The sequence below is a fragment of the Acinetobacter sp. AC1-2 genome (assembly GCF_016124155.1).
In the GTDB taxonomy this organism is placed as follows: Bacteria; Pseudomonadota; Gammaproteobacteria; order Pseudomonadales; family Moraxellaceae; genus Acinetobacter; species Acinetobacter calcoaceticus.
Genome location: NZ_JABFFO010000001.1, coordinates 980414 through 1095756 on the forward strand (window position 1 = coordinate 980414; position 115343 = coordinate 1095756).

General features: G+C 37.5%; 96 protein-coding genes and 2 pseudogenes (2 of these 98 running past the window's edge). 64 read left to right on the forward strand and 34 right to left on the reverse strand.

All coding sequences use genetic code 11. The features are described 5' to 3' along the window. A protein-coding gene (locus HL290_RS04580) for a formylglycine-generating enzyme family protein (protein WP_198495733.1) crosses the window boundary here: on the reverse strand, positions 1-29 show its 5' portion. Its footprint begins 889 nt before the window's first position; only the first 29 of its 918 coding nucleotides appear in the window; its start codon is at positions 27-29; its stop codon lies beyond the left edge, outside the window. Between the two features lie 42 nt (positions 30-71). Then, positions 72-1694: an arylsulfatase gene (locus HL290_RS04585; RefSeq protein WP_198495734.1), complete on the reverse strand. Its 1623-nt coding sequence runs from the start codon at positions 1692-1694 to the stop codon at positions 72-74. A 685-nt stretch (positions 1695-2379) separates the two neighbouring features. On the opposite strand from HL290_RS04585, the gene HL290_RS18820 reads away from it, so the two are divergent. After that, complete coding sequence (locus tag HL290_RS18820; protein ID WP_052438079.1) at positions 2380-3414, forward strand: AraC family transcriptional regulator; 1035 nt, start codon at positions 2380-2382, stop codon at positions 3412-3414. An 84-nt stretch (positions 3415-3498) separates the two neighbouring features. On the opposite strand, the gene HL290_RS04595 is transcribed toward HL290_RS18820, so the two are convergent. After that, positions 3499-4587, reverse strand: a complete 1089-nt coding sequence (locus tag HL290_RS04595; RefSeq protein WP_198495735.1) for an HlyD family secretion protein — start codon at positions 4585-4587, stop codon at positions 3499-3501. Then, positions 4584-6161, reverse strand: coding sequence for an MFS transporter (locus HL290_RS04600; protein WP_198495736.1), 1578 nt, complete (start codon positions 6159-6161; stop codon positions 4584-4586). Before HL290_RS04600 ends, HL290_RS04595 begins: the two co-directional genes overlap by 4 nt. Before the next feature lie 166 nt (positions 6162-6327). Here HL290_RS04600 and HL290_RS04605 point away from each other — a divergent pair, with 166 nt between their 5' ends. The 6 genes from HL290_RS04605 (at position 6328) to HL290_RS04630 (ending at position 12860) form a co-directional block, all read left to right on the forward strand. Next, positions 6328-6954: a TetR/AcrR family transcriptional regulator gene (locus HL290_RS04605; protein ID WP_198495737.1), complete on the forward strand. Its 627-nt coding sequence runs from the start codon at positions 6328-6330 to the stop codon at positions 6952-6954. Between the two features lie 184 nt (positions 6955-7138). Further along, complete coding sequence (locus tag HL290_RS04610) at positions 7139-7753, forward strand: TetR/AcrR family transcriptional regulator (protein WP_198495738.1); 615 nt, start codon at positions 7139-7141, stop codon at positions 7751-7753. 340 nt (positions 7754-8093) lie between these two features. Further along, entirely contained in the window at positions 8094-9488 is a 1395-nt protein-coding gene (locus tag HL290_RS04615; protein WP_198495739.1) for a hypothetical protein, read from the forward strand. Positions 9489-9626: 138 nt separating this feature from the next. Then, a complete protein-coding gene (locus HL290_RS04620) occupies positions 9627-11576 on the forward strand; it encodes an alkyl/aryl-sulfatase (protein WP_198495740.1) in 1950 nt (649 codons plus the stop codon). Positions 11577-11766: 190 nt separating this feature from the next. Continuing rightward, positions 11767-12303: a DUF4468 domain-containing protein gene (locus HL290_RS04625; protein ID WP_198495741.1), complete on the forward strand. Its 537-nt coding sequence runs from the start codon at positions 11767-11769 to the stop codon at positions 12301-12303. 347 nt (positions 12304-12650) lie between these two features. Next, positions 12651-12860, forward strand: coding sequence for a cold-shock protein (locus HL290_RS04630; RefSeq protein WP_005040451.1), 210 nt, complete (start codon positions 12651-12653; stop codon positions 12858-12860). A gap of 43 nt (positions 12861-12903) precedes the next feature. Here the strand turns inward: HL290_RS04630 and HL290_RS04635 are convergent, their stop codons facing one another. Beyond that, a complete protein-coding gene (locus tag HL290_RS04635; protein ID WP_198495742.1) occupies positions 12904-13386 on the reverse strand; it encodes a winged helix-turn-helix transcriptional regulator in 483 nt (160 codons plus the stop codon). A gap of 62 nt (positions 13387-13448) precedes the next feature. Between HL290_RS04635 and HL290_RS04640 the strand changes: the two genes are divergently transcribed. Continuing rightward, entirely contained in the window at positions 13449-13676 is a 228-nt protein-coding gene (locus tag HL290_RS04640) for a tautomerase family protein (RefSeq protein WP_004642882.1), read from the forward strand. 153 nt (positions 13677-13829) lie between these two features. Here the strand turns inward: HL290_RS04640 and HL290_RS04645 are convergent, their stop codons facing one another. After that, a complete protein-coding gene (locus HL290_RS04645) occupies positions 13830-14852 on the reverse strand; it encodes a zinc-dependent alcohol dehydrogenase family protein (protein WP_265091536.1) in 1023 nt (340 codons plus the stop codon). 133 nt (positions 14853-14985) lie between these two features. Between HL290_RS04645 and HL290_RS04650 the strand changes: the two genes are divergently transcribed. After that, positions 14986-15900, forward strand: a complete 915-nt coding sequence (locus tag HL290_RS04650; RefSeq protein WP_198495743.1) for a LysR family transcriptional regulator — start codon at positions 14986-14988, stop codon at positions 15898-15900. A 42-nt stretch (positions 15901-15942) separates the two neighbouring features. On the opposite strand, the gene HL290_RS04655 is transcribed toward HL290_RS04650, so the two are convergent. Further along, complete coding sequence (locus HL290_RS04655) at positions 15943-16830, reverse strand: AraC family transcriptional regulator (protein WP_198495744.1); 888 nt, start codon at positions 16828-16830, stop codon at positions 15943-15945. Positions 16831-17118: 288 nt separating this feature from the next. On the opposite strand from HL290_RS04655, the gene HL290_RS04660 reads away from it, so the two are divergent. The 4 genes from HL290_RS04660 to HL290_RS04675 all read left to right on the forward strand — a co-directional run bounded on the left by HL290_RS04660 (position 17119) and on the right by HL290_RS04675 (position 22102). After that, entirely contained in the window at positions 17119-18171 is a 1053-nt protein-coding gene (locus tag HL290_RS04660) for an NAD(P)-dependent alcohol dehydrogenase (protein ID WP_068556600.1), read from the forward strand. 683 nt (positions 18172-18854) lie between these two features. Beyond that, the gene (locus HL290_RS04665) at positions 18855-19409 is read left to right on the forward strand and encodes a TetR/AcrR family transcriptional regulator (RefSeq protein WP_198495745.1); all 555 of its coding nucleotides are present in this window, start codon (positions 18855-18857) and stop codon (positions 19407-19409) included. A 127-nt stretch (positions 19410-19536) separates the two neighbouring features. Then, positions 19537-19953: a DUF2946 domain-containing protein gene (locus tag HL290_RS04670; protein WP_198495746.1), complete on the forward strand. Its 417-nt coding sequence runs from the start codon at positions 19537-19539 to the stop codon at positions 19951-19953. 52 nt (positions 19954-20005) lie between these two features. Next, on the forward strand, positions 20006-22102 hold the full coding sequence (locus tag HL290_RS04675; protein WP_198495747.1) for a TonB-dependent receptor: 2097 nt from the start codon (positions 20006-20008) through the stop codon (positions 22100-22102). 53 nt (positions 22103-22155) lie between these two features. Here the strand turns inward: HL290_RS04675 and HL290_RS04680 are convergent, their stop codons facing one another. From HL290_RS04680 to HL290_RS04690, 3 genes are all read right to left on the reverse strand, one after another. Then, a complete protein-coding gene (locus HL290_RS04680) occupies positions 22156-23499 on the reverse strand; it encodes a PepSY-associated TM helix domain-containing protein (protein WP_198495748.1) in 1344 nt (447 codons plus the stop codon). Between the two features lie 302 nt (positions 23500-23801). Beyond that, positions 23802-25766: a multicopper oxidase family protein gene (locus tag HL290_RS04685; protein ID WP_198495749.1), complete on the reverse strand. Its 1965-nt coding sequence runs from the start codon at positions 25764-25766 to the stop codon at positions 23802-23804. Between the two features lie 42 nt (positions 25767-25808). Further along, positions 25809-27356: a tyrosinase family protein gene (locus HL290_RS04690; protein ID WP_198495750.1), complete on the reverse strand. Its 1548-nt coding sequence runs from the start codon at positions 27354-27356 to the stop codon at positions 25809-25811. Between the two features lie 618 nt (positions 27357-27974). Between HL290_RS04690 and HL290_RS04695 the strand changes: the two genes are divergently transcribed. Genes HL290_RS04695 through HL290_RS04710 form a run of 4 tightly spaced genes read left to right on the forward strand, consistent with a single transcriptional unit; the run spans position 27975 to position 31262 of the window. Beyond that, positions 27975-28994 (forward strand): ABC transporter substrate-binding protein, encoded by a 1020-nt coding sequence (locus HL290_RS04695; RefSeq protein WP_198495751.1) that lies wholly within the window; start codon positions 27975-27977, stop codon positions 28992-28994. A gap of 2 nt (positions 28995-28996) precedes the next feature. Then, on the forward strand, positions 28997-30007 hold the full coding sequence (locus HL290_RS04700; RefSeq protein ID WP_198496386.1) for a FecCD family ABC transporter permease: 1011 nt from the start codon (positions 28997-28999) through the stop codon (positions 30005-30007). Further along, positions 30004-30768, forward strand: a complete 765-nt coding sequence (locus tag HL290_RS04705; RefSeq protein ID WP_000614440.1) for an ABC transporter ATP-binding protein — start codon at positions 30004-30006, stop codon at positions 30766-30768. The genes HL290_RS04700 and HL290_RS04705 overlap by 4 nt, the downstream gene beginning before the upstream one ends. A gap of 5 nt (positions 30769-30773) precedes the next feature. After that, the gene (locus tag HL290_RS04710) at positions 30774-31262 is read left to right on the forward strand and encodes a GNAT family N-acetyltransferase (RefSeq protein WP_198495752.1); all 489 of its coding nucleotides are present in this window, start codon (positions 30774-30776) and stop codon (positions 31260-31262) included. Between the two features lie 579 nt (positions 31263-31841). Here the strand turns inward: HL290_RS04710 and HL290_RS04715 are convergent. Beyond that, a complete protein-coding gene (locus HL290_RS04715) occupies positions 31842-32813 on the reverse strand; it encodes a LysR family transcriptional regulator (protein WP_227602191.1) in 972 nt (323 codons plus the stop codon). Positions 32814-32915: 102 nt separating this feature from the next. Between HL290_RS04715 and HL290_RS04720 the strand changes: the two genes are divergently transcribed. The 5 genes from HL290_RS04720 to HL290_RS04740 all read left to right on the forward strand — a co-directional run bounded on the left by HL290_RS04720 (position 32916) and on the right by HL290_RS04740 (position 36529). After that, positions 32916-34019, forward strand: coding sequence for an alkene reductase (locus tag HL290_RS04720; protein ID WP_198495753.1), 1104 nt, complete (start codon positions 32916-32918; stop codon positions 34017-34019). Between the two features lie 78 nt (positions 34020-34097). Continuing rightward, positions 34098-34481, forward strand: a complete 384-nt coding sequence (locus HL290_RS04725) for a nuclear transport factor 2 family protein (protein WP_017389669.1) — start codon at positions 34098-34100, stop codon at positions 34479-34481. Between the two features lie 171 nt (positions 34482-34652). After that, positions 34653-35672 carry an alpha/beta hydrolase gene (locus HL290_RS04730; RefSeq protein ID WP_198495754.1) on the forward strand — a complete coding sequence of 340 codons (1020 nt, stop codon included), beginning with the start codon at positions 34653-34655 and terminating at the stop codon, positions 35670-35672. A gap of 171 nt (positions 35673-35843) precedes the next feature. Further along, a complete protein-coding gene (locus HL290_RS04735; protein WP_227602192.1) occupies positions 35844-36341 on the forward strand; it encodes a nuclear transport factor 2 family protein in 498 nt (165 codons plus the stop codon). A gap of 50 nt (positions 36342-36391) precedes the next feature. Further along, the gene (locus HL290_RS04740) at positions 36392-36529 is read left to right on the forward strand and encodes a hypothetical protein (protein WP_017389666.1); all 138 of its coding nucleotides are present in this window, start codon (positions 36392-36394) and stop codon (positions 36527-36529) included. Positions 36530-36689: 160 nt separating this feature from the next. Here HL290_RS04740 and HL290_RS04745 read toward each other — a convergent pair whose 3' ends face one another. Further along, entirely contained in the window at positions 36690-37580 is an 891-nt protein-coding gene (locus HL290_RS04745) for a LysR family transcriptional regulator (RefSeq protein WP_198495755.1), read from the reverse strand. Between the two features lie 87 nt (positions 37581-37667). Here HL290_RS04745 and HL290_RS04750 point away from each other — a divergent pair, with 87 nt between their 5' ends. From HL290_RS04750 to HL290_RS04775, 6 genes are all read left to right on the forward strand, one after another. Next, entirely contained in the window at positions 37668-38684 is a 1017-nt protein-coding gene (locus tag HL290_RS04750) for an aldo/keto reductase (RefSeq protein ID WP_198495756.1), read from the forward strand. A 183-nt stretch (positions 38685-38867) separates the two neighbouring features. Further along, entirely contained in the window at positions 38868-39251 is a 384-nt protein-coding gene (locus tag HL290_RS04755) for a nuclear transport factor 2 family protein (RefSeq protein WP_151767786.1), read from the forward strand. A gap of 15 nt (positions 39252-39266) precedes the next feature. Continuing rightward, a complete protein-coding gene (locus HL290_RS04760) occupies positions 39267-40010 on the forward strand; it encodes an SDR family oxidoreductase (RefSeq protein ID WP_198495757.1) in 744 nt (247 codons plus the stop codon). Positions 40011-40064: 54 nt separating this feature from the next. After that, positions 40065-40778 carry an SDR family oxidoreductase gene (locus HL290_RS04765; RefSeq protein ID WP_265091537.1) on the forward strand — a complete coding sequence of 238 codons (714 nt, stop codon included), beginning with the start codon at positions 40065-40067 and terminating at the stop codon, positions 40776-40778. Positions 40779-40850: 72 nt separating this feature from the next. Beyond that, positions 40851-41996 (forward strand): NADH-dependent flavin oxidoreductase, encoded by a 1146-nt coding sequence (locus HL290_RS04770; protein WP_035362562.1) that lies wholly within the window; start codon positions 40851-40853, stop codon positions 41994-41996. A gap of 14 nt (positions 41997-42010) precedes the next feature. Continuing rightward, complete coding sequence (locus HL290_RS04775; protein WP_198495758.1) at positions 42011-42586, forward strand: flavin reductase family protein; 576 nt, start codon at positions 42011-42013, stop codon at positions 42584-42586. A 60-nt stretch (positions 42587-42646) separates the two neighbouring features. Here HL290_RS04775 and HL290_RS04780 read toward each other — a convergent pair whose 3' ends face one another. Then, positions 42647-43270: a LysE family translocator gene (locus tag HL290_RS04780; protein WP_198495759.1), complete on the reverse strand. Its 624-nt coding sequence runs from the start codon at positions 43268-43270 to the stop codon at positions 42647-42649. Between the two features lie 403 nt (positions 43271-43673). On the opposite strand from HL290_RS04780, the gene HL290_RS04785 reads away from it, so the two are divergent. From HL290_RS04785 to HL290_RS04825, 9 genes and pseudogenes are all read left to right on the forward strand, one after another. Beyond that, positions 43674-44099 (forward strand): VOC family protein, encoded by a 426-nt coding sequence (locus HL290_RS04785; protein ID WP_003650523.1) that lies wholly within the window; start codon positions 43674-43676, stop codon positions 44097-44099. Positions 44100-44165: 66 nt separating this feature from the next. Then, positions 44166-45416 (forward strand): cation:dicarboxylate symporter family transporter, encoded by a 1251-nt coding sequence (locus HL290_RS04790; RefSeq protein ID WP_151823328.1) that lies wholly within the window; start codon positions 44166-44168, stop codon positions 45414-45416. Positions 45417-45520: 104 nt separating this feature from the next. Continuing rightward, entirely contained in the window at positions 45521-46396 is an 876-nt protein-coding gene (locus HL290_RS04795) for a LysR family transcriptional regulator (protein ID WP_005047016.1), read from the forward strand. Between the two features lie 257 nt (positions 46397-46653). Next, positions 46654-47538, forward strand: coding sequence for a phosphoribosyltransferase family protein (locus HL290_RS04800; protein ID WP_198495760.1), 885 nt, complete (start codon positions 46654-46656; stop codon positions 47536-47538). An 11-nt stretch (positions 47539-47549) separates the two neighbouring features. Beyond that, positions 47550-49043 carry a nicotinate phosphoribosyltransferase gene (locus HL290_RS04805; RefSeq protein WP_198495761.1) on the forward strand — a complete coding sequence of 498 codons (1494 nt, stop codon included), beginning with the start codon at positions 47550-47552 and terminating at the stop codon, positions 49041-49043. 60 nt (positions 49044-49103) lie between these two features. Then, complete coding sequence (locus HL290_RS04810; protein ID WP_198495762.1) at positions 49104-49871, forward strand: NUDIX hydrolase; 768 nt, start codon at positions 49104-49106, stop codon at positions 49869-49871. Positions 49872-50094: 223 nt separating this feature from the next. Continuing rightward, a complete protein-coding gene (locus tag HL290_RS04815; RefSeq protein WP_004642864.1) occupies positions 50095-51780 on the forward strand; it encodes an arylsulfatase in 1686 nt (561 codons plus the stop codon). A gap of 200 nt (positions 51781-51980) precedes the next feature. Continuing rightward, the gene (locus tag HL290_RS04820; RefSeq protein WP_198495763.1) at positions 51981-53375 is read left to right on the forward strand and encodes a methylenetetrahydrofolate reductase C-terminal domain-containing protein; all 1395 of its coding nucleotides are present in this window, start codon (positions 51981-51983) and stop codon (positions 53373-53375) included. Between the two features lie 1032 nt (positions 53376-54407). Next, a pseudogene (locus HL290_RS04825) lies at positions 54408-54841 on the forward strand (putative peptidoglycan-binding domain-containing protein); the annotation flags it as partial. 181 nt (positions 54842-55022) lie between these two features. On the opposite strand, the gene HL290_RS04830 reads toward HL290_RS04825, so the two are convergent. The 3 genes from HL290_RS04830 to HL290_RS04840 are packed head-to-tail and all read right to left on the reverse strand — an operon-like array spanning position 55023 to position 56809. Further along, the gene (locus tag HL290_RS04830) at positions 55023-55442 is read right to left on the reverse strand and encodes a hypothetical protein (RefSeq protein ID WP_017389654.1); all 420 of its coding nucleotides are present in this window, start codon (positions 55440-55442) and stop codon (positions 55023-55025) included. Positions 55443-55445: 3 nt separating this feature from the next. Beyond that, entirely contained in the window at positions 55446-56453 is a 1008-nt protein-coding gene (locus HL290_RS04835; RefSeq protein ID WP_045125489.1) for a hypothetical protein, read from the reverse strand. Between the two features lie 2 nt (positions 56454-56455). Then, a complete protein-coding gene (locus HL290_RS04840) occupies positions 56456-56809 on the reverse strand; it encodes a hypothetical protein (RefSeq protein ID WP_017389652.1) in 354 nt (117 codons plus the stop codon). Positions 56810-56881: 72 nt separating this feature from the next. Between HL290_RS04840 and HL290_RS04845 the strand changes: the two genes are divergently transcribed. From HL290_RS04845 to HL290_RS04895, 11 genes and pseudogenes are all read left to right on the forward strand, one after another. Then, a complete protein-coding gene (locus tag HL290_RS04845; RefSeq protein ID WP_017389651.1) occupies positions 56882-57583 on the forward strand; it encodes a hypothetical protein in 702 nt (233 codons plus the stop codon). 76 nt (positions 57584-57659) lie between these two features. Next, positions 57660-57785, forward strand: a pseudogene (locus HL290_RS04850) (putative peptidoglycan-binding domain-containing protein); the annotation flags it as partial. A gap of 143 nt (positions 57786-57928) precedes the next feature. Next, positions 57929-58387: a hypothetical protein gene (locus HL290_RS04855; protein WP_017389650.1), complete on the forward strand. Its 459-nt coding sequence runs from the start codon at positions 57929-57931 to the stop codon at positions 58385-58387. A 210-nt stretch (positions 58388-58597) separates the two neighbouring features. Next, positions 58598-59317 (forward strand): response regulator transcription factor, encoded by a 720-nt coding sequence (locus HL290_RS04860; RefSeq protein ID WP_198495764.1) that lies wholly within the window; start codon positions 58598-58600, stop codon positions 59315-59317. Between the two features lie 91 nt (positions 59318-59408). Next, a complete protein-coding gene (gene iaaH, locus HL290_RS04865) occupies positions 59409-60869 on the forward strand; it encodes an indoleacetamide hydrolase (RefSeq protein ID WP_198495765.1) in 1461 nt (486 codons plus the stop codon). Between the two features lie 695 nt (positions 60870-61564). Further along, complete coding sequence (locus HL290_RS04870) at positions 61565-62626, forward strand: HlyD family secretion protein (protein ID WP_198495766.1); 1062 nt, start codon at positions 61565-61567, stop codon at positions 62624-62626. A gap of 25 nt (positions 62627-62651) precedes the next feature. Then, positions 62652-64199: a DHA2 family efflux MFS transporter permease subunit gene (locus HL290_RS04875; RefSeq protein ID WP_004642857.1), complete on the forward strand. Its 1548-nt coding sequence runs from the start codon at positions 62652-62654 to the stop codon at positions 64197-64199. Positions 64200-64388: 189 nt separating this feature from the next. After that, a complete protein-coding gene (locus tag HL290_RS04880) occupies positions 64389-65177 on the forward strand; it encodes a hypothetical protein (protein ID WP_171247554.1) in 789 nt (262 codons plus the stop codon). Then, positions 65174-66760, forward strand: a complete 1587-nt coding sequence (locus tag HL290_RS04885; protein WP_198495767.1) for a GH3 auxin-responsive promoter family protein — start codon at positions 65174-65176, stop codon at positions 66758-66760. Before HL290_RS04880 ends, HL290_RS04885 begins: the two co-directional genes overlap by 4 nt. Beyond that, positions 66757-68085: a TolC family protein gene (locus HL290_RS04890; protein ID WP_198495768.1), complete on the forward strand. Its 1329-nt coding sequence runs from the start codon at positions 66757-66759 to the stop codon at positions 68083-68085. Before HL290_RS04885 ends, HL290_RS04890 begins: the two co-directional genes overlap by 4 nt. Continuing rightward, a complete protein-coding gene (locus HL290_RS04895; RefSeq protein WP_198495769.1) occupies positions 68082-69239 on the forward strand; it encodes a hypothetical protein in 1158 nt (385 codons plus the stop codon). Before HL290_RS04890 ends, HL290_RS04895 begins: the two co-directional genes overlap by 4 nt. 167 nt (positions 69240-69406) lie before the next feature. On the opposite strand, the gene HL290_RS04900 is transcribed toward HL290_RS04895, so the two are convergent. Continuing rightward, positions 69407-69847 carry an HD domain-containing protein gene (locus HL290_RS04900; RefSeq protein ID WP_045125481.1) on the reverse strand — a complete coding sequence of 147 codons (441 nt, stop codon included), beginning with the start codon at positions 69845-69847 and terminating at the stop codon, positions 69407-69409. A 167-nt stretch (positions 69848-70014) separates the two neighbouring features. Beyond that, on the reverse strand, positions 70015-70491 hold the full coding sequence (locus HL290_RS04905; protein ID WP_045125480.1) for a hypothetical protein: 477 nt from the start codon (positions 70489-70491) through the stop codon (positions 70015-70017). Positions 70492-71863: 1372 nt separating this feature from the next. Between HL290_RS04905 and HL290_RS04910 the strand changes: the two genes are divergently transcribed. From HL290_RS04910 to HL290_RS04920, 3 genes are all read left to right on the forward strand, one after another. Beyond that, positions 71864-72418, forward strand: a complete 555-nt coding sequence (locus tag HL290_RS04910; RefSeq protein ID WP_198495770.1) for a TetR/AcrR family transcriptional regulator — start codon at positions 71864-71866, stop codon at positions 72416-72418. 172 nt (positions 72419-72590) lie between these two features. Further along, a complete protein-coding gene (locus HL290_RS04915; protein ID WP_198495771.1) occupies positions 72591-76898 on the forward strand; it encodes a hypothetical protein in 4308 nt (1435 codons plus the stop codon). Positions 76899-77206: 308 nt separating this feature from the next. Then, positions 77207-77725 (forward strand): GNAT family N-acetyltransferase, encoded by a 519-nt coding sequence (locus HL290_RS04920; RefSeq protein WP_198495772.1) that lies wholly within the window; start codon positions 77207-77209, stop codon positions 77723-77725. A 60-nt stretch (positions 77726-77785) separates the two neighbouring features. Here the strand turns inward: HL290_RS04920 and adeT1 are convergent, their stop codons facing one another. Continuing rightward, positions 77786-78781 (reverse strand): putative multidrug efflux protein AdeT1, encoded by a 996-nt coding sequence (gene adeT1 / locus HL290_RS04925; RefSeq protein ID WP_198495773.1) that lies wholly within the window; start codon positions 78779-78781, stop codon positions 77786-77788. Positions 78782-79303: 522 nt separating this feature from the next. On the opposite strand from adeT1, the gene HL290_RS04930 reads away from it, so the two are divergent. The 3 genes from HL290_RS04930 (at position 79304) to HL290_RS04940 (ending at position 82929) form a co-directional block, all read left to right on the forward strand. After that, the gene (locus tag HL290_RS04930; protein ID WP_198495774.1) at positions 79304-81076 is read left to right on the forward strand and encodes an amidohydrolase; all 1773 of its coding nucleotides are present in this window, start codon (positions 79304-79306) and stop codon (positions 81074-81076) included. 216 nt (positions 81077-81292) lie between these two features. Then, positions 81293-82624 carry a type II toxin-antitoxin system HipA family toxin gene (locus HL290_RS04935; protein WP_198495775.1) on the forward strand — a complete coding sequence of 444 codons (1332 nt, stop codon included), beginning with the start codon at positions 81293-81295 and terminating at the stop codon, positions 82622-82624. Next, entirely contained in the window at positions 82621-82929 is a 309-nt protein-coding gene (locus tag HL290_RS04940; protein WP_005040627.1) for a helix-turn-helix domain-containing protein, read from the forward strand. The genes HL290_RS04935 and HL290_RS04940 overlap by 4 nt, the downstream gene beginning before the upstream one ends. 154 nt (positions 82930-83083) lie before the next feature. Here the strand turns inward: HL290_RS04940 and HL290_RS04945 are convergent, their stop codons facing one another. From HL290_RS04945 to HL290_RS04960, 4 genes are all read right to left on the reverse strand, one after another. Next, positions 83084-83320: a VF530 family DNA-binding protein gene (locus HL290_RS04945; RefSeq protein ID WP_198495776.1), complete on the reverse strand. Its 237-nt coding sequence runs from the start codon at positions 83318-83320 to the stop codon at positions 83084-83086. 1260 nt (positions 83321-84580) lie between these two features. Beyond that, a complete protein-coding gene (locus HL290_RS04950; RefSeq protein WP_198495777.1) occupies positions 84581-85777 on the reverse strand; it encodes an LLM class flavin-dependent oxidoreductase in 1197 nt (398 codons plus the stop codon). Positions 85778-85799: 22 nt separating this feature from the next. Then, on the reverse strand, positions 85800-88130 hold the full coding sequence (locus tag HL290_RS04955; protein ID WP_413784440.1) for a TonB-dependent receptor: 2331 nt from the start codon (positions 88128-88130) through the stop codon (positions 85800-85802). Positions 88131-88382: 252 nt separating this feature from the next. Continuing rightward, the gene (locus HL290_RS04960; RefSeq protein WP_198495778.1) at positions 88383-90995 is read right to left on the reverse strand and encodes a TonB-dependent receptor; all 2613 of its coding nucleotides are present in this window, start codon (positions 90993-90995) and stop codon (positions 88383-88385) included. A 285-nt stretch (positions 90996-91280) separates the two neighbouring features. Here HL290_RS04960 and HL290_RS04965 point away from each other — a divergent pair, with 285 nt between their 5' ends. Beyond that, a complete protein-coding gene (locus HL290_RS04965) occupies positions 91281-92864 on the forward strand; it encodes an ABC transporter substrate-binding protein (RefSeq protein WP_198495779.1) in 1584 nt (527 codons plus the stop codon). Between the two features lie 61 nt (positions 92865-92925). Here HL290_RS04965 and HL290_RS04970 read toward each other — a convergent pair whose 3' ends face one another. From HL290_RS04970 to HL290_RS04985, 4 genes are all read right to left on the reverse strand, one after another. Beyond that, entirely contained in the window at positions 92926-93330 is a 405-nt protein-coding gene (locus HL290_RS04970) for an ExbD/TolR family protein (RefSeq protein ID WP_001018517.1), read from the reverse strand. Then, positions 93330-94064: a MotA/TolQ/ExbB proton channel family protein gene (locus tag HL290_RS04975; protein WP_198495780.1), complete on the reverse strand. Its 735-nt coding sequence runs from the start codon at positions 94062-94064 to the stop codon at positions 93330-93332. Before HL290_RS04975 ends, HL290_RS04970 begins: the two co-directional genes overlap by 1 nt. 24 nt (positions 94065-94088) lie before the next feature. Continuing rightward, the gene (locus tag HL290_RS04980) at positions 94089-94916 is read right to left on the reverse strand and encodes an energy transducer TonB (RefSeq protein ID WP_198495781.1); all 828 of its coding nucleotides are present in this window, start codon (positions 94914-94916) and stop codon (positions 94089-94091) included. Between the two features lie 190 nt (positions 94917-95106). After that, complete coding sequence (locus HL290_RS04985; protein WP_198495782.1) at positions 95107-96240, reverse strand: LLM class flavin-dependent oxidoreductase; 1134 nt, start codon at positions 96238-96240, stop codon at positions 95107-95109. Between the two features lie 315 nt (positions 96241-96555). Here HL290_RS04985 and HL290_RS04990 point away from each other — a divergent pair, with 315 nt between their 5' ends. The 7 genes from HL290_RS04990 to tatC all read left to right on the forward strand — a co-directional run bounded on the left by HL290_RS04990 (position 96556) and on the right by tatC (position 101528). Next, positions 96556-97629 (forward strand): ABC transporter substrate-binding protein, encoded by a 1074-nt coding sequence (locus HL290_RS04990; protein ID WP_198495783.1) that lies wholly within the window; start codon positions 96556-96558, stop codon positions 97627-97629. A gap of 3 nt (positions 97630-97632) precedes the next feature. Further along, complete coding sequence (locus HL290_RS04995; RefSeq protein WP_198495784.1) at positions 97633-98472, forward strand: ABC transporter permease; 840 nt, start codon at positions 97633-97635, stop codon at positions 98470-98472. Further along, positions 98472-99260 carry an ABC transporter permease gene (locus HL290_RS05000; RefSeq protein WP_000083104.1) on the forward strand — a complete coding sequence of 263 codons (789 nt, stop codon included), beginning with the start codon at positions 98472-98474 and terminating at the stop codon, positions 99258-99260. The genes HL290_RS04995 and HL290_RS05000 overlap by 1 nt, the downstream gene beginning before the upstream one ends. Positions 99261-99293: 33 nt before the next feature. Next, positions 99294-100049 (forward strand): ABC transporter ATP-binding protein, encoded by a 756-nt coding sequence (locus HL290_RS05005; protein WP_032061428.1) that lies wholly within the window; start codon positions 99294-99296, stop codon positions 100047-100049. A gap of 96 nt (positions 100050-100145) precedes the next feature. Then, on the forward strand, positions 100146-100358 hold the full coding sequence (locus tag HL290_RS05010; RefSeq protein ID WP_198495785.1) for a Sec-independent protein translocase subunit TatA: 213 nt from the start codon (positions 100146-100148) through the stop codon (positions 100356-100358). A gap of 13 nt (positions 100359-100371) precedes the next feature. Next, positions 100372-100785 carry a Sec-independent protein translocase protein TatB gene (tatB, locus tag HL290_RS05015; RefSeq protein ID WP_198495786.1) on the forward strand — a complete coding sequence of 138 codons (414 nt, stop codon included), beginning with the start codon at positions 100372-100374 and terminating at the stop codon, positions 100783-100785. Continuing rightward, positions 100782-101528 carry a twin-arginine translocase subunit TatC gene (gene tatC, locus HL290_RS05020; protein WP_198495787.1) on the forward strand — a complete coding sequence of 249 codons (747 nt, stop codon included), beginning with the start codon at positions 100782-100784 and terminating at the stop codon, positions 101526-101528. Before tatB ends, tatC begins: the two co-directional genes overlap by 4 nt. Before the next feature lie 29 nt (positions 101529-101557). Here the strand turns inward: tatC and HL290_RS05025 are convergent, their stop codons facing one another. Then, the gene (locus HL290_RS05025) at positions 101558-102634 is read right to left on the reverse strand and encodes a sigma-54 interaction domain-containing protein (RefSeq protein WP_017390729.1); all 1077 of its coding nucleotides are present in this window, start codon (positions 102632-102634) and stop codon (positions 101558-101560) included. A 315-nt stretch (positions 102635-102949) separates the two neighbouring features. Here HL290_RS05025 and HL290_RS05030 point away from each other — a divergent pair, with 315 nt between their 5' ends. Next, positions 102950-104038: an LLM class flavin-dependent oxidoreductase gene (locus HL290_RS05030; protein ID WP_198495788.1), complete on the forward strand. Its 1089-nt coding sequence runs from the start codon at positions 102950-102952 to the stop codon at positions 104036-104038. 94 nt (positions 104039-104132) lie between these two features. Here HL290_RS05030 and HL290_RS05035 read toward each other — a convergent pair whose 3' ends face one another. From HL290_RS05035 to HL290_RS05055, 4 genes are all read right to left on the reverse strand, one after another. Then, positions 104133-105395, reverse strand: a complete 1263-nt coding sequence (locus HL290_RS05035; RefSeq protein WP_413784441.1) for a lipase family protein — start codon at positions 105393-105395, stop codon at positions 104133-104135. A 37-nt stretch (positions 105396-105432) separates the two neighbouring features. Then, positions 105433-107925 carry a TonB-dependent receptor plug domain-containing protein gene (locus tag HL290_RS05040; protein ID WP_198495789.1) on the reverse strand — a complete coding sequence of 831 codons (2493 nt, stop codon included), beginning with the start codon at positions 107923-107925 and terminating at the stop codon, positions 105433-105435. A 165-nt stretch (positions 107926-108090) separates the two neighbouring features. Further along, positions 108091-109923, reverse strand: a complete 1833-nt coding sequence (locus tag HL290_RS05050) for an ABC transporter ATP-binding protein (RefSeq protein ID WP_198495790.1) — start codon at positions 109921-109923, stop codon at positions 108091-108093. Then, positions 109920-111731 (reverse strand): ABC transporter ATP-binding protein, encoded by a 1812-nt coding sequence (locus tag HL290_RS05055; protein ID WP_198495791.1) that lies wholly within the window; start codon positions 111729-111731, stop codon positions 109920-109922. Before HL290_RS05055 ends, HL290_RS05050 begins: the two co-directional genes overlap by 4 nt. Positions 111732-112015: 284 nt before the next feature. Here HL290_RS05055 and HL290_RS05060 point away from each other — a divergent pair, with 284 nt between their 5' ends. After that, positions 112016-113068, forward strand: coding sequence for an ABC transporter substrate-binding protein (locus tag HL290_RS05060; RefSeq protein WP_198495792.1), 1053 nt, complete (start codon positions 112016-112018; stop codon positions 113066-113068). A 338-nt stretch (positions 113069-113406) separates the two neighbouring features. On the opposite strand, the gene HL290_RS05065 is transcribed toward HL290_RS05060, so the two are convergent. Further along, positions 113407-114675 carry an acyl-CoA dehydrogenase family protein gene (locus HL290_RS05065; RefSeq protein WP_198495793.1) on the reverse strand — a complete coding sequence of 423 codons (1269 nt, stop codon included), beginning with the start codon at positions 114673-114675 and terminating at the stop codon, positions 113407-113409. A gap of 26 nt (positions 114676-114701) precedes the next feature. Continuing rightward, positions 114702-115343: the 3' end of an ABC transporter ATP-binding protein gene (locus HL290_RS05070; RefSeq protein ID WP_198495794.1), read on the reverse strand. 1176 nt of this gene lie beyond the right edge of the window; only the last 642 of its 1818 coding nucleotides appear in the window; its start codon lies off the right edge, out of view; the stop codon is at positions 114702-114704.

Genomic DNA, 115343 nt, shown 5'->3' on the forward strand with positions numbered 1-115343 from the left:
CCACCATTGAGGTAAACCATATCATTCATATCAATATCTATTAATAGCTCGTTGTTGGTCTGTCTTACTCATTATCTAAATGGCACAGGAGTCTTATATCTTTTCATGGTTTCTAAGTGCCTCATTACAGCTTCTTTTAAAACTGGAATTTGAGGTTGCTTTAGAGGAGCCATTGCGTGCTCTTCTTTCGGATCAATAAGTAAGTTGAAAATCTTACCGCCGTATAGCAACGGTTGAGCCGTACCCTGAAAAGGACTCGCTTGTGGCCATGTATCAGGGATATTAAAGCTTTGTTCTTTAACTAATAATTTATATTCGGCAATGCGAACACCCATGAAATTATCATTTGCCCAATAATATTGGACTCGACGGCGTGATTTTCCATCGTCAGCAACGAGGAATGATGACTGATCGATAGTATCCATATAGCGATCACTTGGCATGCTATCCGTTGCACCAGCTAAGCCTAAGGCGGTTGCGTAAATATCTGTCAGATCAAATAACCCTTCTGATATACGTCCAGGTTTTATTACTCCAGGCCAGACGGCAATACCGGGAACGCGGACGCCTCCTTCAAAACTGGTCGCTTTTGCTCCGCGAAATGGGGTGACCCCTGTATCTGGGAAGGCTTCTGTAAATGGGCCATTATCACTAGCCAAAATAATCAGCGTATTTTCAGATTGTCCTGACTTTTCTAATGCTTTTCGAATCTGTCCTATGCGATAGTCAATTTCCACTAAGGCATCTTTATACGGATATTTAGCAAGTGATTTGCCTACAAAATCAGGATGGGGATAATTATCATTGTGACAGCAACGTGCGCCCATATAGAGGAAAAATGGCTTATTACTATTTTTTGAATCATTAATAAAGCTAATTGCTTTATCTGTTAGTTTTTCATCCACCAGACGGATTGAATCATTATCGATAGGAAAAACAGCTTTAGCCTCTTGTCCTTTAGATGCTTCAACAATAGCCATTATTTCGCCTTCGGCAGCCCATTTTTTTCGAGCAGGATCCAGCATTAACTCTGGATTACGCCAAGGTTCTCGCCACGCCGTATAATCGTCAGATGAGGTCAGAATTCCATAATAATGATCGAAGCCCACATTTTGAGGTTGAGCTTCTTTAGTTGAACCTAAATGCCATTTACCAATTGCTTGCGTTACATAACCAGCATCTTTAAGTTTTTGGGGAAGGGTTGTGTTGGGGTTAATGCCTCTTTCATGAGCACCTTCGCCAGGTAGCATTGGACGTAATAGCCCTGTTCTAATGGGGAATTGTCCAGTTAAAATTGAAGCTCTGGTGGGCGTACAGGATGGTTGTGAATAGGCATTCATTAACTGTAGACCATCTTTAGCCATACGATCCATGTTTGGTGTAGCAGCACCAGTAGAAACCCCTCCACCATATACTCCAAGATCGCCCCAACCAACGTCATCTAATAAAATAACGATAATATTAGGAGCGTGGCCAAAACGCTGTTTAAGTACATTTAATCGTTGTTGGGCGGATGACTCTTGTTTAGCGCGAGTAATGGATGGTTCTTGATTTGGGTGTTCGGCTTTAGTTTGAGCTAAAAATGTATCATCCGTCATCGCTGTAGTTTGAGCATTAATATTTTGTGCCAATGTCGATAGGGCGAATGCGGAAATTAGAGCTGTACTCATGCGTAATTTTGTGGTCAAGGGCATGATATGTTCCTGATAATTAGGTGATATCTCTAACTTTTAGCTACTGTAATGTTGAGCTTAATCATTAGGAAATTAGTAATAGAAGAGCGTTGCATTAAAAAAATAGGTGACCTAAATTAATTTACAAATCAATCCCTTAGAGAAGAGGAAGCCCTGACCGATAATTTTTCTTCTTCAAATGATTTTTTAAGAAGTAAATAACTTTAAAAAAAATAGATGGCAATCCAAAATTGAACATAATTTATTCCTTTAATTAATCTATTCGGAATTTCCCAAATGTAAAAACTTAAGCCGGATTTGGAAAATCTTTAACGTAAACTATATTTTTTATAAGTAACTTTCAATTGATGGAAATTTATAAAAAATATATATCTATTTGATATTAAATGTTATTTTTTAAAAATAGACCTAAAGCAGAAATGAAATGGCATAAATTAGAAATAGATGTTTATTAAGGGGATACTATTCCAAGAGAGGCTATCGGGAGTTGTTGTAATAGAGTTGAAAAAATAAATGGAAAAAGCTAACTCTGTATGTAAGTTATTGTTTAGTGTATGATAAATTTAGGATTAGAAGAGTAGTAATTTATATTTTACTGAGATAGTTTGTGATTAAGACTTTCAAAATATTTCTCAAAGTTTCTTACTAAAATTTATTTATATTAATAGGTTTTATTGGTGTAAAAGTGAAGGAAAAAATTAATACAAATGGGAAAGTTCGAGTTGGGTTAATTAATCATATACTAGATAATTGTGATTTTTTTAATATTACCCGTGAAGAGTTAATAGATAAAATTAATTTAAATGAAAATCTATTGATAGATCCCAATTCTTTTGTTTTATTTGAATACTTAGAAAAAATAATACTTTTTTTATTTTCTAATTCAGATGATCCATTAAGTATATTAAAATTTATTGAAAAAAATAACTCTGTAGCAAATGGGGTATTAGGTTATTTAATTGAAATTAGCTCATCCTTAGAGGAAGCCATAGAAACTTTTGAAAAGTATTGGGAGTTAAATGGTAGAATTGGTAAGGTTTTTTTGACTGAAAAAGATAATTATATTTTCTTAGAATGGGTATGCCTATTAGGCAGTCCTAAATTTATACAATATGCTACAGAATATAAAATTGCTTGGTGGGCTAGTATTGTTCAACTTGTAAAAAGTAATGAACAAAATGTTTTACATTCAATACATTTTAAACATGATATTTTAAAAGCTGAAGATGTCATTTTTTATAGAAATTTTTTTAAATGCCCTGTGTATTTTAACCAACCTGAATCAGCAATTATTTTATCAAAGAATGCGTTAAAGCTACCTTTAAAAACAGCAAACCGTAGGTTGTATGAAAATGTTGAAAATTATGCAAAATTAATTATTAAAGAATCGGTAGGTAGTAGTGAGTTTACTAATGGTGTACGTTCTATTTTATATGAACAGTTGCATATAAGTGGAAATTTTTCACGTGAATATATCGCAGAGAAATTAGGAATAAGTGTACGTACATTAAGTAGAAAATTACTTGAAGAGAATAGTAAATATAGTGATATTTTAGATGAAGTTAGATTTGATATGGCAAAAAGTTATTTGGAAAATAATAATTTTAAAATATCTCTAATTTCGAAATCTTTGGGTTTTTATACCAGTAATGCTTTTATTACTTGGTTTAAATCTCGGACTGGTAAATCACCAAAGAAATATCGGGATGATTTTATTTGATCACACTCTGCTTAACATTTGATTGCTTGGAGGATAAGAGACCGTAAATGGTCTCTTTTTCTCTTATCCTAAAATACAAGTGATTTATTTATGAGTTGTATCAACCGAAACTAAAACAGATAAACCAGGACGCAACAACTTAATATCCGGTTGGTTTTCAACAAGTTTGATACGTAATGGAAGGCGCTGAACAATTTTGGTAAAGTTCCCAGTCGCATTGGTTGCAGAAATTGGTGAGAAAAATGCGCCCGTAGATGGAGAGAAACTGTCTACCACACCTTTTAATTCAACGTTATAAGCATCTACATAGACATTAACAGGTTGTCCGATTTTGATTTGTTTTAACTCAATTTCTCGAAAGTTTGCTTCTACATAGACTTGATTTAAAGGCACAACAACCATTAATGGATTACCAGCGCCAACAAAGTTACCGACGTTGGCAGACTTCTGACCAATCATGCCATCAATAGGTGCTCGAACTTCTGTATAGCTAAGATTCAATTTTGCTTTATCAAGGGCGGCCTGTGCCTGTTTAAGGGCAGCTTGTTTGGCTTGTACCTGAATCTTATATTGGTTTAGCTGGTACTGCGCATCGATTACTTTTTCTTTGCTACTGTCTAAGTCGGCATATTGCTCAGTCAATGTGGTTTTTGACTGCTGTGTAATTAACCTCGACTCGGCACCGAGCGCCTGTAATTGCTCATAACGCGCAGTGTTGTCTTTAGTAAGTTTAATTCCTGCTTCTACTTTTCTAAGCTGAGCTTCTGTTTCTCGAATAACAGTCGGTTGTCTATCAACTGCGAGCATTGCTTCGCTTAAGTCGGCTTGTGCTTTTGCATAATTAGATTCAGCTTCCGCCAAAGCAGCCTGATAATCACGTGCATCAATGCGTGCTAAAAGTTGTCCTTTTTTTACAGTTTGATGATCTTTAATATAAATTTCTTCAATATTGCCAGACACCTTAGGCGCAATAGTTGAGTACTCTACATCCACACGCGCATCGTCTGTTTCAACAATTGAAGAAGGTAAAAATATAAGTTTTAAAACCCATAAAATGGATGCTAAAACGATGATGAATGCGATAACCATAACCCAATGCTTTTTGAGATATTGCACCTTTGTTAACTTGGGTGGTTCGGTGTTGGTGGTATCTTGGGCTTCGAGAGTACTCATAAAGATTTTCCTGAGTTATGACTATTCATTAACTTAATGAGAGCAATGCGTGGCGGATAGGTTCTAACGGGCAAAATCAGCATAACGATCAATAAAAACGCAGCCAATCCCGCTAAAATCAGATATTGATCGCTAATGACTAAAACAGATTGCTGCGCTTGAATCGCAGAATTTAGGGCTGATAAACCACCTGAAACACGTTCTGCGCCATTTTCAGTCAGTACAGGTGGGGTAAGAGGGTTAATAACAGGGCCTTGAATATTTTGGAAAACATGTTGGGCTGTATTTTCAATCAGTCGTGTTGAATGATATTCACCACGTACTCGGTTTACCCAATCCAAAACACAAACACCAAGTACGCCACTAATGGCACGTGGGGTATTAATCATCGGTGAAGCGTAAATCGCCATGGTTGGATGTACGCTGTTTGTCCCCATCATGAGCAACGAGAGCACTACGCAGGTTTGCCCTAAACATGAAATCGCGTGCCAAAAATAAAATTGATCTTGATTCCATGTGGTGTCGAGCTGACTTGCACCTAAACAGCCTGCGATTACTAGAAGCAAACCAAAGCCATGCACATATCGACTATCGACCCAAGCTTGATTTAAAAGCTTAACGACAATGGGAATATAGATAAATTGCAATGCCGCAATTTGTAAACCAATCCACATGGTTTGGGTAGGTTTATAGCCGTGTACAGCACTTAGGTAATTTAGTGGTAATGTACTTGTCGACATCCCAATAATCACAAAACAAAACAGCGCAAAGATAGCGTAAGCAAAATTTCGTATTTCGAGCATTTGCGGTTTAATCAATGGGGATGGAGAACGCCATTCATGTATCAAAAATAACGGTAAGGTGATAGCACTTGTTAAAGCCAATACACAAATTAATTTGGAATGGAACCAATCTAGATGATTGCCATGCAATAACATGGTGCTCAGGCTTGCCAAACTAATGATGGCTAAAATAGCGCCTGTCCAATCGTAAGCCTTTATTCTTGAATAATTTAAAGGGTCTTGAGGAATACCAAAATAAACCAACGCTGCACTTAAGGCACAAAACGGGATGGTTTGAAAGAAAATCATCTTCCAGCCAATCACATCTAAATAAAAGGCAGAAAGCGCAGCACTTAAGTTGGGAAAGAAAGTTGCAGTTAATGCGTAGCAGGCTAGACCCCATAGTCGAATATCTGGCCCCAAAAATCTAAGCGCACATGCCATGAGCAAAGGAATGGTTAAACCATTAGCTAGACCTTGTAGGGCGCGTAATAAATAAAATATTTCGATATTTGGACTAAAAGGAATTAAAACGCTAGAGAAGAGGCAAAGCCCTATGGCAAAAAGTAGAACTCTTCGCATAGAAAAAATGACCGCCCAACTGGTGGAAAGTATCATTCCAATAATCATGGCGCTGGCATAAATACTATTGACCCAATAACCCGAGTCGACACTAATTCCCATAGCTCCACGTATGTCGGCTAAGGTAATGCTGGTGATGCGGTTATTAAATTCAACAGTCATTGCAGCAAATATTGCACCTGCCAAACCGATGAGGGGGCGTATATTCATCTTTTACCTTAAATCTTAAACACAAATTTATGCAGGTAGCAGGTATTGCAATTAACTGTACCGATCGGTACTCTACTCTTTAATTAAATTTACGTCAATTCTCGATTTTGAACTTTTCGATGAGTTACACTACAAACGAAGTCGCTAAAATTGTTATAAGGTCATTATGTCTGTTTCAACCAAAGCTAATGAAAAAGATCAAAAAATTCTGGATGCAGCAACAAAATTTTTCCTGACTCATGGTTTTAGTGGCACTACAACAGATATGATTCAAAAAGAGGCGGGTGTTTCAAAAGCGACGATGTATGGTTGTTATAAAAATAAAGAAGTGATGTTTGCTGCCGTGATTGAACGACAATGCACGAACATGCAAGAGCAAATTATATTAGTCGAGACAAAAGCCGAAAACCTACGTTCTGCTTTAACTGAAATGGGGAAAACCTATCTGTGTTTTATATTATCGCATTCGGGTTTGGCTTTTTTTAGAGTATGTATTGCAGAAGCAGTCAGGTTTCCAGAGTTATCTGAAAAATTCTTTCAAGTTGGCCCAGAACGTCTTGCTAATATTATTGCGGTTTATCTTGAAAAATCAGCCAAAAATGGTGAAATTGAGTTAAATTCTTCTTCAGATATTGCTGCGAATATATTTTTAGCATTACTACGAAGTGATGCACATCTTAAGTGTCTTACACATCCTAATTACATCATATCGGATAGTGAAATTAGTTCTTGGGTTGAATATGCAGTTGGCTTTTTTATGAAAAATATCAATTATAATGAGAAGTTAAACTAATTTTATAAGTACTTCTGGTCGCAAAAGTTGGTAAGAATAGTTTCTATTTTTTGCTTATTTAAGAGTAAAACAACTTGATATTTAATCTATATGGATTATTCTTTTTCTCTAAAGGTTAATGCCTAAGAATGGGGACATTTTCTTAAGTTAATACCATTAATTTTAACTTGTACTGTGGAAGCTAATGAGTAAACAAACTAAAGAAAAATTGATAGAAGCAGCCATCATTCTTTTTTCACAAAATAATATTGAAACGCTATCGGTACAAAGAATTAATGAAACTGCTGGAGTTGCAAATAAATCAGCACTTTATTACCACTTTAAGTCAAAATGGGGACTCGTGGAGGCTGCATTAGATCATGTCATGCAGCCTTATGTTATTGATAGTTTAGAGTTATTAAATGCTATCCCGCCCGATAATGTACAGGTTTCTGATGTTGTAGATGCTCTAATGAAACCCATGGTAAAAATACTTTTACAGAATAACGGAATTCATTACATCAAATTTTTCTCTAAAACGATTAGTGCCGGAGATGAAGGGCGCGTTATTGTTGCAAAAACTTTAGTACCTATTGCCAATAAAGCCGTAGATTTATTACAGCAAGCTTTACCTGATGCAGACCCTAATGCGATTTCACTTAAAGTACTTTTTACTTTTAATATTATTTTAAATGTGATCAGTGATATTGGTCTTGAGCATTTTTGGCCAACAGAGGTTAAAGACCATAAACTACTCGCTAAATATCTAAAAGATTATATTGAAGGCGGAATTCGTTTTAAAGCAGATCATTTTTATTAATAAGCCTAAAAAAACTCCTATCTTTTATTGAGTAAGCATTGCTTCATCTCGCCCTACATTTTTATAGAACCAGTTTAGACAGTACGGTTTGAACTCTATTCCCTTGTGTAATCAAACTTTTTCTCTAGTGTTGATATTTTAATAAATATTTATAAGTATTTGATTTAATTTTAAAAAATAATTTTCTTCATGGTTGATAAAAATAGCTTGATATTTAATCTAGTTGGATTATTATTTTAATCTAAATGGATTAGGTCTCGAAAAAAATTCGAGATTAAGAAATATAACAAAGAGATCAAGAGATGGAGTTTTTATCGCTTGGTCAAGATGGAAAAGTATTATGGAAAAATTTAATCAGTTAAGGATTGCAATATTATTTACGGTTATTGGCTCTGTGGGCTTGAGCGCGTGTAATGATAGTGATGATTCTACTCAGGGAAATAAGCCAGTAAATCCAGATACTGAGTTAACGGATTGCATGTGGCAAGATTCTGTAACAAGCAAACAGCATACGGGAGAAGACCCGTTAAATTATGCTTTTCCTGATTCTAATGTAACGTATTGGTCATCAGAATTTACGGTTCCAGAAGGTGCAAAAGTAATGATTGATGGGGATTATCCTTATTCACGTCACTTTTCATTGGTGAGCTATACCGCAAAAGGTGAGCGAGTTAATTCATTATTAGATGCAGCTATTTTACCAAATCAAGGTTCAATTAACCCGTTTGTAGTCGGGAATAACCGTCTTGGCAAAGCGCGTAGTTACTCTGCACAATTGCAATTAGGAGATTTACCAAGTAATCCTTTAAGTAATACGTTGTATGCCCCTAAAACAGTTGATGGCAAAGTTGCCATTTTATATCGTGTATATGTACCCAACAAAAACATGGATATTAAAGGAAATGTGAGTTTCCCTCGATTTAAAGTTCAACTTGCAAATGGTGAAATTAAAAAAGGCCAAGATGTTTGTAATGTTCTACAAGTAAAAAAAGCACCTATTGATCGTATATCAACAATGCCATTAAAAAATACTGTAGATGCATTTAACCAAAATAGATATGAGGGTTTTCCTGCACAACAGGAACCAAAATGGTACAAAGCCTTTAGTGCTTTAGATAGCTTCAAATGTATTTATAAATTCGATCCTATTACAAAACAGCCTATCGATAAATGTGAAGGTTTGACGGTCACCCCTAAACTGGGTTATTGGGCTACACCTGACAATGAATATGTTTATGCGGCGGTAAGTAGACGATTAGGGAAAGTGATAGAACTTCGAGGTAAAGTTCCAACTACAGAAAAAACTTTTAATAATGATCAGTTTGTTCAAAAAACAGATGTACGTTATTGGTCAATTTGTACAAATGAAGTGATTTCAACTGCGACAAATTATTGTCTCTATGACGAAAATATTCAAAAAGTAGATAAAGACGGTTTCTATACCATTGTTGCTTCGTTACCAGAAGATCGACCAGCAAATGCACGAGATGAGTGTGGGGTATATTTCCTTGAGCTAAGTCCTCGTGGTTCAGGCTATACAGCCGAAGATGGTAAAGCTTTCGGTCACTCAGACTTTGGTTTATTTATTATGCGTAATTTATTACCTGATAATGCCTTTGCTCACGCCGTTCAGAAGGTGAAAGTACCCGGTGAAGAAAAAGCAGTAATGGGTGATTATTTACCAGATATTCGTTACACCTCTAAGGACGCTTTTGAAACCAAGGGATGTTCTTAAAATCTAGATATAAAGAAAATCAACCAATCTTTTAATGAAAGATTGGTTTTTTCTTTAGTACGCTAAAAAGTTCTAATTCAATAAAAATATTCCCAATATTTAAGGGATAAAAAGCATATAAAATATTAAGGAAATATTATGAAAATTAAAGTACTAACGGTCTCATTATTATCTATTTTGTCGCTCAATGCATTTGCAGAAAATAAAGTAGAGAAGTCTGTTATTGACTCAAATGCCTCTTACGGTAGTAAGTATAATCTACAAGATGCTGATGAGTTTAAAAATGCTGCAAAAGGTTTTATCGCTAAACCTACTGGTCAAATAAAAAATGAGCAAGGAGATGTAATTTGGGATTTTGATGCATTCAATTTTATTAAAGATCAAGCTCCCGATACTGTAAATCCAAGCCTGTGGAGACAAGCAAAATTAAATAATAATGTTGGTTTGTTTAAGGTTACCGATCGTGTCTGGCAAGTTCGAGGCTTTGATCTGGCAAACATGACCATTATTCAGGGTAATACGGGCTGGATCATTGTTGACACTTTAACATCTAAGGAAACTGCTGAAGCGGCTATTAAATTTGCAAGACAGCATTTAGGTGACCAGAAAATTTCAGCGATTGTTTTTACGCATAGCCATATTGATCATTTTGGTGGTGCTCTCGGCGTTATCTCTGCTGAAGAATTGAAGCAAAGAAACATACCCATTGTTGCTCCTGAAGGATTTATGGAAGAAGCGACTAGTGAGAACATTATGGCAGGACCAGCCATGACTCGCCGAGCAACCTATATGTATGGTACATATTTACCTAAAAATACAGAAGGTTTGGTTGATAATGGTTTAGGTAAAGCGGTAGCAGTCGGACAAATCGGAATTTTAGAACCGAATCAGTTGATTACGCAGAAAGAACAAAAATTGAATATCGATGGTTTAGATTTTGTATTTTATAACGTTCCAAGTTCAGAAGCGCCGTCAGAATTAACTTTTTCCATTCCTTCACTTAAGCTTTATAACGGCGCAGAGATTCTCTCCCATACGCTACATAATCTTTATACTCTAAGAGGTGCTAAAGTACGCGATACCTTAAAATGGGTCGGCTATCTTAACCAAGCTTTAGAGCAAACCCAAAATTCAGAAGTTTTTATTGCCCAACATCATTGGCCAGTTTGGGGTCAACAAAATATTCAAGACTTTATTAAGACACAAAGAGATGTCTATAAATTCATTCATGATCAAACTGTTCGTTATATGAATTCTGGTTTAAATGGTGCTGAAATTGCAGAGAAGATTAAACTGCCACCTGAGTTAGACCAAAAGCTATATGCTCACGGCTATTATGGAACCTTAAAACATAATGCGAAGGCTGTATATCAATACTACATGGGCTGGTTTGATGCCAACCCGTCAAATTTAGACCCATTGCCGCCTAAAGATGCTGCAAAGAAATATATTGAACTGGCAGGTGGAGAGGCGAATGCTTTAAAAAATGCTCAGCAAGCTTATGACAAGGCGGAATACAGATGGGCAGCGGAAGTTCTAAAACATTTAGTATTTAATAACCCAAAGAATTTTCAAGCCAAAGAATTGCTGGCAAAAACTTATCGACAATTAGGATATTCCGCTGAAGCTGCGACTTGGCGCAATTTCTATTTATCGGGTGCACAAGAATTACAAGGCTTTACTCCAGTTAAGAATACCTCGGGTCGTTTAGGCTTACTTATTCATACGCCGACTGAAAGATTTTTTGAAGCGATGGCAACCAATCTGGATGTTGAAAATTTAAAAAATGAAAATCAGTGTATGAACTTAGTGTTGACTGATACACAAGAAAATTTTTCATTACGGATTGAAAACTCGGTCATGCTCTTTGATAAATATGACAGTGATCGTTTACCAACAAACTGCCCAACGTTGAAGTTGACTAAGCTTTTATATTTAAAGTTAATTACCGGTGAAGTAGATGCTTCGAAAGTTTTATTTTCTAAGGACAGCGAAATAAAGGGCAATCCGTTAAAAATTGGCAAGTTCTTTTCTTTATTTAAAAAGTCTAGCAATGGTTTTCCAATTGTGACTCGTCCAGAAAATTGAAAATATCCAAGATAGACCCATAGGAAATTCAAGCTAAAGTATCCTTTAGCAATGATTTCAACCTAGCAGCACTTGATAGAACCTGAAAATCAAGTGCTGTATTTTTAACTTTATATAAACCAAATTATTCGATGTGCTGGTGTAAATTTGGAGGTTCTAACTTCTAGTCTCTTTAAAAAGTGAGTGTTACGTGAGAAGAGTAATTTTAGCCGCTACATTAAGTTTTGCCGTACTAGGTATGCAAGGTTGTCTTTCTTTGCCTAATAAAGTTGATGAAAAACCTGCTGAAAAGAAAAACGAGTATTTTTCAGAAATTGTTAAATTCAAAGGTTTAAGCCAAACGCAAATTTATGATGCTTCTAAAAACTGGCGAAACAATGTTGTGGATTATGTTTCAAGCCGAAAGATTATTCAGGCAGATGACAATAATAAAGTACTGACAATTAAAGGACATGCAGGGCTAAAATTTGATAATTGTATGGACTGTCTAAGCAGAAATATGATTAAGGTAGCGGATGATTCCTTTAATTATATTCTAAAAATAGAAGTTAAAGATCATCAAGCTAAGCTTACTTTTAGCAATATAGAACCTCGTGACAATCGTAATAATCATTTTTATAAAGATAAAAATGCAGCCATAAAAAATCAATTAAAGAACATTGTGGAAAGTTATAAATTTCATATCTTACATCCGAATGCTCAACCTGTAGGTGCAAGTCCAATGTAGTTTTCTTACATTGGCTTATAAAAAATAAAATATAGTTAAAAAGTCAGATAGGCCTATGAGAGATAAATGTCTAACGAAAATAGGCATTTATCTTTGTTAAGTAGGTGATGTATATCTCTTTAATATAAAAAAAATAAATATTGCATATAAATATCTTGAATAAATGTTAATTTCCTGTATGCTTAACTTAACTAGAAAAAAGACTTGTAGTAAATCTTCTTTAAGTATCGCAGTTTTAGTCATAATCCTTCGTTTTTTTCAGATCTTAAGCTCAATTCGTTATTATTTTTTCAAAGTTATATTTGTCATTTAAAATGACTCAAATTATTAAAATCAAAGGATATATTATGTCTAATACAAGTAATGGTACAGTAAAGTGGTTTAACGAAACTAAAGGTTTTGGTTTTATTCAACAAGAATCTGGTCCAGATGTGTTTGCCCATTTTAAAGAAATTGCTTCTTCTGGCTTCAAAACTTTATATGAAGGTCAGCAAGTAACATTTAATATCGCTCAAGGCCAAAAAGGTCCAAGTGCTGTGAATATTATTCCACAGTAATAAGCGACAAAAAAAAGCCCTGAATCATCAGGGCTTTTTTTATTTATTGTGAATCAACTTTTACCTGACGATGAATTAATCTTAATTCTAAATTTTCCAAGCCAACGACCTGATCATTTGAATCAACCAGCTTTAATTTAAGTAAATCATTCGTATTTTTGTGGAAAACTTTAACCACATCTTTATCAGCTTCAATAAAGTTACTGCCAGATTCAAGCATTGCAAGTAATACAATATTTAAGCTTCTACCTTTTGGCGTGAGTAAATACTCTTTGCGCTCTCTAACGCCGATTTCCTTATAAATAGATAATTCAAATATTTCTAATTGAATAAGATGTTTTAGTCGATTAGATAAAATTTGCTTTGATATGCCTGTATTTTCTAAAAATTCATTAAATTTAGTTACCCCATAAAAAGCTTCTCTTAATAAGAGGATGGTCCACGTGTCATTCAATATTTCAGCAATTTGAAAAATCCCGCACACATCTGCCGAGAATTTATTATTTGGAATAATTTGATTTGACATTCAGTGGGGCTCCAATTAGCATGAGTCTACAATTTAGACCTAGGGTTAATTCAGGTAGCATTATGCCATTTATAAATATACAAACAATAGAAGGCTTACTAGATAAAGAAAGTAAGGCTGAGCTTTTTAAACGAATAGCAGATTTATTTGTAGAGATTGAAGGAAAGGGAAATGCTGCTTTTCGGGAGCATGTCTGGATACGAATTGATGAGTATCCTCCTGAACAGTGGCAATTAGGCCACTTACGACCAACAAAAGAGATGATTGAAATAATATCTAAAGCTAACTAATTAACTTTATAGTTATTTTTCCAAAGCAGTATTAAAAAATCATAAGTAAAAATTTTTTGAGCTGTGCATCTTTTTAGAAAGGTGCACAGCTCATAGCTTTAATAACAATGTGAGCGTAGTTATTTATCTGAAAAGCATTATGATTTTTATTTCTTATTTATTTGAAGAAACTTCGATCACAATTTTCCCAAACGCGCCTCTAGAAAGATGGTTAAAGGCTTCAATAGCTTCTTCAAATTTATATACATGCTCAATAACCGGTTTAATTTGATGTTCATTTAGAAACTTGTTCATACGTTCAAATGAAACTCTTGGTGCTACGGCTATTCCTCGAAGTTTGGTTTGACGGAAAATGAGTGGCATTAAATTTAATTGGGTGCTTTGTCCAGTTAGAAAGCCAACTTGGGCCACAGTGCCAGCTACTTTTGTGGCTGCAATAGATTGATTAAGACCATTACCGCCTGCAACTTCAATTGTTACATCGACACCTTTACCATCAGTTAATTCTAGTACTCGCTCATCCCAATTTGGATGAGTTTTATAATTGATTCCTTCATCTGCACCCAAAGCTCGAACTTTTTCTAAATTTATATCATTGCTTGATGTAGCGATAACTCTCGCTCCATAGGCATGAGCTAATTGGATTGCAAAAATAGATACCCCACCAGTCCCTTGTACAAGAACATTTTGTTCTGGCTTAAGGTTACCTATATCCATGAGTGAATACCAAGCTGTTAATGCAGCAATAGGTAATGTAGATGCTTCAGCATCAGACATATTATCTGGAGCTTTTACTGCACTTTCTTCATGCAAGATCATATATTCAGCAAGACCACCTGGTAATGGCATACCTAAACAGTATTCCGGTTCATTGGGTCCAGGTTCTTCATCAATCCAGCGAGAATAGAGAGTAGTATTGACTCGATCACCTAATTTAAAACGCGTTACTCCTTCACCTACAGCCACGACTGTACCTGCTGCATCGGATACGGGAATTAAAGGTTTTGGAACCATATGGGGTTCATAAAAACCTTCAACAATCGCTTTATCTCGATAGTTTAAAGAAACCGCTCCAACTTTAATGAGGAGTTCACCAGCTTTTGGAGTTGGGGTTTCCACTTCCTCTAATTTTAAATTATTTAAACCAAAATCTTTTAGTAACCATGCTTTCATCATCTTTTCCTCTTAAAAGAACTTGATAACTTTCTTACTTAGCTATCATTTGAACTCATCTTAATTCAAGAAAATAATTTTATTAATATGATAAAATTCTAGTCATTGTGGAATAAAATTCCTTAATAGGTGATTTATGGATAGTAAGTTTTCAGGAATACTTGAGTTTGTTACAGCTGTAGAGCAGGGAAGTTTTACTGGTGCAGCAGAAATACTTGGAATTACCGGATCTGCGGTAGGAAAAAGTATTAATAAATTAGAAAAAAGATTGGGTGTCCAACTTCTTCACCGCACAACCAGACGCATTTTTTTAACTCCCGAAGGGGAAGCATGGCTTGTTAGTTGTCGTCGTATTTTGGAAGAATTAGATCAAATAGAAACATTACTTTCGACAGAAAATTCATACCCTACAGGGCGTATAAGAGTTGATCTTCCTACGACTTTTGGCCGTCGATATATTTTTCCGATTTTATTAGATTTAGCTCAGCAATATCCTCAGTTAGATTTATCTGTAACCTTTCAAGACAGGGCTGTAGACATGATTAGTGAGGGGGTAGATCTCGTTGTCAGAATAGGTGACTTAGAAGATTCTACTGACTTAATTGCAAAATCACTTGGACACCAAACGCTTTTAATTTGCGCCTCGCCAGCCTACTTAGAAAAGAATGGTTATCCCTCCAATAAAGAGGATTTAAAACATCACAATTGTCTAATCGGTTGGAGAAGAAATTATAAAGGGCAATGGTTTTTAAAAAATGCGCTAGGGGAAATGGAAGAGTTTGAAATTAATTATAGACATGAAATTCCAGATGGTGATGCTTTACTAAGCGCATGCACTTCCGGTCTTGGTATTGCACAACTACCAAGTTGGTTAGCTTTTGATGCATTAAGAGCTGGAAAGTTAATTTCTATTCTTCCAGAGGTATCTGGTGTAGAAATACCAATTCATGTGCTATGGCAAAAAAGATGGCATTTACAACCCAAAATAAGAGTCGTAGTTGATGAAATAACAAAGTTCACGCATAACAAACCTGAATTATTTTTAGGGTAATTCAGGTTATAAAAAATTAATCTGCTAAATGCTTGTCTATTTTTATACGCTCTTTATATCCACCGACGGCGGAACGCCAAAAAAGCGTTTATATTCTCTAGAAAATTGCGACAAACTTTCATAGCCTACTTGCATGCTTGTAGATGAAATATCACATTCTTCAGTGATTAATAAACGCCGTGCTTCGGTCAGTCTCATTCTTTTTTGATATTGTAAGGGGCTCATTGAAGTAATATCACGAAAATGTTGATGAAAACTTGAAGCGCTCATCCCCATTGTGCTCGCAAGTTCTTCAATGCTAAATGATTTTGCAAAATTTGTTTTCAACCATTCAATGGCTTTCACAATTCGATGACCTGTAGTTCCTGCCGCTACAATTCGTTTAAGTCGGTCACCTTGTGGACTCATTAATAAACGATAAAAAATTTCCTTAATAATAAGAGGAGACAAGATGGGTATGTCTTGTGGTGTGTCTAGTAGTTTTAATAACCGTATAAAAGCATCATTCAGTTCCGAATTTACGACTCCAACAGCCATTCCTTTTTTTTCAGTATTGGTATCTTTAAAAGGAATATGGGCTTCAAGCATGATTTGGGCAAGCACATAGGGGTCTAGTCGTAGCACTATTGAAAGATAGGGTTGTTCAACTGAAGCCTCAAGAACTTGAGCAATCACAGGCAGGTCAATTGCAGTAAAAAGGAAATGATTTGAATCATAGGTGTAAGCTTCTTCGCTAAGAATCACCTGTTTTTTCCCTTGAGCAATCATACATAGACTGGCATCCATCATACTGCTCGTTGGTTGTGTCAGTGTTTCAGCACGAAATAAAGTCAGTCCTATAATAGGCGTTTCGAATGTACCTTTTTCACGGGTCCATTGATCGATAAGTTGAGCCAGTGTTTCATTATTGCCTAGAGACATATTCGTCATTCAGATTTCACCTATTGTCATCTGTGTTTTTATTGTAGGCATTTCAAATAAGAAAAATAGAGAGAATTGCAACAATTCGGAGGATTAGGCAAATCTGTGAGAGGAATAGAACAACACCTTACAGCTTTCATTTTTATACTGATGAACATGGCAAAAAAGTCGATTGATTAAAGCCTGTTGATTCACCGTTTCCACAACGTATTCACGGCTTTTCAAAATCTATAGCCATCAATGAATGTTCAACGAACAAATCGTCTTTATTTAAACATTAAACATGAGAGAAAAAATATGACAATTGAAGTTTTAGGTTATGCTGCGCTGTCATCAGAAACTCCTTTAGTTCCGTTTAAGTTTGAACGTAGAACTCCACGTGAAGATGATGTTGTCATTCAAATCGAATATTGTGGTGTTTGCCATTCCGATTTACATCAAGCTAAAAACGATTGGGGATTCAGTGCTTATCCGTTAGTACCGGGTCATGAAATTGTAGGTCGTGTCACCTCAATCGGTGCCAAAGTCACGAAATATAAGGTCGGTGATTTAGTAGGTATTGGCTGTATGGTCGATTCATGCCGTACTTGTTCTGCTTGTCATTCAGGGCTAGAGCAGTATTGTGAAGAAGGTAATATCCAAACTTATGGCGCTGTAGATCGTCATGACCAACGACCAACCTATGGTGGATATTCTCAAACAATTACTTGTAGTGAAGATTTTGTATTAAAAGTACCTGAAAATCTGGATGCCCAAGCTGTACCGCCGTTACTTTGTGCGGGGATTACGACATGGTCACCACTTCGCCATTGGAATATTGGGAAGGGCAGTAAAGTTGCAGTCGTTGGTTTAGGTGGCTTGGGACATATGGCAATTAAACTTGCAAATGCTCTAGGTGCGGAAGTGACATTATTTACCCGCTCAGCCAACAAAGAACAAGATGCAAAACAACTCGGTGCGCATCATGTTGTGCTATCAACCGATGAAACCCAAATGCAGTCAGTCACAAATCAGTTTGATTTAATTATTGATACTGTACCTTATAACCATGACTTGAAGCCTTATATTCCAACTTTAGCTTTAAATGGAACAATTGTGCTGGTTGGATATTTGGGTGAAATTAGCGCAAATTCAGTACCTATGATTTTGGGTAGAAAATCAATTGCCGGCTCGGTGATTGGCGGGATTAAGGAAACACAAGAGTTACTTGATTTCTGTGGTGAGCATAATATCGTTTCTGAGGTCGAGATGATTGATATGCAAAACATTAATGAAGCTTTTGAGCGTATGTTAAAGAGTGATGTGAAGTATCGTTTTGTGATTGATATGAAAACTTTATCTGATCATTAATTTGGTTTGATCTGGGCTGTGCATTCTGCCTTAGGGTGCACAGCTCAAAAAACTCTCTAAACAAGACAATATTATTAAGCCAATATTTAAGGTTTTCCTTAATTATGTAATTTAATGAAAAACAATAATTATTTAAATATTTTCTAGCCAATATCACATTGACACCTTAAATATTGAAGATTACCATTTGCATACTGGCCTACATTGCCAGTCGGTTGTCGCAGACCGCATGTAATACCGCATCAGAATTATTCCATCTGAGGGATAGTTTTGTGTGTAAGCTCCTAGTCTCCTCCCGTAGCGGTAGGACGGGAGAGGGACACCCTCGGGTGTGCTTGTGTATTACCAAGTCTGCGAACCCTCTTTCGTTCTGCCACCATAATTTATAATGTTTTGGCAGAACTCCCAATAAAAAGGAGTTGGCTTTGCACATTCATCATTTCTTGGCAACCATTGCCAAAGTCTATATCGACACAACTTAAACTTTTTAAAAAGGCTTGATCGCCGTTAGGTTTTTCAGGCTTAAAGTCATTTTTACTTAAAACTTAATCAACAATAAAACTTGAGATGTGCCAAGCACAGTCTTTGTGGCTTTGCTATGCCTTTTTTTTCAGTTATTAGAAAAGTAGCGATGCTATATCTCATTTATATACAACAAGAATTTATTTTAAAACGGTAAAACTATGCCACATTCAGATCTCCCATTTCGTGCTTTAAGCGTATTACATACCTCTAGGCACCTTTTTAATAACTATGGCTTTCATAAAGTCGGGGTAGACCGAATTATTGAAGCAGCAAAGATGCCGAAAGCCACGTTTTATAACTACTTTCACTCAAAAGAACGCCTCATTGAAATGAGCTTAACCTTTCAAAAAGATGGATTAAAAGAAGAGGTGCTTTCAATCATCTACGTTCAGAAAGACTTAACCGTAATTGAAAAACTTCGCAAAATTTACTTTTTACATGCAGATTTAGAAGGGCTTTATCATTTGCCATTTAAGGCCATTTTTGAAATTGCAAAAACACATCCCAAGGCTTATCAGGTTGTAGTTAACTATCGAAACTGGTTAATCAATGAAATTTATAATTTGCTTTCAACGGTAAAAAGTATGGCCTCAAAACCCGATGCGCACATGTTTTTGTTTGTGATTGATGGGGCGATGGTTCAACTTTTAGATTCAAATAGTGTGGATGACAGGGAAAGGTTGCTAGATTATTTTTTGGTGCAGATTGCGTAATTCTTTGATTATATTGCTGTAGTGATATTGCTCTTTTCTTGATCGAGTGCGGGTTCAAATAAAAAATGCTAATGATTTGAATGAAATTATGTTATTTTCCGACCTACATTGATGAGAATAAGTTTTCATGTATCGGTTTGGGACCATAATTGGCTTGCTAGCAATATTGCTACAGAACTTTGTGTTCTGGCAAAGCCTATTACCCAATGAAATGCATCAGCAAGCGGTATGTGAGCAAATTGTAGAAGTGATGAATCATTCAAAAATGAGCTCGGAACTACATTCTTCTCATCATCTTAAAAACGATTCAAATAAAAAGCTTCTAGATAAAAGCACTCACCACGACTCAAGCACAGGTTGTCATTTTTGTTATTTGTATAGCCATATCGCTACAATTGATGGCTTCAAATTATCTCTGTTTGAAATTGGAGTGACGGTTCGCTTAATTATATTGGCAACCCTCACTTATATATTATTTTATTTACGCCGTTTATTTCTCTCGCCCCAAGGCCGTGCTCCACCTCAACAACTTTGTTTTGCTTAATTGGTTAATGGGTACAGATAAGTCCCTCATTTATTACTAAACAGAGTTTGTCATGTCTAAATTTTTACTCAATCCACTGGCGTGGAGTATTTTATTTGCTCAATTTTCGATGTCGGCAATGGCACAAAGCCAACCTAATGGTCAGACGACTGAATTAGAGAAAATAACAATTAAGGCTGAAGATGTTGCCGAGACTTCTTTTTCTTCAACAGCGTTAACTCAATTTGACCATAGCTTATTGAGCGTTCCATTTACCAAGTCCCATGTGTCGGAACAAGATATTAAGAACAATAATATTCAGCGGGTGAGTGATGCATTATCACGAGTGAATGGCGTGGTTTATCAGGATAGTTATGGTGGAGGTTTTTGGGATAACTACTCATTTCGTGGCTTTAGCACCGACCCCAATATGGGAACCAACTATTTACGTAATGGTCTGAGTTCTTTAAGTGGCATCCATACTCCAAGAGACATGGTCAATATCCAAGCAATTGATTTCTTAAAAGGCCCAATGGCTGCCATGTATGGACAGGGTGCTATTGGTGGCATTATGAACATTACAACTAAACAGCCCGAGTGGACGCAAAAAAATGAGGTGAGCTTAAGTGGCAGTACCTTAGAAGAATATCGGGCTTCTCTAGACAGTACAGGTGCATTAAGCGATGCCGTGGCTTATAGACTTGGGCTGGCTTATGAAAATAACCAGAGTTTTAGAGATCAGGTCGATAGTCAGCATTACTTTGTTGCTCCACAGCTTGCATGGAAAATATCGGATCAAACGCAGCTCAATCTCGACACCGAGTTTTCCGAACACCAAGGTGTTTTTGATCGTGGTGTACCGATGGTTAATGGACAGTTTATTGTCAACAAAAAGACCTTTTTAGGCGAACCATCGGATGGTGACATTAAGGTTAAAGATCAGATGTATCAGTTACGTTTGAATCATCAATTCAATGAAAACTGGAATAACACGACCGCTCTTAGCTATAACCATGGGGAGCGGGCAGGAACCTCAACTGAAATTTCAAGCATTGCCGCAGATGGACAAACCGCAAATCGTTTTAGACGTTACCGTCAATTTGAAACAGATACATTTCAGCTTCAGTCGATTCTGCGCGGGAAGTTTAATACAGGAGTGGTAAAGCACGAACTCGTTGCAAATGTCGAGGCTGGACACTACACCATAGATCAAATTCAACTGCGTAATGCCGTGGGTACATCAAGCCCGATTAATATTTACAATCCAGTCTATGGTCAAAATATTTTAGCGCTAACTAGAACAACAAAAAATACGAAAGAAACCCAAAATATGTTGGGAGTGAATTTACAAGATCAGATCTTTTTAAATCCTGAATGGAATGTACTGATTGGGGGACGTTTTAATCGTCTGGAACAACAAATTGATGACTATAAAACAGGACTTTCAGATCAACAGGACTTTACGCCGTTTAGTCCACGCGTGGGTGTGAACTACCAGCCTACGACAAAACTTTCCTTCTATAGCAACTGGGGTAAATCTTTCGAGTTAAATACGGGACTCAATAAAGACAATCAACTTTATGACCCAGAAAAAACACAAAGTTGGGAAATTGGAGCCAAATACGAATATCTACCGCAAAGCTGGTTTGGACTGACCTATTTTGATTTAGATAAACAACATCTATTGACTGAGGGCATTACCGATACTTATGTAGATAGTGGTCGTGTACAGAGCCATGGTGTAGAAGTCGAGTTAAAACATCAATTCAATGATCATCTTCGCGTGGGAGCTAATTATACTTTTACAAAGGCATCGGTCATTGAAAGCGAAGTTGATACAAAAGGTGCTCGTCTTAAAAACATTCCCAAGCACACCGCAAATTTAAATGCGGACTACCAGTTTGAACTATTGGGAAGAGAAGCAGGTTTGGTAGGAACGATCAACTATTTTGGTAAGCGGAGTGCGAATTACATAGATAATGGAACCAGTTTGCCAGAATTTACGGTGGTGAACGTTGGAGGCTATGTACAAGTTCGTCCTGATCTGCGGGCACAATTGAACGTTGATAACGTGTTCGATAAGGATTATTACGTTTCGAGTTATACCGATGAATGGGTACAACCCGGAGAGCCATTGAAGGCTACTTTATCTTTGACTTGGAACTTTTAATTAAAAAAGGAGTTAGGCAAAGTTTGAGCCTAACTCCTAACTAAAATAAAGATTTATGGTTTGGAAGGGATGTATTTACGTATTGCAAAGATGAATAGCGTAAATAAAATACTAAAACCAAAAACAGGTAAGCTTAGCCCTAATACAATGCTCGCCAACATGAGCCACAATTTTTGCTGGCCAGTTGCACGCTTCCAAATAAATAAGCTTTGACCAACAAAGTGAGTGGTCATGAGTTTTAAATTTGAGTTTTTAAACGCAGCCTTATATGCATAAATAATCATGATACAAAGCGTAAGCGCATAAAGTGCGAGAACCAACTGATTTATCCAACCAAATAACATACCAATATGAGCATCGACTCCCCAACGAGTGAGTTTTGCCACCAGTGAGTAGTCTTTAAAAGCAATTTGATCGATGACTTTATGTTGTTCCATATCAATTGCGATGCTATCTGCTTGAGTTGGCCATTTACGCTGAATCTCGGCCACAGTCCAAGCTTGATTTCCACTCGTGGGTGGTTTGATTTGTATTTGTGCCGCCTCAATGCCATGTGCTCTGGCTATTGAAAGAGCGGTATCGTACTCACCTGACACAATATTTAAATTAAGATTTTCACTGTGTGGCATCTCGTGATGTTCATGATGCATCACTGTAGGTAAATTATCTGTCTGAAGAGAAGTTGCTAATGTTGGGGTTTGCCAGTTGAGCCATTGGCGAGCAACCCGAATATTATCTCCAGCCCACTCGGACCATGTAAGACCAGTAATTGCAATGAATAATAAGAGCGGAAATAAAATTAAACCAAGCGTGCTATGCCATCTCAATAATTTATTTTTTTGTGTTTGCCTGATTTTTAGATTTTGACGACGTTTCCACCAATTATACAGTCCAGTTAAAGTCAAAATGGCTAACCAACTTGCTGCCAGTTCACTATAAAAACGCCCCCATTTTCCTAATAATAAATTGCTATGTAACTGGTCGAGCGTAGTTCGAAATGGCAGAACCCCACTGGTACCATAAACTGCTAGATGGCCTTTGGCTTTAAGTGTAAAAGGATCAATAAAAACGGCTTCACTTGTAAAATGATGGATCGGGTCTGAGAAAATGACACGAGTTGTTTGATCAGTGCTTGGGGCTGGTCTAACTTCAATTACCTGTGCAGACTTGGGCATTACTTGCTTTGCGGCTTCAATTTGCTGACTGAGCTTATATTGCGCTTGGTTCAATGGCTCAACGTATAGAACATCTTTATAAATTGCTTGTTCAAGTTGAGGTGTAATTGCATAGAGTAAGCCGGTGAATGCAGCGACCAATATAAATGGTGCAATGAAAATACCAGCATAAATATGAATTAAACGATAAAGACTACGCCAGAAGGATGAATGGGTCAGCATCAGAAGATAATGTCTATCAGGTGTTGGGCGGATTATAACGACTTATTTCTCTTAATGTTGATTGAGCTGTAACTGCTATTAAATTATTTAATTAGCTCTTATGTAGATAAATTGGCCTAACAATTAAGCAGTTTTTATTGCTTGGTAAATTTTATGCCTTTTTTTAATTACTATTTAAGACCTTATTTGATAACTCTACAACTTATAATTCAAACTGTTTTGCTTCTTTATTAGTATTGAAAAAAACCGCTTATATTAAAATAAGCGGTTTTATTAGAATAAAGTTTTATTGCAGTCCAAAACTAGTGATGGCCTTGTGAAACGCCACCATTTCCATCAGGAAGACTAATTCGAATATTTTGCATCATGCCTTGATCTTCATGATCTAAAATATGGCAGTGCAATACAAAGTCACCGATGTAGCGTTGGTACTTGGTTCTCACAACGACTTTATAACTGGCTCCTTGTGCGTTTTTAACCCAGATTGTATCTTTCCATGTACCTTTTAGCCCACGATATTGTGGGTCAGGAGCAGCCGTTTTGTCATAGTCATCCACGGCGTTTATATCGCTTACATCTTTACCGTTAGGGTCATATACTGCCACCACTTGAAATGGGTTTACATGAATATGAAAAGGGTGGCTGGCTAATTTAGAGGTGAGTATCCATTCATCGGTTTTACCCAACTCGAGCGTACGGTCAATTCGGTCTGGTTTGTATGGTTTTCCATCCACCTGAAACTGAGTTGGATTAGCCTTAGTATCAATATTAAATTCTAAAAATTGTCTATTCGATGTTGCTGGTAGGTCCTGATGAGGAACAAAGTGGCTGAGCTTTAGATTTTGTTCTAAATCTTGAAGCACTGCGGGACGCATATCTGGGGCAATATTTCGGTATGCATTATTGCTTAAAGCCGTTGTTAAAGACTGCGTTGCAGAGCTGGCTTTATTGACTTGAACTATACCGAGTAAGTGTTTCTGTGAAAATGTACGATCCACGTTAGCAGAAGCAGAAGCCGCTTCATCAATTAAACAATAACGACCTTCTTGTGGGAATTGAATTAATGCATCGTAACGATAACCTGGTTGAAAAACGGTTACTGTTTTGTCCATAACTTGTTTGAGGGTTAGACCGTCGGCTGCGATGATGTGTTGACTCACAATAGGTCCTGTACAGCTTTCACTTAATAATTTCTTTTCACCCATTGGTGTCAAATTGAGTTTGGATGGAATATTTTGCATTTGACGAACGCTCAGGTTGATACTGTCGCGGACACCTGCATGTACCATTCGCCAACGCTCAACTTGTCCTGCAACCGCTTGAGTGATGAAGGGTTGAACTTCTCCATTGATGCTCGTATATCGTCCTGATTTTCCCCAATCGCCAGGGCCAAAACCTTGATAATCTCTAATTTCACCAATTTGATTGTTTTGGCAAATATAGTTGCCATTTTGATCGGTTTCGATTTTTCCGTTAGCATCGTAGCAAGCATATTGGATTTGCTGAAAAACCAGAGTTCTTTCTTTGAAACCATAGGTGAGTAAATCTAAATCACCTGACTTATTTGGGGTAGGCTGGCGATATCCGCGAATAATTAACGCACCCGCCATGCCACTTGCAACTTGAATAGCAGTTGAACCATGTCGATGAGGATGGTACCAAAACGTTCCGGCTGGATGATCGGGTGGAATGTTGTATTCATATTGGAAATTAACACCCGGATTAATTGAAACTAAAACGTTATCACTATTTCCTGCTGGATTTATCCATAAACCGTGAGTGTGCATGTTGGTGCCATCAAAACAATGAGGTTTATTCACATCAAAATGGTCGCCAGTACAACTTGGGTCTTTAGGAAATTTTTTGTGAGTAATCGGGTCTATATCAAGTTGGTTATCTAAATTTGCCCGTACGGTTTCTCCGGGAAATACTTCAATTGTCGGAGCAATATAAGGCGTATTGGGCTGCGTATTTGTACCTTGGTAACTACGTAAAAGGACTTCGTCATAACGATTTGTCGCTGGGTTCCAAAGTCTGTTCCTCGTTTTTTTAACTTCCCAAGTAAACAATGCTTCGTTTGAAGATTGCATTTGCGGTGCATTTGTTAATGACTTTGTAGGATTCGGTGCAGCAAGTAATTCGACATGATTACGTGCAACAGCCATATCGGGTGGATCTTCTAATACACGTTCAGCAGAATCATTTGCTGATGCAGACCAACTAAGCAAAGTTAGAGGCGTGCATAATATTAAATGAGCTATTTTCATAATGAATATAGGCCTGAAAAAATCAGGCCTCTCCCTTAATTATTATTTTGAAGTTTCTAAGCGAACCTGAGAAATACTGAGTCCTTGAGAGCTTACTTTTTCTTTCACTTGATCAAGCGTTAAATCAGTAGCAACAAACTGAACTTCTAAGTCTTCAGCAGGCATGCCTAATTGCTTAACCTGATCACTAACTTGATAAACCAATTGACCAATATGACCTGGGTGCCCGCCGTGGTCATGATCTAACACACCGAAGTAGTTAATTGTGGCAACATAAATTTTTTGGTCAGGTTTATTTTTAGAAGATAGATAAATCTTATAGGTTAGATTTGGATTACCAATCATTTGGACATTATCTAATATTAAATAGGTTTGTCCCGATGAGAGCGTTGTTTGAGTAAGTTGACTAGAGTTTTCTAAGAAACTTGCAGTTTGAGGGGCTAAGGCTACTTTTTGTGTTACACCCATAAGTTTAATGGTTTTATTGCTGCTCACTGGTTTATGATTCATTTTAAATAGGTTTGCTTTTTCAGCACCTTTACTACTCATGACAGGTGCTTGAACTTTACAAGCATTTTCATTGGTATATCGAACTGGAATTTTACCAGGGGTGAATACATCAGCAATGGTCATGGTGACTTTGTTGCCGTTTTCATCTGCAAAAGTGTATCGGGTGTCATACCAACTATCTGGCATACCTAAATTTTTCTTCGCCCATTCAAGCGTAATCGGTTGCCCATTCGCTTTTTTATTTAGCCAGCATTGCCACAAGCGGTCTATATTGGCATGGTGCATATAAAATACGGGGTCTAAGCCTGCAATAGGTACAAAGCCCATATCAGGCAATACACAGTTTTTACCTACAGCACAGTGCATTACACCATGAGGTTGAGACTGTAACTGGTTAGAGAAGTCTGTGAAGTTATCCCATTTAAATGCTTGAGCAGCGCTGGCATTATCTGGATCTATGGCGCTGATATTTGTATTTAAACCCGGGGTACGGAACTGATCATATAAGGTACCAGCCTGTTTTCCGCGGACCAATTTAGGCAGTGCTAAGCCTTGACCATTAGCAGCTTTTTCTTCGTAATAGTCCCAATAAGGAAGGGAGTAATTTTGCCCCACATATTTACGTACTGTTCGCTCATAAAAATAAAGCATCATACGGTGCCACGGTAAGAAATTTAGATTGCCATGTTGGCATGTACCCCAAACTTCATCGGTAAAGCCATCATTTGGCACTGTTGAATTTTGAATATGTTTATAGTAACTGTCACATACTGCTTTACTATATATCTGTAAGCACTGTGGCATACGGTATTGATTAACATAATAATCTTTGTCTGTTGCATGTGTACCTGTACCAAAATAACCATGCGTATTGGCCCAGTAATTAAAGCTTGTACGAAACTCCGGTGATAAGGGGGGAGCATTATTATTTGCTCGCATTTTTTCCAAACCTTTTTGTAATGCACTTACTTTGGCTGGATCTTTTGCAAACTCCGTCGCACTCATTCGTAGTGAGTCAGCATGAGTTGTTAAGCTCATGCTAAATAATAGAGTGCCTAAAATATAATACTTTCTCTTCATGATTTTAAATCCTTGTCATGTTTAATGTTCTTATATTTGATTATTTGTAATGTATGAATTTACCCTTAGGTTGGGTAATTCTTAATCATTAATCTAGCATATAAAATAGTTATTATTAAAGGTTTATGTTTAATATTAATAATGATGAAAGTTAATTTTAAATCCTGTAATTTTTTAGAAAAACTTAATTGTTTAATGTGTTGTTTCTCATTGGTATTTAAAATGTTTTTAAAATAAAATTAATTATATTTTTGTGTAATGTGTTTTGTTTTTTAAATTTTATGGTTATGCAGTCTCATTATTTTTCTGATTAAATTTAAATATTGAAAAGTAAGTGATTTCAGTTGAATGGTTTAAAGCAAATTCTAAATATTTTGGAAATGACTATTCATTTTTCGAGTTTTAAAAATCACAATCACATGATTATTAAGTTTATTTTGTAATTCTGGCATTTTTATTGCTTAATTACTCTTATCTTCAGCACAACACTTGATTTGAATGCCGTATTACTTATGCTTCAAATATTCTTGATCACTTATGGTGTGTTTTTCACATGAAAAATGCACCAAATAGACGCATTTTTTTATTTTGCACTGTATTTGTGCGTTGGGTGCTGTAATGAAATTTTTGGTTTCAATACTCACTTTACTCATTCTATGTGGATGCTCTTCATCTGAACAAAGTAGAAAAACTCAAGAAAACTTAAAGCCCCATTCGATATGTGTGTTTGATAGTACAAATACAAAAGTCTGTGTAGATAAACCAGCACAAAGAATTGTTTCTTTGTTTGAGTCAGGTTTAGATGGCCTCTACATGTTAGGGCAAGGCCATAAAGTGATTGGTATACCAGCTGAAGTATACATCCAACCATTATTATTTAATGCCTATTCAAAAATCGATCAACGTATTGCTAATAAACAGCTTGCTACACCTTCGCAAGGTGCAAATGCCACCAATACTGAAAGTCTGGTGCTGTTAAAACCAGATTTGGTGATTGTGGGGAGCGGACAAACCCAAACAATTGAACTGTTAAGGCAGTTTGGCATTGCTGTATATGTGATGGAGTCAGGTACTTACCAGCAAGTGAAAGAAGAGCTATCTGAAATCGCTGTGCTTAGTGGTGCCCAAAAGCGTGCTCAAGAAATTTTAAGTTTTTCTGATGAAATTGTGTCGGAAGTCGCAGCTAAAACTGCACGTCAGTCAAATAAACAATCGATTTATTATGCATGGTCAGGTGGACGAATTTTTTCTACCTCTGGTCGCAAGTCTATTACTAATGACTTTATTGAGCTGGCGGGTGCTTACAACATTGTTCAGACCAATGCCAATCAACCTAATGTAAACCCCGAGACTTTAATTGAATCGAACCCAGACAATATCGTGCTTTGGAATACCAACCCAAAACTGATTTATGAACGAAAAGAATTACAAGGCTTAAGCGCTGTACAAAACCGAAAGGTTTTTAATTTGAGTCCCGCATTTATATATAACCCCCATACCATCAAAATCATTATTACGGCGATTTATTTGAATCACAGTATTTATCCTGAACAGTCCGATTTACCTGTAAGTGCTCTACAACAGCGTATTTTAACCAAGTTGTATGGTGAGCACCTTGCAAAAGCGTTGGTGCAATGAATATAGAAAAACTGAAATATTATTGGTTTTACCCGTTACCCGTGGTAATGATTTTTATCTCGCTGCTCATTGGGCCAACTCAGACCTTGAGTGCATGGGACTATTTGCGGTGGGGGGTGCAAGCGGTCTTCGGTACACCATATTTTGATGCTGAACAATTTAGACTGATGCAAAATATTCTTGTGAATGTCAGACTGCCTAGAATTTTACTGACCTTTATGGTGGGGGCTGCATTAGCAACCGCGGGTAATGGCTTGCAGGCATTGTTTCGTAATCCCTTAGTCGATTCTTATGTACTCGGTATTTCATCTGGTGCGGCATTCGGTGCAGCTTTGGCACTTTCTTTAAGTTGGCTCTCACCCAATCTATCCGCTTTTATTTTTGGTGTGTGCGCCGTTGCCTTAACGTATTTATTTGCTCATCAAAAACATGAAAGCCAGACGTCTTTAGTGATGGTTATTTTATCGGGCATGATTGTTTCTGGGCTTTTTTTGGCAGGGCTTACAGTTATTCAATACTTAAGTGATCCATTTAAGCTGCAAGCTATTGTGCAATGGACGATGGGCAACTTACATCAGGCTTCTTGGCAAAAGGTTCAATACGCCGTGCTACCGATTTGTATTGGGCTTGCTGGATTATTTGCTATGCGTTGGCGCTTAAACTTAATGGCACTTGGTGCTGAAGAGGCGCAGGCTGTGGGTGTTAACCCACGCTGGGAACAGCTGGTTTTAATTATTCTGGTGACCGTTTGTACTTCAACTTCAGTTGCTGCGGCAGGCATTATTAGTCTATATGGGCTGTTTATGCCGCATATTGTGAGAATGTTGGTTGGGCCAGATCACCGCTACAGTATTCCTGCCAATATGGTGTTGGGTGGTAGTTTTCTACTGATGATTGATAACTTTTCTCGGGTTTTACTTACTTTTGAAATACCGATTGGTATTTTTACCATGTTACTTGGTGCGCCATTTTTCTTATTATTAATGAAAACACAGAGGACTCATTGGGCATGATTCAAATTGATCAGTTAAATTATGCCTATGGGCACAAACAGGTACTTAAAAATATTCATCTGGAGTTTCCTGAAAATCAGTTTTCAGTCATTTTAGGGCGTAATGGCTGCGGGAAATCGACACTTTTTAAGTTGATGGCTGGCTTAGAACCCGTAAAAGATGGATTGATTCGTTACTCAGGAAAGCCATTATCGGACTTTAAAGGTAAAGATCGGGCTGCATTACTCGGTTTTTTACCGCAGTTTCATAAAACCGTATTTCCATTTTTGGTTAAAGATGTGGTGATTACGGGACGTGCTGCTTTTAGCAGATATAGACCTTCAAAATCAGATTGGGAACGTGTTGACCAAGCTTTGCTTGATTTAGACATTGAGCATTTACGTGACCGTCCTTATACCGAACTATCAGGTGGTGAAAGGCAATTGGTCATGATTGCGCGTATTTTAGTGCAAGCACCCAAAGTCATTTTGCTCGATGAGCCAACCAACCATCTCGATGTTTATTACCAGTCTTATTTAATGAAAAAATTGCGTCAGTTGTCGCGGCAAAATTTTACGGTGATTGCGATTATGCATGATCCCAACTTGGCTTTTTTATTTGCAGATCATTTGTTTTTTATGCGCCAACATGAGGTGGTTAAGCCTGAGTCTAAAACACGAATCACCGATCCTAAGTTTTTAAAAAGTGTCTATGATGTTGAGTTCCATGAAGCCATGATTCAAGACAAAACCATTGTTATCCCTGACCATTCTTGGCTGTAAAAAATATGACACTTCACTATCAGCTAGCCGACAAATCAGACTATGCATCTGCGGTAGAGTTTGCACTTTATACTAGACAGCTTTTATTCCCAGAAATCTATCATGGGCAAGTTCCCAAAGATTTAAAAAATTTTGGGCAATATTATGTCAATGATCCATTGGGCCGCTTCATTACGGTAAAAGATAAAAAACGTATTATTGGCACCATTGCATATCGGGCGTATGACCATCGTTTTGATCTAAATTTGCCGTCCAATACGGCTGAAGTCGTTAAGTTATTTGTATTGCCTGAATACCGCCGTAATGGCATCGCAACTCAGCTATGCAACATGTTATTTAGTCATGCAAAAAAGAATGGAATTGCCACTTTGTATTTGCACACTCATCCATTTTTACCTGCGGCTGAAGCGTTTTGGACTCTACAAGGCTTTGAAGTCATTAATCGAGAATGGATCGAGACGTATGACACCATCCACATGAGTAAATCTTTATAGCGTTTCATTCTGAGTATGAAATCTTTTTAGAAAATGGGTAGGTGGATAGCCCATAATTTTACTGAACAAGGATGTTTCATTTTATTAATACAGAAATTGTTCTAGAAAGGACTACTATTTATAGTCTTTTCAGTTTGTATTAAAATCTAATTATTAATAATTCGTGTTTACTGTGTAGAGATTGATAAAAATTTTGATTAATCTTAAAGCTAATCAATCCAATTTTTAATTATTTCTCTACCAATTCTATTATATTTTTCAATTTTTATTTTCTCAAAAAGTCCAGACCTGTAATTGTCAATTTCTTTAATAATTGTGCTATTGGCATTAATTTTTGTATTCGATATTTTAGGATTTCACAGGTCGAAGAATCAATAGGTAGTTTTTCTTTTAATAGATAACGTAAAATTAATACTATTTTGCTTCTAGCCTCTTCATCAAAAGTTTCATAATCTTTAATTTACTAAATTTGAATCAAGTAAACGCTCTACATCCGGTTCTTGGAATTTCAAAATATAAATGGCCTATTTCAATTATGCTGATTACTCAATACTTTGGTGTATGTTTAGGGCTATTAAATCAAGACGTTTCAGCCCTATTTGCACTACGCATGAAATCAACAAACGCACGTAACTTTCCGGGCATGTGTTTGCGATGCGGATAGTAGAGATGAAAAGCGTCATCCAATCCACTGTGCTGCTTCAGTATCTGCCGCAGCATGCCGCTTGCTAACTCTTGCTTCGCAAAATCTTCGAAGACGAAACCGATACCTTGGCCTTGTATTGCAGCATCAAGGGTAGATCTCATTTCGTCAAAAATAAAGCGCCCTTGAACATCGATTTGTACCATTTGACCTTGATCTTCGAACTTCCATTCAAAGAGTCTGCCACCTACGGAATAGCGCTGTCGAATGCAATTGTGTTTTAACAGGTCCTCAAGAGTCTTGGGCTCACTCCGCTTGCGGAAGTAATCAGGGGCAGCCACTACAATTCTTTTTTGCCTCGTTCCCAACTGCACAGCGACCATGTCGTTTTGCACCCTCTTACCCATGCGTATGCCGATATCGAAACCAGCGTTGACGATATCGCTCAGTTGATTATCCAGTGAAACCTCGACATTAATCAGCGGGAATTTTTCAAAGAAGGAAGCCAGATGCGGTTCAATAAAGATGCGGTATGCGACGTACGAAGAGTTGAGGCGCACTGTGCCAGATGGTTGATCGGTCGCGAGCAAGACTTGTGACAAGGAATCTTTAATCAGAGCAAGCGCAGGTGCTAGTGCTGCGTTCAATGACGCACCAGCCTCGGTCAAACTTACACTGCGTGTAGTGCGGTTGAATAGCCGAACATTCAGTTGCGTTTCCACATTTTTGATAGTGCGTGATACAGCAGTTGGCGTGACGCCGATTTCTGCAGCGGCGCGAGCGAAGTTCAAATGTCTGGCGGCAGCCTCGAAGGTTAAAAGACCCGGAAGATGCACTGGTGGTGAAGTGAGTAAATCTTCTACACCCTCAGCACGAGTTGGACTCTGCATTATGACTTTTTTGTTCATACTGTATCTCCACTTATGTTTATTTACGTCATTATCTCCTATCTTCATACTGCTTACATCAATTAATTTCATCACGCAAATCAGTTAACAATAGGAGTCACAATGAAGCTTAATCGCTCATCGACGGATCTTTTTTCACCACTCAAAATAGGTGCGTTATCCCTTGCTAACCGAATTGTTATGGCCCCGTTAACTCGTAGTCGTATGGGACTAGATGGCGTACCAAATGAATTGCATGCTCGCTACTATGCGCAACGTGCCAGTGCTGGTCTGATTATTAGTGAAGCGACTAATATTTCCGCCCAGGCGCGGGGATATGCATTGACGCCGGGTATCTGGACTGAAGAGCAAGTAGCAGGCTGGAAATTAGTCACAGATGCAGTACATGCAGTTGGTGGCCTTATTGTTTGCCAATTGTGGCATGTGGGCCGCTTCTCGCATGTAGATCTGCAGCCGGATGGCGCAGCACCGGTAGCGCCTTCGGCGATTCGAGCAGAAGGCCAAACCTATACTGAAAATGGAATGATGGATGTCTCTATGCCACGAGCACTCGAGACATCCGAAATTCCTGGCATCATCGAACAATATCGACACGCCGCCGTATGTGCAAAACGTGCTGGCTTTGACGGTGTCGAAGTACATTCTGCCAATAGCTACTTGCTTGATCAGTTCCTCCGCGATTCGACCAATCATCGCAGTGATGAATATGGCGGTTCCATCGAAAATCGCTGCCGACTCACGTTGGAAGTAACTGCAGCTGTGGTCGAAGTCTGGGGCCATGATCGCGTAGGCATTCGCCTTTCTCCAGTGACACCAGATGCAGGTAACACGCCATTAGATAGTCAAGTCATGCAGACATATGGCTACTTGATTGAGCAACTTAATCGCTTTCAACTCGCATACATGCATTTTGTCGAGGGAGCGACAGCCACTTCACGCGTCGTCCCTGAGAACGTAGATCTTGATGCCTTACGTACGCTTTTCAAAGGATCATACATAGGCAATAACAATTATGACCTAGAACTGGCCATTACCCGTCGCACTGAAGGCAAGGTCGACGCTGTGGCTTTTGGTCGTCCATTTATTGCAAATCCAGATTTAGTACGTCGTTTGAAAGAGGGAGCTGAACTCGCTATTGCGCCACGTGAAACCTATTACGGCAACGGCGCAAAGGGTTACACCGATTGGCCTACATTAGCTGGGTAAGCCACAGGGCAACTAATCTATGCTGGATAAAACGGCCAGCTTTTTATAACGACTCGAATTAATAATCAGGAGTAAAGTATGAACAAACCTACTTATGTACAAGATTATCAAGCTATCGTTGAGGTACTGAACAAGTACAACGAAGGTTGCAAACAGGCTAAGAGCAGCATCATGAAGCCTGCTTTCAATGAGCAAGCCACGATCTTCGGTGTTGATGGCGACGGCAAGCTGACCGGCGGCCCGATTCAAAACTTGTTCGATGGCATCGACAGCGCATTCCATCCATCTGCTGAAGCTCAAGGAGTGATCGTTAGAGTCGACATCGTAGGCACGGCTGCTAGCGCGCGCATCGACACCAACGACGTCTCAGGCTTTTGCTTTACAGATTTTTTCAATCTGCTGAAAGTCGATGGCAAGTGGACTGTGGTCAGCAAGATCTATCACACTCACGTAGCACCTTGAACACACGTGGCTGATTAGGCTTTTCCCACAATGTCTTGCGCCTTTCTTTGCAGCCGAACGACCAGCTTACTTGCCTGAAAAGTGCTGCCTTCCCATTTCGGCTACTTCACTTCGGACAAAAACATCTCGGTTAGCAGCCTTGACGCGTGCACTCACTACAAAGGAAATATCATGAAAACTCTCACCTCTGCTCTGGCCCTTTCAGTCGCGACCCTGTCGGGTGGTAATGCTTTTGCAACCAGTCTGCCCGGCGTTGAACACAACACGGCAAAATTCTTGCAATCTCTTGAAGGCGGCAAGCTGCTCGAGACCATGACGCCGGCCGAGGCTCGTGCAGTGTTGGTGGGCGCTCAAGCTGGCCCCAAAGTAGCCTTGCCTGCGGCTGACGTCAGCGAGAAGACGATCCACGTCAATGGCAGCGACTTGAAGCTAACCATTGTGCGCCCAGTAGGCAGCAAACAGAAGACCTTACCTGTGTTCATGTATTTCCATGGTGGTGGCTGGGTACTGGGCGATTTTCCAACCCACGAACGGTTGGTGCGTGACCTTGTAGTTGGTTCGGGCGCGGTGGCGGTCTTCGTCAATTACTCCCTGTCACCTGAGGCGGGATTCGGTGTCGCCATTGAGCAATCCTATGCCGCGACCAAATGGGTGGCTGAACATGGCAAAGAGATCAACGTCGATGGCAAGCGCCTTGCTGTAGCTGGCAACAGTGCGGGCGGCAACATAGCCGCTGTGGTTGCCTTGATGGCGAATGAGAAGGGCACGCCTGCACTGCGTTCGCAAGTATTACTGAGTCCGGTGACGGATGCAAATTTCGACACGCCGTCGTATAAGCAGTTTGCCAACGGTTACTTTCTGACGAAGGAGTTGATGGTGTGGTTTTGGGACAATTACACGACCGATGCCAATGTACGCAAGCAGATCTACGCTTCACCGCTGCAGGCTAAGACTGAGCAACTCAAGGGCTTGCCGCCGACGCTGATCCTGACCGCTGAATTCGATATCCTGCGCGATGAAGCTGAAGCTTATGGCCGCAAGCTCGACGATGCGGGCGTGCAAGTGAATACGGTACGCTACAACGGCATGATTCACGATTTTGGACTGTTGAATGTATTCAGCCATCTGCCAGCATCTCGTAGTGCGATGGCGCAGGCGTCACAAGAGCTCAAGGCCAATTTGGGTAAGTAATCCCAAAGGCAGGGAACCTACAGCTCATGGCAGAGCTGTGGGATTTCATGACAGAAAACACGTCGTTCACCTGATTGCCTAGCTACACCAGCGAGGTTTCTCGCAATGTTTGCTGTGTTTTTTGCAGCTACGCATCTATGAGTAATTCTAACTATTATTAAGAGCAACTAAATGAAAATAATTTTTATCAAAACTTTATTTTTCGCGGCAATCATTCTTGGCTTGGGTGCGACTGCTCAAGCAGAAGATCTGCCACGCGGCCAACAAGTTAACAGTGGTAAAACCGTGAGTAAGCCTACGTACGTGCAAGAATACCAAGCGATCACCGAGGTGCTGAACAAGTATATTGAGGGCTGCAAGCAGGCCAAGAGCAGCACCATGAAGCTCGCTTTCAACCAACATGCGACGATGTACAGCGTCGGCGCCGATGGTAAGCTGGCTGGCGGCGCGATTCCAATTCTGTTCGAAGGTATCGACAAGGATTTCCACCCATCTCCTGACGCACAGGCCGCTATAGCCCGCATCGAGATCGTTGGTACGGCGGCCAGCGCTCGCATTGACGCCAATGACATGTCAGGCATCTCTTTCACCGACTTCTTTCATCTGTTGAAGGTCGAAGGTAAGTGGACTGTAGTTAACAAGATTTTCTACATGTATCCAAACCACTAAATCTTGAATTAGTACGCTTAATTCTCAAGCAAATCTAAAAGGAACAATTCATGATCAAGAAGATAAAAGTAGTACCAACCAGTGATTGCACTGTTGTGATTGGTGTTGAGCAAAAATATGTCGATGGTCTTCGCATTGATAGCACCGACGACATTGCCAAGGCATTTCACAAAGATGCTGTGATGTAAGGCTTTACGAATGGTAAATTATTAGGTGAATTAATAAAAAATTTATACGCATTTTCACCACAGGTGGCAGCTGCAGCAGCCTTAAAAGATTTAAAAAATATTTTAAGGCATAACTACTAATCTAATAGTAATATTCTATGTAATGGATATTTTATTCTATTTAGCAGGTTTCCAAAAGAAAATCTCTAAACCAGCGTTGTATAGAATCATGGTGTGTGCGTTCATGCCATGCCATTAATTTATTATAACCACCAATTTCAATCGGTGGTTTTTTGGAAATAATACCTGAATCTTTCTCTAATAAATGATGTGGGGCAACAGCAATCCAATCACTATTTTTAAGAATTTCTGGTAACAATAAAAAGCTTGTAATAGACATTACAACATTTCTCTTTTTCCCAATTTTCTCCAATGCAACATCTGTAGCTCCAGCGAAACCACCTCCATCGTAAGAGACTAATACATGATTGAGAGAGCAAAATGTATCTATATCAAGCTCTTGATTAGCTAATGGATGATTTTCTCGCATCATACAAACATAGTTTTCTTTATGGATTATCCGTGAACGAAGGTTCAAGGGAACTGTTGGTTCACCCACTATAATAAGATCAAGTTCTCCATTCATCAGCATAGCTTCGACATTCCGACCATGAATAGACATCAGAGCTATTTTGACTTTTGGTGCAATCTTATTTAAAGCTAATGTAAAAGGTACACCTACACAATGCATACCGTTATCAGTCGCAGCAATTCTGAAAGTTGTTTCTAGTTCCGCTGGATTAAAGATAGGCGGTTGTATTAATTGCTCAATTTCACTTAATATTTTCTTTAAAGGTTCCGCTAAAGCAAGAGCTCTATCTGTTGGAACCATACCATATGATGCTCGAACAAATAATGGATCATCAAAACGATCTCTTAGCCGGTTAAGCATGCTACTAACAGCAGGTTGTGTTAAAGCTAACTTATCAGCTGCACGTGTAACATTCTTTTCATCTAGTAATGCATCTAGTGCTTTAAGTAAATTTAAATCGAGATTATTGATATTAACCATATTTATAGTAAGTATATAGTTTGATAATTATATTTATAACAAAGCATTTCCTAATATGCAAAGCCCTTATCTAAAAGCGCTAGTACTATGATAAAAACACCATCAAAATTTATAGGTGAATGCTCATTACCTATGAGTAAACTTGCATTAGGTACAGTTCAGATTGGTTATGACAGTAGGATCAGCTTTGATCAAGCAAAAGAAATTATAAATGCCGCATATTATGAGGGTATTCGATACTTTGATAGCGCACCGATGTATGGATTTGGACGTGCTGAATATACATTAAGTACTATTCTACGTGAGTTAGAGATCAGAAATAATGTCCTTGTCAGTACCAAAGTTGGACGTGTTTTAAATACGCGGGGGGAATATTGTAAAGATCCATTGTGGTATTTAAAAAATTCTGGTTATAAATATGATTACACTTACGATGGCGTGATGTCCTCTTTTGAGGATAGTCTAAAAAGAACTGGATTAGATCATATAGATTTATTATTGGTACATGATCTTGGCAGTATATGGCATGGAGAGAGGGCTCATCAATATTGGAAGCAATTTTGTGAAAGTGGCTTCAGGGCTTTAGATGAACTGCGTAAGAGCAGAGATGTATCCGCAATTGGATTAGGTGTGAATGAAACTGAAATTGTCTTAAAAGTAGCAAAAGAATTTGAAATCGACTGCGCCTTGATTGCCGGTCAATACACTTTGTTAGATCATAAACATTCTTATAAAGATTTAGAAAAACTATCAGAATCTAATATAGCTGTTTTTGCTGCGGGAATCTTTAATTCCGGAATTCTTGCCTCAGGCACTATAGAGCAAGCCCGATATAATTATGGAAAAGTACCAATAGATATTTTATTAAAAGTTAAAGAAATTGAATCTATATGTTTGAAATATAATGTTTCTCTCCCAACAGCAGCTTTGCAATTTACAGCAAGTCATCCCGCGATCACTTCGTTAGTTTTCGGGGCTAAAAGTGATATTGAAGTCATGCAGAATGTTAGTTCTTATACACAGCAAGTTCCCTACGAGTTTTGGAATGAACTGAAATACAAAAATATCATCAGTACTTCTGTCCCATTGCTAGTTTCAGATTGAGCCGTAAATTACCTAGCAATAGTATTAGATATTAATTTGATTAATACAGTTTATATAATTCTATAATTATATTTATTTCTATGGTTGCACTACTATTTTCATAACAGCTGAGCACACATTCTCTTCTAAAGCCGAATGCTGTTGTCCACGACTGAATTATCATACTGAAGTAGGAAATCCAAGATGTCTAAACCAACTTATGTAACTGAATACAATGCAATTGTTGAAGTATTAAATAAATATAATGAAGGTGGAAAACAAGCTGATAGCAGCATTATGAAACCTGCTTTCAGTGAGCACGCAACTATCTTTGGTGTAGATGCTGACAATAAGCTTATTGGTGGTCCCATCCAAGGGTTATTCGATGTTATTGATCGTGATTTTAGCCCATCACCAAATGCGCAAGGTGTGATCGTAAATATTGATATCGTTGGAACTGCTGCAAGTGCACGTATTGATACTAATGATATTTCAGGATTTTGCTTTACAGACTTCTTTAACTTATTGAAAGTAGAAGGTAAGTGGACTGTTGTTAGTAAAATTTATCATACCCATTCAACCAATTAATATTTGGAGTGGGGCATGAATTATTTAGAAAGTAAAGTAATCATTATTACTGGAGCCTCTTCAGGTATTGGCAAAGCTTCTGCCAAAATGTTGGCTGCTGAAGGAGCTAAAGTTATAGCGGTTGCAAGAAATCAAGAACGTCTTAATGAACTAGTTAATGACGTAACAAAGCATGGTGATCAAATCACAGGCTTTGTAGCAGATGTTACCAATCTTGATGATGCTAAAAAGCTTGCTCAATTTGCTAAGGATACTTACGGCTCTGTTGATATTCTAATTAACAATGCTGGACTTATGCTTTTTTCATATTGGAGCGATTTAGCAATTGATGATTGGAACAAAATGATTGATACCAATATCAAAGGCTATTTGAATGCAATAGCAGGTGTATTACCAATTATGCTTGAGCAAAAGTCTGGACAAATCTTGAATATGGATTCAGTTGCTGGGCATCAAGTAGATCCAGCAGCGGGGATCTATTGTGCAACAAAGTTTTTTGTACAAGCGATGACTGAGTCAATGCGTAAAGATTTGGGTGTTAACCATGGTATCCGAGTTAATACAGTTAGTCCTGGTGTTATTAATACAGGCTGGGCAGACAAAGTCACTGATCCTGAAGGTCGTAAGGCAGCACAAGAGCTGAACAAAATTGCTATAGATCCAGATGATGTAGCACGTGCTGTAGTCTATGCACTTAATCAACCTGAAAATGTCACTGTGAATGATTTAATCATTTCTCCAACGCGTCAAAATTGGTAACCACTATTTATCTTTCGCTTTTCCTATTCTTACAAGATGTGAGGTGGAGAAGCGATGCTTTTTACTCAGGGTTGGATATTAATCACTTCATTAAATCGTAATTATTACGAAGGTGTATTTATGAATATTCTTGTTGTTGGTGCAAATGGCAGAGTGGGTTCTCATTTGGTCAATACATTGGCAAAAATGGGGCATTCAGTTTTTGCAGGAGCCCGCAAGGACTCTTTGGGTTTTACAAATCCTAATATCCACTTTTTTGAATTAGATTTGCTGGCTGATTTGCAAAAGATTATTCAAGGTTTCGAGTCTATAAATATAGATGTTATTTATTTCACTGCAGGTTCTAGAGGAAAAAATCTTCTTCAAGTTGATGCTTTTGGTGCAGTGAAAGTCATGCAGGCTGCGCAAGCTGTGGGGATTCGTCGATTTATACTGTTGAGCTCAGTTTTTGCATTACAACCTGAACGATGGGGTGAGTCATTCTTACAGAATATCACTGATTATAACATTGCAAAATTTTTCGCAGATCACTGGTTAGTTCATCAAAGTAATTTGGATTTTACTATCCTACAACCAGGTGCATTGCAAGAAAATTTAGGTAGTGGTCGAATCAAGATTAATGTCACAGAGCCTCTTAGTAACAGTATTGATAATGTCGTAGAGACACTTACAAGTATTTTAAGTGCTCCAAATACGATTGGTCAGGTGATTACGATGGGTGATGGTGACATTCCAATTACAGAAGCGCTCAATCAGGTCTCCTCGTGAAGTTTTACGTTTCTGTTTAATGCTTTTTAAAGCAAAGTTTAAGTTAAAAGATTTTTTAAATTGAAGATGAATATGATGAATCCTAAATACTCTCCCTTATTCCAACCGTATACTTTAAATAATGGCGTAACGATAAAAAATCGGTTAGTCGTTGCTCCAATGACACATTTTGCTTCTAATGATGATGGTAGTTTAAGCCATGAAGAACGTGCTTTTATTCAAGGACGTGCAGAAAATTTTGGTTTATTCATTAGTGCTGCAACTTTAGTTTCACCTGAGGGTAAAGCATTTATAGGGCAGCCTGAGGCTATTAGCGATAAAGACTTACCTAGTTTAAAAGCAGTTGCTGAATTAATTAAATCTCAAGGTGCAAAAGCAATTTTACAAATTCATCATGGAGGGAAACTCAGCATTGATGAATTGTTAAATGGTGCTGAAAAGGTTGCGCCATCTGAGGATATTCAATCTGGATCACGTGAACTTACTCATTCTGAAATTAATGATTTAATCCTAGCATTTGCTAATGCTGCTGATTTGGCTATTCAAGCGGGTTTCGATGGTGTCGAAATTCATGGTGCCAATGGTTATTTAATTCAGCAGTTTAACTCAGCTCAATCAAACCGTCGAACTGATGAATGGGGTGGCAACATTGAAAAACGTATGCGTTTTTCTTTAGCGATTGTAGATGCTGTACATGCTGTCAAAATGAAATATAGATTAAATGATTTCATAATTGGTTATCGGTTTTCACCAGAAGAACCAGGCGAACAAGGTTTAACCATGGCTGATACATTTGCCCTAGTTGATGCATTAGTAGAAAAACCGATTCAATATTTGCATGTATCTCTTTGGGATTTTTATAAAAAAGCACGTAGAGGGGCAGATGTCCACTTAACACGTATGCAGCTTTTGCATGAAAGAATTGCAGGTAAATTACCCTTAATTGGTATCGGTAGTTTATTTAGTGCAGATCAGATATTAGAAGCATATCAAACCAAATGGGCTGAATTTATTGCTGTTGGAAAAGCAGTGATGATGAATCCTGATCTTGCAACATTAATTGCAAATGGGCGCGAGAGCGATATTGTTTTAGCAATAGATCCTCATAAAGCAGATCGATATCGTATTCCTAATAATTTGTGGCAACAAAATATGAGCCGCTTATCCTATTTACCCCCACTTAAAGATGATTCTGAGTGGAAAACAGTTGATATTTAAATATTGAGCATAATATGGCAATTCAATCTGTACCTTTAGAAAAAGCATATCGCTTATTGAACCATGGACCAACTGTATTGGTGTCTGCAAAACATCAAAGTACTGAAAATGTGATGGCTGCTTCATGGGCTTGTGCATTGGAGTTTTCTCCAGCGAAAGTCACAGTGGTTTTAGATAAAATGGCATTTACACGTTCTTTAGTTGAACAAAGTGGATGGTTTGCATTACAAGTTCCTGTTGCACAGCAGGCTCAAATGGTTGTAGATGTTGGAAGTGAAAGTCTAAAAGACTACCCAAATAAATTGAATGAATTTGGTGTAAAGCTATTTTACAAAGATGGTTTTCAAACTCCTTTAGTCGAAGGTTGTGTAGCTTGGCTACTCTGTAAACTAATTCCAGAGCCACACAATCAAGAAGCTCATGATCTTTTCATTGGAGAGGTGGTTAGTGCTTGGGCTGATGATCGTGTCTTTAAAGATGGTCACTGGCAATTTGATGATGTACCGACAGAATTGAAAACTTTACATTATATTGCTGGTGGACAATTTTATGTTATAGGCCAAGGACTTAAGGTGAATAAAGGACCTTAGCCTAGCTTTAATTTTACTGTATTGGGGATTTTCAATGAACCAATACAGTAAATATTTTAATCATGTTAAGTTTAGGGATATGAGAGATATTGAAAATAAAATAAAGAAAGCACCAATTATTTTGTTAAATAAATAAAAGAATTTTGGTTTTTTTATTAGCACTTTAATTTTTTCACCTCCCCAAATGTAGATTAGCATCCAAGAAAATTCACAAATAACAAAAGTAAAAATCAGTATTAAATATTGAGAGAGCAGAGGTGAATTACGATTAATAAATTGAGGGAAAAATGAAATAATAAAAAGTATTGTTTTAGGATTGCAAATAGCTATAAAAAAACCATTAATAAAGAAATTACCATGCGTTTTAAATGATGATATTTTGTCATTATTTAAATTTTTTGAGTTGTGATTTAGATGTTTTATTCCAATTGAAAAAAGATAGATAATTCCAAATACATTAATTAATTTTATAAATATAGTTTGTAAATTACTTAAAAATAAGAGTGTAAGGCAACATGCTGTAATTGATATTAATACTCCTAGTAAACATCCTGCAGTTGATATTAAAGTTTCCTTTAATGTTTGATTAATTCTCGTATTTAATACGAATACCATATTAGGACCTGGTATTGCTGATAGGAGAGAAATAGTGGATAGAAACAAGAGCCAAGTATATAATGTCATAGTGGTTCATTAAATTTTAAATTATAGTTTTTAAATAAAAATATAATAAACAATATTTTTTTATTAAATAGATAAAAAAATATTATATGCATTTATGATTTTGATAATCATTATTGTTTGTTTTAATTTGTTTAATTACAGTGACTTAAGTTGCATATAGGAATAATTTGTTAATTTGAGAAAATATTTTTGTTTCTAAATACGCTTTTTTTTATATAGCATTAATTTGTTTAAAGGATGTGAGTAAATAAGATCAAAAAGATTCTTATTATCTTAAATTCCTATTCAGGTATAAAGGATTATACGAGTAAAGACAGAATCTAAAGTTTTAGATTTTTAACTCGGAAAACCTTTCTATTTTAAATTTTTATTTAAGACAAAAGTCAATTTAATAGAGGTTCCTATGAGTTTAGCACCATTCCATTTGGCTATCCCAGTTTATGATTTGCCTGCTGCAAGAAATTTTTATGGTGAAGTCTTTGGTTTAGAAGAAGGAAGATCTAGTGATCACTGGGTTGATTTTAATTTCTTCGGACATCAATTAGTTATTCATGAACATCCTAAAATGGATTATCAAGAAAAAGTTGTTTCTAATTCTGTGGATGGTCATGATGTACCTGCTCCGCATTTCGGAATCATTCTAAGTTGGGAAGATTGGGAAACTTTAGCTGAAAGATTAAAGTCGTTAGGTACAAAGTTTGTGATTGAACCCTATGTACGTTTCAAAGGTAAAGTTGGCGAACAAGGAACTATGTTTTTATTTGATCCGTGTGGTAATGCGCTTGAATTTAAAGCATTTAAAGATATGACTCAGCTTTTTGCAAAATAAAGTAATGAGGGATACGAATATTATTTGTATCCCTTTTTTGAGGACATGTAGAAACAAGGATGATTTATGAAAAGTATTTCTTTGGTATGGCAAATATTAATTGGTCTTCTTTTAGGTATTTTAGTCGGGTGGTATTTTAATGTAAATCCAACTCATCAAGTTTGGGTAAGCACTGAAATATTAAAACCGTTAGGCGATATTTTTATTAATATGATGAAAATGGTCGTTGTACCTATTGTATTGTGTTGCATGATCTTAGGCATCGCAGGAGGAGGTGATAATAAGTCTTTTGGAAAAATGGGTGCGGGTTCTCTCCTTTATTTCTTTACAATAACAAGCCTTGCGATTGTTTGGGGTTTATTATTGGCCAATTTTTTTCAACCTGGGGTTGGAACAGATATATCTGGGATGGCACACTCAGCTGTAGTACTACATACGGATACGAACAAAGGCGCTCTACAGATTATAAAAAATATCGTGCCGGAAAACATTGTGGTAGCCCTATATGAAGGCAAACTACTATCAATTCTATTTTTTGCGATTCTTTTTGGTTTAGCATTAAACAAAATTCCTGAAGAAAAAAGCCAACCTGTAATAAGAGTTTTACAGGGAATATCTGATGCATTGTTCAAGCTTGTAAGTTTAGTCATGGCTTATGCACCGATTGGTGTGTTTGGGATGATCGGCGCGACAGTTGCGACTTTTGGCTTCAGCTCTTTATTGCCATTACTGAAATTAATTGGAGTCGTTTATCTAGCTTTAGCTTTATTTGCTATTTTTGTTCTAGGTGCTGTGTGTTTGTATATAAGAGAAAACTTATTTCACCTTATTAAATATTTTAAAGATGAGCTTATTTTAGCTTTCTCAACTGGTGCATCTGCTGCAGTCATGCCTCAATTGATGCTGAAACTTGAGAAATATGGCGTTCCACGACGTATCGTAAGTTTTGTAGTGCCTATGGGGTATGCATTTAATTTAGATGGAGCATCAATTTTTCTAGGTGTTGCTACTATTTTTGTCGCTCAATTGTATGGAATAGATTTGTCTATCTCTCAACAAGCATTATTGGTCGTGACTATGGTGTTAACGTCTAAAGGGGCAGCGGGAGTTCCAGGTTTTGCAATTTTGATTTTATCTGCGACTTTAGCTACAGCCGGGTTACCGTTAGAGGGAGTTGCATTAATTGCTGGTATTTTTAGGATTATCGAAAGTGGTACTACAACATTAAATGTTCTTGGAAATGCTATTGCACCACTAGTTGTAGCAAAATGGAAGACGAAGCGATTAGAGTCTTTTAATACTGTACCTGAAAATTAAAACCACAGATAAGTATCGCGCTAAGAGATACTTATCTATATAAATTTAAGAAGTGTATAATTTATGCAAGGATTGGTTTTATCATTTAATGGAATGCAGATAGTATGTTTCATGAGCTCAAAACCCTTATAGCAATCAAAAAATATGGTTCATTTAGTGCTACAGGCCATAATGTAGGGCTTACACAAGCAGCTGTCAGTGCACAAATCAAATCTTTAGAATCTTATTTGGGGATTAAGCTCTTTGAAAGAAACGGAAAAACTGTTCAATTTAATAGTGAGGGTTTACGCGTACTTGCGTTAGCTGAACAAGTTTTTGATCTTGTCGAGAAGATGAAACAACCTGAATGTATGGCAGATTTCACTGGTGAGATTAGGATAGGGGCAATTGCTTCAATTCAATCCAATATTTTGCCAGAAATACTTGAAGAACTATTCAAATACTTTCCTAAAGCAAAAATTAAACTTATACCAGGAGTCTCATTTAATTTGTTCCATCAGCTTGGAAAAAATGAGATAGATCTAGCGATTATCATTAAGCCTAATTTTGAAGTTTCCGATGATTATTGTCACTATACTTTAAAAAAAGAGCCTATTCTTCTTATTACCCCAATTGATATTCACGAAAAACACCCTGTTGAAATTTTAAAAAATAATCCGTTTATACGTTATGACTATTCCTCATTTGGGGGGAAGGTTGTAGCAAACTATTTAAATAGAAATCAAATCAAAACAAATGACATTATTGAAGTAGATGAAATTGAAGCAATTATTAGAATGGTAGAAAAAAACTTAGGCGTAGCTTTAATTCCAGATATTGGAATGAATAAATTGAAAGAAAAAAATATCAATATAATTGATTTAAAACAACCAGATCTTTATCGAGAAATTATTATTATTCATAAAAAAAATACTGAAAATTCAATTATATCAAGTATTGTTTCAAAAATAGTCGAAGGTGTGGCTATTCGTGAAAAGTAATTAAGTACATTCATTTCTCAACAACAAAGGATATGTGCTATTGATAGGAAAAGACAAACATCCGACATTAAGTCGGATTTTTTATTGCGTAAACTTAATAGATATAGATTGTAACAATCTCGAAATATGTGTCAAAAATCTCACATCAAATGTCATTCAGCGGGCTTTGAAAAAAGTTTGAAAATTAGACTTGAAATATATAGTGGCTTTATGCCACTATATATTCATCGAAGGTCATCAGACAAAAAGAGGATGATATGGCTATCCAGCTTTTAGATGCGGCAAGAAATGAAATTCCAGTGAAATTCACGCAGTTTTCTGGTGGAGAGCGTCATGTTCAACTTGATGAGACAACCTTAGGTTTACTATCTGGCAACGTATTGGTCCGTGCGCAAATGACCACAAGTCACGATGTGATGGACTATTTACTACTTGAAAATATATTGCTGAATCAGGGCTTAACCGTTGACCTAGAAATTCCATATTTTCCTTACGCACGTCAGGACCGTATTTGTGCAGTGGGGCAAGCATTTTCACTCGATGTTATGACGAAGTTACTCAACATCAATGCAGACAAAAAAGCCGGCAAACAAGGCAAGGTAACTGTTTGGGATTGCCATAGTGAAGTAACAACAGCATTACTTGCTGCCAATACTTCTTTTAGTGAAGTTGTAAATGTCAGTTCAGTAGATATTATCGCAAAGAGTGAAGCGCTGAGTGCATTGTTAAAAGATGAAAAAACAATACTGATTTGCCCAGACAAAGGCGCAAAAGCACGTACACAAATGGTTGCAGACACTTTTAATGTTGAGCGCAAACAACCAATCACTATTGTTCAGTGTGATAAAAAACGTGACCCAGTGACTGGCAAAATTTTAGGTACACATGTACATGCGACTGATTTGTCTGGGCTAACAGCGGTCATTACCGATGATATTTGCGATGGCGGTGCAACCTTTATTGGTATTGCCAAAGAACTCCGTCGTCTCAATTGCCATAAGGTCGTTCTATATGTGACCCACGGTATTTTTAGTAAAGGATTAGAGGTTTTTGATGGGCTGCTAGATCAACTGTTTACTTCAGACAGCTTTCCGCAACATCCATCAGACAAAATTTCAGTAATTGCTTTTGCAGCAAAATAAAGAGAATAAAGATGACTATTAAACTTAATCCATTAAACGCTATCGATTTTTATAAAGCTGATCACAGACGTCAGTATCCAGTAGGTACAGAGTACGTATACGCAAACTTTACACCTCGTTCATCTCGACTCGCAAAAATGCTACCTGACTTCGATGATAAAGTTGTGTTCTTTGGTCTTCAGGGTTTTATCAAACACTTTTTGATAGACACGTGGAATGAAGGCTTTTTCCAACAACATAAAGACAAAGTAGTGGCTGCATACAAACGCCGTATGGACACATCATTAGGTGAAGGCGCTGTACCCGTTGATCATATTGAAGCATTACACGACTTGGGTTATTTACCATTACGCATTAAAGCATTGCCAGAAGGTAGCCGCGTCAATATGCGTGTACCTGTGCTCACTGTAGTTAATACCGACCCGCGTTTCTTTTGGTTAACCAACTATATTGAAACTGTGCTAAGTGCTGAGCTTTGGAAAAGCTGTACAACCGCCACTATTGCCTACGAGTACAAACGCTTATTAACGCAATATGCTGTAAAAACTGGCGCACCACTCGATTTTGTACCTGTGCAAGGACACGATTTTAGTAGCCGTGGCATGAGTGGAATTTATGATGCTGCTCAATCTGGTGTAGGTCATTTAACCAGTTTTATTGGAACAGATTCGGTTGCTTCAATCGACTACGCCGAAGAATATTACAATGCCACAGGTGTGATAGGAGTTTCCGTACCAGCGACCGAACACAGTGTGATGTGTATGGGGACAGAAAATAGTGAGCTAGACACATTTAAGCGTTTAATCTGTGAGCTTTACCCGTCAGGTGTTGTCAGTATTGTGTCTGATACTTGGGATTTTTGGCGAGTGATTACAGAGTTTACAGTGGCTTTAAAACCTGAAATTCTGGCACGACAACCCAACGCTTTAGGTTTGGCTAAATTAGTTTTCCGTCCTGACTCTGGTGACCCTGTCAAAATTATTTGTGGTGACCCAGATGCCGAAGTCGGCAGCCCAGCTTACAAAGGCGCGGTTGAATGTTTATGGGAAGTATTTGGCGGTACAACAACTGACCAAGGCTATAAAGTACTTAATGAGCGTGTCGGTTTAATTTACGGTGACTCGATAACCCTAGACCGTGCGCAGCGCATTTTGGAAGGGTTGGAAGCCAAAGGTTTCGCTTCAAACAACTTGGTGTTTGGTATAGGCAGCTTTACCTATAACTATTTAACTCGCGATACCTTTGGATTTGCTGTGAAAGCGACTTGGGGACAAGTGAATGGGGTAGGCCGTGAGTTGTTTAAAGACCCGATTACTGACTCAGGTGTGAAAAAATCTGCGAAAGGTCTATTACGCATTGAAGAAAGTGAAACTGGTTTTACCTTGTTTGATGAGCAAACAGCGGAACAAGAACAAGGCGGAGTACTAAAAACAGTCTTTGAAAATGGTAAACTTCAATATGAGTGTACGTTGGATCAAATTCGTGAGCGTTTATCCATCGCATAACTGAGCTTAGATGAGCCGTTGCATGGGTATCGGCTCATCGTTTTCATTGAGAGACTGAACGTGACTATTCAAACTGAACAAGAATTCCTTGCCAGTTATGATCGCCGAGATTATGACGCACCTTTACTCACTGTCGATATGGCTATTTTCTCGGTATTTAATGGTCAGTTGCAGGTATTACTCATTAAGCGCCCAAACTTTCCAGCCAAAGACCAGTGGGCTTTACCCGGCGGTTTTGCCGATTTAACCCATGATCAAGACTTGATGGCAACGGCCTATCGTAAACTAGTCGAAAAAACAGGGATTGCTTCACCTTATTTGGAACAAGTTGCCTCTGTCGGCAACGCGAAACGTGACCCACGTGGCTGGGCCGTGACCATTTTGTATTTTGCTTTAATCGATTTTAATGCCTATCAACATCAAGAGTTGGCTGAATACAGCGAATGGGTGCCTGTAGCAAAAGCACAAGATTTAGCATTGGCTTTTGATCACAACGAATTAATCAGTTTGGCGTTAGAACGTTTAACCAATAAAACTCGCTATACCGCATTGCCAGCCAGTCTGATGCCTGAATTATTTACACTGACCGAGCTACAAAGCATTTATGAAATTATTCTTGGGCAATCGTTAGATAAAAAAGCGTTTAGACGCCGTATGATAGAAGCTGGCGCAGTTGAAGAAACCAACCACAGTAAAATTGTGGGCAAACGACCAGCTCAACTTTACCGCTATGCACTCGATTCTTTTGATTTTATATTCCCACGTTCACTTGAATTACCAAGAAATAAAGAGGGTGAAGACAAGCAAAACATTGAGCTTTCTGACTAGTGGATGTTCAGTACCCATGACTTTTGGAAGAAGATTATGGGTTTGGTCATTGGTGGAATTAAAGAAACACAAGAATTAGCAGTTCATAAATTTAGTATTCTGGTTTGTATTTATTAATTATATTTTTCTTATAAGAATAAGATATTTGTATTTACTATTTTCTTAGTTGTTAAAAATCAACTTGGCTAAATACTATGCTTAATTAATTAATAAGAGAATATTTGTGAATAAAAGCAATGGTTATTTGAAAATTGGTCTATTTCTGTTTTTTGCTACATCTGTAGTGGGGTGTAAAAATAACAATGACAAAATAATAGAAGAGAAACGTGATCAGCGTCCTAATATTTTATTTATTATGGCTGATGATTTAGGGTTCTCTGATTTAGGTGCGTTTGGTAGTGAAATTAGTACGCCTAATCTTGATACCTTAGCTCAGGAGGGTAGAATTTTAACGAACTTTCATTCTGCTGCAGCATGTTCTCCAACACGTGCAGAACTTCTATCTGGTGCTGATCATCATCCAGTAGGTTTAGGAGAAATGTCAGAGACTTTAGCTGCACTTCCAGTTTTGCAAGGTAAACCTGGCTATGACGGTTATTTAAACGATAAGTCATTATTTCTACCAGAAATTCTCAAAGATCATGGTTATCATACTTATATGGCTGGTAAATGGCATTTAGGTTTAACAGCACAAACTAGTCCTCAAGCTCGTGGCTTTGAAAGATCATTTGCTTTACTTGAAGGTATGGACTTACATTTTAAAGCTTCAACTCCAGAGTTAGCCAGAGGCAGCACATATAAAGAGGATAGTGTTTCTGTAACGTTGCCGGCAAATTTTTATTCGACAAATTTTTATACTGATAAATTAATTGAATATATTGAACATAATAAAAAGGATGAAAAGCCTTTTTTTGCCTATGCTGCATACACTGCTCCTCACTGGCCAATACAAGCTCCAAATGAATTTATTGCCCGTAATCAGGGAAAATATGATAGTGGATATGAAATTATTCGTAAGAATCGTTTTGAACAACAAAAAAAATTAGGAATAATTCCACAAGATTTCGAAATACCTGATTTTCTTCCTGCTAATCAACTCACAGATAAAGCGCCTCTTTGGTCAGAATTAACTGCTGAGCAAAGAAAAATAGAAGCTCGAAAAATGGAAGTATATGCTGGGATGGTTGAAAATCTTGACTACAATATTGGCCGTTTAATCAGTTATTTAAAACAAAATAATTTATATGACAATACCTTAATATTTTTTGTTTCCGATAATGGACCACAAGCAATTGAGATAGATCAAAGGCCTCAATATAATAATAGTTATGAGAATATTGGACATGCTGACTCTTATGTCCAAATCGGTTCCAGATGGGCAGAGGTAAGTGCCACCCCATTTCAATTGTTTAAACATACTGCTGGAGAGGGAGCAAGTTCAGTACCTGCTATTGTGAGACTTCCTCATCAATATAAAAAAGTGCAGCAAAGCAGTGAATTTGTATCGATAAGAGATATTTTACCTACAGTTTTGGACTTTGCAGATATACAACGTCCCACTACAGAATATAAAAATAGACAGGTTATTCCTATTTCTGGATTATCGTGGAAAGAATTTTTAGCGGGAAAACAGTCCAGTGTACGAGGAAATACTTTCTTTTTTGGAGATGAACTACATGGTAATAAATATATACGGAACAAAGAGTGGAAACTTCGATATCAAGTCTATCCACTGTCCATGGGAACAGGCGCTTGGGAATTATTTGATTTAAAAACGGATCGTAGTGAACGAAAAAATGTTGTAAGTCAAAATCCTGAAATAGTTAAACAACTAATTGATGAATATAATGTGTATGCTCAAAAAAATGGAGTTGTTGATTTAACAGCAATATATTCATCTGATAAATAAAAGTAATGAATAAATAAAGGTCATAGCCCCACTGACTTGTGTGGGCTCGGCCGATAGGCTAAATCGAGTAATGATCTGATCGAAACAAAGTGCCTAAAGATAAGCAAAACATTGAGCTTTCTGACTAGCGCAACTTGATGCACTTTGATTTATAATGCCGCGCTTATGATTAATGTCATGTTTTGATCAGCACTTTGCCTATGTCACACGTTTCTCCCTGCTTCCAACAAAACCAGTTTTTTGTATTGGTGGAATACCTCACTTCATTACACGAGATTTATCCTGTGAAATATGAGTTTGCAGGATATCCGGCTGCAATGACATTGGCAGATCGCGTACATTCAGATCATGATATCGCGCCGCTTGAGGCCAGCAAAAGTTACCCTGACTCAATCGATAAAGTCTTACACTTTTCAGGTAAGGCCCGAGACATACAAGACTTTGAGCACTTTTTAGAGCAAGCCAAAGCGGCCAATATTCAAAACTTGTTATTACTTACAGGCGATAAACTTAAAGAGCATCATAATGGGCGAGATGGACAGCCGCGTAGCCGTTACCTAGAGTCTGTAAATGCTGTAATGGCTGCTAAGCAACATGGCGGGTTTCGTATTGGTGTTGCTTTTAACCCATTTAAATATGTTGAAGCTGAGCGGGATGCACAGTACTTAAAGCTGCATAAGAAAATTAAAGCAGGCGCTGACTTTATTATTACCCAATTGGGCTATGACATTGAAGCCTTGAAGCAAGCCAAATCATTTTTAACCAAGCATGCTTATTCACAGCAAATACTGGCTTGTGTGATGCCTCTGACTTTGGGTCGTGCCAATTTTATGGTGAAGCATAAAGTGGCAGGTATTGTGATTACCCCGCACATGCTAAAAGTCTTGGCAGATGAAAAACTGACAGGGCATACAGACCGTGTTTATTTACGCTGTGCTTTACAGATTTTAATATGTAAACATTTAGGATTTGCAGGGATTCATTTATCTGCCTGCCATAAGCCAGAAGAGCAAATGCTGCTTGAAAGCTATATCGAGCAATACAGACACCTTAAGCTTGATGCTTTAGAAAAGCTTTGGAATTCACTTTGGCAAGTCACATCAGGCAAAGAGTTTTCACCTGAAATTGCTCGTTTTTCTCGTCAGCCAACATCTAAACAATTAATTAAATATCACCAATTGCATGTTATGCATGAGGCAATCTTTGGATCAAAAATTGCTAAAGGCGTTGGACGCTTTATTTTTAAAGCATCTTTTTGGGAAAATGCTTTAGTCGCTAAGGTATTACTCAAAACAGAAGTGCTAAGTAAACATAGCCTAGTGGGCTGTGAAAGCTGTGGTCAGTGTCGCTTAAGCGATACTTTATATATTTGCCCTGAAACGTGTCCAAAAGGTTTAGCCAACGGCCCTTGTGGTGGAACAACTTTAGACCGCTGTGAATTTGGTGACCGTGAATGTATTCATTCAGTTAAAGCAAGACTTGCAAAAGCAGTTGAGCAAACAGAAGTATTAAAAGAAAAACTCATTCCTACAGTAGCGATTGAAATGAGAGGAACCAGTTCTTGGAAGAATTGGTATTTAGCGACTGAGGTTTAAGTTTTGTATTACCCCTTGATTTGATTTCAAAATTAATTGATATGCTAAAGTACGGCGATAAGTTAAAAATAACAATTACTTGCTTTAATTATGTTCAATCAAAATGATTACCTAGGAGTATACTTAAAGCAAATCTTTTGCGTTAAAAGGAAAGCTGTCTCAATGAAAAAGTTGGTTGCTGTACTTACTGTAATTGTTGTTTTAACTGGATGCGTTTACGACCCTGTTAATTACAACAAAATACACGACCAAGAGTTCCAAGATCACCTCAGGCAAAACGGTTAGTAATAAAAAAGCCCACTCAATGAGTGGGTTTTAGCGTTAAAAAGTTCGACTCTCCAATATATCAGCCTAGCTAGTTACACTTAGGTAATTTTAATTGCTAGTGTCTATATGCTCTTTTTGAAAGAATTCATCTATCATTTGTCATGGCTTAATAACTCCAATCATCTCTTCTTAGCCCATTCTTTTTCTAATTTAGCGATTTCTTTAACTAGTAGCTCTGAACAATAGTTAATGTAGATCATCTTGTTGAGCATGAAACTCTTTATTAAGCCAGTTGCTAAAAGCAATTATCCTTTTATTAAAATCTGTTATGTCGCCTTCAGGAGCGAGACTGTTTGCGAGTAAATAATCTATATCTTTTGTTAAAGCAGGATATCGAGTCCCAAACTTTATACAATGCTCCTGTAATGTTGCTGGCCAGTCATTATCATGTTCGTTACGAAGAATAGTAGTGGCCCTGATTGCTTTACGAGCAGCGGCACGCTGTAAATGTAATTCTTTTTTTTATCAGTAGTGGATTCTATGATGTTTAAGCCAGTATCCCCAACTAAATTTATTATCTGGACTTAGCACTTCCTGTAACAAACCACAATCTAAATCAATTTTACTAACAACAGGATTATGTTGTTCAAGCCTAGTTTTAATAGTCTCTCGTTGTTTAGTAATCTCTGAATTAGGGGCATAATTAAAGATTACTGTCATATCAAAATCTGATTTTCCTATTTCTGCTCGGCCTTCAGCTATGCATCCATAGCACGTACAAGCGGTTTTAAAGGTAACATGCGAGATTTACCTCTTGACGCGGCCAAAGCTATTTATCGTAAAAACTATTGGACAGCCCCGCGATTTGAACATGTGAACGCGATTAGCTCAGCTGTTGCTGAAGAACTTTTAGATACAGGGGTTAATTGTGGTACCAGATTTGCTAAGCTACTTTTACAACGTGCTTTAAATTTGCTGATCAAGGTAAAGCAGGTTGGCCAGATCTCACGGTAGATGGAATTTATGGGCCAGCTACATTGGGAGCTCTAAAGAATTATTTGGCTAAACGTGGGAAAGAAGGAGAGAAGGTATTAGTTCGAGTGCTGAATATCATGCAAGGCCAACGTTACATTGAAATCTGTGAACGTAATCCGAGCCAGGAACAATTTTTCTACGGTTGGATCGCTAAAACAGGCTAGATTGATGATAGCAATAGAGAGGAAATGATAAAAAGGGTAATCGAACCTCTTGCAGAATTTCATGAATTTCCATGGTGTATCACATCACATAGTGAATTTTTTGATAATTTAATCAAAACAAGAGGCTAAGATAACTAATAAAAAAGGGGCTTTTCGCCCCTTAATTATTTAAACTTCTTTTTTATTTACTTTTGAAAATATAAATACCACTAAAAATTAAGAACATAGCTTGGAATAAAAACCATCCAAATGTTGAATAATTAGAACACTTGGTGATGGAATCATAAATAATCTCCTTATAAGATACGGTTTCCATCATGTTTAGTAGTATTAATTCAGCTAATAATAGAACTAGAGAAATAACAGTGTAAAAATACTTATTTCTTATAAAAATTAAAATTATTGAAACGATGATCGATAATAAGCCACACATCCCTAACATTGATGGATCATTAGCTGAAACCCCATTTAACTCTTTAAAATAGGTAATAGTGCCTATAGCAATATATTCATTAATACATAAATCTTGCCCAAACTTATCTATCGTATATCCGCCTATACCTGATAAGAATAAAAATAATATGGCTACATATCTAATCATAATTTACAAACTCAATTTTAATGATGGATCAAATTTCCATGTTTCAACTTGTAGTTCTGGATCTGCTCGGCAAGTTCCTTGGCATCCATCTGGAATTGCTATTACATCACCATTTAGAGCTAATTTTATAGCTTCTTGCCATTTCCATGATCGAGCATAGACAGCTTTTTCAAGCCTTTCTTTTGGAATTTCTCCCTTTATCCAACTTCTTAAAGCCTTTTCACCAGCATTATAAAAAACTGTTGACTCTTGCAATGTTAATTTCCGTCCTAATATGTTTCCACCACGGACCACATTTTTTGCTACTAAATCCATAGCTACAGTTGCATCTGTACAGATCACAACAAAAGTTTCATAGAGCCAATCTGGATTCCTTTTATCAATATTCATCAACTCTGCTGCTAATCCTACTTGCATCTCTCCAAAGCCATAGCTGTTATGAGGATATACTTCACCTAGATTAAGATAAAAGGATAAGAGGTTTTTTCTATAAGCCCATACACCATGCATTTTTTCTTCAAATACAATTGATGCAACAATCTGAGGATCTATGCCATTTTTAGCCCCAGCTGTTTTAATTTCATTCCTTAAATAAGCAACCATCCTTAAACCTTCAGGTACAGGATAAGTAGTTGGTACAGTACGGTTTTGAACTTTATGCTTATCTTCTTTTTCGGTTTTATCTTGAAATAGTTTAAGTTGATATTCGGTTATTAATGGTTTTGAATTGGCTTCTTTTGTATATGTATGACCATAAATTTTAACTTGAGGATTATATTCAGTACCCGATGGCAAAAATATCTTAAAAGAAACCGTTGTTTTTGCGGCATCTTCTTGTTCATTTAACTCAAAAAATGCTTCACTACCCAAACCATTTGGTTGCATTGGAAGTTTTTTGGTTGCTCCAACTCGCCCCTTACTAGTTACAAAGGTAGCTACAAAACTAAACTTACTAAAATTTAAGATATTTTTACTTTCTTTGATTCTTAATCTTGCATAGACTTTTGACATTATTAATTATCATCTTCAAGGTTTGTATATTTATCAACCAAATGAAAACTAATGTTTTCTTGTTGTTCAGTATAAATAGGTGAAGTATAACCTTCTGAATTAGTTGTTCCTTCAATCAATTTGCCAGATTCTGTTACCGCAAAATATGCTTTATTTCGATGAGGTATATTTTCTCCATCTATAAGTTGAACGCTAACATTGAATAAGCCACTATTTACTTCAGGTAAAGTAGGGATATGGCTAACAACTTGTTCACCCGACTTGAATATATGTTGACCAGCTTTAACCTCAAATTTACCTCCCGTTATTACCATAATACCTTTATCATTAATTACAATACGCGAACCACCCGCCATACTTTTTTATTCTCAAATTTAAATTTATGTGATTAGAATAACATAACTTGTTTAAACTCAAAAAATACACTTATGACCATGATTGTTTCGGCGCATCTCGGAGATTGTATACTGATTGCCGCTGATAAAAGAGCGATGGTATATGATATAAACTCTGGATTATTAAGAATATCTCATGATGATGAGGCGAAAATAAAGTTATGGTGCCGTGGTGCTATTACAGGCACAGGAGACAGTTTATTTATAAATCGTATAATGAATTATTTTGAAAATTTAACAGAACAAGAACAAAAACTTGAACAAGTGAATGCTATTCAAATGGAAATAGAAAGAAGATTGTCTGAAGGGGTTCCAAAAGAGCTTCTTTCTAATAATACGCTTATATTCTCAATGTTTAATGGCTGTGAAACCTCATTATATACAATACCTATACAGCCATTTTTTGAGACATTTAAACTTGGTGGAGGTGAATATTTAAGAGCCAAAGTTAATGAAATTAAAGAATGGACCATAGAGGTATGCTGTTTAAATATTCCTTCCGATTTAGCATTATTACAAGACTTCCAGCGCAATTTAAGGAGCCTAAATAGCTTTGAAAGTGAGGGGCATTTCATTAGTTACTATATAGAGTATTTAAAGACTATTTTTGCGAAACAAGCCTCTATAGATACTAGTGTTACGCCGTCTTTTGACCTGTATTTACAATCATGTGAGACTGGATGTAGCTTTGCCATTCATATTGAGAACAACTTTTTAACTACTTCAAATGTGTAATATTTTGCCCATTGGTCCAACTGGACCAGGATTAACAAAGTTATTTTTAGCTCTATGAATTATTTGGCCAAATGTGGGAGAGAAGGTATTAGTTCGAGTGCTGAATATTATGCAAGGCCAGCGCTATATTGAAATCTGTGAGCGCAATCCTAGCCAGGAACAATTTTTCTATGGCTGGATTGCTAACCGCGTTTCGTTATGAGGGTTCGGGTTTTACTGAACGTTCTGCTATTGGGATGCACAGAGTCTTGGCATGACACCTACTAAGGCTCAAAAATTGATTAATAATCAAGGGTTATGAATTTAAGATTGTGATATTCTCTTCGCACCAATGGGGAGTGAATTATGAGAATTTTTTTATTTTTTATACTAACTACAACAGCTTTTTTGAGCTATGGTGCAGAAACAAAAGTTGATAAGGAATTTTTAAATTCGGGATTAATAGATAAAAACTATAGGTATAAAAATATTGCAGACGCAGCAACTTTCTTCAAGCAATTAGCAAATAGAGAGTCACTTAGTTTGCCAGTAATGCTTAATAGTGATGAAGAAGTAGTATCAATGATGGCGACACCATTTCAAGTTATGTACTCTTATAGAATACACAGGAAGCTTGATAACAATAGTTTGAAAGTGGTTGCGCAACTGTATAATAATCCCAAGAGAATTTCTGAATTATGTCGGCAAAACTATATTCATGAATTTCAAAGAGCAAATAGCTATGTTATCAAATTTATCTATTCAGATCTCAATGGCAGACTTATTACAGAGACTAGATTAGATAAGGAAGTTTGCAATCAATAATTAAGTAGTTCATAAAAAAGCACTCTAGGGTGCTTTTTTATATCTACATATCTTATTAAAAGTTCTTTTGTTTCTTCATCAAGCGATTTTATTTCTATATTTTCAAATTTGTTGTTGTACAAACTCTTTAAATTTTCTATATGTGTGTTATAGAAGAGCATAAGCTCCATTTTTCTTAAAATTCGATAGATTTCGTTAAATAGGCAGACTATGACTGCGCTTTTAGAAAAGGATTTTAGCCCATCTGAGTTTACATTGTTTTCTGAAATATTATGGAAACTTGGCTCTGGGAAAGGGCAATACAATTTACGTGAAAACATCATTGCAGATATTGCCATCTTATTACGGGCTGATTTTGCCGCATCGTATATTTGGGATCCAACGAATAACTTATCGAAAGAAGGCGTGATATGGAAAATCGATCCCAAAGCGATGGAGGACTATGAGTGTATTTGGCAATTTGATGATCCAATTACTGCACAACTTCGTAAACTTCAGAAACCGACCTTCGTCAATGAGGTTATGCCTCTTGCTGATCTTAAAAAAACAAGCTATTACAATGAGTTTCTGAGAGCCTATGGTTTGTATCACGGTATAAATATTTATTTTGTCCGAAATGGTATGGATATTGGTGATTTGCGCATTTGGCGTGCACAAGACGCTGACATGTTTTGTGAGCGTGAAAAAAGAATATTAAATCTGCTTGAACCTTATTTTACTCAAGCCTTACCAGCAGATTTATCTACACAATACGGCCTGACTCCGCGTGAACAAGAAGTGGTTCATTTGGTCTCTAAAGGCTTAAGTGATAAACATGTTGCAAATTTACTTGGCATTAGCTTTACCACATTAAGAACCCATCTGAATAATTCTATGAGAAAAATAGGCTGTAATAATCGCACTGAAATGGCTTTACTCATTCAACATTAAAACAAAGCAATCCTCAATTTTGAGGATACGAATGAATGAGCAATTTGTACTAAGTTCTTAAGATCACAACTTAAATGGATTTTAAGTCATCATGTCAAATGCAGTTGAAAAAAATAATTGGATTGAAACACTCGATTTAGCAAGTGCTTCAGTAGATGTCATCACTCAATTGATTCAAGAGAGAAAAGTATCTTGCGAAGAACTCGTTCATCATTACTTCGCCACTATTGAAAAACAGCAATCTTTAAATGCATTTATTAGCACAGATAAAGTTTCAGCAATTCAACAAGCTCAGTATTGGGATAAATACCTACTGAGTGGAAAGCCATGTCCAGCTTTGATGGGCATTTTAATTGCGGTTAAAGATAATATTCATGTTGAAGGTTTCCCTAACAGTGCAGGCACACCAGCTTTAGCCAACTTTAAGCCTCAAACCTCCGCACCGATTATTCAAAAGCTCATTGATCACGGCGCGATCATTGTGGGTAAAACCAATATGCACGAATTGGCCTTTGGTGTAACAGGTTATAATACTGCTATGCATATAGAAGGGGTTGTCGGTACACGAAATGCGGTAAACCCATTACATATTGCTGGTGGGTCTTCTTCAGGTAGTGCAGTGGCTGTCGCCGCGGGAATGGTTCCGATTGCTATTGGTACAGATACTGGTGCTTCTATTCGATTGCCAAGTGCTTTAAATGGTTGTGTCGGTTTTCGTCCAACGGTAGGACGATATTCACAAGAGAGTATTACCCCAATTTCACATACGCGGGATACTGCCGGCCCTATAGCACATACCGTATCTGACATTATCTTAATTGATCAGCTGATTACTCAAGAGCCAAAGAAAGAACCTTTACAGCCTCATCAAATTAGACTCGGTATTAATCCATATTTTTGGAATCATTTAGATGAAGACGTTCATCAACAAGCTCATATTACACTTGGTCTTTTAAAAGATGCAGGAGTCGAAATTATTAATGTCGATATGCCAAATTTAGAACAACTCAATCATGCTATTTCATTTCCAGTGGTTGTCTATGAAGGCAAATATGACCTTATTCAATATTTGAAAGATCATCATGTAAATCTGTCTTTAGAAGATGTAATTGATCAGATCTCAAGCCCAGATGTTCAGGCAATTTTTAAACAGAATATCCTTCCTCAATTAATTCAAGATCAGACTGGGCAACTTGTTCCTGTCTTATCTGTCTATGAAAAAGCGATGAGAGAAGCTCGTCCACAATTGCTTGAACTCTACCAAAACACATTTAAAGCGCATAATTTACATGCTTTATTGTTCCCAACATCAGCCATCGTTGCACCACTAGTAAACGAGCAAGTCAGTTCAATTGAAAATTTCCAAACATTAATTCGAAATACAGACCCAGGCAGTAATATCGGATTACCAGGACTGAGTTTACCCATTGGAAAGGGGGCAAAATCGCAACTACCCATTGGGTTGGAGATTGATGGTTTACCTCATCAGGATAGTGAAATACTTGCGATTGGAGAGACTTTAGAAGAAATTTTTAAGGTTTTAAATAAGTAAAAAAATAAACTGATAATTCTCTATTTTCTAAATAAAAAAGAGTTAAAAGTAACTCTTTTTTATGATTAATTTCATTTGTTAATAATGCTTAGTTTCTTGAAAGGATGTTGGCTTGGGCTTAGAATTTCTCTGCTATTCCACTTAATATAGTTAATCATAAATTTATTAAAATACATCTTTAATAAGTTTTATTTAACTATTTTGATAAATAAGAACATTTATATTTTATGTTTCTATAAATATTAGAAAACTTATTAATAACCTTTTTTTAAATTACACATTACCTTAATTAATTCTACATAAGTACTACAAATTGAAGGCTAATTTTTAATATTAATGCAATGAATTTTCCTGTCAATTAATCACTTTGATACGAAAAATAATTATACTAAGATATTGATTGTAATTAATAAATTAATTTTTTAGATAATTGGTTATAAATAGAAATTTCAAAAAATATAAAATTACATAATTTTTAAACATATTTTTTATAGCATGCAGTGGATTGGCGTAAATAGAAAAAATATATGTCAAAACGGTCAATGATATTTAATCGATTTAAGAATCATAATTTGCACCAAATTTTACGCTGTCACGATTCATTGAATAAACCAAGTGAAAAGTTACGTAAAAAAGACGCTAATAGTTTATTGGTGTAAATAAAAAATCGAATATTACAAATAAACGGAATGAATATGGATAACGTAGCTCAGCTAGAAACTGATACTAATTTCCAAAGTCGAAAAAAGATAACTTGGGGTGTTTTTAGTGTCCTGCTGTTATTTTTAGTCGTGGGCATTATATATTATTTTTTTGTATACCGATTTTATCAATCTACTGATAATGCTTATGTGCAAGCAGATGTTACTTGGGTAATGCCAAAGATTTCAGGCGAAGTGATGGAGTTATTAATTAACGATAATCAGTTTGTAAAGAAAGGGGAAACTTTAGCTGTATTAGATCACCGCGATTACCAAGCCCGTTACGATCAAGCTAGCTCTGTCGTGAGCTTAAAAGAAGCAGCGCTAGGCGTACAACAACAAAATGAAAAGTCTGCCAAGTCTTCCATTACTGAAGCAAATAGTGGTGTCGTTGCAGCGCAAGCAGACTTATCTCGCTTAAGAAAAGATTTTGAACGTTATCAAGATTTATTAAAAGATGGGGTAATTACCCGCCAAAACTTTGAAGGGGTTCAGTCTCAGTATTTAACGGCTCAAGCACAGCTAAGTAAGGCACAAGCCGCCGTAAATGCCGCAGAAGCTCAGTTGGGTAGTTTACAAGCGAGTAGAGCGCAACTTTTGGCAGATATTCAAAGTGCCAATGCAAACTTAAACCTTTATCAAATTGATTTGGCTTCATCAAAAGTGGTGAGCCCAGTCGCAGGGAAAATAGGAAGCCTTGCGATCCAGAAAGGTTCGCGTGTTTCTCCGCAAACCCGCTTAATGGCGATTATTCCTGAAAATAGTTTGTATGTACAAGCGAACTTCAAAGAAACTCAAATTGAAAAAATGCATATTGGTCAGAAAGTTAAATTAAAACTTGATGCTTATCCAAGCCTGACTTACAGCGGAACAATTGAAAGCTTTTCTCCAGCTTCAGGCGCAACTTTCTCACTCATGCCACCAGACAATGCCACAGGCAACTTTAACAAGGTTGTACAACGTATTCCTGTACGCATTGCCATAGATTCAAGTCCGCATATTGATCTTATAAAACCCGGAATGTCGGTTAGCGCTACGGTTGACCTAAGAACTTAATAATAAAATTTTTAGGTAATAAGAAATGAATAAGCATATTGACGCTGAGTGGAAGTTTCCCGCAAAGACGGCTTGGGCAATTTTTGCTGCCATGATTTTTGGCAACTTTATGGCAATACTTGATATTCAGATTGTGGCGAGTTCTTTAAACGAAGTTCAAGCCGGCATGAGTGCAAGTCGTTATGAAGTGACTTGGGTGCAAACGGTTTACTTAATTGCCGAAATTATTGCGATTCCAATGTCGAGTATTGTCTCGAGGGTACTTTCGACACGGGTGTATTACACCATCTGTGCAATTGGCTTCACCATCAGCTCGTTACTTTGTGCATTGGCATGGAACTTAGAGAGTTTACTGGTTTTCCGTGGCATTCAAGGCTTTATGGGCGGCGGAATGATTCCGACTTCCATGACGGCCTTGTACTTACTTTTTCCCGAAGCAAAACGCTCATTGCCTTTGGTCATGTTTGGAATGATCAGTACCTTAGGTCCAGCCATCGGCCCAACCATTGGCGGCTGGTTAACCAATAACTTCTCATGGCACTGGATGTTCCTGATTAATATCATTCCGGGCATTATTATCGCTACGGTGATCTACTCGGGTCCAAATATCGACCGTGCGAATCATTCACTCATCAAAAGCATGGACTGGTTCAGCCTCATTGGCATGGCGATGTTTTTAGGTGGGCTTGAATATTTCCTTGATGAAGGTGCACGGCACGACTGGCTTGCAGACACAGGTGTTCGGATTGCTTTTATGGTCTGTGTTGTGGGCGGCATGATCTTCTTCTCTAGAAGCTTTACCCAGCCTAAGCCATTGCTCGATTTATCAGTATTTAAAAATAAAAACTTTACCTTAAGTGCCATCACGACTTTTGTGATTGGTATGGCGCTCTATGGCTTGGGTTACATGATTCCCGTGTTTCTGGGGCAAGTCCGTGAAATGAACAGTAGCCAAATTGGTCACGTCATGATGGTGACAGGTATTGTCATGTTCTGCTTTGCGCCGTTTCTTGCGTGGCTCATTCCCAATTTTGATACCCGCAAAACTGTATTTGTCGGAATGATTCTGGCTGGTTTTGGTGTATGGCTCAATTCTCACCTCAGCATTCACAGCGATTATGACTTTATGTTCTGGCCGCAAATCTATCGTGGCATTGGCCTCATGATCTGCTTGATTGTGGTTTCACATTTAGCCATGAGCACCTTGCCACTGAGTAAAGTTGCCGACGCCAGCGGTATTTATAACCTCATGCGCAATATCGGCGGCGCGGTTGGATTGGCACTGATTAACTCATCTTTAGATTGGCTGACTGCACTGCATGTTACCCAGATTAATCAGTCGATGACCCCGCAGAACTGGATCTTTACAGAAAGACTCGATCAGCTCACGGCGCAATATCAGGAAGTCGGCTCAAATGCACAGCAAATTGCGCTCAGCGTGATCTATCGTGACATTCATTTTCAAGCGCTTACATCTAGTTTTAATGATTTATTACGCATGCTCGCAATCATCATGTTTGTGACCGCCTTTTTAACCATCTTTATGGATCGGGGGAAGAAAATGAATATGTAGCGATTTAGAAAAAATAGGGCAGCTTTCAAAGAATGAAAAACAATAGGGCATATCAAAACGTATCCCTTCATAGAAAAAGAACATTTTTATGAGTTTTCTTATATCGGTAGATGAGATCGGAAAACTCGCAAATTAGAGGTGGAAGGTTAAAGGATTATGATTAATACAACGTATAAATTGATTTCAAAATTGAACCTGAAAAACACGACTTATGGTCAATATTTTGAAAAAGAGCAAATCGATACTGACCGATTAAAAGTGATGTATTCCATTTACGAACAGTATTATGAAAATACGAGATTTTCTATTTTCGTAGATGATTTTAAAAATAAAAGTGGTGCAATCTTAATTTTTGACTCGGAAACAGATGAGATTGTGGGGTTCTCAACCGTTGTTGTGCAGCACTTTTACTTAAACGGTAAAGACTACACCGTGTTATTTAGCGGTGATACGGTCATTTTGAAGAAGTTTTGGGGCACGCGTAGTCTGCAAAGTACCATGCTCAAACTCATGATCAAGCTTCGAATCAAATATCCATTTAACGAACTCTATTGGCTACTCATTTCTAAAGGCTATAAGACCTATCTCTTACTCGCCAATAACTATTATGTATATTACCCAAACATTAAAGATGAAAATCAGCATCTCTCGGAAGTGGTTGAGCACTACTGTGAGAAATTCTTTGGGGAATACTACGACCGTGAAGCTGGCTTACTCAACTTTGGTGATGACTATCAACCATTAAAAGGTGAAGTTGCACCGATTACTGCCGAAATGAGACAGAAGAACCCAAATATTCATTTCTTTGAGCAAATGAATCCAACATGGAGTGCGGGTACAGAATTACCGTGTATTGGTCGATTAGGCTGGAAAGATCTTGCGCGTTTCCCAGTAAAGCTCATCACCAAACCCACGAGCAAGGGAAAATTTGAAGCCTGTGTAACACATAAAACAAAACGTAGAGAGGCCATCCAATGAAATCTAATGAATGGTTGACTCTTGGCTCACATCTTATTTTAAAAAAATGGTGTGATGCATCCGATCGTAATTTTCAAAAACAGTTTAATGCGTTAGAAGCGACACAACGTCAAATCCTGCATTCGATTTTACAGACCTCTACATTTGCTAAAGATAAAAAAGTTCAAAACTATGAGCAGTTTGTAAAATCATTTCCTGCGACACGTTATGGCGCATGGCGAGAAGACATTCAACGTTATCGTGAGCAAAAGCTTTCACTGTCTAGTAGTAAACTGGTTCGTTTCCAGCCGACCAGCGGGTCGAGTGAACAAATCAAGTTTATTCCATATACCAAGCTGTTTTTAGATGAGCTTGACCATGCGATTGCGCCGTGGATGGCGAGTTTATACCGTAAATGTCCGCAGCTTAGTTCGGGAACGCATTACTGGTCGGTGTCATGGTTACCAGAAAGTCAGCGTGAAGTTTTAAAAGATAAAAACCTAAATGATGATAGTGCGCTACTGGGTGTAGGTAAGCGAATTTTATCTAAATTTACCCAAGCGGTTCCAAGTAATGTTGCATTTGCAGCCAATGCCGACGATGCACTCTTTGCCACCATTTGCTATTTGGTGGCAAACCGTAACTTAGCCATGATTTCGGTGTGGAGTCCAACTTTTGCGTTGCAATTGCTTGAGCGTTTGGAGTTACTACAACAAGACGTGATTGAAGTTTTACAAAGTGGTTCATGGGGCAATCGTCAGGCTTCATTAAAAGAAGTGACTGCACCGCATAGCCCTGAAAGTGCTCAAGCCTTAATTGACAGTTCAAATGGCGTACAGATCGACTTCAAACAACTATGGCCTAAGTTAAGTTTAGTGTCGAGTTGGGATACCGCAGGTTCAAAAGCTTGGGCCGAAAAATTAAAAGAGAAGTTACCTGCTGTGCAGTTTGAAGGCAAAGGGCTATGGGCGACGGAAGGCGTAGTGACTATTCCCTATAACGATCAATACCCGCTGGCGTATCAAAGTCACTTCTATGAATTTGAATATTTAGAGGGTGATAAACAAGGACAAATCATCCCGTCGTGGCAGCTTAAACAAGGTGATGTGGTGAGCCCACTCATTACATCGGGTAATGGCTTGCTTCGTTACTGTATGGATGATTGCTTACGCGTGACTGGCTTTATCGAGCAAATTCCGTGTTTTGAGTTCCAAGGCCGCCGTTTTGGTGTAGATCTGGTCGGTGAGAAACTCGCACCTGAAACTGCCCAGCAATTATTGTCGCAGTTAAATGAAACGGAATCTAAAGCGATTTCTTTACTGGCGATTGATACCGAGCAACACGTTAAGCCGTTTTATTGCGTGCTTTTTGAAGGTGAAATTCATCACAGCATTAACAATGAATATATCGACAGTATCTTGCGTCAAAACTTCCATTATGAACTTGCACGAAACTTGGGACAGCTCGACCAACCTCAAATCCGCCAAGCCAATAATGGTTGGAATGCCTACAAAAAACTGGTCATGTTTGATGGCATTATCGAAGGTAATATCAAGCCTGAACCACTCAAAAAAGTCACCCTGAATAGTTTGGAACAACTATGAAAGGGATGAAGCAATTTAATACTCGGTTTTTAACACTTCGACACGCCTTGTATCTTGGCGTGTTGCTTGTGTCAAATACACATGCCATGACTCTAGACGAGGCTTTGTCTGCCAGCTTAAGACACGAAAGTCAGCTTGAGGTCAGCCGTTTAAGCGTGAATCAGTCGACCGCTATGCTTGAACAAGCCAAACAGCGTGATGGACTTAAAGTCAATTTAGTCGGGCAACTTGACTATGAAAGAATAGATACGCCTTCACAAGTGCTGTTTCCAACTGAAGGAAACCGTAAAGGTCGAAGTTTGCAATTGCAGGCGGATTATCCGATTTATACCTCTGGACGACATCGTTTGGGGATTGATGTTGCCGAAAGCCAGCTCTCTGCACAAAACCAAGGGCTATCTGACCAAAGATCGGAAACTATTTTAAATACTGTGATGGTCTATACCGACGTATTAAAGAAGAAAGCGATTTTAGAACTTAGACAAAAGACCATGGCAAATCTGCAACGATCTTTATATGAATCGAAGCGCCGTTTTGACGTGGGTATGATTACCCGTGCAGACTTGGCTCAAGTTTTGGCTCAAGTTGCCCAAGGCCAAGCAGATATTACACAAGCTCAATCTAACTTAACCGTAAGCGAAGCACAGTTTTATCAAGTGACAGGTGTAACACCTGAAAACCTTGCTGCAATTAAGAAACTACCTGCTATTCCCGCTAACTTAGATGAAATTTTGGCTCAAACCAAAAATCATCCAGCTTTAATGCGTAGCAAATACGAAAAACAGGCTGCAGAGAAACAATACGCTTTAACTAAACGTGAACTTTGGCCTACGGTCATGCTCACCAGTCGTGCCGGAAAGCAAGATGAAGCAAGCTATATTGGCTCCGAAAGTAATAACTATATGGTTGGGGTGCAGTTGAATGTACCGCTCTATGATGACGGTTTAAATCGGGCCAATGTCAAAAAAGCACAGGCCGATATAGATTTGGCTAACCAAAAAACGCGAAGTCTTGAACTGGATTTGAATAAGCGTACACGCACGAGCTATGCACAGCTTCAAACCATTCGACAAAATAAAGAAGCACTGGCAAATGCCATAGAGGCCGCGTCTATTGCCTTTGTCTACACGCGTAAAGAGTTTGATGTTGGCACCAAAACCACATTTGATTTGCTCAATACCGAGCAGAAGCTACTTGATGTACAAACCCAAAAAACAGTGAATGACCAAGACGAAGTCGTGTTTGTCTATCAGTTACTCGACCAAATGGGGCGTTTAAATAACTTGGTTCCTACACAGACCGCACAACAGGTGAATAATGAATGAAAACAAATACACCACTTGCTGATAATACCCTGATTACCCGAGAAGCCACTTTGGCAGATGATCAGGCTTTAAGAGACTTGATTGCCGTACCCATGACCACCAAAGGGATACAAATTAGCTTTCAACGTGAACCAAGTTATTTTAGGGCGTCTGACATTGTCTATCGACATAAATTGCATGTCGTGATTGAAGACACCGAGAGTCAGAAGCATGTCGCTTGTTATAGCAATGGTTACCGTCCATGTTATGTCGATCGAAACGTTCAAAACTTACGATACGCTGGTGATTTGCGGGTAGACCACAACTATCGCGGGAAATCACTGGTTAAGGTTTTAGCAAAGCATGTAAAACAAACCATGCATGAACCGAATTATAGCCAAATGATTATTTTTGATGATAACCATGCGGCGCGGGCTGCCATCCAAACGGGCAAAACGGGAATGCCCGATTATTATGATGAAGGGCTTATCGAGACATTAAGCCTGACCGACACAGGCACAAAACGAAAAATCACGACTTTCTTAAAGCAAGCTAATCAGCGTGATCTTCAAGAGATTCGCACATGTGTTGCCGAAGCTCAGCATGTGGAAGCCATGAATCAGTTTATTAGCGACATGGCCGAGTTTTATAACTTTATTCCAGCTTATAACTTTGAAGAACTCGCCCAAGGGCATCAATATTTTTCAGGAATAAAACTATCGGACTTTTTGCTTTATTTTAAAGGTGAAAAACTGGTGGGCATGTTTGGCTTATGGGATCAGCATAGTATTAAACAAACCAAAATCTTACATTACAGTTCAGTCATTGGAATTTTTAGACCCGTTTATAACTTATTGACTCCGCTAACCAAAGGCATGCGTTTGCCTAAACTTGGTGACTCTATCAAGTACCATGTGCTACACACCTTAATGTGCCATCCACAAGATTTAGCTTTGCATCATAAAATGCTTGAAGATGCCTATAACAAGTCAAAACAGCAGGGTGTCGGTGTGGTGAGTTTTACGCTTTCACATAAAGACCCACGCTATCAGTTAAACCAGTTTTATAAAGGTGAGCGCTTAACAGGAATGCATGGTTTTATTAGTTATGAAGGCGACCCACGACCACATTTTGATAAAAACCTGATTCCATATTTAGAGGTTGGACGTATCTAACTCTAAGATAGGTTCGCCGTAGATCATAAATGCGTAAAAAATTGCTCAATTCTTAAGTCAGTTAAATAGGGTTGAGCAAAAAATTTTTTTTAAATGATAAATTTTGATTACGTTACAAAATCAAATTGATCGTCTTATATTTTATAAACCTAGCTAATTCGACCTTTTCATTCCAACTTATCTTGCGCCGTTGAAACAATTAACATGGTTTGAAGGTAATAATCTACACGTGATTGATTATTTTCTTTATGTGAGTTATGCGCATTAAAGGCTGCATCATGAAGTTTCACGACTCGAGCGATTGGATTCAAACTACAACGAATTAAATATTCTTCGCGTGTTTCACTTTCCCGTTTAGTTAATGCATCAACGGCATCACGGACTTCTTTTCCGAATAAACTTTCGATTTTATCTAGTGTAAGAGGTGTGTCCTCAACGCTATCGTGGAGAAGGGCGGTAATAATATAGACTTCTGAAAATCGGTGCTCAATTAATGAATTGACCACACCTTTAATATGGTAATCAAAGTAATCATGAGGACCATACTTTTGACCTTGATGCGATTCTTTTGACAATTTCTCTGCTAATTCAACTTTATTTTGAGTCATTTTTTGCTCTTATCACTTTAAGTATATGACACGGCCTAATTTGTGAGATGGGTCGCTTAAGTACAAGTTTATACTGAACACTCAAATTAGGCATATATAAAAAGCAGCCTCGAAATGAGACTGCTCATTTTTAAGTGAACGATGAATTGGCATATTCTTCATAAGCTTTAAATATTTGATAAAGTGAATGAGCTATTACCGCCTGTTAAAGCGACGTTCGTACCATTGATTAATAGAACAGGTTTATTTCCACCAATATTGGTTACGGCTAGGCTACCAAACCACCAATTGTTATGTCCAACATAGTGACCTTGAGCGAGATATACGGGAATGGAAGCAGACGAAGTTTGCAAATTAACGCCAAAGTAGAAGTTAAGCTTGCTAGGGGTGTCGCCACTACTTTGACTATCAGCAAACATGTGACTACCTTTTTGTAATAGTTCAACATAACTATTAGCAACCTGCGAAGAGCCGCTACGGTCACAGTCTAAAGTGATAGTCCAAACATTTCCTTTTTTAGTAATAGAGGGTGGTGGTTCACAGGTTTCGCCGTCTGTATATACAACAGAACCATCAATATATGTGATATTGGTTAATAGCCCAGTATCATCGGTAATAACAACAGTGTTTGATGAAGTTGACATGATTAAATCCTCTTAAATTATGTTTTATCCAATCGCTTTATTTTATTGTTAATAAAAGTAATCGCGCTGGATGCTTTGTCTGGTATTTTAAATACCATTGGTTATAAAGCGTTTGAAAGTATGATTTATTTATAGGTCTTAGTCTTATATTTTATCTTTAATAAAATACCATTTAAGTTGGATTGTTAATATTATATTTATTGAAAATTAAATTGTTTTTGATACAAATTATATTTTACTGGGATTTTTTCACTATATCGTTTTTAGATGTGGGAATGGTTTTATTTTTTATCAAGAAAGATAACTTCTAATTGAAATGTGATTATTAGTGCTAATTAAAGCACTAAATGAAAATAGCAATGTTTTTGTTGTGTTATAAGTGACTGAAATAATTAATATAAATATTATATTTTAGTTTGATTAAATTTAAAATTATTATTGTTAAGTTGTATTAATATTTTAATTGGAAAGTGGTTTTTTATAGGTTTTAATGGGTTGGTGTTGTAATAAATATTAATCATTAAAAATAAACGGTATTTTATATAAAATAATTATTTTGGTGGAAGAATTTATAAATATTAGTGCAGTGTTAATGAAATCCATTGATATTTTAAAAATTATAAATTACATCATGAATAGATAAGGGTTTATTATTGAACGATTAAATAGTGCAGATTATCTTTTACTTGCTTCCATAAACTCATAAAAGAAAATAGTTGCTCAACATTTAAGCCATTCTAGACCTTAAGTTTTTGTAATTTTGAACTTTAACTTAATGATATAAAAGTAGGTTGTAAATATTACTTAAGAATTTTCTTAATTATGTAATTAAATGAAAAATAATAACTATTTAAATAATTTCTAGCCAATTTCACATTGACACCTTAAATATTGAAGATTACCATTTGCGGGCTGGCCTACATTGCCAGTCGGTTGTCGCAGACCGTATTAAGACCGCATCAGGATTATTTCTTCTGAGGAATAGTTTTGTGCGTAAGCTCCTCGTTCCCTCCCGTAGCGGTAGGACGGGAGAGGGACACCCTCGGGTGTGCTGGATGTCTTAACCAGTCTGCGAACCCTCTTCCGTTCTGCCACCATAAATCTTATGCTCTGGCAGAACTCCATATATAAGGAGTTGGCTTTGCACATCCATTATTTCTTGGCAACCATTGCCAAAAGCTATAACGACACAGCTTAAAACATTTAACGCAGCTTGATCGCCGTAAGGCTTTTTCAGGCTTTAGCTCGTTATTACTTAAAACTTAGATCAACAATTAAAACTTGAGATGTGCCAAGCACAGTCTTTACGGCTTTGCTATGCCTTTTTATATCTCATTTATATACAACAATAATTTTTTATAACGGTAAAACTATGCCACATTCAGATCTTCCATTTCGTGCTTTAGGCGTACTTCATTCAGCAAGATATTTATTTAACAAATACGGCTTTCATAATGTCGGGGTAGACCGAATTATTGAGGCGGCAAACATCCCTAAAGCTACCTTTTATAACTACTTTCACTCAAAAGAACGCCTCATTGAAATGAGCCTCACTTTTCAAAAAGATGGCCTTAAACATGAGGTCATCTCGATTATCAATGTTCAAAAAGAATTAACGCTAATTGAAAAACTCCGCAAAATTTATTACTTACACGCTGACTTAGATGGGCTTTACCATTTGCCGTTCAAAGCGATTTTTGAAATTGCTAAAACACATCCAAAGGCTTATGGGACCGTAGTTGATTATCGAAATTGGCTGATCAATGAAATCTATCATTTGCTTTTAAAAAGCAATGAAAATGCTTCAAAACAAGATGCACACATGTTTTTGTTTGTGGTTGATGGGGCAATGGTTCAGCTTTTAGACCCAAACAAACCAGATGAACGGAAGAGATTGCTTGAGTATTTTTTGTTGGGGGTTGGGTGAGGGAAAAGTCACTAACATTACCTTAAAATTACGAGATTTTAGAATGCTTTATATTTGTTGCGAATACTTGTGAGATTAGTCATTAAGCTGAGTAGTTGTTTAGCTAGTAATCTTTAGTAATTTGAGTATATTGTTTTTGTAATCTTCTTTTATTTCAGGAATATCAAAGAGAATGACAGATAACCACGTTGCTACCATACGTCGATTTGCTCCATATTCCTCAAATGATCTTAAAAATTCTAATTCGCTATCTTTTGGGTGGAATAAAGAAACTGGAGTAAATTGGGAAAATATCAATAACTGTCAGTGCGTGGTTATATTAGGCGAGGGGAAATGTGGTAAAACTTTTGAATTTAAGCAGCAACATCGAATCTTGAAGAGTAAAAAAGAGTTTTCATTTTTTATTCCTTTAGAGCTACTTCAGGATCATGAACTTTTTGATGTTATTACTGTTGAAGAAGAGGAAGAATTTGAATGCTGGAAAGAGATGAGTGATACTGCTACCTTCTTTCTAGATGCTGTAGATGAATTAAAATTACGCCAAGGCACACTTCGTAAAGCACTCAGGAAAATTAAACAAGCTATAGGGAGTGCCCTTTCACGCTCTAGATTTTATATATCTTGCCGACCAAATGACTGGAATGACGAGTTAGACTATAGAGCACTTTCTACATTAGTGGCTCAAGAAAATTATAATGAACATGAGGCTGAATTTGTAGATGGTGAGGAGGTATTTATTACTATTATCTCTCATGAAAAAGATGATAAGTTCGAAAGGACAAAGAAAAAAAAGTTATCAAATGAACCTATTCAAGTTCTAGCATTACTTCCATTTAATAGATATGAAACAGTAGAGTTTGCTAAATCATATGCTCCTGATCATGCGGCAACATTTGAACATTATTTAGAAGAAAAAGAATTATGGCATCTTTATCATTTACCGTATGAAATTATTTCGGCCCTAAATCAACTTTCTACTGAAAAAAAATTGGGAAATTTTGAAGAACAACTGCAATTTGGAATTAAACAAAAAATTCGAGTTGTATCAGGTAAGAAAGGAAATGTGTTGAGTGAAGAAAAGGCACTTGAAGGTGCTGAACGATTAGCCTTAGCTCTTTTCATGATGAAGCGGAGATCAATTCATTTAGAAGTTTCTACTAATACTGTAGATATGATTAACATTAGTGAAATACTCACCGATTGGACTTATGAAGAGCGATGGGAGTTACTTGGAACCCCACTTTTTGATCCGACAGGTGTAAATGCATTTCGATTTCATCATCGCTCTACTCAGGAATATTTAGCTGCGCAGCGTTTGAAAAAAAGTAGGAAGCAAGGACTTAGTACAAGAGACTTATTTGGACAGCTATTTGCGACTGTTAAAGAAGAAAAAGTCGTCATACCTAGTATGGAACCTCTCGTAGCATGGATGGCATTATGGTATCCCGATATTTATTCTGAAGTGAAAATTCGAGCACCATCATTAATGTTCCGTCAGGGTTTACCAGCATTATTGTCCATTGAATATCGAGAAGATCTTATTTGTAAATATGTTGAAAAATTTGCTAGCAATAGTAACTGGTGTGGTGTAGGTGTTAGTCATACTGAATTAAAGCGTATTGCAACGCCTGAGTTAGCTTCTGTAGTCCGAAAGTTATGGCCACAGGCCTATACGGGATATGATACCCGAGAACTTCTTTTAGAACTCATCTACTTAACTCCTATGAATGATTGTATAGATTTGGCATGGAATGCTTTATTTGATGACAATCTTCCCTCCCAACATAGATTATATGCGGCATGGATTGTACTTGAGTTTGGAAATTTAGAACAAAAGCAAAAAATTGGAAATGCAGTAATACATGGAGGGTGGCCTGAACAATTGGTTCGAAATATCTTATCCTACCTTATGCCTCATGCTATTACAGAAATTGAGTTCTTAAATCTTGTCAAAACACTAAATGAAGTTCCAAATAATGTCCATGGATTAGGATATCAACTTTTTCAAGTAGTGAAATCAGAGTCACTAACAAATGAACAACGGATCAATTTAAGAGATAACTTTGCTGAAACAATATGGCTTCATCGTAATAAAGATTGTGAAGTGTATGATGCCCATTCAAAATACGATCATTTTGTCGATGCCGTAATTTATTCCTGTTTAAAAACACTCCCTTCTGGTCCCGAAGATATTCGAAAATGGGCATGGTGCCTTACAATAGCTTTTCATTTTGGAGAGCATCGAAGAAGTATTGTAGCTCGGACAGAAATTGAAAAGTTGCAAGATTTGTTGTCTAAAGACGTCTTGTTAAGAGAGGCATACTACTGGGCATGTTTGAGTCTTGTGGAGAAATTGGCAGAAGAACTCAAATCTCTTCACAATACTTATTTAATTGATTATGACAACGTATTACATCCTTTTACTGATAATGATATACCATGGTTATTGAATGCTTTTATTAGTAATGATTCACCTAATAAAAAGAATATAGCATTTCAAAAACTACTCCAATTTGTAGGAAGTGAAAAAAATCATCAATTAGCGCAAAAAATGGTGGAACTAACCTCTGGTAATGAAGAGTATGGTATTCAGCTCGAAAGAGTACTTAATCCGCCTCCAACGCTGCCCAGTGAACTCGAAATTAAACATCAGAAGCTGAAGTTAGAGAATAAAGAAAAAGAAGAAAAACGGATAAAGGGTTGGCAAATATGGAGAGAAAAAGTTTTAAGTAGTGACACCTTTTTCTTACATGAGGAGGAGTTGAAAAATACTTTCTACAACCTGTTTAAAATGTTAAGACAAGCAAAGCATCTTGATCAATGGGGACCATGGGACTCCAAGCTTGTTGAGACAGTATTCTCAATAAACTTTCTTGAGGTTTTAAGGCCTAGACTGTCAATTTTTTGGAAAAAAGTTGATGCTCCTTTATATAGTGAACGAAGTAAAGAGTCTAAGAATACATTTTCTTATGAAAGCTTGATGAGCCTTTCAGCAGTCAAGTGTTGTTCGGAAAAGTCTAATTGGGCAGAGAGCTTATCTCACGAAGAAGCTGTTAATGCAGTTAGAATCTCTACAATTGAGTTAAATGGCTTTGCTGATTTTCTGTCTAAATTAGAGATAGCTCACCCTTCAGCTGTTGAAGAGGTCTTTACTAGTGAAATCCACGCACAAATTGAAGATTTTCTAGAGTTAAAGAAATTTCCAATATTTCAAGACATTTTGTATTCAAGTTCTCAGCTAGTTAAAGAAATTGCTCTCTCTACTCTTATGAGTAAACTAGATACAATCTCTAGACTAATAGTGAAAGGCTGTCTTAGCGAGTTACATCATATTTTTGAACTTGTTGCTACATATGGTTCAACAGAATCTAAAGAAGCTTTTATAAATTTAATAGATAATTACTTGGATACTTCGCAAATCACAACTGACGAGAGAAATTCAGGAGTGGCGATCTTAGCTTCTCTTGATTTAGATAAAGCTTGCAATAGGGTCATGCAATTTAGTGAAGATAAAAGTGAAGGTGTTGTTGCATTATTTGCCACAGTATTTGGTGATCGTTATCGAGGTAAACAGCTTTCATTTGAAGAAATAGAGCCTATCCGTAGACTAAATATATTGGAACAATTAGTGATATGCTCGTATCAAGTTATGAAAGTAATGGAAGATAACCGACAAGAGGAAGAGATGCATGAACCTGATATGCAAGATGATGCTAAACGAGCAGGTGGATATCTACTAGAATGCCTTTCTAAAACTCAAGTGGTGGGCGCAATATCCATTCTATATAACTTATCATCTCTTCCTGAATTCAGTCACCTAAGTAGTCGATTGAAACAAATGGCTAGTGAGCTTGCAGCTAGAATTTCAGAACCTCAAGCTATGAGTGTGGCAACTTTTAATAAATTCGATAGAGAATTAAACTATTCACCTTATGATGATGCTTCACTATTTACAGTGCTAAATAATCGTTTAGATGATTTTGAACACCACTTATTGAATGATGAGCAGAGTATTATCGATACTCTTCGGAAAGTTGAAGGAGAAACTGAGTTACGTCGCTTTATTTCATTTTGGCTTCAACAAAATAGTCGAGGTGTCTATACCGTAACGCAAGAAGCAGTAGTAATTGCAGAAAAGAGAACGGATATTAGATTACTACCCACTGCTATAGATAAGTATGCATCAATTGAATTAAAGCTTGATGACGATCGAAATAAATGGACTGGAGCAGATTTAAAAGTAGCATTGGTTGATCAACTCGTTGGTCGATATTTGAATCATGAACGATGTTACGTTGGTTGTCTTCTTATTGGTATGAGAAAGACTCGCAAATGGGCAAATCCAGAAACAAAAGAGAAGATGAGTCTTAATGAAACTGTGAATTGGCTTCAAGGAATTGCAAATAAGATAATGGATGAGCGCCCAGAGCTTTATATTTCTGTCAAAGGAATAGATTATTCTATGGTTGCTAATGAGTAATATGACAACGGTTCTTTGAATCAAGGCTAAAACTTGAATTTTTTCACTTTTTACTGAAAGTGTATCAACGCTATAATTGGATAAATTTTTTAATATCCATAATATTACAGGATATGAATAATAAAAATAGAGCCTTTCTAGGTTCTATTTTTATCTAAAGTTTTAATTGAGTGAAACATTATAATAATCTTAAAAGTTTAAATATTATCCAAGAAAATTCGTAACGATTTCCTGTTTTTCAACCAAATCGCCTAGTTCTGAGAAGACACAAAAATTCCTCTTTTATTCAAATAACTTTGAGAAAAAATATGAAAAATATTGAAATTTTAGAGATAAATGAAATTGGCGATTATGAAGAAGGCCTATCGCTATTGTTAGAAGATTCTGTAAATAAGGGAGCTTCAATAGGTTTCTTAGCTCCCATAGAAATGAACGAGGTCTTAAATTATTGGCGTGAGGTTAACCATAAATTAGCACAAGGTAATAGCCGTCTATGGATTGCCATTCATCAAGAAAAAATAGTAGGTAGTGTTCAATTGTCCTTGGTGAGTAAAAAAAACGGCGTTCACAGAGCTGAAGTTGAAAAACTCATGGTTCTGACAACGGCAAGAAAACAAGGAATAGCAACATTACTACTGAATGAACTAGAAAATTTTTCAAGAAAAAATGGTCTGCGCTTACTTGTCTTAGATACACGTGAAGGCGATGTGTCCGAACTTTTATATAGCAAAATTGGATTTGTTCGTGTGGGTGTAATTCCAAATTTCGCATTAAGCTCAAATGGGAACTATGACGGTACAGCGATTTATTATAAAAGGCTTGTTTAATTGCATGGTTCAGCCTGTAGATCCCAAAAAACAGATGAAAAGTAAGGGCTGCGTTATTACTTATTCATCGTTTAAGGCACATTCAAAATTACTTGGGTTTTCTTTACATCTCACTTTTTTTAGAAAGTTCATCATTTTAGGGTCATAGATACCTGACTTGGTTAGCTGTATGCGTGCCTCGCGCATCATTTTTATATAGTTTAATTGTTCATTTTTTGGAATATCCATCCAATATTTTGAAGGAATATCACTTTCATATTTAGCAATAATGCCAAAGGTTCTATTTAATTGGCTGGCTACCCAAGTTCGCGACTTTTGCCCAAAACCAGCTGGAAACTGATCTTTACGAATAATAAAATTTGCCGAAATTTGAGTTAAAGGGAAACGAATGATAGCTCCTTTCTCACCTAGACCTTTGTGTAGTTCGAAAGGTTTAAATGCAACAATAGGAGCGGGGACAATATCAATTTCATGGTTATTAAATTTCGCACCCGCATTGGTGACGTCTACCGATACAGCCTGACCTCCGACATGTTGAACAAGCTTTGGTTGGGCTTCATCATATTTAAATACCCCAATTTTTTTACCAGCAGCTTTAGCGAGTGTATTGATACTTCTATCATTTACAAATAAATATGCAGGGCCAATTGTGCCTAAACCTGCGATTTCGTAAGGACCTACCACCATGTTTTTTGCGGCCATAGGTGAGGACAATAGCTTATAGGCATTAATTGCCGTTTTCATATTTGTTAATGCGCCAACAGCATCTAAAGATCCTGTATATTTATTAAATTGACGCCCACGCAAACCACTAATAATAGCACCATCACATTTTCCGACTTTTAAATCTTCAGCCGCAATTCGTTCATCAATATATGCTTTTAAAGATATATCAGCTCCCCAATTTTTGGCTTCAAGTGCATAATCTTTGGCTAAAGCGAAAGCATCTCCCGATTTACCAATTGGGTCAAAAACACAGACGACTTGTTGTTTGGCGTAAATAGTTGTTGTTAAACATGTGCTTGTAATAAATAAAATAATTTTAAAACGATCCATATTTAGTTATCCATTATTTAAATTATAAAATTTATTTTATAAATCTGGGTTAGATTAGATATGACATTTAAACAAAAATTTTAAAGGAAAAAGTCAAAAGACAGCTTTGACTCAGGAAGCCATTCTAGTTCATCACTATAAAACCAGAATAACGATTATTTTTAGAATATTTTTTGTCCGATTTGCGGACAAAAATCTCATAAATCGGTATTTTCTCTATTCTTTTTATATCCTTAAATAAACTTAAAAATTAGTTTATCCATTACCTAATGGAGATTAATTTATGGAAATCTTAAAAACAAAAATTGCAATTAGGGGCTCAAGACTAACGGGCCTACCAAACAGTGAAATAGAGATTTTTGCGAGTAGCGCAAAGCATCGCATTGAACTATCTAAAGGTATGAGTGGTGAGCAAACCGTAGTCGATGGATAGACCTAAGTGCTCAAAGACTGGATGTAAACATATCAACAAGAAGATTGGAAAACGATTATTAGAATTTAAATTATTTTTTGGAGTTAAATATGAAATTTAAAAAAGGATTTTTAGCACTCAGCCTAGGTTTACTCTTTATAAACTTGGGATGTACAGACAATGATAGTGCCGACAAGAATGGTGCTGAAAGTATTTATATTAATGGAAAAATTTATACCGCTAAAGATAAGAACTCTTTTCAGCAAGCCATCGCAATTGCCCATGATGGAACAATTATAAAAGTGGGTAGTAACGAAGAAATTAAAAAAATTGCAGATAGCAAGACACAAGTTTTTGATCTTGATAATAAAGTTTTAATGCCAGGTTTAATCGATAGTCATATTCATGCTTTAGCTTCTGGTGTAGAGGCTGTATTAGCAACCATGGATAGTGATGATACAACAATAGATATTTCTAAGGTGGAAACAAAACTTAGACAATCGAGTCTGGATGGTACGGGTGTTGCTGGAGATGTTCTATTTTTAAATGGGTTATCGTCAGAATATTGGGAATTAGCTGACCAACTATCCAATGTATTTAACAATAATGAATGGAAAGATCGTCCAATTGCATTAGTGGGTAGCGACCATCATACGGCATGGGCAAACCAAGCACTCTTAAAAAAAGCAGGTATAGATGCGAACTTCATTCAGCAATTAACCCCAGAGGATCAGCAAAATATTGCACATAATGAAAAATTTGAACCCACTGGATTTGTGGTCGATTCTGGCTGGGACATGGTGAGTGATAAAATTCCATCTGTATCACATGATTTGCTTTATAAAGGCTCTAAAGAAGCGGTCAAATACTATAACAGTTTGGGTCTCACGGCATGGATGGATATTGCTGCAAATGCCAGTCCGAATAAGGGAATTACCAATATTCAAAATACAGAGGAAACACTGGGGATGATTCCAATGTATAAAGAATTATCTCAGAAAGGAGAGTTAACGGCGCGAGTTTCTGGTTTGCATGTAATTAATTCAAAAAGTACGCCTCAAGTTTTTAACATCATTGAGTCAATCAATAGTAAATATAAAAACATAGATAACTTTAATTTAATTGGTGTAAAGGTATTTGCGGATGGAGTATTAGAGTTCCCAGCCCAATCAGCTGCACTACTTGGCCGATATTCTAATAGTAACAAGCAAGGGACTTTGTTATTTGACCCAAATACCTTTAAGTTAGTTGTTGATGAAGCTGACAAGCGAAATATGCTGGTTCATATCCATGCTGTTGGGGATAGAGCTGTACAGGAATCTTTAAATGCAATTGAATATGCTCGCTCAAAACGTCAGAGCAATGTCCCACATAGTATTACTCATCTCCAGCTCGTAGATCCTAAAGACTATAAGCGCTTTAAACAAAATAATGTGATTGCTTCTATGCAACTAGCATGGGCCTACGAAGACAGTTTTAACAAAGAACTGGTAAAACCTTATATTGATGCAGCTTCTTATAAGGGGATGTATCCAGCACATTCGTTGCTGGTTAACGGCGCGACAATTGCAGGCGCAAGCGATGCACCAGTTTCAACAGCCAATCCTTTTGTTGCCATGGCTACAGCAATTACAAGAAAAGGAATTGAAGGAGATGCTTTAAACCCAGCGGAAGCGATTGATCGAGATACCGTATTTAAGGCTTATACGATTAATTCGGCTAAGGCACTTTATTTAGATAAAAGTATCGGCACGCTCGAACCGGGTAAAAAAGCCGATATGATTTTAGTAGATAGAGATATTTTTAAGGTTTCGCCTGAACAGTTGGCTGAAACAAAGGTGGTATGGACTATTTTTAATGGGAAGAAAGTCTATCAACAGTAATCAGGCTATTTAGGTTTTAAAGTGGGCTGAAGCAAAATCAGCTCACTCACTGGGCTGCCTTATAAAGCAGTATTTCTAAGTTTTGGTTCCTATTACAAATAGAGTAATGAGCAAATATTTGCGCAAAATTTAGATGTTTAAATAAAAATGCGCAAATATATTCACAAAAAGTCTTTTTTATAGTATTTTTGAGAAAATATTTGCTCATTTACTTCAATGAAAAAATTAACAATACAAGCACTACTTGATGCGAACTGGTTAGATATAGCTGAACTAAAATTATTAGAGTCTAAACAGGGCTCGGCGAGTACAAGTGAATTAGAGTATGAATTAGATTATGCAATTCAATATTTAGACAGGCGGGATGAGCACGCCTGTAGTTTATCACTTCCTGTACAAATACTTGTAAAACATGAATCGAGCACATGGTTTGGTTTTTTAGATGATATTGTTCCTTCTGGTGCTGCACGACGTTATTGGGTGAATTATCTAGATTTACGACGTTTAACCCATGCCGAGCAAGATAGTATCTTATTAGAAAAAGGGGGAATTGCTCCTGTTGGTAATTTACGAATTAAAGAGGCGCTTCCACCTATAAATCCTGAATCAACTTTACACTTACGTTATTTTAGTAAGGAAGATGTGGCTGAGCGGAATATTGATTTTCTGGAATATGCTCAGCAAATGGGGGCGATTAGTGGTGGTGCAACTGGCGCAGGCGGGGAAGCTCCCAAATTACTTATCCGTGTTTCACCCGAACAAAAAGTCTGGATTGATACGTATCAAGAAAATTTTGATCAGCCAGATCAACATTATTTAGTTAAGTTTCCGAGAAATAAACGTAGCGAGATTGATTGTGACATTCTCAGAGCCGAATATTATTACTATCAGGTACTCAATGAATTAGGTTTCAATACGATTGAAACAACACAAATGAAGCTCATTGAAGGTACAAAGTATCCTTCTTTGTGGCTACCAAGGTTTGATACAGAATGGTGTAATCAACAATGGCATCGCCATGGCTTAGAATCTGTTTATTCGGTACTAAATAAATCTTCTGGTAGTCATCTTAACCATTTTGAAGTAATTGAAGATCTATGTAGATTACTGACTCGCATTGATTCAGATTTTGATGCTTCACAATTTATCTGCGAATGGTTACAAAGAGACTTACTCAATATTATTTTCGGTAATTCAGATAATCATGGTCGTAATACATCATTTCTAAAAAAATCTGGAAAAATTTCTCTTTCTCCTATTTACGATTTTGCACCTATGAAAGCTGATCCAGAAGTTGTGACCAGATCGACGACTTGGGGAAGTCCGTATGAAGAAGGCGGTGAATACCGTTGGGCTCAAATTACTCAAAAACTTGCGCCTTGGTGTGATCCTGATTTATCTCTAGGAACATTAAAGTCTTTGGCAATTAATCTGCTTGGGCTAAAACAGCGATTAGTTGATAAAGGAGTACCGAAAAAAATTATTGAAATGCCAGCGCTGTCATTTGATTACATAGAAGCTAAATTGAAAAGATGGGAACTGCAATGAATATAAAAAATCAGACCCAAGACCGTCAGCAAGTTCTTATCGATTTATATAAGCAATATTTATTGAGTGAAATTACGCTGGGACAATTGCTGTCGCATTTGCGAAAGAATGTACTGGGTTTGTCGCAAGAACAATATGCTGCTTTGGTGGGTATAAGCCGTCGGACTTTAACTGATATTGAGCAGGACAAAGGTAAACTTACTCAATCAGTGTTAGATAAGGTGTTTAAGCCACTGGGTCTAAAAGCAGGGCTTGTACCTACGCATGAACATATTGTTGGCAAAATTATAAAGCCATCTGAATGAGTGATTAACTTGGTAAACGATTAAAACTCAAATAGAACACTAAGGTGATAACTTATAAAATATTTGGTTTATAAACCTAGCATAGACTAAATTTGTCTAGGAGAGTGGTGGCATTCCACCACTAATTAAAATGCAGAGGCTAGGGTTTTGATAGCTACGATTTCTGTTTAGCTTTTTGGCGTAAAACATACAAATATAAGTTTTCTACTTTTTCACGTGCCCATGGTGTGGTACGTAAGAATCGCAATGATGATTTAACACTTGGATCTATACAAAAACATCTAATTTCAATTTTACGACTTAAGCCTTCAAATCCACCGTAGTAATCTAATAATTCATCCAAAATGTCAGCAAGTTTTTTGCCGTGTAAAGGGTCATTGGAGACATTCATAATAGATCAACAATATTTGGGAGTCCATTATTATAACCTGAGCTAGTTGGAAAATGAGAGGGTTGGAATTTAAACCTAATTAACATAGAAAGAAGTCATCTCGATGATCTATGTTCAGAAAGACTTATCACTCGTTGACATCCCGAAGCGTATTAGGTTGTAATTGATTATCGAAACTGGCTGATTAAAGAAATTTATAGTTTACTGTTAATGAAGATGCTTTGAAACAAGATGCACAACACATGTATTATAACATTTTTATGTGTATGTAAAGGTTGTTTTAAAAATTTTTACTTAACTTTCAATAGGATATGAAATAATCAATGTGTTCGAATTTAGCCTAAGCAAAATAATAATATTGATGTTTAAAAGGCGATTTAGAAAAATAAATCTATATAGCAGCCAGTAGTAATCGCAAAATACAGCTCGTAAAGGTGATGTGCAGTTCACTAGGGTAAATATAAAAGTGTAATTACAAATTATAGGAAGCTGTCTAGAGAATTACTCTGGCGAAGATTAGAAATAGGGTTCAGCCAGTTTAAGTCGTTAAGAGTGCCAAGGCTTAGTAAGTTGCTCAAGCAACAGATGCAGCTTATAAGCTTTTTATAATTCAGTGTAGTGAAGCCTAAACGGCGTAGCAGCAACGTAGAGTAGCCAGAGTCTTATATATGGTAGATTTCTAAATATCTTATTTAACATAATATACATTATACGAACAATTGTATCATTCCTTATGAAGTCTTTAGTTCTATCAAGCTCTTAGCAACATTTCCTTCTTAATGTTGCCTTACCATCACAGTTGTACGATAAAAAATATTGCTGCCATTGATGACAACATTACTGGAATAAAGATTTCTTTATTCAGATAACACTTATAAAACTCAACTAAATGATGATCTTCATCAAGTTTAACTGCCTACGAACATTGCACCATTTGCTCAAGCCTACGATCGAATTTCTCTGATTGCAAAATTAGAAGAATATTCTGTGCCTTTATCTCCAGCACGTGCATCTACTTTGATTAAAGATATTGTGTACGTTTGTCATAATAAATAGCCCTTATCCGATGCTTATCACGCTGAATTTTCAGGTTCAGTATGAAGATTCTTGAGACTAAATTTGGTTTAGTTAAATATATAAGTTATTGATAATAATTATCTTAATTGTGAAAAATTGCTTGATAAAATAAAACTTATATATAGAAAAATTAAAAAGCCTGACTAGCTTACTAATCAGGCATATTTAAACAACGATCACTTGTTAAAGCGCAATATCAAACTCTGGTGTAGCTACTGTAGGTTGTAATTGAACACGTTGCTTTTTAAAGTATGGTAGTACGTGCTCACCAAGTCGGTATGATTCTTCAAGATGTGGATAGCCTGCAAGAAAGAATAATTCTATGCCAATGCTATTATATTCTTGAATACGCTCAATAATCTGTTGGTAGCTTCCCACTAAAGCAACACCTGGTGGAACACCAATATACCCAAAGCCAGACCATACATTTGGATGTATAAAGAAGTCGCTGACATTTTTACTACCATCTTTTTCAGCGTATTCTTTTTCGAAGCTTAATACGCGTGCTGAACGTAAACCCGCATGGGCTGCTGCTGCATGTAAGCGTTGCTTTTCAGCTGCTTCATCAAGAAACCGCTGTGCTTCAGCCAACGCTTCTTGTTCAGTACGGCGTGCGATTGTATCTATTGATAAACCAAATTTTATATTTTCACGACCATACTTTTTTGCACGTAAACGTACATCAGCAATCAATGCAGCGATTTCTTCAGGTTTTTCAGCTCTCATTAAATAATAGTCGGCATGTTTCGCTCCAAATTCACGAGCAGCTTCCGAAGAACCTGCGGTGCAAATAATAGGAAGGCTCGCTTTATTCAGTGGATATTTTAATCCACCACCTTCTGCCGAATAGTACTTTCCTTGATAGTGAAATGAAGGATTATTCCAATATCCTTTTACAACATCTAGAAACTCTGTAGCACGTGCATAACGTTCGTCATGAGGTAAATCATCACCTACTTGACGTTGAATCACTTCCGAGCCGCCATTAATAATATTCCAAACCAATCGATTGCCAGTTGCACGCTGATAAGTTGCCGCAGTTTGTACAGCATTATATGGACTAAAATGATAAGCCTGAAATGCAGTCACAAAGTTAAGTTTTTTGGTTTCTCTTGCCAGCAATGAACATACTGTCCAAGGCTCTTCACCCGTTGGAGCATTCACCATGAGTGCGCCAGCAAACCCATTAATTTCTGCAGCCCGTGCGATCTGACTTAAATAATCAATATAGGTAAAATCATCACCTACGTTATAGTTAGAAACCGCTCCGGTATTTTCAACATTTTCAATATTGGCCCAATCACCGCGATTACGTGGATCACCGGGTAAAAACTCTGTTTCGCCATGAAGCGGCAAACGTGTAAAAAATTCAATTCCCATTATTTTCTCCGTAAAGCAAAGCTTAGAATTTTGCAGTGAGAGAAACACCAACTTGACGTGGGTTTCCATAGGTTAAGACATATTGTCCAGCAGGACCATTTGGTCGCCCATGAACTTGATATTCTTCATCTAATAGGTTTTTAACGTAAGCATTAACTTGGTATTTATTATTTGCGCTGATATATCCAACGTTCGCGTTCCATAAGGTGTACGCTTTTTGACTCAAGATTGGGTCAACTGAATAATCTTGACGATTTACTAAGAAAAACTCACGGTCACGATATTTTGCATCTGTGCCCACAATAACTCGTGCTCCACTATCAAGGTTAATGGTATATTCACCCCCTAAACCGATGGTGTACTTAGGAGAACGAACCAAGCTGTTACCTGTATTGTCAGCATTTACGACATTGGTTACTGGGTTTTTATCAACGAAGTCGGTGTATTCGCTATCTAAATAGGCTCCGGCAAAGCGTAGGCGTAAATTATCGGTTGCCAAATAATCTAATTCTAATTCTGCACCTTTTACTTCTGCCTTAGGTCCATTTGCTAAAACTGAGGTTACCCCTCCACCCTGTCCTTCGGTCGCAACCAATAAATTTGTTTGAATATCTTTGTAGTCATAATAGAAAATATTGGCGTTGGCCGTTAAATTGCCTTGTAACAAGCTAGACTTCAACCCTAGCTCATAGCTATTTAAATATTCAGGGTTAACATCTGCAAGTTGCGTCAGACTACTTGAAAGACCGGTGTTAAAGCCGCCTGAACGGAAACCTCGAGCAAAACGGAAGTATGTATTGATATCAGGCGTGATTTCATATTCTGGCGTAATATCGTAGGTCAGCTCATTCCATCTCTTTTTACGGCTTGTTGAACCATTTGCGTTAGGTGCTGGATTATAGACAGCATTACTGTACCCATCCTTTTGCCACCAACTGCCTTTGGTGTAATCGCCCGTGGTAATTTGAACAAGGTCTAGATCGATGTCTTTTTCTTCACTTGTCCAACGTAAACCACCTGTTACTTTAAATTTATCGGTAAATTTATAGGTACTGTTACCAAACAAGGCAAAACTTTGGGTGGACTGATTATAGGTAATATCTCTGAAAGCTGGAGTTCCCGCGGTCTGAGCTGGAGCGCCATTCGGTAGTGTTTTATTCACTCGTGCGCTTACCCCTGTAGAGTCCAAATCTTCATTAAAGTAGTGAAAACCTGCAATCCAACTGAGCTTTTTTTCAGCATCGGATGAAATTCGAAACTCTTGGCTGTATTGGCGCCACTCATTATCACTATAGCTTCTTGCTACATCATATGGCGTATAGTCACCATCAGAAATGGATTTTTGAGTGGTTTTATCAAATGCTGTAATGGATGTAAAAGTATGACCACCCCCTAGATCTCCTGTTAATGTGAGCGATGTACCATCATGTTGAATTTTATTGCTTTCAGGTAAATCTAAATTTGTATCTCGGCCTTGTGGTCTTTCATAGACACCCCAGTATTTTCCAATACTTAACGAACCATTATTGCCCAGACCATTATAGGTTTGGCTATGTAGATTGACTAAAGCATTCCAGTCATCATTAATTTTTCCTAGTATCTGGAAGCGGAATGATTTTTTATCTACATCCCCGTAGTTTTCACCATTGGCTAAATTTTTTGCATAGCCATCGCGGTCTTCTGAATAGAATGCTCCTCGTACGGCAACGTTATCTGATATGGCTCCATTCACGGCGCCTTCAAAAGTACGAAGATTATGGTCGCCTATTCCTATAGTTCCATAACCAGTCGGTTTGTCTGAAAATACGGGTTTCCGTGAAATGTAATTTACTGCACCAGCCGTGGTGTTTTTACCATAAAGGGTGCCTTGTGGACCACGTAGAACCTCAATACGTTCTAAATCGAATAAATCTCCAGCACCAGCAACAGGCGCATTTAAATAAACCCCATCTGCATAAATACCGACTGGGAAAACTGTAGAGGCTGCAACATCGCCAGTTCCCAGACCGCGAATATACCAACGTGGACGACTATCGCCATCAGGGTTTTCAGCTGCTGCATTGGGCGTATAAGTCAAAACATCACCAATAAATGTTGAGCCTTTCGCCGCCAAATCTTTGCCTGAAACTGCTGTAATTGCAGTTGGAACTTTTTGAATGTTTTGTGCACGATATTGTGCAGTAACGATGACATCGCCTAGTTTTTTTACATCTTTAGCATTTACCACTTGAGCTTGTTGCTCAGCAGGAATTGCATCAGCATCATCGTTCGCTAAAGCTAATGTCGAAACACTCGCCGTTACTCCCCACATAGCAGTTAAAATACTCTGCCTAATTTTTGTAACCTTAAACATGGTGACTCCATTTAAATAAATCTATTTTTATATTGGCAACTTCTATGCCACTTAATTTATTTAAATAATTTCAAATACTTAATAAAATATTAAAAATAAAATTGACTCAATGCTGCTGATAGATAGACAGTCTGAAAGGTATTATTGTTGTTATTTCAACATTCACGATTTAACGTGTTTTATATCCCGTATTAATAATAAAGCCATACAGAGGTATGGCTTTTTAAGTTTCTTAGAAATAGCGGATGAGTTTTAAAATTTATAACTAAATTGGCCCTGTACAGTCAGAGGGCGCATTGGTTGTAGAAATTCGCTATTTGCTCCTGCCAAACCATTCACAAAATTTCGTTCATTGGTAAGATTGAGAATATTGAGGCCCACCGTCCATTGTGGCTGGCGATAATAAAGACCTAAGTCCAGATTATAGTTATTCGGTACTTTCACGGTTTGACTTAAGTTTGTGTACCAGTAGCTTGTCCACCATCCTGATAGGTTGACCCCAAAACCAGACTGATGTTGGTAATCTACATAAGCACTTGCAGAGTACTTGGGAATTCCAGCTGCATCATAACGTCCGGCTTTACGTTGGTTTAAAGCATTATTGTCTCCCCAAACCGTAGCATTGTCCGCATGAAAGCCAAATGGTGAAAAACCAGCAGGTATAATAGAGCTGTATTCAGCATCTAAATAAGTGAAGTTGCCCCCAATCGCTATATTTTTTTGAAGTTGCCATCTTAATGATGACTCAATACCTTTTACTTCAAAGCGAGCCATATTACCGTTCGTATCTGGTGATAAATCCCGTTTTTGTTCAAACCCACTTAGGGTTAAAAATAACTGGTCAGTGATAGGTTCATACTTAAATCCTATTTCTTTTAGCTCACTTTGACTGTCAAAAGCTAATGGATTGAGTTGATTTCCTGCGCCCCAAATCAAGAAAGGCCCAAATACTCCCGTATTTAATGCGGTGCTTTTGTCATAGGTAAAATAGAGTGTGCTTTTCGCCGTAGGCTTAATAAACGTACTAAGTTGATAGCTCAATAGACTATATTTATCACTCGATGAACGGACATCTGTAGGGGTTAAAACAAGTGGGTTTTCAAGTTTTGCTCTTACAGAACTATGGTTAATACCTAAATTAATACCGAATACATCGTTAAAGGTAAAATTTTGCTGAGTGAATATGCTCAACGTATCCCAAAAACCAGAACCCGTATAAACAGCTCCTCCTCCATTTGGTGGGAAGCCACCTTTTTCTGCATATAAACCATTTCCAATTGGGTACATGCGCGGTAAATTTAAATAACCAAAATATTGAGAATATTGTGGTACTCCGGCTTGTCCAATCCAACCTCCTGTTGAACCGCTATTGTTAATTAACCCCAGTAAATCACCAGGGTTCTTCTGTGATGGATCATTGGTTAAATCATATGGATTAATATTAAAACTATTATTTGCAGCTAAAGAGGTAAACTTCTCATGACGATATGTTCCTCCTGTACTGCTTTTATTATTAATTTTTACGCCACCTATTTCAAAATCATAGTCGCCTAAAAATTCTAGTCGGTTATCAATTAACTCATGATCTAAATCTGTAAAAAAGCTTCCAACAGAGTCGCCTAAATCTTTGTTATTTTGATAGAGCGTACTGTTTGCAATAGACCAATGTTCATTTAAATCTTTAATTACTTTTAATTGAGTGCTAAATCGCTTGGCACTATTTTTATCTTCACTACGTCCTGAAACATTATCATCTAGCTTGACCAATTCATTGCCAGGAATTGATGGATCATAGACCCAACCTTTAATAGTTCCCGCTTGATCAGCAGTTGAGTTCGGTAACGGTGTGGTCTGAACTCCACCAACAGCCACATATTGGTTTTTATCGTTCTTCTGACGAGTTTGCCAACCAATGACTTTAGAATTTGCCGCACCCGATTCAAATACAGGAGACCAAAAAGTCGAACCGTTTTGAATAATAGGCGTAGCTCTACCCTTGTAATAGAGACCACTATCAACTGATTGTTGCGACGCTCTATTCCAGCCATGTGTCACATTAAAATCGTAATAGTCATCGTAACTGATATTCCAGTCTACCCGTAAACGATCATTTGGGCGCCAAGCAAGTGCCCCATAAAATGCATTAAAGTTATTTTTCACATTGTCATAATAGTCATCTGTCTTTTGTGCTGTTGCACTCACGCGAAATGCTAATTCTTTTGAAATGGGTGCCGTGTGATCAATACTGACAGAGAAATTAGGCTCTGCGCCTTTACCTGAGTAAATGGAACCTACAGTCCCAGAGATATTGGTTTCGGCTTTATTAAAATTAGGCTTTTTGGTCAGGTAGTTAATATATCCACCAGAACCTGAAGTCGGCGCAAAAATTACACCTGTTGGCCCTGCCACAATATCGGCTCCTTCATAAGCATTGAGATTGGTCGGATGGCGGGTACTATAAATTCGTTGGCTATCTTGAAAAACTTCTGAGTTCTGTCCACGAATTTGTGGAGCAAAGTTAGCATTTTGTCCCCCGCCTCGCGTAATGCTAGGTGCATATTTGACAAGATCATCCGCACTTCGAATAACATCTTCTCTAAATTGTTGTTCTGATACTTGGGATACTACACGCGGGGTATCCAATACAGAGCTATCCGTTCCATAAATTGAGGTCACTTTGCGTTTGGGAACAACGGTGGTTTTCTTAGCTGCTCCAGTAACGACTACATCTGACAAAGTAATTACATCACTTTCATAATCGCCTGCTTGTTGTGGTGTTTCTTCGGCAAAAACATATAACGGTAAAGTCGTCCCTAATACGCTAAGCGCAATAACTAAAGGTTTTAATTGAAAAGGCTGTCTCATATCACACTCAGTAAAGTAAATTTACAAGGCGTTACGCAAAGCCTATGCCAACCAATAAACGACCAAATAATTATCCTTAACCAATTGATTCAGTTATTTTTAATTTCTCATTCTTTATTTATCACTTCTATTCATGTTTATTTTTTCAACAAAGCTGTTGAAATAGAGACACTCACCAAAAACAAGACTTCTATAAGCTAATGATAAATATAGTAAAACCATATAAAAAACTTGGCATTTATTCTGCAATACCTTAGAAGATGAAGATCTAATCAGGTATTTATAATGACAAATCAAACATTTCTGTTATCACGTCGAAAATTTTTAACACAAAGTCTCACGGCGCTAGGTGGCGTCTCTTTAATGAGCAGCTTATCAGGCTGTGGCCCCTCTCCAGATAATAGTACCGAATCAAAAACTACCTCTTCAGCAACGCCTAAGCATGGAGGAGTTATACGTTTGGGTTTAATTGGAGGACAACAATCAGGCAGTCTAGATCCTCATCTTTCAGCATCGGGAAGTGGTATTACACGAGGTTTCGCTATTTATAATAAGTTATGGGAATGGGATGAAAATATGCTGCCCCGACTTGCTTTAGCCGAGTTTGCTGAACCTAATCACAATGCAAGCGAATGGACCATTCGTTTACGCAAAGGCTTAGAATTTCATCACGGTAAAACTATTACCGCAGATGATGTAATCTTTTCAGTGAAACGCCTAACAGATCCTAAACTCGCTTCACCATTTCGTAATCTGGTGCAGTGGATTGACCGAGATCGTATTCAAAAACTAGATGAATACACTGTTCGTATTCCTTTTATTAGTACGATTCCCGGCTTTGTTGCACTGCCAGAAACTTGGGTAAACTTTGGAGGAATTGTACCGACTGACTTCGACCCTATTCATAATCCAGTCGGAGCTGGTCCATATAAAGTCAAAGAGTTCATTCCGGGGCAACGTTCTGTTTTTACCCGTTTTAATAATTACTTTAAACCTGACAAACCTTATGCAGATAGTTTTGAAGTGATTGATTTTAAAGATCAGGTCTCTCGATTAAATGCTTTATTGGCTGGGCAAATTGATGTAGCAAATGCAATTTCCCCTGAATATATTAAAATTTTGGAGCAAGCAAAACACATTCAAACCATACGCTCTGCGACCAATACGCATAATAGTTTTGACTTTAATACTCAACAAGCGCCGTTTAATGATCCTAGAGTGCGTCAGGCATTTCGTTTGATTGCAAACCGAGAGGAGTTGGTACAACGAGGTTTAAATGGACAAGGTCGAATCGCCAACGATCTTTATTCGCCGCAAGACCCTGCCTTTCTCAATTTGCCGCAGCGCCAACAAAATATTGCCGAGGCAAAAAATCTATTAGCGCAAGCAGGTTTTAAAGATGGTTTAAGTGTTGAGCTTGTTACCCCTGCGAGTAGTGTTCAACCTGCATTAATTTTTGCCGAGCAAGCAAAACAAGCCAATGTGAATATTCGTGTTAAACAAGTCGATTTTGCTACGTTTAATGGCCCTGATCGTAATAAGTGGCAATTATCGAGTAATGCGACCAACGTAGGCACGCCCTATTTATCAACTGCTGTTGTTAACGATGCCCCAATTTCCACAACCAATCGTGTGAACTTTAAAGACCCTGAATATAGCGAATTATTTTTTAAAGCACTAGCTGAGCCTGATTTAGCCAAACGCAAAATCCATTTAGCGCAAGCACAAAAAATTCAACATGAACGTGGTGGAATGCTCATTTGGGGATTTAGCCATACGATTGACGCAGCAGCTAAAAATATTGGTGGTTTAGCTCCTGAACATACGATTTTTCCGACATGGCGTTTTGAAAAACTCTGGAAAGCTTAATACTCATCTGTACTCACAATATAAAAAAGCTGCCGAAGCAGCTTTTTTTACGGGGATATAATTATTTAGGCACTGTAATCACAGAGAGTTTATCTACGCCTACACGTTCAATACTTGCCAATAATTTTGCGACTGTTCCATAAGGTACAGTCTCATCAGCATTTAAGTTTAATGCTAATTTAGGGTTACTGCTTTTGCGTGACTTTATTTCTTGTTCAAAGTTAGCAAGTGTCACCTTATCTTTATCAAGGAATATTTCACCTTGCGGATTTACACTAATGACCACAGCTTTGTTTTGATCTGTAGATTGAGTCGGAGCTGCCTTGGGTAAATTTACTTTCACCGTATTTGTTAACAAAGGAGCTGTCACAATGAATACGATGAGTAAAACCAACATGACATCGACCAGCGGCGTAATATTAATTTCACTGACGACATCGTCTTCTTGAGAAGTAGAAATTGCCATTATGCAAACACTCCTTTCTCTTTCACTTCTTTAGCAGAATTATCTTTAAGCGCCGTATTACCAGTCGTACCCTTTTTTGCAGTTGGTAGTTGGAATCCTGCTTTTTGATTCAGGCTCACGAAGTCCGTTGCAAAATCATCAAGATCTGCGCCAATTGTTTTTACTTTACGCACGAAGTAGTTATAGGCAAGTACCGCAGGTACAGCAACTGCAATACCAATACCCGTTGCAACCAGCGCTTCTCCAATTGGTCCAGCCACGACATCCATGCTTGCATTACCTGAATGAGCAATCGCTTGTAATGCATGAATAATCCCAAATACTGTACCGAACAGACCAATGAACGGTGCGTTATTTCCAATAGAAGCCAGTAAAGCCGAGCCTTTTTCTAATTGACGGCGCTCGGTAAGAACTTGTTTACTTAAATGGCGCTCTAATAAGTCCTGACGGCTCCAACTGTTTTGTAAGTCTTGATGCGTCTTTTCATCTGCTTCAATTAATGTCTGGAAACCTGTGTTAGCAACGCGTGCTGCCGGGCCTTCACCAAGTTCAGATTTCGTCACTGCATCGGATAAATTTTTCGCTTTCCAAAATTCTTCTACAAAAAGCTTACTTTGTTTAGTCGCCCGCTGTGTCTGAACCACCTTAACCACAATCAACACCCAAGTCACAATTGAGAAAGCGACTAATAACCAGATCGTGCCGTCATGGATCAATGAATTAATATCTGTCATGAAAATATCCTCTTAATTTAAATTTTATTTCGGTAATTGATAATGAATTGGAACATCGACCCAGCCTTCTACAGGTGTTTTCCCTTTTAGTGCAGGTGAAAATTTCCATTGCTTTACTGTTCTTACGGCAGCACTGTCTAGAAGTTTTTTGCCGCTACTTTGCTTAACACTGACCGTATCAGGGCTGCCATTTGCTAATACTTTGACCCGTAAAATGACTGAGCCTTCCCAACCACGTTCTAAAGCTTGGTCAGGATATTCAGGTGCAGGATTACTGAGATATCCGGCATAACCTTTGGCTTCAGTCACTGGCAAGTTGTCATCTGAAGCTTTTACAGGCTCAGCAACTTTTTTTACCGGTTCGGCGACTACTTCTTTTGCGACCACAGGTGTTGCAACTTTTTGTGGGGTTGGCTCAGCCACCGTTTTTGCAACTGGTTTAGGTTGCTCCACACTTTTTTGGACAGGTTTTGGCTGTTCAACTTGTTTAGGAATTGGCTTAGGTTTTTCCACCACAGGTGGAACTTTTGGTTTTTCAGTAATCGGTGGAATTTTGGGTTCAATCACTTTAGGTGGTTCAACTGGTTTTACAATTTCAATCACCACAGGTTCGGGTTTATGAATATCTAAAGCTGGCGTCGGTAATTGTTTTGCGATATACCAAATTCCAAGATGTGCTGAAGCAACGGCAATAATTGCGATTAAGACTTTATTTAACTTCTCAGGAGCAGGTTGAATGGCTTCTTGATCATGCCGTGCAAATGGATCTGCAATTTCAGTTGAGGCTGCAACTGTTGCATATTGCTCAAAGAGCAAAGCCCGCTTATGGGGATTAAAGATTTGTTCACGCATAGCAACTTAAACTAAAAATAAAAGATTAAGCAGTAAGTTGCACAAGCCATGCCAAATACTTAAGTTATTATTTTTAATATATTTAATAAAAAGTATTTAAATAAATCATGTAAAAGATGTTGGTTTTCAAACACTGTTATGCTGTTCAAACAACAAGACCCCTTTAATTTCTCAAAGAGGTCTAAGTTTATTATTTTAATTTATATCCTACTAAGGGTAAGACTTCTTCAGCCACTCGATATGCTTCTTCTAAATGTGGATTACTCGCTAAAATAAAATGTCCAACCCCAATATCAATATACTCTTGCAAACGCTCTGCGACCTGTTCATAGCTCCCGACTAAAATACAGTTTGGCCCACCTCTTACATTTGACATTCCCGCCCAAACATTCGGACTTACAAATAAGTCTTCAAAACGATTGCCCTGTGCCAAGGCCTGCTGACGCTTCGCTCCTACAGATTCAGTGTCTTTTCGTTCAAATGCATTACCATCAACTGTAATGGTTTCATACATCTGTTTAAGCTCTTGGAAGGCCTGTTCTTGAGTAGGTCGTGCCAAAATATCAATACGCATGCCAAATTTAACTTTTCGTTCTGGCGAATTCTGCTCAAAGAAATTTTGAGCCTGTTCGATCACTTTCTTTTGTTGGTCTACAGGCTCCCCCCAAGTTAAATGAATATCGGCATGACGTCCTGCCACTTGTAAAGCAGCGTCACTCGCACCTGCTAACCACAAACGCGGAACGTCATATTGATTCATTGGGTATTTCAGGCCGCCCTGTTCAACATGGAAAAACTTTCCATCGTAATTGAAAGGTGCATGGTGCGAATAACCTTTCACAAATTCTAAAAATTCGTTGGTCCGTGCATAGCGTTGATCATGTTCAATAAAGTCCCCATACGCACGTTGTTGTGCACCGCCTCCACCTGAAATCACATTCCACTCTACTCGTCCCTGACTTAAACGCTGCAAACTTGCAGCGATTTGACTTGCATAAGCAGGATGAATAAACCAAGGCTGAATTGCGATGAGCAAACGAAGTCTTTTAGTTTCTCTTGCCAGTGCAGACGCTAACACCCATGGTTCTTCAGTATGTGGAAAAGCAGGAATGAGTGCGCCATGAAAACCAACAATATCGGCTGCTTTCGCCACTTGCTCGACATAGTCATAGTAAGCAAATAACTGATCCTCATGTTGCGGCGCAACACGTTGTGGAGATTGAACTGCTGGAGTTAATTGATTCCATTCACCGCGTGTGTGTAATTGATGTGCTCGACGACCATCCCCATGAACAGGGATTCTCCATAAAAACTCAACTGACATAATGAATCTCGATAATTTAAAGATTTGACGATATTTAATTCGTTAAAAGTCTTATGAGCAGGAATCATGCCGTTATTTTTTTAAATTAATTTTTAGCTATACTACTGTTTTATATAAATATTAAAAAATCGAGTTTAAAAGCTGTGTTGATATTTCAACACTTAAACGCTAAAGAGTGTCCCAATCACAACACAATGGCGGCATTTAACCTCAATAACAATTCTAAAAAATTATAATTTATTGATTTATTTAAAATAATTTTATTGGCTTGGTTCTTGCTCAATACTCATATATTTTTTTAATTCTTATGATGATATGCGTATTTTTCCACGTCTAGTTTTAGGTTTTAGTTTTTTGGGGCTTGTTGCTTGTGGCGCACAAAAAACAGAAGAGAACACCCCAAAACAGTCTGAACAGCAGCAACTCCGAATTGCAGTCGTTGCCAATGGCACTTCGGGTAGTTTGGACTTTATTGGTGTGCCACAACTGATTTCACAAGATCAAATTTTTCTAAAAGCATTAAAGCAAAATCACATTGAATTAAAGTGGGAACCAGTGACGACTGCTGCTGTAGCGACTCTGGTCAATGAAAGTTTTATAAATAATAAAATTGATTTTGCTTTTTATGGAAACCTTCCCGCTGTAGTGCTCAATGCAACAGGCGTTAAAACGCAAATTGTTGTACCCGGAGGTGTGGGTAATAACGTCTACCTTATTGTTCCAGAAAATTCACCTATTAAATCTATTGAGGAATTAAAAGGTAAAAAAATTGCATTACATCGTGGCCGTCCGTGGGAAATTAACTTTGGACAACTCATACAAAGTAAAGGATTAAGCTTAAAAGACTTTCAAATTGTGAATTTAAATCCGCAAGCTGGGGCCGCTGCTTTATCTGCTAAAAGTGTAGATGCCTTTTTTACCTTAAGCGATGCACTTACTTTACAAGATCGCCATTTGGGTAAAATTATTTGGTCATCACAATCTTTGCCAGCGGACTGGAAAATGCGTGCCGAACTCTGGGGTAGCAAAAGCTACATTGAGCAACATCCAGATACTACTCAATTACTTGCTGATGCGACAGTACGTGCAATGGACTGGATTGCCCACCATCAAGATGAGTTTCAGCAAAGTCAAACTAAGTTTGGCCAACCTCTTAGTGTGATTCAACGTGAAAGCCAGAACACGGCAAGCACATGGCAACAAGACTGGTCACCTAATTATCAAGTCGATTTTCTTAAACAGCATTATTCAAAAGTCATTGATCACGCTGTGAAAAATCAGCTTATTCAGACACCAATTAAAGCAGATGAGCTGTTGAATCCGAAGTTTACCCGTCAAGCGATTCAAAATTTACAGGCAAATCATGCCTCCAATAAGCAGGGAAACTAGACCATGAAAATACTAGTAAAGCCACTTATTGAGCAAAATAATGATTTATTTAAAACCCCACTCCGTAAGAAATTTTCTTCTAAAAAAGTGTATGGGCTGCTCTCTGTGATTTCACCCTTATTAGTATTACTCATTTGGCATTTGATTAGTTCTTTACAGATTTTCCCAACCCAAATTTTGGTGCCGCCTAAAACTGTCTGGAATACTTTCATTGTGTTGTTACAAAGTGGTGAGCTTCAAATGCATCTCAAAGATAGTCTTTCTCGTCTGTTTTTGGGGTTTTCTATCGCCGCAATCTGTGCAATTGCTTTTGGTATTGCCTATGGAGCAAACACAACGTTCCGTAATTACACCTATATTTTATTTAACGTTTTTTATCAAATTCCAATCTTTGTCCTTATTCCTATTTTTATTTTAGTTTTTGGGATTGGTGAATTATTTAAAATTTTACTGATTATAAAGGCCTGTTTTTTTCCAATAGCGTTAGCAACAGCCGATGCAGTCAAAAATATTCCCAAAAAATATATTGAACTAGGACAAATCTACCAGCTTAAAACACGTGCTTGGCTCAGACTCATTATTCTTCCATCCATACTCCCGCCGTTAATTGGTGGGCTACGAATTGCACTTGGTCGTGCATGGTTGATTTTAGTTGCCGTTGAACTACTGGCAGCTGGAACGGGTATTGGGCAAATGATGGAACTAGGACGTCAAATGTTGCGCTTAGATGTTGTGATGGTTGGTGTGTTTATCACAGGCGTGGTCGGGTTTGGTTTGGATAAAGTTTTACGTTTAGTAGAACACCGCTTTATCTCACCTGCGCTTAGTTCGAGGGAGAAATAATGTCTCAGCGTTCATTTACTTTAAAACAGACATGGCAACGGCCAATTATTTTAGTACAAGGCTTAGTACTACCATTACTGTTATTAGGCTTATGGCAATATAACTCAAGCTTAGGTGCCAGTCATGCCTATGCATTTGTTCCTTTACAAAACATTTATTTCGCATTTATTAAATTGCTTGAAACAGGTGAATTGTGGCTAAACACTTGGGGAAGTCTTAAAAAAGCTGGAATAGGATTCATCTTAGGTTCGATAAGCGGCTTAATTTTAGGTACTTTGCTTGCCTATTCAAAGGTTTTAAATGCTTTAGTTTCCCCACTATTTAATAGTATTCGACAAGTACCGTTACTGGGCTTAACACCCTTAATTGCCTTATGGTTTGGCAATGGAGAAGAAGCAAAAATCTTTATTATCGCGCTTGCCTCGTTTTTTCCATTAGTGATCAATACGTTTCAGGGCCTCAGCCACAATGATGCAAAATATGATGAGATCGCACGTATTTATCAATTTTCATTCTGGCGCAAATTTAAAAAAATACGCCTTCCCCAAGCCCTACCGCATATTTTAACTGGTCTAAATTTAGCTGTGCCCTTTACTTGGATCACCACTACAGCAAGTGAATTGCTATTCAATGCGGGTGCGGGACTCGGCAACTTAATGATGAAAGCCGAGATTAATGCCGAAATGGATATTCTGTTGGTTTGCGCCATAACGGTTACCCTTTGTGGGGCCTTTATGACGGCAGGTATTCATCTTATTTCAAAACGCCTGCTGCAATGGCGTACCTAATCTTTAATTTAAAAAATAACATCGGGAATTAATATGTCTTTCTCTCTACTTTCCATTAAAAAACTCAATAAATCTTTTCAGCGTGATCAAAATACTTTGACCGTTTTAGATGGTATTAACCTCAATATTGAACAAGGTGAATTTATCTCGATTGTTGGCAGTAGTGGCTGTGGAAAATCAACACTACTGCGCCTCATTGCTGGATTAGATCAAGACTATGACGGTGAAATTTTACTAAATCAAACTCAGATAAAAGGTACAGATTTAAAACGCGGTCTTATCTTTCAAGAGCACCGATTACTTCCATGGCTTACTGTTTTTGAAAATATCCATTTAGCACTTGAAGAGACTCCACTAACCCGTGAAGAGCGAAATTTACGGGTAAATGAGCATATAGAAATTGTCGGGCTGAAGGGTTTTGAAAAGGCTTATCCACATGAGCTTTCGGGTGGCATGGCTCAACGTGTTGCAATTGCACGCGGACTCGTCAATAAACCCGATATTTTACTTTTGGATGAGCCTTTTGGCGCTTTAGATGCCATCACACGGAGTCACTTACAAGCTGAACTTCAACGTATCTGGCAACACGAAAAAATCACCATGATTTTAGTGACTCACGATATTGAAGAAGCTGTCTATCTTGGAGATCGTGTGATTGTGATGTCAGCTCGACCAGGAAAAATTAAAGAAATTATTCAAGTTCCGCTGACACATCCTCGACATAAAGAAAGTGAACTTTTATTTGGTTTTCGCAATCAGGCACTTAATATGCTAGATCACACAGCATAATTAATTTGAATATTGATCGATATTAATATGATTTAGAAAATAGATAATATCGTGATATTAATATTCCTTACATTTAATTAATATAGGATAAAGAAAATGGGTTTATCTATTTGGCATATTTTACTGTTCGCAGTTATTGTTATTTTGTTATTTGGAACTTCAAAGTTAAAAAACCTTGGTAAGGACTTAGGTGGTGCAATTAAAGACTTTAAAGACTCAGTTAATTCTGATGATCAGAAATTATTGCAGAATCAGCAATACAAAGATATTAGTCCAGTTGAATCACATAATGAAAAAAATAAAATATGAGTGATTTATTATTATGTTTAATATCAGCTTTGGAGAGTTATTAGCTTTTGCAATTATTGCGCTTATTATTTTAGGACCTGAAAAGCTTCCTCACACGTTAAGATCAGTCCTCCTTAAATACAGAGCAGTTAAAAACCAAATTACTAAAATTCAAAATGATATTGAAAATGAACTTGACCTGATCGAACTTAAGAGAGTCATGCAAGAAGAGCTGCAAAAAATCAAACAAAATGAAGAGCAGCTCAAACAACAACTCCTACTCATGCAACAAGAAATTGAAAATGTACAAACATCTGTTTTTACGGAACAAAAAACCAAAGCACGGCACATCAATGACTATATCTATACCCGTTCAGATGAGTTAAAGACACCATTTTTAGCTCATTTTAAAACAGCCAATAAATTCAGTGAGGATCAAGCCGCATGACGGAACATATTGTCAGTGAAAGCCTCACTGAAATGAAATATAGCGAACATTTAAAAGAATTAAGAAAACGGCTGATCTATAGCATTGGTGCAGTTTTAGCGATTTTTTTACTGTTATTGCCGCTTGCTCAGAAGAACTACCATTTTCTTGCTCATCCTTTAATTTCATTGCTTCCTAGCAACTCCACCATGATTGCAACAGATGTGATGAGTACATTTTTAGCACCATTTAAACTCAATATTTATTTTGCGATTTTATTAAGTATTCCCTTTATTCTTTATCAATTTTGGCAATTTGTTGCCCCCGCACTTTATCAAAAAGAAAAAAGGTTCGGTATAGCACTCATGCTTTCGAGTAACCTTTTATTTTATTTAGGAATTGTGTTTGCCTATACTTTAATTTTGCCCTTGGCTTTAAAGTTTTTCGTATTGGCATCGCCTGATAATGTGTTACCCATGACGGATATCAATAGCTATCTGGATTTTTGTTTAAAGCTGTTTCTGGCTTTTGGTCTGGCATTTCAAATTCCAGTTTTAACTTATATTCTTATTTTCATTGGTCTTATTTCTATTCAACAGCTAGAAGCACATCGCAAACACATCATTGTATTCTTCTTTTTTATTGCAATGTTTATTACCCCTCCTGATGTTTTTAGCATGCTTGCTCTTGCAGTCCCAATGTGGCTGTTATTTGAATTAGGTTTATGGGTCACAAAATTCATAACGCAAAAAAACATCCATTAAAAAATGGATGTTTTTGCTATGTAAAACCCTTAAGCGATTTCATTTTCATTCTTATTAGGTAGTAAGTTATATCTTGATAGAAGATTACGTAAAACATTACGCGATAGACCTAACATTTTTGCAGTCTTGACCTGATTATTCCAGCAACTTGAAAATGCAGTATTTACTATTTTATCTTCAATAATATGCCATGCTTCCCCATCATACTCCTGAAATAAACGCTTTAAGATATTCTCAAACTCTTGAATAAGATCATTATCGGGTAACACGGCGGAACCCGTTTCCTCAGAAAATCTTAAGTGCTCAAGATCAATTGTTTTACCGCCACTCACCAGCAAAGCATAGTGAATATTGTTTTCTAGCTCACGAATGTTGCCTGGCCAGCTATAATTCAGCAGCGCATTTCTTGCTCTATCACTGATATTTGGCTTAGTGGTAATGAGCTTCTGAGAGTATGAACTTAAGAAGAAATCAACAAGAGGTAAAATATCTCCTTTACGTTCACGCAGTGGCAAAATATTAAGCACAACTACATTCAAGCGATAATATAAATCTAGACGAAACTTATTTTCTGCTACAGCTTTACGTAAATCGACATGTGTTCCCGACAAAATACGGACATTAATTGGAATTGGTTTTCGACCACCCACACGTACCACTTCTTTTTCTTGCAATACCCTTAACAGCTTAACTTGTAAGGATAGTGGTAACTCACCCACTTCATCTAAAAATAAAGTGCCCCCATCCGCCGTTTCAAAAATACCAGCTCGAGTTTTGTTTGCACCCGTAAAAGCCCCAGCTTCATAACCAAACAGTTCAGACTCAGCAAGTGTCTCGACTAAAGCACCACAATTGACTGCAAGAAAAGGTTTATTTTTACGATCACTTTTCAAATGAATTTCACGTGCAATTAACTCTTTACCTGTTCCAGATTCACCTTGAATGATGACGCTGGCAGAGCTTGGAGCAATCGTTTCCACTTGATTTAATAATTTACGGGAGTTTTGATCTGAAAAGATAATTGCTTTTGCTCTTATTGGTTTTACAGGAACACCATTATCAGGCAAAGTAATTACTTTATAATCATTATCTAAAAAGGTCTTCATAATTGCCCCATAAAACTTATGATATAAGCATTCTAAAAGGCTATATTACATTTCAGGGTGTTTTTTAATAAATAATAAATAAAGATATTTAATCCAAAATTCACCTATTTTATTCTAAGAATATTTTCTCTTATAAATTAAAAATCAACATAAATCACTTTTTATGCTATGTTGCTTCTCAAACAAAATGTTATCTTTTTGATTAAATCCAAACATTAAAATAATTATAAATTACTACAACATTTGATTTATATAGGTATAAAGCTTGGCATTTATTTTGCTCATTCATTTAAAATCCACAAAATAGGTTTAATAATGAGCATCGAATTTGTTGGTATGGTTTTTCCTAAGCAATGGTCTGAAACCAAAGGAACACGTATTGGTCATAAAATTGACCTCGAATATCTACGTTACCACGCACGGGCACATGAATATGCGGGTTTTGATAAAGTCTTAATTGCTAGCGGGCCAAGCAGTCCGGATAGCGCGCAAATCGCAGCTTATCTGGCACAGCATACTGAGCAACTCGGGTTTATGATTGCCCATCGTCCTGCACTCCTCACTCCAAATCTTGCTGCGCGTTCTTTTGCTACGCTTGACCATACTACGGGTGGTGGAAGAATCCGTTTACATGCAATTACGGGAATTACTGCCGAGCCTCAAGAAGGCGATTATATTATTGATAAAGGTCAGCGCTATGAACGGACGGGTGAATATCTAGATATCATCCAGAAACTTTGGAAAAGCGATCAACCGATTAGCTATGAAGGTAAATACTTTAAGTTAGACAATGCTTTTTGCCCGTTAAAGCCAGTCAACGGTACAATCCCGATTTCATTCGGTGGCTCATCAGACATTGCTTATGATATTGCAGTTCGCCATGCAGATCTCTATTCACTATGGGGTGAACCACTGGTTGGAGTAAAAGAGCAAATTACTAAATTGAAGCTTGCAGCAGAAAAAGCCAATAAACCGCAGCCTCCTGTTAGCTTATCTGTACGTCTTATTATTGGCCCAACCGAAGAACTTGCTTGGCAACGAGCAGAACAGATTCTTTCAGACATTCAAAATAATCCGACTTTTCAAAATAACGGAACATTATCAGGACATAAAGTCAAAGGCATCGGTTCACAGCGCTTATTGGCAGCAGCCCAGCAAGGTAATCGACATGACCGCGCATTATGGATGCCAACCGCAACTGCTGTAGGGGCTTATGGTGATACGACTGCCCTAGTTGGTACGCCAGACACTATTATTGCCTCATTACTCGATTATGTGGATTTAGGGGTGACGACTTTTTTAAATCGGGGCTACGATCCGATCTATGATACTGTCGATTATGGTCGTTATATCATCCCCGCTGTACGTGAAGAGGCAGCCAAAAGATTAAAACAAATCGCTTAAACATTTAAAACATAAAGCCGCTCATTCAGTATCTTTGAAGAGCGGCTTTTTTTAATAAAGATTTTCTTCAGTGAGAAAATCTTTAGCCCATCTTTTATTGCAAGTCAGGTTTACAAACAGCCTGAATTTTCTCTCCTGCAATCACTTTTTTAGCAAACGGAATTGAATCTTTTAATGAGGCATTAACAGTTTCGCTATGCCCTAAGCCATGATACAAATGACCTTCGACCACTGTACCTGCTTTACAAGCATCTGCCACCAGCTTCATTTGAGAACGAGCATCTGGTGTTCGGTCATTTGCCCCTGTTCCAATAAACAATGGATGACTGATTTTTAATGTAGGGTAATAACCATAATTATTTGACTGTTTCTCTTGCAGCTTTTTATAGCTTGCCGGCGGATTGGATTTATATGCTTGCGCTGGCGAAAGCCCTGCGGTCTGAATATCTCCCATAAAACTTGTTAAGCAGGCATTTCTTGCTTGTTCAACTAAAGGAGCTGCTTCAGGCGTGAAAATATCTTCTGTTTTAATTTCTGGATATAAACTTTGTGTCACTAAGAAACTATAGATGCCATAAGCGAGTGATGGGCTGACTTCGTAAGGATTTAACTTTAACTGATTTTTTTCAGGCGTCGCTTCAGGATCTTGATAAATCACACCTGTACCAATTGAACCTTTAATATTTAAGTCAGGTGCATACGTTGCCGAGTAGGAAGAAGCCGCAACAGCACCAGCGCCTCCTTGAGATTGACCAACAATCACAAACTTATTTGCAAGGGGTAACTTGGTTTTTAAAGCAGCTCTACCACTATCTAAAATACTATAAGCCAGCATTGGGTTATTAATTAACAAGTGCGGTCCTGCAACACCTAAACCTTCGTAATCTGTAGCAACGACCGCAAATCCTTCTTTAAGCCAACGGTTTAAATATTGTACGTCTCGGTATGATCGCCCACTCCAAGACGGCGCACAAGCGTCGGCTAAACCGACCGTACCATGTGCCCATAACACCACTGGCCAACCCTCTTTAGGAGGCGTTCCTTTTGGTAAGTGAATACTTCCTGAAACCACAATAGGTGTTTTGCTATCTTTACCACTGGTAGAACTGTAGAGAATCCGAATAGCCTGACTGTCATTTGCCAAACGAATATAGGGATTATGAATAGCCTCTGTTTTTAATAATTTTCCAGCTTGATTTGGAATAGCTGATTTCCATGTGTAAAACTCGGAAACTCGGCCATCTCCATATTTATCTTCAGGTGCTGGAGCTTGTTGAGCATTTGCTAAACAACTTGAAGTTAACATCGTTGTGATTAAAGAAAATTTGCATAACGTTGATAAAAAAGTATGTTGCATTGTCATTTACCTTAAAATTTGTTTCATCATTTTTGATTTAAAATTCGTAACTTACGCGGCCATATAAATATGTTCCAAATGCTCCTTCAGGCGCATTAAAACTATATTTGACGATGTTGCCGACCGAAGAATCTTTCGCTTGATCAGGATGGCTATTAAATAAATTGATCGCGCCTAAATTGAATTTCAGACCTTTCACAAATGCATCCGCTTTGTAGCCAATATCCAAATCTGCAATCCACTGTGGGTCAAAGGTTTGGTCTAGTGCAGTATTGGTGTTATTTAAAGTGGTCCATTTATCGTAACGGCGGATTGCTGTATTCACGCTCCACGCTTGATTTGACCAAAGTGCGCCAAGCGTTAGCTTTGTCTTTGGTGCAGCGGACTCAATGAGGCTTTGTGTATTTCGTCCTGCAATGCTTGAAACAGGAATTCGCTCACCTTTTGCGGTAATAGAATCTCTTGTTTCCGTAATTTCATTCTTGTTATATGCCAGACCTAGATTCAGATTTAACTTGCCATATTGTTCAAGGTTTAAATCATGTTTAAGCGCGAGCTCTACGCCTTGGGTACGTGTATCTAATAAATTATTGAAGAACGCCACATTGGCAATGTTTGAATACGGTGTATTGGCAAAAGCATTGGTAATTACGCTTCCAGTAATATTGTCTGAAAGCAAAATACGATTTTTAATATCGATTTGATAAAGGTCCAAAGTTGCCGATGTATTGGCAAGAGGCTTCCAAACAAAACCTAAAGAATAATTCGTCGATTTCTCAGGTTTAAGAGAAGTTCCACCAATCAGTAAAGCGGCCTCACTCCCTGCAACTAAAGTTCTTTGTTGCACATCTTGCCAACCTGAAGGGGTCTGTACTGTTTGTACGCTATAAGCCGAATAGCCCTGCTGTGCCAATGACGGTGCTCTATAGCCTGTATTTACTGAACCACGTACCGTAAATTTAGGTGATACATCATATTTAGCAAATAATTTTCCGTTTGTAGTCGAACCAAAGTCTGAATATTTTTCACTTCGAACAGCGGCACCCACATTCAAGTTTTTAATAATATCTGCTTCTAAATCTAGATAGACACCATAAACATCGCGACTAATTTTTCGTTCATCTTGGTCTGTAATTCCAGCATATATCCCCGGAACTCCAACTCCTAAAGTTGTGCTTGGATTGAAATATGGGCCTCGGGTATAGGCAATTGGATCACCAGCATTTTGCTTATATTGCTCCCAGCGATATAAGACCCCTGTAGATAATGTGAGTGGGCTTGCTAACCAGTCAATTGCAATATCACGGCTATAGTCTAGCCCTGTATTTAATTGCGCAAAGATATTTTCACCCAAGTCATAATTTGAAGGAGAATTTGAGCCGTAACTTGGGTTAATACCGTTACCTTGTTCTGTACTCACTTTATTTTGTCCATAGGTCGCATAAAGATCATATTTACCTGACTTCTGCTCTCCTTTTTTAACTCCAACTGTTGTTGCAAAATCATCTACAGTGACTAAGCTTAATGGCGAACGTCCATCTGGATAACGTTCTTTAAAATAGCTGGATTGATTCAGTACTGTTTTGGTTGTTGGGGGCTCATAAAAGTTTTCCCCTATCGTTTTACGGTGTCCATAGCTACTAAAACCATAAAGTGCAACGTCATCCGTCAAAGGTAAATCTAAATTCGCCGTTACATTGATTTGATCTTTTTGTTCTGGTGAGCCAAATTTCCATGTTCTATAGGGTGTATTTTGTTCTGTATATTGAGCATTGGTTGAACCATCATAAAAAGTTCGTTTATCTGGGGCCGTGTTACTTGCAGCTTCACGTTTGCCTAAATCTAATGCAACCGTCAACGCACCATCATTAGGGAGCGCAAAACCTTTCCAAAGATTAACTTTATGCTGTTCACCATCTCCTTGAGTATAGCCACCAGTTTGATAGCTCACTCCACCGCCATGATCACGTGATTTCAAAATGATATTAACGACGCCGGCAATGGCATCCGACCCATACTGTGCAGCAGCACCATCCCGTAAGATTTCTATACGCTCAATCGCGCTCACTGGAATTAAACTTAGGTCAGTTACTGCCGCGCCTCTTCCACCTGCATAGGCTTGGCGGGTGAAATATGCTGATGTATGTCGACGTTTTCCATTAATTAAAATTAGAGTTTGATCCGCAGATAATCCTCTGAGTGCAATACTTGGCGGAACCGAGGCTCCAAACCCACCCGCAGGAGAACTCGGTAAAGTCACCGAAGGAGACAACCGTGTTAATGCTGCTGCAAGATCAGTTGCACCAGTCTCTTGTAAATCTTTGGCAGTTAAAATATCAACGGGTGCAGGTGTATCGAGAGAACTACTAATGGCTCGTCTAGAACCCGTGACAACTACAGATTGTAATGTGATGACATCCTCTTTCTCTGACAAATTCTTTTGGTCGTTTGCCAAAGCAATTGAAGCAGTAAGTGCACTCAGTGCAAAAAGTGAGGAGTGAATAATAAATTGAGAAAAATATGTACGCATATGAGCTTCCTTAACGATCTAGACCGATATAGCAAAGCAAATGCCAATAATTAAATTATTTATTATCAATAATTTAATTAATTAAAATAAAAGAATCATTGTTTAAATTTAAACAATGATTCAAAAAAATGTTTATAAAACTACAGTTTTCAATTTCGAAGATGTTTAGACCAGTTGATTTTGAAGATACGACTGATATAACTGAAAATATGCTGTTTCTTGCTGTATTAACTGTTCATGTGAACCTTGCTCTACAACATGACCATTTTCGATCACCACAATTTTATCAGCTTCTCGAATGGTACTCAGCCGATGTGCAATAACAATACATGTTCGATTCTGGCATAAGCGTCTGAGTGCATATTGTATTTTTTGCTCGGTATAGATATCGATTGCAGAAGTAGCTTCATCTAAGATTAATATTTTAGGATTTGCCAAATATGCACGAACCAAACAAACCAGCTGTCTTTGCCCATGACTTAGGTTTTTACCGAGGGTTCCTACTTCAGTGAAATACCCTTGTGGAAGTTGTTGCAAAATCTCATCTGCCCCCAAATCTTCAATTGCCGCTATAAGCACCTGATCTGAAACATTAGGTTGAACTAGACGTAAGTTATCTAAAATCGTTCCACTAAATAAAACATTATCTTGTAAAACAATACTCACATGCTGCCTTAAACTGGCAAGATGAATATTTTGGATGGGGTAACGATCTAGAAAAATTCCGCCCTGTTGAGGTTCATAAAACCGCGTTAACAATTGAACAATCGTACTTTTCCCATGTCCTGTTGGCCCTACAATCGCAATTACTTTCCCTGCTTCAATCTCTAAATTAAAATTTTGTAAAACGGGCTTATGGGTATAGGCAAAATGTACCCCTTGAAATCGAATATGACCATTCAACTGTTCAAGCTTCACAGCATTTGGTTGTTCTTGAATGCTAGATTGCGTATCTAAAAGTAAAAATATACGTTGTGCACATGCTGCCCCATTTGCATAGCGTTCAAATAAATCGGTAAGTTCCTGTAAGGGAGCTAAGAATAAAAAAACATAGAAAATACTTTCAGCGAACTGACCAATACTAATTATTCCACCACTATAGGCATAACTACCAATCACAATAAATCCGGCAGTGGCTACAGTCGAAAGTAGTCCTGTAAAGGGTGCAAACCAACTGGTCCGTTTACTGCCATAAATAATAGAGCTATTAAAATCTTTTAATAAATCCTGATAACGGGATTGATTTGTTTCGGTGTAATTTAACTGCTGGATGATTTTTGTGCCATTTACAGTTTCAACCAAATGGGCAGTAAATCGACTGCGTTCTTCGGCAACTCGTCCCCAATGTTTTTGCGATGACTTTTTAAAAAAGGTTGTCATCCCAAATAAGATTGGTAAAGTTGCAAATAAGCACCAGAAAAATGGTGGATAAATATGCCAAAGAAGAACAGAAGCCAGACCACAACGCAAAATTGCCGAAAGTAACTCTGGTGGTCCTTGTATTAAAACAGGCTCTAAAGTATCAACATCACGATCGGCCCGTGAAATAATTCTGCCAGCTTTAGTACGGTCAAAATAGCCAATGTTTAAACTTTGAATATGCTGGAACAAAGTACGTCTTAAACCATTAATAACTTTCAAAGCTGCTCGGCCTGAAAGATATTTTGATACGCCCGCTAAAGCAAAACGACAAATCCAACTCAACGTTAAAATGCTAATCGCAATGAATAAAACAGGCTGATGCAGCACCATTTTCCCAGCAATTTGCTGAAAGCCTGAATCTAAAATGTATTTAACGGCCCACGGTCGAACAAAGATACTTAATACTTGCAAAATTTCTACTGCAATCAAAGCAAGCAGCAAGTAACGGATGGGATAAATTAAAGGAATAAGTTTCGTCAACATCCCTCTATGAATTGAGGTCTTTGCCAAATTTTCTTCGATTTGTAGATCGGCTGATTTTGCGAACAGACGGAAATTTTTAACACTTGTATTCATGCTTCAAGCTCCTGTTGTGGCAACTCAAAACCCATCAACTCTCGATAGAATGAACAACTTTGTACCAATTCATTATGTGTTCCCTGAGCAATAATTTGCCCTTGATCTAGAACAATAATTCGGTCAGATAAAGCAATCGTGGTTTGTTTATTCGAGTTGATAATAATGGTTTTCTTAAAATGATTTCCCATATCAGAAAGCACTGATAGTCGTTGTAAAACCTGTTTTTCTGTGGTCGAATCCAAAGCACTGGTTGAGTCATCTAAGGCTAAAATTGGCGAGTTTTTTAAGATAGAACGAGCCAAAGCAATCCGCTGTTTTTGTCCTCCAGATAAAGTAACGCCTTTATCTCCAATCAAAGTGTTTAATCCATCATCAAGCCGTTGTAATAGTTCTGATGCGGAAGCTAAATGTAAAGCGTCTCGCATCTCTTGCTCAGTTGCATCTTGCTTAGCAATTCTTAAGTTATCTGCCAATGTGCCACTGAAAAAGAAATTTTCTTGGGGAATAATCTGAACCAAATGGCGTAATTCAAATAGGCTTAAATCTTTGATATTGATCCATCCCTGTTGCTCAGAACCAATCAGGACTTGCCCTTCTGTTGGGTCAATAAACCGATTGAGTAAATTCATTAAAGTCGTTTTACCTGAGCCAGTTTTACCTACGACAGTGACGATTTCACCTGCACGAAATTCAACATGACACTGCTTTAAAATAAACTTTTGTGTTGTTTTATCCTGAAAGCTTGCATTTTCTAATCTAATATTTATCCCATCATGCCATTGCAACGGCAAAGGGTGTGGTTGATCTTCAATTGCAGACTTTTCATCAAGCATTTGCCATATTCTTGTTGCTGAAGAGCGAGCATCAGCAAAAATTTGTAAGACCTGACCAATGCTTTCAATACGAAATACCAATAAATTTGCCATGAGTATCGCAGCTACAAATTGCCCCACCTGCAACTCGTTTTGGCCAATTAAATAAGCACCAAAGCCAATCACCCATAAATAAGAACACGCAATAATCACTTGAGGAATAGGCAAGCGTTTTGCACTTGTGCTTATGGTTTGAATAGAGTGATGAATAAATAGATCTACGGCATGATTAAAACGCTGTAAAAGCTTCTCTTCGAGTTGAAAAGCTTTGACGACCCGAATCCCATTCACGCTTTCTGCTAAGGTATCGCTGACTTTTTCGTAGGCAGATGCGACTTGATGATCCAGCACCACCAATTGATTGGTCAGTTTAAATAACACCCAAAGACCTAGAAAAATAAATAATAAAGGGACTACTCCAAGCCAAGGATGATACCAACACAAGAGTCCAACAGTTACCGACACAACAAGACTTGATTCAAACACTTGCCGCCAAAAATTAATAAGAGCTTCTTTTAATTTATCTGAATCACGTGTTGTTCGAGATAGCACCTCTCCTAACCCATGTTTCCAGTGCCATGAAACATCTAAATGCTGCACTTGGCTAAAAATTCTTTCTCTTAAAATACTTAGTAATTGCTGACCAATGGTTAAAGCACTTAACCCTGCCAAATACTGAATAACACCCCTAATGCAAGCAATACTCGCAAGTAGAATGAACCAAAACCAAGGGTTTAAAGGATCAGTGATAGCATGCTGAAATAAGGTTTCTCGCTCACTGTGTTTTAAGGTATCAATCGCATGTCCGATTGAATATTGTTGGAAGGCTAACCCTATATTTGCAATCACAAATAAGGTCGCCGTCAATAAGAAGCGAAATGGCATAAAACGGTATAAAGCCAAACTTCGTAATAATGGATAATTATTAAACATAAAAGATAGTAAAAATTTAAGATTCCGTTTTATTGCGAGATTCATGCCAAATTAATGATCTCTAAAAATATTTTAAATTATTGTTTTATATTAATTTTATAGCTTGCTATTTATGGGAGGTGTTGATTTTAAAACACTAGCGTAAATGATTTGCTGTAATCGCAACAAAATTTGATATATCAACATCATAAAAAACGATATCAAAAATAATCATTAAATATCAATAAATTACTGAGTGGCATCAATTTTGCTTTAAAGCATAAAAACCACAAAAGGATGTCACGATGACAACACTTCAAACTCAACCATTAAACACACTTTGGTATACGCGCTGCCCTGTACCAACAGGCCTAGGTATTTCAATTCAAAAAGGTTGGCTCAAAGAAAAGTTTAATGAGCAGCAGATTGAAATAAAATCAATTCGAGAATCAAATTCCAAAGATATTCGTAACTCTCATTTTAACCATACTCTTGCCAACTCAGTTCGACATGGCGGGAGTATTCCTGCAATCTGGGCATATTCATCTGGTCAAAAAACTAAAGTGATTGGCTTATCTTGGGCTGATGAAGTTCAATTGTTGTTAACACGCTATGATTCAAACATCAAAACTGTTGCCGACCTAAAAGGCAAACGTTTTGGAATTCCACTGAATCAAGATGCAATTATTGATTTCTCGCGTGCACAGGCTATTCGGGGGGTAGAAAATTCCTTAAAAACAGTAAATCTGGAGGTGAGCGATCTTGAATTAGTCGATTGTTTACGAGCAGATATTTTAACCGCACAGCAACAACAGCCCACAGAAAATGATTCTAGTTTTTATGGTAATCGCAATAAAATCAATGCAAGCGCAGAGATCGTGGCATTAATTAAAGGTGATGTCGATGCCATTTTTCTAAAAGGTGCTCACGCTGCGCAAATTGCTCATGATTTTGCACTTCATACCATTATTGATATTGGCTCACATCCAGACCCTCTTCTACGCTCCAATAATGGCACACCAAGAACACTCACTGTCGATGAAGATTTTCTAACGCACTATCCAGAGCAAGCACAATCGATTGTCGATGCTGTTTTACAAGCAGAACAATGGGCACATGCACACGCCGATGAAACCCATCGTTATCTAGCAAAAGAATGTAATACTAGTGAGCAATGGGTTCATGCAGCTTATGGGGAAAATGCTCATCTAAAACTGAACACCAACTTTGATGAGACTTCTATTATTGCTTTACAAGACTTGAGTGACTTTCTCTATCGCTGGAACTTTATTCCTGCACAAATTAATGTTAGTGAATGGCTGGCACAAGAGATTTCTATTCAAGCTCAAGTGGCTTAACAATACAAAAAACAAAAAGGTTGTCTTGATGACAACCTTTTTTATTTTCAGCATCCAAATTCAAGTAACTATAAACTCTCGTAGTAGTTGGCATGGGTAATATTAATCTCTTTAATAACAATTATTTTAACGGAGTCTTATCGAGTTTTATCCAATTTTAGGATTAGCTTTCAGCTGGAGTTACTTTGGTTTCGCCCAAAGTAACCAAAGGCATTGTCATCTGCAAAACCTGTTCTTTTCTTGGATTTATTAAAACCTATCGTAGAAACAGTCTCTTGTTTACACCGTGCAGGTTGCAGATGACGTTTCCGAGTATCATATTTACTTTCGAACTCGGATTATTTATTAAATTTAGTCACATTCTCCGCCTGCTTCTTTAAAAGCACAGAATTATATTCACCAGGTGGAATATTATTTAAATAATAATTTCCAACATGATATAGCCTCCAGCGAATTGGATCGTGAGTGGTATGGGTTCGTGCATTACGCCAGAAACGATCTAGGTTCCATTTTGATAAGGTTGAACTTGCCCCGAGTAATCCAAAAATTTCACTCGAAATTTTTAAAGATGCATGATCAGACTGACTACGGGTAGCAGCAACCGATAAAATCAGTTCGGTTTGTAGGTCTTCATCTTCTACATTTGCCAAATGCTGTTCAAAAATCTGTGCCGAACGATCCAACAATGCTTCAGCTGAACGGACCAAAACAGCAAACTCACCAATTTGTTTAATGATATGAGATTCATGTGTAGGTGAATCGACGCCACTTTCCACCCAAGGACGAGCATGATGTTGTAAATAATCAATCCCGCCTTGTAACGCACCTTTGGCAATTCCTGTGTCCATTGCAGCGTGTAAAATTTGAGGCCAAGTGAGACCCGTACGTAAAACCGTGCCTAAACCACCTGTATTTCGCTTGGCAACATAACGTTCATCAACAACCACATCTTTAAAATTAACAGTGCCACTGACGCTATTATTTTGTCCCATCGCATCCCAGTCATCGAGCAACTCTACTCCCTGTGTATCTCGATGAATTAAAATTGAGACTGGTCCATCATCACTACCAGCAAATAAAGAAATCCATTCTGCGAGTAAAGAGCCTGTAGAGTAAAACTTACTGCCGTTTAAAATTAATTGTCCTTCTGAATTTCGTTCTACGCGTGTTTTATGCTGAAACTTATCTTTGCCTCCCACTTCTGCAAGTGCATTGCCTAAACGTTTTCCACTTAATACGTCACCGAGTAATTGATCACGGATTTCATCGTCATAGCCCGTTAAAATTCCTCGAAACATGGTGAAGTGAATTTGTAATAACTGCCCTACACCACCATCGGCGGATGAAATAATTTTCACCACATTGACCAACGTTGAAATATTGGCGCCTAAGCCCCCAAATTGCTTGGGTACAATAATCGCAGTTAAACCAGCTTCTGAAATTAAGCGAGCCTGATCATAAGGCACCGTTTTGTTATAACTCGGGTCTTGAGCAAATTGATTCAGTTGACCTGCCACCTCTTTTGCAATCTCAAGTGCTTCTTGCTCACTTTGAATATGTCTTACGCTACCTAATTCTAAAAAATTACGTTGGTTAATATCGTTCATTTTTAACTCCGGAAAATCTGTTCTTTTTATGCGCTAACTTCAAGTACGTTGTTTTTAAACAAGCTTGGCGCATGTGTAAGCAAAGTTTTGGTATATATATGTTGAGGATGACTAAGCACTTGGTCTGTTTCACCGTATTCAACAATATGTCCATTTTTTAATACGGCGACCCGATCGGCGATTGCACGAACAACCCCTAGGTTATGGGTCACAAATAGTAAGGTCACACCTTGCTGCTGAAGGTCTTGTAGTAATTTCAAGATGGATGCCTGAACGGAAACATCTAAAGCAGATGTAATCTCATCACAAATCAAAACATCAGGTTGGCACAGCAAAGCTCGTGCGATAGCCACACGTTGTCGTTCTCCACCCGATAAATCTCTAGGATAGAGTTCCTGAACTTGTAAAGGCAAAGAGACTTGTTTAAGTACCTGTGTGACTTTTTCTATGGCTTCTTGTCGAGATGCTGCAAAGAAATGCTGCACAACCTTAACTAATGTCTGACCAATCGTATGTGCTGGATTCAAGGCCTTATAAGGGTTTTGAAAGATATATTGCAGTTTATGTCGCTGCTGCAAATGACGCTGTTGCCCGCGCAATGACAAGATCTCGTTGGCTAATGTAATTTGGCCATCTGCATTTTCATTCAACCCAGCAATAACACGGGA

Excerpts from the sequence above, each read along its gene's own strand:
- HL290_RS04585 (WP_198495734.1), bottom strand. The coding sequence starts at position 1,694 with ATGCCCTTGACCACAAAATTACGCATGAGTACAGCTCTAATTTCCGCA.
- HL290_RS04595 (WP_198495735.1), bottom strand. The coding sequence starts at position 4,587 with ATGAGTACTCTCGAAGCCCAAGATACCACCAACACCGAACCACCCAAG.
- HL290_RS04600 (WP_198495736.1), bottom strand. The coding sequence starts at position 6,161 with ATGAATATACGCCCCCTCATCGGTTTGGCAGGTGCAATATTTGCTGCA.
- HL290_RS04605 (WP_198495737.1), top strand. The coding sequence starts at position 6,328 with ATGTCTGTTTCAACCAAAGCTAATGAAAAAGATCAAAAAATTCTGGAT.
- HL290_RS04610 (WP_198495738.1), top strand. The coding sequence starts at position 7,139 with ATGAGTAAACAAACTAAAGAAAAATTGATAGAAGCAGCCATCATTCTT.
- HL290_RS04615 (WP_198495739.1), top strand. The coding sequence starts at position 8,094 with ATGGAAAAATTTAATCAGTTAAGGATTGCAATATTATTTACGGTTATT.
- HL290_RS04620 (WP_198495740.1), top strand. The coding sequence starts at position 9,627 with ATGAAAATTAAAGTACTAACGGTCTCATTATTATCTATTTTGTCGCTC.
- HL290_RS04630 (WP_005040451.1), top strand. The coding sequence starts at position 12,651 with ATGTCTAATACAAGTAATGGTACAGTAAAGTGGTTTAACGAAACTAAA.
- HL290_RS04635 (WP_198495742.1), bottom strand. The coding sequence starts at position 13,386 with ATGTCAAATCAAATTATTCCAAATAATAAATTCTCGGCAGATGTGTGC.
- HL290_RS04640 (WP_004642882.1), top strand. The coding sequence starts at position 13,449 with ATGCCATTTATAAATATACAAACAATAGAAGGCTTACTAGATAAAGAA.
- HL290_RS04645 (WP_265091536.1), bottom strand. The coding sequence starts at position 14,852 with ATGATGAAAGCATGGTTACTAAAAGATTTTGGTTTAAATAATTTAAAA.
- HL290_RS04650 (WP_198495743.1), top strand. The coding sequence starts at position 14,986 with ATGGATAGTAAGTTTTCAGGAATACTTGAGTTTGTTACAGCTGTAGAG.
- HL290_RS04655 (WP_198495744.1), bottom strand. The coding sequence starts at position 16,830 with ATGACGAATATGTCTCTAGGCAATAATGAAACACTGGCTCAACTTATC.
- HL290_RS04660 (WP_068556600.1), top strand. The coding sequence starts at position 17,119 with ATGACAATTGAAGTTTTAGGTTATGCTGCGCTGTCATCAGAAACTCCT.
- HL290_RS04665 (WP_198495745.1), top strand. The coding sequence starts at position 18,855 with ATGCCACATTCAGATCTCCCATTTCGTGCTTTAAGCGTATTACATACC.
- HL290_RS04670 (WP_198495746.1), top strand. The coding sequence starts at position 19,537 with ATGTATCGGTTTGGGACCATAATTGGCTTGCTAGCAATATTGCTACAG.
- HL290_RS04675 (WP_198495747.1), top strand. The coding sequence starts at position 20,006 with ATGTCTAAATTTTTACTCAATCCACTGGCGTGGAGTATTTTATTTGCT.
- HL290_RS04680 (WP_198495748.1), bottom strand. The coding sequence starts at position 23,499 with ATGCTGACCCATTCATCCTTCTGGCGTAGTCTTTATCGTTTAATTCAT.
- HL290_RS04685 (WP_198495749.1), bottom strand. The coding sequence starts at position 25,766 with ATGAAAATAGCTCATTTAATATTATGCACGCCTCTAACTTTGCTTAGT.
- HL290_RS04690 (WP_198495750.1), bottom strand. The coding sequence starts at position 27,356 with ATGAAGAGAAAGTATTATATTTTAGGCACTCTATTATTTAGCATGAGC.
- HL290_RS04695 (WP_198495751.1), top strand. The coding sequence starts at position 27,975 with ATGAAATTTTTGGTTTCAATACTCACTTTACTCATTCTATGTGGATGC.
- HL290_RS04705 (WP_000614440.1), top strand. The coding sequence starts at position 30,004 with ATGATTCAAATTGATCAGTTAAATTATGCCTATGGGCACAAACAGGTA.
- HL290_RS04710 (WP_198495752.1), top strand. The coding sequence starts at position 30,774 with ATGACACTTCACTATCAGCTAGCCGACAAATCAGACTATGCATCTGCG.
- HL290_RS04715 (WP_227602191.1), bottom strand. The coding sequence starts at position 32,813 with ATGAACAAAAAAGTCATAATGCAGAGTCCAACTCGTGCTGAGGGTGTA.
- HL290_RS04720 (WP_198495753.1), top strand. The coding sequence starts at position 32,916 with ATGAAGCTTAATCGCTCATCGACGGATCTTTTTTCACCACTCAAAATA.
- HL290_RS04725 (WP_017389669.1), top strand. The coding sequence starts at position 34,098 with ATGAACAAACCTACTTATGTACAAGATTATCAAGCTATCGTTGAGGTA.
- HL290_RS04730 (WP_198495754.1), top strand. The coding sequence starts at position 34,653 with ATGAAAACTCTCACCTCTGCTCTGGCCCTTTCAGTCGCGACCCTGTCG.
- HL290_RS04735 (WP_227602192.1), top strand. The coding sequence starts at position 35,844 with ATGAAAATAATTTTTATCAAAACTTTATTTTTCGCGGCAATCATTCTT.
- HL290_RS04740 (WP_017389666.1), top strand. The coding sequence starts at position 36,392 with ATGATCAAGAAGATAAAAGTAGTACCAACCAGTGATTGCACTGTTGTG.
- HL290_RS04745 (WP_198495755.1), bottom strand. The coding sequence starts at position 37,580 with ATGGTTAATATCAATAATCTCGATTTAAATTTACTTAAAGCACTAGAT.
- HL290_RS04750 (WP_198495756.1), top strand. The coding sequence starts at position 37,668 with ATGATAAAAACACCATCAAAATTTATAGGTGAATGCTCATTACCTATG.
- HL290_RS04755 (WP_151767786.1), top strand. The coding sequence starts at position 38,868 with ATGTCTAAACCAACTTATGTAACTGAATACAATGCAATTGTTGAAGTA.
- HL290_RS04760 (WP_198495757.1), top strand. The coding sequence starts at position 39,267 with ATGAATTATTTAGAAAGTAAAGTAATCATTATTACTGGAGCCTCTTCA.
- HL290_RS04765 (WP_265091537.1), top strand. The coding sequence starts at position 40,065 with ATGCTTTTTACTCAGGGTTGGATATTAATCACTTCATTAAATCGTAAT.
- HL290_RS04770 (WP_035362562.1), top strand. The coding sequence starts at position 40,851 with ATGATGAATCCTAAATACTCTCCCTTATTCCAACCGTATACTTTAAAT.
- HL290_RS04775 (WP_198495758.1), top strand. The coding sequence starts at position 42,011 with ATGGCAATTCAATCTGTACCTTTAGAAAAAGCATATCGCTTATTGAAC.
- HL290_RS04780 (WP_198495759.1), bottom strand. The coding sequence starts at position 43,270 with ATGACATTATATACTTGGCTCTTGTTTCTATCCACTATTTCTCTCCTA.
- HL290_RS04785 (WP_003650523.1), top strand. The coding sequence starts at position 43,674 with ATGAGTTTAGCACCATTCCATTTGGCTATCCCAGTTTATGATTTGCCT.
- HL290_RS04790 (WP_151823328.1), top strand. The coding sequence starts at position 44,166 with ATGAAAAGTATTTCTTTGGTATGGCAAATATTAATTGGTCTTCTTTTA.
- HL290_RS04795 (WP_005047016.1), top strand. The coding sequence starts at position 45,521 with ATGTTTCATGAGCTCAAAACCCTTATAGCAATCAAAAAATATGGTTCA.
- HL290_RS04800 (WP_198495760.1), top strand. The coding sequence starts at position 46,654 with ATGGCTATCCAGCTTTTAGATGCGGCAAGAAATGAAATTCCAGTGAAA.
- HL290_RS04805 (WP_198495761.1), top strand. The coding sequence starts at position 47,550 with ATGACTATTAAACTTAATCCATTAAACGCTATCGATTTTTATAAAGCT.
- HL290_RS04820 (WP_198495763.1), top strand. The coding sequence starts at position 51,981 with ATGTCACACGTTTCTCCCTGCTTCCAACAAAACCAGTTTTTTGTATTG.
- HL290_RS04830 (WP_017389654.1), bottom strand. The coding sequence starts at position 55,442 with ATGATTAGATATGTAGCCATATTATTTTTATTCTTATCAGGTATAGGC.
- HL290_RS04835 (WP_045125489.1), bottom strand. The coding sequence starts at position 56,453 with ATGTCAAAAGTCTATGCAAGATTAAGAATCAAAGAAAGTAAAAATATC.
- HL290_RS04840 (WP_017389652.1), bottom strand. The coding sequence starts at position 56,809 with ATGGCGGGTGGTTCGCGTATTGTAATTAATGATAAAGGTATTATGGTA.
- HL290_RS04845 (WP_017389651.1), top strand. The coding sequence starts at position 56,882 with ATGACCATGATTGTTTCGGCGCATCTCGGAGATTGTATACTGATTGCC.
- HL290_RS04855 (WP_017389650.1), top strand. The coding sequence starts at position 57,929 with ATGAGAATTTTTTTATTTTTTATACTAACTACAACAGCTTTTTTGAGC.
- HL290_RS04860 (WP_198495764.1), top strand. The coding sequence starts at position 58,598 with ATGACTGCGCTTTTAGAAAAGGATTTTAGCCCATCTGAGTTTACATTG.
- iaaH (WP_198495765.1), top strand. The coding sequence starts at position 59,409 with ATGTCAAATGCAGTTGAAAAAAATAATTGGATTGAAACACTCGATTTA.
- HL290_RS04870 (WP_198495766.1), top strand. The coding sequence starts at position 61,565 with ATGGATAACGTAGCTCAGCTAGAAACTGATACTAATTTCCAAAGTCGA.
- HL290_RS04875 (WP_004642857.1), top strand. The coding sequence starts at position 62,652 with ATGAATAAGCATATTGACGCTGAGTGGAAGTTTCCCGCAAAGACGGCT.
- HL290_RS04885 (WP_198495767.1), top strand. The coding sequence starts at position 65,174 with ATGAAATCTAATGAATGGTTGACTCTTGGCTCACATCTTATTTTAAAA.
- HL290_RS04890 (WP_198495768.1), top strand. The coding sequence starts at position 66,757 with ATGAAAGGGATGAAGCAATTTAATACTCGGTTTTTAACACTTCGACAC.
- HL290_RS04895 (WP_198495769.1), top strand. The coding sequence starts at position 68,082 with ATGAAAACAAATACACCACTTGCTGATAATACCCTGATTACCCGAGAA.
- HL290_RS04900 (WP_045125481.1), bottom strand. The coding sequence starts at position 69,847 with ATGACTCAAAATAAAGTTGAATTAGCAGAGAAATTGTCAAAAGAATCG.
- HL290_RS04905 (WP_045125480.1), bottom strand. The coding sequence starts at position 70,491 with ATGTCAACTTCATCAAACACTGTTGTTATTACCGATGATACTGGGCTA.
- HL290_RS04910 (WP_198495770.1), top strand. The coding sequence starts at position 71,864 with ATGCCACATTCAGATCTTCCATTTCGTGCTTTAGGCGTACTTCATTCA.
- HL290_RS04915 (WP_198495771.1), top strand. The coding sequence starts at position 72,591 with ATGACAGATAACCACGTTGCTACCATACGTCGATTTGCTCCATATTCC.
- HL290_RS04920 (WP_198495772.1), top strand. The coding sequence starts at position 77,207 with ATGAAAAATATTGAAATTTTAGAGATAAATGAAATTGGCGATTATGAA.
- adeT1 (WP_198495773.1), bottom strand. The coding sequence starts at position 78,781 with ATGGATCGTTTTAAAATTATTTTATTTATTACAAGCACATGTTTAACA.
- HL290_RS04930 (WP_198495774.1), top strand. The coding sequence starts at position 79,304 with ATGAAATTTAAAAAAGGATTTTTAGCACTCAGCCTAGGTTTACTCTTT.
- HL290_RS04935 (WP_198495775.1), top strand. The coding sequence starts at position 81,293 with ATGAAAAAATTAACAATACAAGCACTACTTGATGCGAACTGGTTAGAT.
- HL290_RS04940 (WP_005040627.1), top strand. The coding sequence starts at position 82,621 with ATGAATATAAAAAATCAGACCCAAGACCGTCAGCAAGTTCTTATCGAT.
- HL290_RS04945 (WP_198495776.1), bottom strand. The coding sequence starts at position 83,320 with ATGAATGTCTCCAATGACCCTTTACACGGCAAAAAACTTGCTGACATT.
- HL290_RS04950 (WP_198495777.1), bottom strand. The coding sequence starts at position 85,777 with ATGGGAATTGAATTTTTTACACGTTTGCCGCTTCATGGCGAAACAGAG.
- HL290_RS04955 (WP_413784440.1), bottom strand. The coding sequence starts at position 88,130 with ATGTTTAAGGTTACAAAAATTAGGCAGAGTATTTTAACTGCTATGTGG.
- HL290_RS04960 (WP_198495778.1), bottom strand. The coding sequence starts at position 90,995 with ATGAGACAGCCTTTTCAATTAAAACCTTTAGTTATTGCGCTTAGCGTA.
- HL290_RS04965 (WP_198495779.1), top strand. The coding sequence starts at position 91,281 with ATGACAAATCAAACATTTCTGTTATCACGTCGAAAATTTTTAACACAA.
- HL290_RS04970 (WP_001018517.1), bottom strand. The coding sequence starts at position 93,330 with ATGGCAATTTCTACTTCTCAAGAAGACGATGTCGTCAGTGAAATTAAT.
- HL290_RS04975 (WP_198495780.1), bottom strand. The coding sequence starts at position 94,064 with ATGACAGATATTAATTCATTGATCCATGACGGCACGATCTGGTTATTA.
- HL290_RS04980 (WP_198495781.1), bottom strand. The coding sequence starts at position 94,916 with ATGCGTGAACAAATCTTTAATCCCCATAAGCGGGCTTTGCTCTTTGAG.
- HL290_RS04985 (WP_198495782.1), bottom strand. The coding sequence starts at position 96,240 with ATGTCAGTTGAGTTTTTATGGAGAATCCCTGTTCATGGGGATGGTCGT.
- HL290_RS04990 (WP_198495783.1), top strand. The coding sequence starts at position 96,556 with ATGCGTATTTTTCCACGTCTAGTTTTAGGTTTTAGTTTTTTGGGGCTT.
- HL290_RS04995 (WP_198495784.1), top strand. The coding sequence starts at position 97,633 with ATGAAAATACTAGTAAAGCCACTTATTGAGCAAAATAATGATTTATTT.
- HL290_RS05000 (WP_000083104.1), top strand. The coding sequence starts at position 98,472 with ATGTCTCAGCGTTCATTTACTTTAAAACAGACATGGCAACGGCCAATT.
- HL290_RS05005 (WP_032061428.1), top strand. The coding sequence starts at position 99,294 with ATGTCTTTCTCTCTACTTTCCATTAAAAAACTCAATAAATCTTTTCAG.
- HL290_RS05010 (WP_198495785.1), top strand. The coding sequence starts at position 100,146 with ATGGGTTTATCTATTTGGCATATTTTACTGTTCGCAGTTATTGTTATT.
- tatB (WP_198495786.1), top strand. The coding sequence starts at position 100,372 with ATGTTTAATATCAGCTTTGGAGAGTTATTAGCTTTTGCAATTATTGCG.
- tatC (WP_198495787.1), top strand. The coding sequence starts at position 100,782 with ATGACGGAACATATTGTCAGTGAAAGCCTCACTGAAATGAAATATAGC.
- HL290_RS05025 (WP_017390729.1), bottom strand. The coding sequence starts at position 102,634 with ATGAAGACCTTTTTAGATAATGATTATAAAGTAATTACTTTGCCTGAT.
- HL290_RS05030 (WP_198495788.1), top strand. The coding sequence starts at position 102,950 with ATGAGCATCGAATTTGTTGGTATGGTTTTTCCTAAGCAATGGTCTGAA.
- HL290_RS05035 (WP_413784441.1), bottom strand. The coding sequence starts at position 105,395 with ATGCAACATACTTTTTTATCAACGTTATGCAAATTTTCTTTAATCACA.
- HL290_RS05040 (WP_198495789.1), bottom strand. The coding sequence starts at position 107,925 with ATGCGTACATATTTTTCTCAATTTATTATTCACTCCTCACTTTTTGCA.
- HL290_RS05050 (WP_198495790.1), bottom strand. The coding sequence starts at position 109,923 with ATGAATACAAGTGTTAAAAATTTCCGTCTGTTCGCAAAATCAGCCGAT.
- HL290_RS05055 (WP_198495791.1), bottom strand. The coding sequence starts at position 111,731 with ATGTTTAATAATTATCCATTATTACGAAGTTTGGCTTTATACCGTTTT.
- HL290_RS05060 (WP_198495792.1), top strand. The coding sequence starts at position 112,016 with ATGACAACACTTCAAACTCAACCATTAAACACACTTTGGTATACGCGC.
- HL290_RS05065 (WP_198495793.1), bottom strand. The coding sequence starts at position 114,675 with ATGAACGATATTAACCAACGTAATTTTTTAGAATTAGGTAGCGTAAGA.